We start from the raw sequence: 112,498 nt of genomic DNA, 5'->3' as shown, positions 1-112,498 counted from the left end.
TGCACCGGGCGCAGGCACACGTACAAATCGAGTTGCTGACGCAGCGCGACGTTCAGCGACCGGATGCCGCCGCCAACAGGCGTCGTGAGCGGCCCCTTGATCGACACCACGTAATCCTTCACCACTTCGAGCGTTTCTTCGGGCAGCCACACGTCGGGACCGTACACCCGCGTCGCTTTCTCGCCCGCGTAAATTTCCATCCAGTGAATCTTGCGCTTGCCGCCGTAGGCCTTTTCAACCGCTGCGTCGACCACCTTCAGCATGACCGGCGTGATGTCCACGCCCGTGCCATCGCCTTCGATGTACGGAATGATTGGCTGATCCGAGACGTTGAGCGAGAAGTCCGGATTGACGGTGATCTTTTCACCGCCGGTCGGAACCAGGATGTGCTGATACGGCATGATCGACTCCAGTAAGGGCAAGGCTGTTGTAGCGGGTTTGACGCGGCGCCCGGCGCCTCGCGGCGGCGGCGAAGCCGTTTCGCCCGGCAAGAGAGGTATCTCGCCGATGCGGCTTCTCGACGACCGGCGCGCTCGACACGCGGTCAATATTCGCAGCAAGACTGTCCAGGAACACGCGGCGCACTGCGCGCAACCGAGCGGAGCAAGCGGCTTCACGAGCGGCTTGCCACGCGGCGCGAGCGGCCCGTCGGCGTGAGGGTCTGGCGGCTATTCTAGCCCACGCCTCGCGCCAGCGTGCCGCACACTTCACACGGACGCCAGCGCGAGGCGCGCCCATGTCTTATGTCTTATATAAGATATAAAAATCGGCGATGCGCAATATGCATTAAGATCACGGCGCTAACCAGTCCTCCATCCGTACCCGTCGCCTCCGTCATGCGTTTGATCGCCCTCAATAAACCGTTCGGCACGATCTGTCAGTTTTCGCCGCACGAAACACGCCAGTCACTCGCGGACTGGGTGAAGGTGCCGGGCGTCTATCCGGCAGGCCGGCTTGACTCCGATAGCGAAGGTCTCCTGCTCCTCACCGACGACGGCGCATTGCAGGCGCGCATTGCCGAACCGAAACGCAAACTCGTGAAGCGCTATTGGGCGCAAGTGGAAGGCGAGCCCGACGCGGCTGCGCTTGCCGCGCTCGAGCGCGGCGTCGATCTCGGCGACTTCGTGACACAACCGTGTCGAACAAGAATCATTGCTACGCCAGAGCATTTGTGGCCGCGCAATCCGCCGATTCGTTATCGCGCGTCAATACCCACCACGTGGGTGGAGATTGCGATCAGCGAAGGCAAGAACAGGCAGGTGCGACGCATGACCGCGGCAGTCGGCTATCCAACGTTGCGGCTCGTACGCGTCGCGATTGGTGCTCTCGATATTTTTTCGCTTGGTCTCGCGCCCGGCGAAAGCATCGACGTGCCCACCAATGCGCCCTGGCAAAACGTGTCTCGTAAACACAAGTGATTGTTGCGCAAGCACTTTTCACTTTCTGACCGATTTTTTTCGAATCACGCGACACGTCCCCCACCTTTCTGTTGCGTCTCGTTACGAAGCAAATAACAAGTTTGCGTCAACCGTCTCGCGAGACCGTGCGTTATTCGACGCAGATGCCGCCAGAAGCTGTCCGGCATTCAGCCTTCCGGGTCCTCGCAGCAATGCACGGTCCTGACCGCTGGCAGAAGCAGAAATCAAATTCACGCGAATTTGTCGAAAGCGACTGTCAACCGAAAGGTGGATGGCACGTTTACCGACCTGACTCCAAAAACCGGGTCATTTGGTTAATTAACTCAAGCTTGAGGATTCACAACATGAACAAACTGATCGCTGCTCTGGTCGCTGGCCTCTTCGCATCGGCTGCATTCGCACAAGCTTCGGCTCCGGAAGCTGCTTCGGCTGCTCCGGCTGCTGCTGCTTCGGCTGCTCACAAGTCGGCACACAAGAAGTCGCACAAGAAGTCGTCGCACAAGAAGGCAGCGAAGGCTGAAGCCGCTTCGGCAGCTTCGGAGTAAGCTTGCTGTAAGACGCACCGAGGAACGGCATTCGCTGCCGCTCTTCAGCGCGACGAAAGGCAGAGCGCCGCAAGGCGTTCTGCCTTTTTGTTTGGCTGCATGATTTACAGGCTTTTTTGACATGCGCGCTCACCGCATCACGTCGATGACACGAAAGACGACGTGAACCGCGCCGCGCATTTTGACCCGTTCTGACCTGGTCGCGTAACATGCGCGGATTAACCTACAGCAAGGAGTCTCTCGTGCGATTTTCCCTGCGCTCGTTCTTCGTGCGCTGCGCGCTTGTCGTCGCATTGCCATTCGCCGCTTTCTCGGCGCTCACGCTCACCGCGGCGGCGACGTCGAATATCGCGCTGGCGCAGCAAATGCCGCCGGGGGCCAAGCAGCCCAGCGAATTTCCGCGCGTGAAGCTCACGGCAGGCATGTTCGTGATCGACGCCGCGGTCGCCGCCAACGACGCGGACCGCGAACAAGGCCTCATGTACCGCTCGCAGCTCGGGCCCAATGAAGGCATGCTGTTCGTGTTCGGCGAAAACGCCGTGCACTGCTTCTGGATGAAGAACACGCTGATCCCGTTGTCGATCGCCTTCATTCGCGCCGACGGCACGATCACCGACATCGACGAGATGCAGGCCGAAACGACCAACAACCACTGCCCGCGCAATAACGGCACCTTCGCGCTCGAAATGCCCAAGGGCTGGTTCACGGCCAAGGGCATCAAGCCCGGCATGGTGATTCAGGGACTGCCGCCGCTGCAGTAAGCGGTTGCCCAACGCGCGCAGCGCGAAAAGCACAAGCCGGCCCCGCACGCACGCGGCGCCGGTTTTTTTGCGCCCGCGTTGCGCTTCACGCATGGCACCCAGAAGCGCCACGCCGGCGCCCGCACGCGCGGCGCCCCGCCGGGCGCGGGAGCGCTCGGCGGCGCCTCGCTGCGCCCTCCTTCCCGCGCTGCGACATGCGCCCTGCAAAACCGGCGCGCAAGCGCTATCCTATTAATCCCCCCGCATCGCGCGTGCCAAGACCGCGCGCGCCGTGCGGCGCATCGGGCCGCGCGCTGGCCGCGCCGCGTGCCGCCCGGCAGCTTCCATGGCGCGTCATTCCAAGGAGATCACCGTGCCTCGCAAGACCCCCATCGAGCGCTATCGCAACATCGGGATCAGCGCTCACATCGACGCCGGCAAAACCACGACGACCGAGCGCATCCTTTTCTACACCGGCGTGAATCACAAGCTCGGCGAGGTTCACGACGGCGCGGCGACCATGGACTGGATGGAGCAGGAACAGGAGCGCGGCATCACGATCACCTCGGCCGCGACCACCGCGTTCTGGAAAGGCATGGCCGGCAACTACCCCGAACACCGCATCAACATCATCGACACGCCGGGGCACGTGGACTTCACGATCGAAGTGGAGCGCTCCATGCGCGTACTCGACGGCGCGTGCATGGTGTACGACTCCGTGGGCGGCGTGCAGCCGCAGTCGGAGACCGTGTGGCGCCAGGCGAACAAGTACAAGGTCCCGCGCATTGCGTTCGTCAACAAGATGGACCGCGTGGGCGCGGACTTTTTCCGCGTGCAGCGGCAAATCGGCGAGCGCCTCAAAGGCGTGGCCGTGCCTATCCAGATTCCGGTGGGCGCGGAAGATCACTTCCAGGGCGTGGTCGACCTCGTGAAGATGAAGGCGATCGTGTGGGACGACGAGAGCCAGGGCGTGAAGTTCGAGTATGAGGACATCCCCGCGAATCTCGTCGAGCTTGCGCATGAGTGGCGCGAGAAGATGGTCGAGGCCGCCGCCGAAGCCGACGAAACACTGCTCGAAAAGTATCTTCACGACCACGAGAGCCTGACCGAAGAGGAAATCAAGGGCGGCCTGCGCAAACGCACGATCGCCAATGAGATCGTGCCGATGCTTTGTGGCAGCGCGTTCAAGAACAAGGGCGTGCAGGCCATGCTCGACGCCGTGATCGACTATCTGCCCTCGCCGGTGGACGTGCCCGCGATTCTCGGCCACGACCTCCACGACAAGGAAATCGAGCGCCACCCGAGCGACGACGAGCCGTTCTCCGCGCTCGCCTTCAAGATCATGACCGACCCGTTCGTCGGGCAACTGATCTTCTTCCGCGTCTATTCGGGCGTGGTGAATTCGGGCGACACGGTGCTCAACGCGACCAAGGACAAGAAGGAGCGCCTCGGCCGCATCCTGCAGATGCACGCGAACGAGCGCAAGGAAATCAAGGAAGTGCGCGCGGGCGACATCGCGGCCGCAGTGGGCCTGAAAGAAGCGACGACGGGCGACACGCTCTGCGACCCGGCGCATGCCATCGTGCTCGAACGGATGATCTTCCCCGAGCCCGTGATCTCGCAGGCCGTCGAGCCGAAGACCAAGGCCGACCAGGAAAAGATGGGCATCGCGCTCAACCGTCTTGCGCAGGAAGACCCGTCGTTCCGCGTGCAAACCGACGAAGAGTCGGGCCAGACCATCATCTCGGGCATGGGCGAGCTGCACCTGGAAATTCTCGTCGACCGCATGAAGCGCGAGTTCGGCGTGGAGGCGACGGTCGGCAAACCGCAGGTCGCGTATCGCGAGACCGTGAAGAACAAGGTCGAAGATGTGGAAGGCAAGTTCGTGAAGCAGTCGGGCGGGCGTGGCCAGTATGGCCACGCCGTCATCACGCTCGAACCGCAGCCGCCGGGCAAGGGCTACGAGTTCGTCGACGCCATCAAGGGCGGCGTGATTCCGCGCGAGTTCATCCCGGCTGTCGACAAGGGCATTCAGGAGACGCTGAAGGCCGGCGTGCTCGCGGGCTACCCCGTGGTCGACACGAAGGTCACGCTCACGTTCGGCTCGTACCACGACGTGGACTCGAACGAAAACGCCTTCCGCATGGCCGGTTCGATGGCCTTCAAGGAAGCGATGCGCAAGGCCAAGCCCGTTCTGCTCGAACCGATGATGGCCGTGGAAGTGGAAACGCCCGAGGACTTCATGGGCAACGTGATGGGCGATCTCTCCAGCCGCCGCGGCATCGTGCAGGGCATGGAGGACATCGCGGGCGGCGGCGGCAAGATCGTGCGCGCCGAAGTGCCGCTCTCGGAGATGTTCGGCTACTCCACGTCGCTGCGCTCGCTCACACAAGGCCGCGCCACGTACACGATGGAGTTCAAGCACTACGCGGAAACACCGCAGAACGTGGCCGAAGCGGTCATCAACGCGAAGAAGGCGTAACGTAGGCAATGCGCCGGCAACGTGCAGGCGTTGCCGCGCACACGAAAGCCCGTCCCCTTGCGGACGGGCTTTTTTACATGCGCACGGCGCAATTTTGACCGTGCCACAATGCGGCGATAACGCTGCGACGCACACAGTCAAGGAGACACGACGATGAGTCACGACCACGACCATGAGCATCCTCATGACCACCCTCACGACAACGCACCGGTCGACTGGCGCGAAAACGGCGTCAAGGTGATACGCGGCGATCAGCTCGACACGAACACCGCACAAACGCCCGGCATGAACCGCGCGGCCGCGATCAACGCGGCGCGCGTGGGCGCGCAAAAGATCTGGGCAGGCACGGTCACGATCCATCCGAACGCGAAGACGGGCGCGCATCATCACGGCGCGCTGGAAAGCGTGATCTACGTCGTGCGCGGTCACGCGCGCATGCGCTGGGGCGAGCATCTGGAGTTCACGGCGGAGGCGGGCCCAGGCGACTTCATCTTCGTGCCGCCCTACGTGCCGCACCAGGAGATCAACGCGAGCACCGACGATCCGCTCGAATGCGTGCTCGTGCGCAGCGACAACGAGGCCGTGGTAGTGAACCTGAACATCGAAGCGGTCGAAGCGCCGGAAACCGTGTACTGGGTCGATCCGATCCACCGCCATCCGCACGACCATTGAACGCCCGGCCGCAAGCGCCCCTACTTACGCGATGACGACACCCACCGCCTCGCTACGCCCTCGCCTGATTGCGCTTTATGCCGCGCTCATCGCCGCCAATCTCGGCGCGTGGGCGTGGGCGCTGATCGCGTTTCGCCACTACCCGCTGCTGCTCGGCACGGCGTTGCTCGCCTACGGCTTCGGCCTGCGCCACGCGGTGGACGCCGACCATATCGCCGCCATCGACGCCGTCACGCGCAAGCTCATGCAGCGAGGCGAGCGCCCGCTCGGGGTGGGACTCGCGTTCTCGCTCGGCCACTCCACGGTCGTGATCGCCGCCACGCTCGGCATCGCGCTCACGGCGCTCTCGCTGCATGGCCGCTTCGAGCGGTTCCACGAGATCGGCTCGACGATCGGCACGCTCGTTTCGTCGACATTCCTGCTCGTGCTCGCGGGCGTGAACCTCGTGATCCTGCGCGACGTATGGATGCGCTACCGCCGCGCGCAACAGGGCGACGAGGCGACGCTCGCGGCCGCCGCCGCACCCGCTCCCGTCGGCCTCTTTTCGCGCGCACTGCGTCCGCTCTTCGCGCTCGTCACGAAGAGCTGGCACCTGTATCCCGTGGGTGTGCTGTTCGGCCTCGGCTTCGACACGGCCACCGAAATCGGCCTGCTCGCCATCGCCGCTGCCGAAGCGGGCAAGGGCTTGCCGATGTATTCGATTCTCGTGTTCCCCGCGCTTTTCACCGCGGGCATGACGCTCGTCGACTCCACCGACAACGTGCTGATGGTCCACGCCTACGGCTGGGCCATGGACGACCCGAGGCGCAAGCTCTACTACAACGCGAGCATCACATTCGTCTCCGCCCTCGTGGCGATCGTGATCGGCGGCGTGGAAGCGCTCGGACTCATCGCCGACAAGCTCGGCGCCAGCGGCGGCGCGTGGACGCTCATCGCCGGCCTGAACGCGCGCTTCGGCGAGCTGGGCTACGGCATCGTCGCGGCGTTCATCGCGTGCTGGATCGGCTCGGTGCTCTTCCATCGCTGGCGCCGTCCCGCTGCGGTCCGCTAAAACGCACGCGCTGTTTCTCGCTCGGCGCGCAACCCCGCGAAACCCCTACCCTTCGCCTCGATTGCCGAAAGCGCGTAAACTAGCCCCCAGCTATTGCGCGCAATAGACTCATCAATCGTTTCGCTCAGTTTCAATTCGCTGCCTTAGCTGCACCCCTTCGTCGTCTGCCGTACCGCATGCCGCCGTCGCGCACGCCCCCGGGCCTCGCGCGTCCCCTGAACGGAATCGCACGGAAACCCGCACCGATGAAACGACCGCAGTCCCGCCGTCCGCTCCTCTGCCGCCTCGAAGCGCTGCGCCCTCAGGCCGGCGACCATGGCAACCATGCTCTCGACGAATTCGTCGCCGGGCGCCTTACGCGCCGCGAGCTGCTGCGCTATGCGAGCGCGGTCGGCCTCACGGCGCTGCCCGCTTTTGCGGGGCTCGGCGTGCCACGCAGCGCGCACGCCCAAGGCGCGGGCAAGCCCGGCGAGCAAACGATCCGCGTGGCCCACCTCATGCCTGCGGGCGCTGTCGATCCGCTCACCGTGACCGATGCGGGCGCGCTGTGTCTCTTGAACCAGACCGGTGAATTCCTCGCCAACGACGACGCGCAAGGCCATCTGCAACCCGCCCTCGCGCTCTCGTGGCAAGCCAACGCGAAAGCAGACGTCTGGACGTTCAAGCTGCGCCCCAACGTGAAATTCCACGACGGCCAGCCGTTCGGCGCGAAAGACGTGGTGGCGACCTTCGATCGTCTCGCCGATCCGGCAACCGGCTCGGCGGCGCTCTCGGTGCTCAAGGGCGTGCTTTCAAAAGGCGGAACGAAGGCCATCGACGACCACACGGTCGAGTTCCATCTCGACGCGCCCAATGGCAACTTCGCCTACTACGTTTCTTCGGACAACTACAACGCCGTGATGCTACCCGCCAACTATGCGGGCAATTACGAAAAGAGCTTCATCGGCACGGGACCATTCAAGCTCGGCAAGTTCGAAGCGCGGCGCGGCGCGAGCTTCGTGCGCAATCCCGACTACTGGGGCGACAAGGCGCTGCCCGCGCGCCTGGAATTCGCGTTCTACGCCGACGAGCAGGCGCAACTGCTCGCGCTGCAAGGTCACCAGGCCGACGTGATGGGCACGTTCACCGTGCAGGGCGGCATCGGCATCCTGAACAATCCCGACTTCAAGGTGATCGGCGTGCGCTCGAGCGCGCATCGCCAGATCCACATGCGCAACGACTCGCCCACGTTCAAGGACAAGCGGGTGCGCCAGGCGCTTGCGCTGGCGCTCGATCGCGACGTGCTCGTGCGCGGACTCTTCAAGGGCCGCGCCGAGGTGGGCAACGACAGTCCGTTCGCGCCCATCTTTCCTTCTACGGCAACCGACGTGCCCCAGCGCAAGATCGATGTCGCGAAGGCCCGCCAGTTGCTCGCGCAGGCGGGCGTGGCCAACGGCTTCGACGTGACGCTCACCACCGAAAAGTACATGGAGATACCGGACCTCGCCGTGGTCGTGCAGAACGCGGCGAAGGCGGTCGGCATTCGTATCACGCTCAAGGTGGAGAGCCAGTCGCAGTACTACGGCGCGGGCACGTTCGGCAAATCGGACTGGCTCGACTCGCCGCTCGGTATAACCGACTACGGGCATCGGGGCGTGCCGAACGTGTTTCTCAACGCGCCGCTCACCTCGGGCGGCACGTGGAATGCTGCGCACTTTCGCAACGCCGAGTACGACAAGCTGGTCGCGCAGTTCGCAGCAACGCTCGACGTGGCGGCCCAGAAGCAGGTGGCGCGGCAGATCCAGACGCTGTTGCTCGACGAGACGCCCGTGATCATCCCGTACTTCTACGACCAGTTGATCGCGCAGCGCGCCGTGCTTTCCGGCGTGCGCTTCACGGCGCTCGCCCAGCTCTACTTCGACCGCGCGACGCTCGCCGCCTGAGCCGGCACGCGAGGCTGGCGCACCCGCAACGGAGGTCCGATGGCTACTCCGCTCCCGCCCATGTCGAAGCCGACCGGCGCCGCGCGCGCATTCGCCCCGCGTGCGGGCATCGCGCGCTTTCTTGGCAGGCGCGCTGCGTGGGCGATCTACACGCTCTGGCTGCTTTCGGTGCTCGTGTTCGCGGGCGGCCAGCTGCTGCCAGGCGACATCGGCCGCGCCGTGCTCGGCCCCCTCGCCGACGCGCGCGCCGTGGCCGCGCTCAATCACGAACTGGGCGCCGACCGGCCCGTGCTCGATCAGTACGCCTCGTGGATCACGCATGCGCTGCGCGGCGACTTCGGCATGTCGTGGAGCTACAAAGAACCCGTGGCGCCGTTCGTGGGCGACGCGCTCCTGCAGTCGGCGAAGCTCGGCCTGCTCGCGTTCGTGGTCGTGGTGCCGCTCGGCATTGCGGGCGGCGTGTGGGCGGCGCTCCACGAAGGCCGCCTGATCGACCGCGCGATCAGCACCGGCGGCCTATGCGCGAGCGCCGTGCCGGAGTTCGTCTCGTCGATCGTGCTGATCCTCATTTTCGGCGTGTGGCTGCGCTGGCTGCCTATCGAAGCCACCGCGCCCAGCGGCGCGGGCGCGCTCGAACAATTGCGTCACCTCGTGCTGCCCGTGCTGCCTCTCGTGCTGGTGTTCTTCGGCTATCTCGCGCGCATTGCGCGCGCAGGCACGATCACGGCGCTCGATGCCGACTACACGCGCACCGCGATTCTCAAAGGGCTGCCGAGCCACGTCGTGATCGTGCGGCACGTCCTGCGCAATGCGCTCTTGCCCAGCGTGACCGTGGCGGCCACGCAGCTCGGTTATTTGATTGGCGGGCTCGTCGTGGTCGAATCGCTGTTCCGCTATCCGGGTGTAGGTTCGCTCATCTTCAACGCTGCGAAAACCAAGGACTTCCCGTTGCTCGAAGCGGGCGTGCTCGCGGTGGGCGCGGTCTACACCCTCGCCAATCTCGCCGCCGATGCGCTGCACGCGCTCCTTGACCCGCGCCTGCGCACGCCGGGAGGCGCATAGACGATATGGCATCCGAATCAATTTCCTCAGGCGGCAAGCCGTCCGATGCGCAGCCGCCCGGCGAGCCCGGCGAAGAAGCGCTTGCCGACACGCGTTTGCGCGACACGCTGCATCTGCTGCTGCGCTCGCCCTCGTTCGTCGCGGGTGCGTTGATCCTCGTGTGGTGGATCGTCTGCGCACTCGCGGGCCCGTGGTTCGCGCCGCACGACGCCTACGCGTCCGACCCGCTCAGCTCGCTCCTGCCGCCCGACCACACGCACTGGTGCGGCACCGATCAGCTTGGCCGCGACATCTGCTCGCGCGTGATCGTGGGCGCGCGCGACATCCTCACGATCGCGCCGCTCGCCACGCTCGTCGGCACGCTCGCAGGCGCAGCGCTCGGCCTGGTGACGGGCTATTTCGAAGGCGCATTCGGCACCCTCGTCGCGCGCACGCTCGACGCGGTACTCGCGCTGCCGCTCGTGATCGTCGCGCTGCTCGTGCTCGCGGCCGTGGGTGCCTCGAATCTCGCCGTGGTGCTCGTGATCGGCATTACGTTTGCGCCGCTCATCGCACGCACAGTGCGCGCGGCCGTGCTCGCCGAGCGCCATCTCGACTACGTGGCGGCGGCGCGTTTGCGCGGCGCGAACGCGCTCGACGTGATGTTCAGCGAGATCCTGCCGAACGTCTGGCCGCCCATCGTCGTCGAAGCGACGGTGCGCCTCGGCTATGCGATCTTCGCGGTGGCGACGCTCTCGTTCCTCGGCTTCGGCATCCAGCCGCCTTCCGCCGACTGGGGGCTCGCGCTCGCCGAGTCGTACACGCTGCTCGCGGGCGGCGCCTGGTGGACCGTGGCATTCGACGCGCTCGCCATCGCCTCGCTCGTGGTGGCCGTGAACCTCATTGCCGACAGCGTGCGCGAGGTGCTTCAATCGTGAACCGCCCCGCCTCTTCACGCCCTGCTCTCGCCACCTTTGGCGCGCCACGCGACGACGACGCGCTTGCGCTCGTCGGCCTCACCGTCGCTTACCGCGTGCGCGGGCGCGAGCGCGACGTGCTCACCGACGTCTCGCTGTGCATCCGGCGCGGCGAAGCGTATGGGCTCGTGGGCGAATCGGGCTGCGGCAAGTCGACGGTTGCGCTCGCAGCACTGCGCTATCTCCCGCGCAACGGCCGCGTGAAAGCGGGGCGCATCGCGATTGCGGGCGACGACGTGCTCGCGCTCGACGCCGACGGCCTGCGCACGCTGCGCGCCAACGCCGTGTCGATGGTCTATCAGGACCCCGCCAGTGCGCTCAATCCCACGCTCACGATCGCCCGCCAGTTGAACGAAGCGTTCGAAGCCGCGGGCGCCGACGCGAGCGTGGCCCGTTCGCGCTCGCATGCGACGCTCGAACGCGTGCGCATCGCCGATCCGGGCCGCGTGCTGGCGAGCTATCCGCATCAGCTATCGGGCGGCATGCAGCAACGCGTGGTGATTGCGATGGCGCTCGCGTCGAACCCCGCGCTCCTGATCCTCGACGAACCGACCACGGGCCTCGACGCCACCGTCGAGGCCGAGGTGCTCGACCTCATCGCCAAGCTGCGCGCGGAGCTGGGGATGGCGGTGCTGCTCATCAGCCACGACCTCGCGGTGATCGGGCGCATGTGCGAACGCGTGGGCGTGCTCTACGCGGGGCGGCTGGTCGAGGAAGGCATCACGCGCGACGTGTTCGAGCGCGCGCGGCATCCGTACACGGTGGGCCTGCTGCGCTGCCTGCCGGCGCATGGGCGCAACAAGCACGCAGGCGCGCTCGACACGATACCGGGCGAGTTGCCGGCGCCCGGCGCGAGCGCGCCCGGCTGCATCTATGCCCCGCGCTGCCGCCTCGCCGACACGCGTTGCCACGTGGAAGCGCCGCCGCCGCATCGCATGACGTCGCCGCACGGTGAGCAGATGTCGCGCTGCCACTACCACGAGCGCGCGATCGAATTGCCGTTCGGCAATTTGATCGGCGGCGGCGAGGGCTCGCTGCCATCGAGCCATAGCCCAACGAACGCCGATACCGAACCGCGCGTCGTACTGCGGGCGCTCGACGTCTCGCGCACCTTCGGACACGGCGCGCAAGCCGTGCGTGCGCTCGACGGCGTGTCGATCGAGCTGCATGCGGGCGAGACGCTCGGCCTTGTAGGCGAATCGGGCAGCGGCAAGACGACACTCGCGCGCATGTTGCTCGGCCTGCACGCGCCCGACGCGGGCGGCGCCGTTGAACTCGACGGCAAACGCCTGCACGCTCACGTCGCGCGCCGTCGCGCCGACGAACGTGCGGCGCTGCGTGTCGTGTTCCAGCATCCGGACGCCTCGCTCAATCGTGCGCTGCCGGTGAAACGGCTGATCGAGCGTGCGCTTTCCCGGCCGCGTGAGGACACGGCGGCAGACCACCAAGCCTCAGACGAATCGCGCATCGCGGGGCTGCTCGAAGCCGTGCGCGTGCCGGCGCGCTATCTCGTGGCACGTGCACGGCAACTGTCGGGCGGCCTCAAGCAGCGCGTGGCGATTGCCCAGGCGTTTGCGGGCGAGCCGCGCATCGTGATCTGCGACGAGCCCACTTCGGCGCTCGACGTCTCCGTGCAGGCCGCGATTCTCAACCTGCTTGCACGCCTGCAGCGCGAACGCGGCGTGAGCTACCTGTTCATCTCGCACGACCTCGATGTCGTGCGCTATCTCGCCGATCGCATCGTCGTGCTCTACGCGGGCCGCATCGTCGAAAGCGGGCCCGCTGGCGCGGTGTTCGACGGCCCGTGGCATCCGTATACAGAAACGCTGCTGGCCGCGCGCGCGCTGGGCGTGGCTTCGGCAAACGGCACGCAGGCCACAGGGCGCGGCTGCATTTTCAGCGCGCACTGCCCGCGCAAAGTCGGCGCCATTTGCGATGAAGCGCCGCCGCCGCTCGCCGATGCAGGCAGCGGTCATCGCATTCTTTGCCACATTCCCGTAGACGAATTGCGTGCGCAACAGCGCGCCACCACGTCCACACAAGCGGCAACCTGAACGTGCGATAGCGCTCGTATCGCGCGCCCGGTTCGTTGCGCTGTCCGCTTTCGCAACGCAAATCGCGCCATTCGGCGCGCGCGTTTCATCGCCGTAACGTTTTCCGCGTTTTTTCTGCCACGCGGGTGACACATCAATTGTTAAGTCCACCCTGCACGCCCCTCCCCGGCCGATGGCACAAAACTGGCTACATCGGCACCAGGCATCCGGCCGCTGCAATCCAGTGCAATCCGCCCCGACACACGCGGGGTGTCGCACCGGGCGAACGGATGACCGGCCGCTCGACGCGCTTGTAATCTGCCGTCCCACACCATGGGCCCCGACAATCCACAAGTAGTCCTGCACAAACCGGTCGTCCTGCGCGCGGCCTGACCGGGTGCCTTTTGTTTGGCGAGTACCGCGCGAGCCGGATCGAAACACTATCCACGCCGGCGCAAAGCGGGTTGCGAGCCTGATGGAGTCGGCGCACGCGCACAAGGCGTGCAGCCTGCACGGGGGCATGAGGGAAGGCAGGGCATCACCACTGCCGCCTCGCGGGGAGAACAAGATGAACAAGACGAATAATCATCAGTACTACTACTGGATAAGTCGGGGAGCGGGAATGTGTGCGGTGGGCGCGGGTGTTCTGTTCACCGCGGTCACCGCCCGCGCCGCAGGCGACACCATCAATCCGGTGATCCTGCTCGCGGACGCACCCATGCCCGCGAGCGGGGCGGAAGGCTTCGGGGCCTTCAGCGCGCCGGTTGCTGAGGAGTCGCCTGCTGCAGGTTCGCCTGCTGCAGGCACCTTATCGAAAACTGATTCGGACTCCGATTCAACCATCCTGGCGAGCGACGTTTCTACCGTGTTCGCGCCGAACGATTGCATTAGCCGTACGACAGGCAGCGCGTGTTTTCGAGGCAACGGCGGCGGCCACGGCGGCTCGGGGTCGTCGAGCGGCAGCAACGGAAGCAGCGGCGGCGGCGCGGGCGCCGCTACGGCCAGCACGGGAGGGCTTGGCCGCAGCGGCAGTTCTGGCGTAGGAGGGACGGGACCGAGCGGTTCGGGAGGCGGTTCCAGCAACTCCGGCGGCGGGAAAGGCGGTGGTGGCAACAACGGCGGCGGCAACAACGGTGGTGGTAACAACGGCGGCGGCAACAGCGGTGGCGGCAACAACGGTGGCGGCAACAACGGCGGTGGCAACAACGGCGGCGGCAGTTCAGGCGGGTGTGGCTGTGGCAGCCACGGCGGATCGGCGAGCGGCCCATCGGGCGGATTCGGCGGCGGCTTTGGCGGGGGTTTCGGCGGCTTCGGCGGTGGTTTCGGAGGTGGATTCGGCAAGGGTGGACCGTCGGGCGGCCCGGGCGGCGGGTACGGCGGCGGACACGGTGGCGGCCATGGCAGCGGTCATTGAGCCTGTACGGCGGTGCAGGCAAACCGCTGCAGCCACCCCGATCTGGCGCGATGGCCAGGCGCGCCAGTCCTGGCGTCGGCGGCGGCGTCCCGGTCCCCCGGCCGGGCACCGCCGCCGTGGGCCGGTCGCCGGATGCGCGATACGCGTGGCGTTCCCACGCGGCCATGCGGGCTGTCTGCTCGCGATACGCAGGCGCCGGCGATGACCGCGCGCGAGAAGCGCGTACCTCAATCGCTCGTTACAACATCTCCAACGGACGCTTGCTGCGCGGCGGCTTGAAATAGGCGTCGAGCGCCGCGTGCTCTTCTGCGCCGAGCACGAGATCGAGCGCCGCGCGGTTGTCGCGCACGTGCTCCACGCGTCCTGCCTTCGGAATCGCACAGACCCCGCTTTGACCCAGGACCCACGCCATCGCCACGCGATACACCGAGACACCGTGCGCATGAGCGATGTCGTCGAGCGGCGAGCGCCTGGGCAGGCGCGCGTGATCGACGGGGCTATACGCCATCACCGGCATGCGATGCGCGGCGCTCCACGGCAGCAGGTCGAATTCGGCGCCGCGCCGCGCGATGTTGTAGAGGATCTGGTTGGTCGCGCACGCGTCGCCGCCGGGTGTGGCGAACAGTTCCTCCATGTCGTCGGTGTCGAAGTTGCTCACGCCCCAGTGGCGGATCTTGCCCGCGCGCACGAGCGCTTCGAACCCTTCGACCGTCTCTTCGAGCGGCACGCCGCCACGCCAGTGCAGCAAATAAAGATCGAGCCGGTCCGTGCCGAGGCGTTTCAGGCTCGACTCGCACGCGCGCACCACGCCGTTGCGGCTCGCGTTGTGCGGATACACCTTGCTCACGAGAAACACTTCGTCGCGCAAACCCTGCAAGGCCTCGCCGACGAGGCGCTCGGTCGCGCCGTCGCCGTACATCTCGGCGGTGTCGATGAGCGTCATGCCGAGCGCCACGCCCTCGCGCAACGCGGCGATTTCCGCCGCGCGATGCGCGCTGCGCTCGCCCATTTCCCACGTGCCCTGCCCGAGCTTCGGAATGCGTTCGCCGTCCCGCAATGCGACGCTAGCGATATCGGTCGTCATGATCTCCCTTTGCGCGCTGCAACGGCGCTGACTGGCAACGAACGGCCAGTGTATCGCCTCGCGCGCAATGCGGTCATACGCACTCTCGCAAGCCGTTCATTTCCGTGATCGCACGCCGATGACATAAAATTGCCGTTCGCCTTTCATGCACGCCTCCCATGAACGCACCCACGGAAGACCGCTGGCGCGACCTGCGCCCGGACCCGGACAACGACACGCCGCTCTATCTGCAGCTCGCACGCAAGCTGAGCGTCGCGATTCACGACAATCGCTGGAACGCGGGCGAAGCCCTGCCTTCGGAACGCGTACTCGCGGAGTCTCTCGGCGTTTCGCGCATCACGGCGCGCAAGGCGATCGCGCTGCTCGTCGAGCAGGGCCTGATTCGCCGCACACAAGGCGCGGGCAGCTTCATCACGCCGCGTATTGAAGACCCGCTCTCGCGCCTCACGAGCTTCAGCGAGATGCTGCGCCAACGCGGCTTCACGCCCAGCTCGCGCTGGCTCTCGCGTGAAATCCAGCCCGCGAGCCGCGACGAGGTGATCCAGCTCGGCCTTTCGCCGGCAGCCGCCGTCACGCGCCTGAAGCGCCTGCGTCTGGCCGACGGCATCGTCATGGCCGTCGAGAACTCCACCTTCCCCGCCGCGCTGATTCCCGACCCGAACGCGATCGGCGACTCGCTCTATAGCTTTCTCGAACAGCGCGGACTGTCGATCGTGCGCGCGCTGCAACACTTTCGCGCCGTGAATGCGAGCGAGGAAATCGCGCGGCAGATGAGTATCGCGCCCAACGAGGCGCTGCTGCTCATCACGCGCGTGGGCTACACCGCCGATCAGCGCGCCATCGAACTCACCGATACGTACTGCCGCAACGACTACTACGATTTCGTCGCGGAATTGCGCAAGTAGCTTGCTAAAACGCGCGCAGGCGCGTGATCGCGCCTGTTTGCGCCTGTTCGTTCTACCGCGCGCTCCACACCGGCGCATCGCTGCCGATCGGAACCGGTGGCCGCGCGTGAAACGCGGGTGTGAGTTCGAGCCGTTCGGCGGGCGCCACCGCGCGCACGCGTCCGAACGGCGACTCCATTTCCTCCAGACAATCGGCGAGATCGGCGACGCCCACGTCGGGCACGCGTTGGCCGTCTTCGAGCGTGCCCATCGTCTGCAGCCAGCGACCCGTTTGCGCGAGCGAAAGGCGCACGTGCCAGCTGCCGCCTTCACGTGCGCGCCGCGCGAGCGCGACCATCGCGCCGAATGCCGCGAGATACCCAGTGGCGTGATCGAGCGCCTGACACGGCAGCGGACGGGCCTTGGCGAATGGCTGCGCGGTTTCGCGGCCGCCGTTGTCCTGCTTTGCGGCGGCGGCGCTCTCGGCCCACACAATCCCGCTCGCCGACTGCACGAGGCTGTCGAAACCGCGCCGCTCGCGCCACGGTCCGCGATGCCCATACGCACTGATCGACACGCACACGATGCCGGGCCGCAACTGCGCGAGCGCTTCGGGTGCGAAGCCGCGCGCGGCGAGCGCGCCTGGCCGATAGCCTTGAACGAACACATCGGCGCCCTGCACGAGCGCGCGCAACTGCTCGCACGCGGCATCGTCGCGCAGGTCGAGCGTGGCCGAGCGCTTGCTGCGGCCGTTATCGATTACGAGCGGCGCGATGTTCGGCAGATGCGGACCGTTAATGAGCAGCACGTCCGCGCCGTGTTGACCGAGCGTGCGCCCCGCAACCGGCCCCGCGATGATGCGCGTGAAGTCGAGCACGCGCACGCCTTCCAGAGGACGCGCACCGGCGCCCGCTTGCGGCGACTCGGCGGGCGCGTCGCCAATACGTTCGATCTCGAAGAGCGGCAGGCTCGCCACCGCCTTCGCCTGCTCATGCGCGGCCCATTCGCGCGGCGCGCGCACGAGCGCGGCGCACAGGCCCGCTTGCGCGAGCGCGTCGTCAAGCGCCGCGCCTTCCCAGCCGAGGATCGCTCGCGCCACGGCGTCGCGGTCGTCCGCGCATTGGAGCACGCGCAGGATGCCCGCAAGGTGATGCGGAAAGTTCGCGTGCAACTGGATCCAGCGGCCGTCGCCGGTCGGGAAGTGGCCCGTTACGGGGTGACGGAGTTCCGTGGGCGGCTTGCCGTCCACGCTCAAATAACGTTCGCTGCGAAACGCGGCCAGTGCCCGGCGCACGTCGATCGCCACGCGCTGCTGCCGGCCCGAGCGCAATGCGTGCAGTTGCGCCGCCGCGAGCCCCGCCGCGCCAATGCTGGCCGCCGCGAGCGTGCCCACGCGAAAGATCGACGGCAGGCCCGGATCGCCGCCTTCCATATCGAGCCAGCCGAGCGCGGACGGGTCGCAGCCCGCCAGCATCCAGAGGTGTTCGAGCGCGTCGCGTGGCGTCATGGTGTGGAGTCCTTTTGCTAGGAGAGCGTGGAGAAAACGGGCTGAATTGATGTCACGAATCGTCGCGCCGCTCGAATCCTGGATCAATCTTGATTATCATGATCAACATAGATTGATTTCTCCGGTTCCAGGAGGTGAGCCACCATGTCGAGCTATATGACCGCGGAAGAAGCCGCCGCCGAACTCGGCATCAGCCGGGCCACGCTCTATGCGTATGTGAGCCGTGGACTCATCGCCTCGGCGCCCTCGCCCAATGGCCGCCACAACCGCTACGACGCCGCCGAGGTGCGGCGCCTCGCGCGCCGCAAGGCCGACGGCAAGCGCGCAGGCAAGGTCGCACAGAAAGTGCTCGACTGGGGCGTGCCCGTGCTCGAATCGTCGATCACGCTGATCGCCGACGGCAAGCTCTTTTATCGCGGGCAGGACGCCATCGCGCTCGCGCGCGAGGCTTCGCTCGAAGACGTCGCGGCGCTGCTCTGGCAATGCGCGCCGCGCCGCGTGCTGCAGGCGCCCGAGGCGCCCATCGCGGCCGCGCAATGGTCGGCATGGCTGAAGATCTGGAGTGGGCACACGCCGCTCGAACGTGCGCTCGTGCTGTTGCCGGCCGCCGCCGCGCAAATGCCGCGCATCTGGGCGCAGGGCCGCGACGCGCAAATCGACACCGGCGCGATGCTCATGCGTCTGCTCGCGGCGGCGCTCGTTTCCGCCGCGCCGTCGAACGAGCCACTGCACCGCCAGCTAGGCGAAGCGTGGGGCGTGCGTTCGCGCGCGCAATCCGACCTGCTGCGCGCGGCGCTCGTGCTGTGCGCGGACCACGAACTGAATGCCTCGACGTTCACGGTGCGCTGTATCACCTCGACCGGCACGCATCTGTTCGGCGCGGCAACGGGCGGCCTGGCCGCCCTGGCCGGGCCGCGCCACGGCGGCGAGACCACGCGCGTGGCCGCGCTCTTCGACGAAGCTGCACGCGCCGACGACCTGCATCGCTATCTGGCCGACCGCCTCGCGCCCGACGACCTCGGCGCGGCGGTGCCGCTGTCCGGCTTCGGCCACCCGCTCTATCCCGATGGCGACCCGCGCGCGCGCCTGTTGCTGGACCTGCTCGCACAGCGTGCGCCGGCGCGCTCGCCCATGGACGAAGTCGACGCGCTCGCCCAGGCCGTGGCCGAGACGAGCGGCGCGCGCCCGACGCTCGACTATGCGCTCGCGGCGATCGAACGCGTGCTGGGACTGCCGCGCGGCGCGGCGTTCACGCTGTTCGCCGCCGGCCGCGTGACGGGCTGGATTGCGCATGCGCTCGAACAGACCGCCGATGGCCGGTTGATCCGCCCGCGCGCACGCTATGTGGGGGAAATGGCCGGCGATGTGCGGCACGTTGGCAGGCACATCGCGTAACCGGAGCGAAAAGCAACGAGCAACACGCTCAACCCGCCGCGCGGACACCCCACTGCCCGCGCTGCGCCCAGTCGCGCAACGCCTCGCCGATGCGCGCCGCAACACTGCTCGCGCCCGCCGCGCGTACGCGCTCCATGTCGACGGGTGCGAAAGTCCGCGCCGGCGCTTCGGCGGTTGCGCCGCCCTGCGTCAGCACGAAGCGCGCGCCCTCGCGGCCCGCGCTCACGTGAACGCGCACGCCCGCCGCAAGCCCAATCGATTCGCCGGCGCGCAACCAGTAGTCGCCGGCGTCGCCCGCAATCGTGAGCCAGATTTCGCCTTCGCTCACATGCAATTGCATAGCCTCTGCGAGCCGCCAGGTTTCGACGGGCTCGCCGTGTTCCAGTTCGAAGATTCGGATTTCGCGCATTGCCGTGCTCCTTGCAGACTGGCCGCCGATCACCCTCGGGCGGCCTCCGGAAGGCTTGCTGATCAGGACTTGAAGCGCCTTCCCGGTAGGAGCATTATTGCGGTCAGTGACGCACGATCCCATGCACACTTCCGAACAGTTCATCTGGAACTGTGCAGTAAAAAAACCGAACAGTCACGTACCCTCCGAGACCCAGATGAAACTCGAACTCGACCGCGCGAGCGATGTGCCGCTCACCGAACAGATCGTCACCGGCGTACAGACGTGGATTCGCTCGCGCGCGGCGCACCCGGGCTCGCGCCTGCCGTCCATCCGCCAGTTCGCCGCCGACTACGCGATCAGCCGCTTTCCCGTGATCGAGGCCTATGACCGGCTGGTCTCGCTCGGCTATCTCGACTCGCGCCACGGCTCGGGCTTCTACGTGAGCGAGCACGCGCGCGCGGGACTCGCCGGCATGGGCACCTGCGACCTCACGAACGCCGCCGACGAGTCGGGCCATCTGCTCAGCCAGCTCGAACGCGCGGACGAATCGCTCCAGCTCGACAGCGGCTCGATCCCGCAGGCCTGGCGCGACATCGACGCGCTTGGCCAGGCGATCCGCCATGTGTCGCGCAGCGATCCCTCCAGCCTCGTCGACTACGGCACGCCAACCGGCGACGCCACGCTGCGCGAGCATCTGCGCAACCGGCTCGCGCCGCTCGGCATCGTGGCCGAGACGCAGCAGATCCTCGTCACCGAAGGCGCGAGCGAGGGCCTCGACCTGCTCATGCGCTACATGCTCAAGCCCGGCGACACGGTTTTCGTCGAAGACCCCGGCTACTACAACCTGTACGGTCTGCTGAAACTGCACGGCGTGCGCCTCGTGGGTATCCGCCGCACGGCGAGCGGGCCCGACATCGACCATTTGCACGCGATGCTCGCGGAGCACCGCCCGCGCGCTTTCTTCGTCAACACGGTCTTCCACAACCCGACCGGCTCGACGATCTCGCCGCCGGTGGCGTTCCGCTTGCTGCAGCTCGCGCGCGAGCACCGCTTCACGATCGTCGAGGACGACATCTACGCCGATTTCCAGGCCGATCCCACCGACCGCCTCGCCGCGCTCGACCAGTTCGAACACGTCGTGTACGTGGGCGGGCTCTCAAAAACGCTCTCCTCGGCGCTGCGCGTGGGCTACGTGGTGGCCAACGCAGCGATCGTGCGCGACCTCGCGGCCATCAAGGCGCTGACCACCATCAGCGGCTCGCGCTTCACGCAGGCCGTGGCCGCCACGCTGCTCGAGCGCGGTGCGTACCGCAAATACCTCGAACGGCTGCGCCGGCGCATCGCCGAGGCGCAGGGGTCGGCCACGCGCACGCTCGAAGCGCATGGGTGGGAGCTGTTCGGCGGCGCGGCAGCGTCGCCCGCGGCACGCGGCTACGCGCAAACGGGCGGCAAGTTCGTCTGGGCGCGCGTACCGCACGTGGAGGATTCGGCGCGGCTCGCGGCCTGCGGCGAGCCGCTCGGCGTTGCGGTCTCGCCGGGCAGCCACTTCCGCCCGCATGGCGAGGCGAGCCCGTGGATTCGCATCAACGTGGCGCTCACGCTCGACCCGCGCGCGCAGGCGTTCTTCGCGGCGGCGCCGCGTCTGCCCGGATAAGCGCGCAGGCTTGGCAAATGCGTGGCAGCGGGCCCTGCGGTCTGCGCGCGCACGCCGTTTTCCCTACAATGGCGCTTGCCTGCGCGCCCCACTCCTCGCCCATGTCCGAATCCACTGCTGCATCCAGCACCGCCCCGTCGCCCCGCTCGTTGTCCGTGATGCTGTGGCTCGTCGCCACCGGCTTCTTCATGCAGACCCTCGATTCGACCATCGTCAACACGGCCTTGCCGGCGATGGCGAAGAGTCTGGGCGAATTACCGTTGCGCATGCAATCAGTCGTGATCGCGTATTCGCTCACCATGGCGGTGATGATTCCCGTATCGGGCTGGCTCGCGGACAAACTCGGCACCCGGCGTGTGTTTCTCGGCGCGATTTTCGTATTCGCGGTCGGCTCGCTCCTGTGCGCGAGCGCGCATACGCTGAACCAGCTCGTGGTCTCGCGCGTTGCACAGGGCGTGGGCGGCGCGATGCTGCTGCCGGTCGGCCGGCTTGCCGTGCTGCGCACGTTTCCCGCCGAGCGCTATCTGCCTGCGCTCTCGTTCGTGGCGATTCCGGGGCTGATCGGCCCGCTCATCGGTCCGACGCTCGGCGGCTGGCTCGTGCAGATCGCCTCGTGGCACTGGATCTTTCTCATCAACGTGCCGGTGGGCGTGGTGGGGTGCGTGGCCACCTTCATCTTCATGCCCGACAGCCGCAACCCCGACACGCCGCGCTTCGACCTGCCGGGCTACCTGCTGCTCGTCATCGGCATGCTCGCGATTTCCTTCGCGCTCGACGGGCGCAGCGAGTTCGGCATCCAGCACGCCACCGTGCTCGTGCTGTTCATCCTCTCGCTCGCCGCGTTCGTGGCCTACGGTCTGCACGCGGTACGCACGCCGCAGCCGATCTTTTCGCTCGATCTCTTCAAGATCCACACCTTCAGCGTGGGCCTGCTCGGCAATCTGTTCGCGCGCATCGGCAGCGGCGCGATGCCGTATCTGATTCCGCTGCTCCTGCAGGTGGCGCTCGGCTACACGGCATTCGAGGCCGGCCTCATGATGCTGCCCACCGCCGCGGCGGGCATGTTCTCCAAGCGCCTCGTGACGTACCTCATCATGCGTTACGGCTACCGCAGCGTGCTGGTCTCGAACACCGTGCTCGTGGGCCTCATGATGGCGAGCTTCGCGCTTTCCACGCCTAACGAGCCGTTGTGGATGCGTATCGCACAACTGGCGATTTTCGGCGGCGTGAACTCGATGCAGTTCACGGCGATGAACACGCTCACGCTCAAAGACCTGGGCACCGGCGGCGCGAGCAGCGGCAACAGCCTCTTCTCGCTCGTGCAGATGCTCTCGATGAGCCTGGGCGTCACCGTCGCGGGCGCGTTGCTTACGACCTTCACGGGCATCATGGGCCACAAGACAGGCGAGAACGTAATTCCGGCCTTCCACGCGACGTTCATTTGCGTGGGCATCATCACGGCAGGGTCGTCGTGGATCTTCGCGCAGCTCTCGTCGGACCTGCGGCGCACTGCGAAAAAGACCGATCCGTCCGAGCGGGCCTGATACGCCGCGGCCGCTGCAGCGGTCGTTGCAGTTGGATCGCCGGGCGGCGGCGCGCGCACCGCAAAGGTGCGGCGCGCCTCGCGGCCGTGCGTCGCCGGCGTTCGCGCGGCGTTCAGGCACCAACACAGGAACATCGCGGGCACCGTCCCGAAATAGCGCGTGCGCCAACACACAGGCCAATGGCCGCGGGACTTGGGACTTGCATACTTTTTGCTGTCCTATCCTGTAAACTTGACGCTCACGCGTCCCGCCCGTCCGTCCCGCGTGCCATCGAAACGAAATGACCAGCATGATCGACATCGATCCCCCCGGCTTCCAGTCTCGCCCCATTGCCGGCGAAGAAGGCGCCCGCCGCACCGTGCTGTACGGCGGCTACACCGTCTTCAGCGTGTTCCAGCCCGTGTTTTCGGTCGCGCACCGGCGCGCGATCGGCTATCACGCGTCGCTGCGCGCGCATGACGAGCAGGGTCAGCAGGCGCCGTCGCAGGAAGTGTTCACGCAGGCGGCGCGCCGCGGCGACCTGCTCGAACTGGGGCGCCTCGCGGAATCGCTGCATCTGGGCAACTTCAATGCGTTCGATTCGCATGACGAATGGCTCTTTCTGAGCCTGCATCCGGCCGCGCTGATGGACACGAGCTACGGCGACGCCCTGCTCGCCGGCCTCAAGGCGCTCGGCCTGCAGCCGCAGCGCGTGGTGCTCGAAGTGTCGGAGCAGGCAGGCGGCGAGAATTCGCGCTTCGCGGAAATCATCGACGGATTGCGCAAGGCGGGCTTCGTGATCGCGCTGGACGGCTTTGGCGCGAAGCATTCGAACATCGACCGTGTGTGGCAGCTGCGGCCCGACATCGTCACGCTCGACCGCAGCCTGCTCGCCCAGGCGAGCCGCCATGCGCATATCGAGCGCGTGCTGCCGGGGCTTGTCTCGATGCTGCACGAGTCGGGTCAGCTCGTGCTCGTGGGCGGCCTTTCGACCGAGCGCGACGCGCTGATCGCGCTGGAGAGCAACGCCGACTTCGTGCAGGGCGCGTATTTCGCGCGGCCCGACGTCGAGCCGGTGCCGCCGGCCAAGGCCGCGCAGCTCATGGACGATCTATCGGCGCGCCTGCGCGAGCGCGTGGCCGCGCGCGAGCGTTCGCAGTCCGCGCGTCTCGCGCCGTATGTGAACGCCATCGAAGCGGCGGCGAAACAGCTTGCCGAGGGCGTGAACATGAGCGACGCGACGCTGCCGCTGCTCGGCCTCGACGACACGGCGCGCTGCTTCCTGCTCGACGCGTCGGGCCGCCAGATCGGCGACAACGTGCTGCCCGACGGCCGCACGTCGCAACGCGCCAAGCGCTTCCGGCCGCTGCTGCATTCGGAAGGCGCGAGCTGGGAGCGGCGGCCCTACTTCATCGGTGCGATGAAGGCGCCGGGCCGCGTGCAGTTCACGCCCCCCTATCTGTCGATCAACGAGGCGCACCTGTGCGTCACGGCGTCGGTCGCCGTGCAGACGGAACACGGCGTGCAGGTGCTGTGCGTCGACATCAACTGGGACGCCGCCTTGCGCGGCTAGCGCGGCTGACTAGCGTTCACGCCTGGGTTCAGGCCACGACGAGAGGCTGCGCGAGCAGCGTCGCGCAGTCGTGCGTGGTGAACGCTTGCGCGGTGACACGGAGCGTAGACACGCACGCCGCGCCGTCGCTCGAGGCGAGCCGGGCGAGCAGCTTGCGCACGGCATCGCCGCCGAAAGCCCGGTTGGCCGCCTGGAGCGCGCTCCCCTCTTCCATTGCCGCGACACAAACGACGGGCTCGGGCAACCCGTAGCGGTCGTCGCGCACATGCAGCCACGCCGCGAGCGCACCGTCCTGCGCGACGAGCGCCACGCCCGGCTCGCCGTCCAACGCGAGCGCCTCGGTGCGCAGGATGCGCGCGGGCGGCGCCACCTGCGTGCCGTGACGATGAGCGGCTCCGGCCACGCTCGACGCGACCAGCGCCGTTGCCGTCACGCCCAGCAAGTCCATCAATCCCACGCGATCCTGCGCATGCAGCACGTCGCGCAATCGCTCAGCCGTGCGCGCGTGCTGCACTTTGTCGGCAGGAGCCGCTTGCGGCGCGGCCTCGCGCGCGAGCCGCACACGGGCGCGCCGCACGATCTGCCGGCAATGTTCGTTCGTGCAGCCGGTGAGCGCGCCGATCTGCGCGTAGTCGCAGTCGAAGGCCTCGCGCAACACGAACACCGCCTGTTCGAGCGGTGCCAGCCTTTCGAGCAGGAGCAGCAGCGCGTCCGAAAACCGCCGCGCGCGCAATCCCGCCTCTTCCGCCGAGGGCGCCGCGTCGTCGAGCCATGCAGCTTCGTGTTCGCCCGCATTCTCCCGGCGCAAGCGCCGCAGCCGGTCGATCGCGAGGCGCACCGTCACCGTGGCGAGCCACGCCTGCGGCGCGCGCAACGCTTGCGCGTCGGCGTCGCGCCAGCGGAACCATGCGTCCTGCACGACATCCTCGGCCTCCGCGCGGCTGCCCAGCACGCGCGTTGCCAGCGCAAGGAGCCGCCCGCGCGCCTCGCCGAAGGCGGCGGCGCGGCGCGCGTCAGTCCATGCCTGTTCGCGAGGCCCGGCTGCCTCGCCCACTGGGGTCGCAGCCTCATTGCGCCCAGCGCCCTCCAGACTTGTTCCTTCGATAGTGTCGATCGCCTGCGTCATTCGCTTCGCTCCTTCGCCATGCGTGCCCGATCCCGCCCGTTTCCCTCATGACGTTCGGCGCAAGGCCGGCGTGACAGCCCCACGCAAAAATATTCTCGTCACGCGACGGCTTCGCCGGGCGTCATGGCAGCTGCGGCGCGATCGCGCCGCCAACGCCAACAGCCGTCAACGGAAAAACGCGAGGCCACTCATGCCATCCTTTGCACTGAATCATGCAGCAATGCCGCCAAGCGCGCTCAATCTCGTCCCGACCGTGATCGAAACGTCGGGGCGCGGCGAGCGTGCCTACGACATCTACTCTCGCCTCTTGCGCGAGCGCATCGTGTTCCTCGTTGGGCCGGTGACCGAGCAAAGCGCGAGCCTCGTGGTCGCGCAACTGCTCTTTCTCGAAGCGGAAAACGCGGACAAGGACATCAGCCTCTATATCAACTCGCCGGGCGGTTCGGTGTACGACGGACTCGCCATTTACGACACGATGCAGTTCATCAAGCCCGATGTCTCGACGCTGTGCACGGGTTTCGCGGCCAGCATGGGGTCGTTCCTGCTCGCAGCGGGCGCGCACGGAAAACGCTTCGCACTACCCAATGCGCGCATCATGATCCATCAGCCTTCGGGAGGCGGCCAGGGCACCGCTGCCGATGTCGAGTTGCAGGCACGCGAGATCCTTTACCTGCGCGAGCGCCTGAACGCGATGCTCGCCGAGCGCACCGGACGCGGTATCGAGCAGATCGCCCACGACAGCGATCGCGACAATTTCATGTCGGCGCAGGCGGCCGCGGACTATGGCCTGATCGACCGTGTGCTGACGTCGCGCGAAGAGCCGCTACTGCGCTAGGGAGCGGTGTGGGCGCAGGCGGCTCGCGCTCTCACGCGAGCCGCACGGCGAGCCACGCCGCCAGCACGCCCTTGTACTCGGCGACCAGCAGCTTGCGTTCTTTCGGTTTCGCCGCGGCGTAGAGCGGGTTGAGGCTCTTGATGACCTGCAGCATGACTTCGGCCACGCGATAGGCCTCGTCGGACGAAAGCGCCGGCTGATAACGCAGGAAGAGCGCCGTGAAACGCTGGCGCAGCAGATTGCGCACGGCCGCATCGCGCTTGAAGCCGAGCGGCACGGAAAGCAGGGGCAAATACGCGGGATAGTCGTGCATCAGATCGACCATCAGGTCGAACAGGCGCTCGACCAGTTGCGCCAGCGGCAGCTTGCCCGCATCGTCGTGCGCCGCGATGAGCGCACTCCAGCGCGCGTCCATTTCGTCGCCGTAGCGTTTGCGCAGCGCCAGCGCCAGCGCCTCCTTGTTCGGGAAGTACTGGTACGCCGCGCCCACCGAAACGCCCGCCTGCTGGGCGATCTGCGTCATCGTCGCCGCTTCGAAGCCGCGCTCGGCAAAGGCTTCGCCCGCGGCTTCGAGCAGCGTGTCTACGGTGCGCGCCGCGCGTTCCTGACGCGGCACGCGCCGTGCGTTTTCGCGTGCGTCTTCCTTTTGCGCCTCCTTGCGCGCGAGCGGGTCTGCCGCCATATCTGAAGCCTCCTTCACATTCGTGTATGATTATGTGAAGCCATCCTCACATATAGGTGAACCATGACGCAAGCACTTTCACTGAACGCGCGCACCACGGCGCTCGTGATGATCGACCTCCAGCACGGTATCGTCGGCCGCCAGGTCGCGCCCTATAGCGGCGCACAGGTCGTGGCCAAGGCCAAGCCGCTCGCCGACGCCCTGCGCGCCAAGGGCGGCACCGTCGTCTGGGTCCACGTGCTCCTGAACGAGCTGCTCGCGCTGCCCGCCGACGCGCCCGGGCGCACGCCCGACACGCCGCCCGCACCGGCCGAGGCCTCCGAACTCGTGCCCGAGATCGGCGCGCAAGCCGGCGACGTGATCGTCGCCAAGCGCCAATGGGGCGCGTTCTACGGCACCAATCTCGAGCAGCAGTTGCGCCGCCGCGGCATCGACACCATCGTCATCGGCGGGATCGCCACGAACTTCGGCGTCGAATCCACCGCGCGCGCGGCGTTCGATCTCGGCTTCAAGCTCGTGTTCGTCGAAGACGCCACTTCGGGCCTGAACGAAGAGATGCATCACTTCTCGTTCAACAAGCTGTTCCCGCACATTGGTCACGTGCGCTCGACGCAGGAAACCATCGCCGCTTTTGCGTAAATCACTTCGCGCAAAACAAAAAAGCCCTCGATTCGCATCGAGGGCTTTTTGCATGTGCCGCAGCCATTGCGGCACATCGAACAGGACTTCGTATTACGCGAAACTCACGCGAAGTTTTGCGCTGCGAAGTTCCAGTTCACGATGTTCCAGAACGCTTCGACGAACTTCGGACGTGCGTTGCGGTAATCGATGTAGTAAGCATGTTCCCACACGTCGATCGTGAGGAGCGCCTTGGCGTCGGTCGTGAGCGGCGTGGCGGCGTTGCTGGTCGACACGATGTCGAGCGAGCCGTCGGCCTTCTTCACGAGCCACGTCCAGCCCGAACCGAAGTTGCCCACTGCAGCCTTCGTGAAGGCTTCCTTGAACGCGTCGTAGGAGCCCCACTTCGCGTTGATCGCGTCGCCGAGCGCGCCCGACGGTGCGCCGCCGCCCTGCGGCGAGAGGCTGTTCCAGAAGAACGTGTGATTCCAGATCTGCGCCGAGTTGTTGAACACGCCACCCGACGACTTCTTGACGATCTCTTCGAGCGACAGGTTTTCGAACTCGGTGCCCGGGATCAGATTGTTCAGATTCGTGACGTAAGCCTGGTGGTGCTTGCCGTAGTGGAACTCGAGCGTCTCTTCCGACATGTGCGGAGCGAGGGCGTTCTTCGCGAACGGCAGCGGCGGGAGCGTAAATGACATGATGCGGTTCCTTCGTCGTGTTATGGGGAGTTCTGCGTGAAGTTCTGCAAATTCGCCGGCATGGAGCACTCGATTGTAGGCGAGTTGGAATAACCCCGCAAACGCGCGGCCTTTATGCCGGATATCGTTTGCGCGGGGCTTTCGCGCATGAACCGCTAAGCGGTTTTGTGCCGATTCCCCGCTTCATGGGTGCCGTGCTGCACCGATTGCACAGCACGTGATGCTCGACACAATGACGCTCGAACAGCACTTTGCGAAGCCATGCGATCCAAGCCGGTTTTGGGCGCAAACAAGACGGCTGCAATCGCGTTGCAATCTTCGCGCAATCGACATGCAAACTTCCTGCAACGAGACTGCCACAATCGCTCGCCGCCGCGATTTATCGTCGTGGAGCAGGCGATCGCGCCGGTTCTTCCTTGGGCAGCAAACAGCGAGCCTGCTTCAGAAACCGTCAGCGAGGCGCGGCTGGACATCGGCGAGCGCAACGTCGGCGCTGCCTTGCGCGAGGTGCACCGTAAGCCGCTTGCCAGGCTTTAGCGTGGCGGGCGAGCGCACGGCCGCGCCGCTTTGCGCGTCGAGCAGCGCTGCATAGCCGCGCTCGAACGTGCGCTGCGGACTCAGCACTTCGAGCCGCGCCGTGAGTTCCGATACGCGCGCCGCTTCGCGCTCGCGCGTGCGCGCGAACGCGCCGTCCAGACGCCGGCCAAGCGACTCCAGTTGAGCGCGCTGCGCGGCGGCGTCGGGCCGCGCGCGCTGCCAGCGCATCTGCATGACGTTCAGGCGCGCACGGGCCTCGGCGGTGGCGCGGGAGCCCGCCGAGGCGAGCCGTATCGTCAATTGGCGCAAATGCGTGCGCTGCTGCGCAAGGCGCTCGACGGGAGAAACGAGCCGGCGCGCCAGCCAGTCGAGCTGCTGCGAGCGCCGCTCGAGCAGGCGGCCGAAATCGCGCGCGAGCGCGGCATGGCGCTGGTCGAGGTCGCGCAGCAGCAGCGTGCGCTGCGGGCTGACGAGTTCAGCCGCGCCAGTGGGGGTCGGCGCGCGCATGTCGGCGGCAAAATCGGCAATCGTGAAATCGGTTTCGTGCCCTACGCCGCTCACCACGGGAATGGCGCTAGCCGCAATCGCGCGGGCCAGCGCTTCGTCGTTGAATGACCACAGGTCCTCGATCGAGCCGCCCCCGCGGCACAGCACGAGCACGTCCACTTCGTTGCGCGCGTTCGCGGTCTCCAGCATTGTCGTAAGCTTTTCGGCCGAGCCCGCGCCCTGCACCGGCGCGGGATAGACGATCACCGGCACGTGCGGCGCACGCCGGCACAGCGTGGTGAGCACGTCGCGCAACGCGGCGGCCTGCATCGACGTAATCACGCCGATGGCGCGCGGATGCGAGGGCAGCGCGCGTTTGCGCTCGGGGTCGAAGAGCCCTTCGGCCTCGAGTTGCGCCTTCAGTCGCAGGAAGGCTTCGTAGAGCCGGCCCTGACCGGTGCGCCGCACGGCCTCGACATTCAGCTGGAGTTCGCCGCGCGGCTCGTACATCGTGACGAGTGCGCGCACTTCGATGCGGTCGCCTTCGCGCGGCGTGAATTCCGCGTACTGCGCGCGGCCGCGGAACATCACGCAGCGAATCTGCGCCTGCGCGTCCTTGATCGAGAAGTACCAGTGGCCGCTCGCAGCGCGCGTAAAGTTCGACACTTCGCCGGAAATCCAGGCAAGCGGGAACGTGCGCTCGAGCATCGAGGCAATCGCCCGGTTGAGCGCCGAAACCGGCACGACGACGTCGCCCGAGGGCGCGGAAGAAGCGGAGAATCGGTCGGATAGCATGCGAAAGGATGTGGAGAAACGTCGGCCGGACAGACGATAGACCGTTCGGGGGGCGGCAGTCCAGCACGAATGAGAACCGGCTCGCAAGCCCCGTGAAGTGTCCACATCGACGCTGTCATGCGGCAAGATGACCGCGCCCGGCCCGCAAACGCCGCAAAAATATCCCATCCCATTGATTTCTATACGTTTTTTATCCCTATAACATCCTTACATGCCGATGGAGAGGCCGAAGAATGGGCCTTTCAGCCTTCCCGGGACCGACTTCTCCACAAAGTTATCCACAGGCGGCGATTTTTCGGGCGTTTCACACACCTTGCACGCAACCGACAATTGCGTGCGCCAGCCAACTTGCCGCGTGGCGCCTACCCGCGCTAGAGTGCCGGGTTCACGACCGCCTGCGCCGCGCCGCGCGAAGCGCCAGGCGCTCGCCTACGCAGGTCAATCGTCTGCCGTCTTGTTTGTCGCTCACCTCGAACCGGAGAACCGACCCGATGCCCGCCCTGCCTGACTGCTCCCCGCATGCCGCGTGCGGCGCTTCGCGCGCAAATTGCCGATGAGCGGCCCTGTCTCCCGTCTGAAGGCGCGCGCCGAAGCGCAGTTTGCGCACGCCTGGCAACGCCGCGGCGCGCTCGCCTGGGCGCTTACGCCGCTCGCCGCCGTGTTCGCCGCCGTGAGCGGCGCGCGCCGCGCCGCCTTCGCGGCGGGCTGGCTCAAGCGCGTGCGCGTGGGCGTGCCTGTGGTCGTGGTCGGTAACGTGACCGTAGGCGGCACGGGCAAGACGCCCACGGTGATCGCACTCGTCGAGGCGCTGCGCGCAGCGGGCTTCTCGCCCGGCGTGGTCTCGCGCGGATACGGCGCGAAAATCGCACGCCCGACACCCGTCACGGCGGACACGCCTGCGCGCCTTTGCGGCGACGAGCCCTTGCTGATCGCGCGCCGCACGGGTGTGCCCGTGTGGGTCTCGCCCGACCGCGTCGCGGCGGCCACGGCGCTGTGCGGCGCACACAGCGACGTCGACGTGATCGTGAGCGACGACGGCCTCCAGCACTACCGCCTCGTGCGCGACGTCGAGATCGTGGTGTTCGACCATCGCCTGGGCGGCAATGGCTTTCTGCTGCCCGCGGGCCCGCTGCGCGAGCCGCTTTCGCGCAGCCGCGACGCCACGCTGATCAACAATCCGTTCGAGCGCACGCTGCCGCCCTGGCCCAATACGTTCGCGCTCAAACTCGAACCCGGCGACGCCTGGCATCTCGCCAATCCGGCGCTGCGCCGCCCGCTCGCGCAATTTGCCGCTGGCGCGGACGCGCCGGGGCAAGGCGCCCGGCTGACGCCGGACGGGAAAGCGTCGCAGCCCGCGCTGCGCATCGTGGCGGCGGCAGGCATCGGTTCGCCGGAGCGCTTTTTTGCGACGCTGCGCGCGGCCGGCCTGGCGCCGCAAACCCTGCCGCTGCCCGACCACTACGCGTACGCAACCAACCCGTTCGCCGACGTCGCCGCCGACGCGATCCTGGTCACCGAAAAGGATGCAGTAAAATTGGGGGCCTGGAACGACGCGCGCATCTGGGTCGTCCCCGTCGAAGCCGCGCTCGATCATCGCCTCATTACCCTGGTTGTGGAGAAACTCCGTGGACGCTCGTCTGCTTGAAATCCTGGTCTGCCCGATCTGCAAGGGCCCGCTCAGCTATGACCGCGCCGCGCAGGAGCTGATCTGCAATGCCGACAAGCTCGCCTACCCGATCCGCGACGGCATCCCGGTCATGCTCGTCGACGAAGCACGTCAAACCGTGGAAGGCACGCCGGTCGACCCGCACGGGCCGGGCGCCGCGTAAGGCGCGCGGGCGGCGCGTCGCGCGCCGCCAGGCGGCCGTGCTCACTCACCCCGCTCATTTCGTTCATTTCGCATTCCCGGCTGGAAGCCAGGTCACGCGCGCCGCACCCGGCGCGCTGTCGTCTCCAGAGACGGTTTCCAGAACCGGTTATCCCAATCCCGTTTCCTGTCCTTGCCCCAACTGGCCATGACCGCTCCCGTGCAACCCTTCATCGCCGTCGTCCCGGCGCGCCTCGCGTCCACGCGGCTGCCCAACAAACCGCTCGCCGACATCGGCGGCAAGCCGATGGTGGTGCGTGTGGCCGAGCGCGCGCGCGACTCGGGCGCCCAGAAGGTGCTGATCGCCTCGGACGCCCAGAGCGTGCTCGACGCCGCACACGAGCACGGTTTCGAGGCTGTGCTCACGCGCGCCGACCACCCGTCGGGCACCGACCGCCTCGCCGAGGTCGCGGAACACTACGGCTGGAGCGACGACACGATCGTGGTCAACGTCCAGGGCGACGAGCCGCTGATCGACCCTGCGCTCGTGTGCGACGTTGCGTCGCACCTTGCTGCGCACCCCGAATGCGCCATCGCGACCGCAGCGCATCCGATCACGGCGCCCGAGGAGATCTTCAGCCCGAACGTCGTGAAGGTCGTACTGGACGCGCGCGGTGTGGCGCTCTACTTCTCGCGCGCGCCCATTCCCTGGGCCCGCGACGCCTGGCAGCCGCACTGGTCGCCGGCGCGCCTCGATCTCGGCGCAATGCCCGCCCCACCGGCTCCCGCGACCGTTTATCGGCACATCGGCCTGTACGCGTACCGCGCGAAATTCCTGCGCAGCTACCCCTCGCTCGCGCATTCGCCGATCGAGCAGGTCGAGGCGCTCGAGCAGCTGCGCGCGATGTGGCACGGCGAGCGCATCGCGGTGCTCGTGACGGCCGAAGCACCCGCGCCGGGCGTCGACACGCCCGCCGACCTCGCCCGTGTGCAGGCGTTATACCGGCCTTAATTCCGTCCGTGGGGTAAAAATCCCATGGCATAATCAATTGTTTGCGCGAGCCGTCTAAAGCCTTTGTGCGTCGGGGTTTCCCCGCTTTTCGGCACCGTCTTGCAGCGCCGCCCCGTGTCCAGAGCACGTCGTAGACACCGGGCGAAAGCCGCGCGGGACGGGCCGTCGCCCCCGCCAGCACTGCCTCGACGGCCGTGAGCGAACGGGCGAGGAGACGCACGACGCTAACGACGCTGTCCCACCCCACGTGGTGCAGCCGCCGCGCCGCAAGAATTCACACAGATCGGAGATTGTTCACATGCGTTTGATCCTGTTGGGCGCCCCGGGCGCGGGCAAGGGAACCCAGGCAAGCTTCATCAAGGAAAAGTTCGGCATTCCGCAAATCTCGACGGGCGACATGCTGCGCGCGGCCGTCAAGGCTGGCACGCCGCTTGGCCTCGAAGCGAAGCGATTCATGGACGCCGGCGAGCTCGTCACCGACGAACTCATCATCAATCTCGTGAAGGAACGCCTTCAGGAGCCCGACTGCAAGAACGGCTACCTGTTCGACGGCTTCCCGCGCACGCTGCCGCAAGCGGAAGCGATGAAGCAGGCAGGCGTCGCGATCGACTACGTGCTCGAGATCGACGTGCCGTTCGACGAGATCATCACGCGCATGAGCGGCCGCCGCATGCACCCGGGTTCGGGCCGCACGTATCACGTCAAGTTCAATCCGCCCAAGGTCGAGATGACGGACGACGTGACGGGCGAACCGCTCGTCCAGCGCGACGACGACAAGGAAGAAACGGTGCGCAAGCGCCTGGACGTGTACGTCGCCCAGACCAAGCCGCTCATCGCCTACTACAGCGACTGGGCCAAGCGCGGTGAGGAAAACGGCCTGAAGGCGCCGCAGTATCGCGCCATCTCGGGCCTCGGCAGCGTCGACGAGATTCGCGAACGCGCATTCGACGCGCTCAAGTAAGCGCTTCGCCGCCCCGTTAAAAGCACGATTCGAAGCCGGTTTTTTTCGGCTTTCATGCTGGTTTGCCTGCGGGCCGGCTGGCGCCGCACTCCTGAGATGACTCGGGACGCGACGCCAGCCGGCCCGCTTTGTTTTGCATAGCCTTGCGAGGGCTTCCGCTCTACGTGAGGCATAGCCCAATGACAGGAGACGAAACATGCAGATCCGCGGCAACGTATTTCTCATCACCGGCGGCGCATCGGGGCTCGGCGCGGCCAGCGCGCGTCTGATCGCGGCCGAAGGCGGCAAGGTCGTCATCGCCGACCTCAACGAGGACGCAGGCAACGCGCTCGCGAAGGAACTGGGCGGTGCTTTCGTGAAATGCAACGTCGCGAGCGAAGACGACGGCGCGCGCGCCGTGGCCGCGGCAACCGCGCTCGGCACGCTGCGCGGCCTCGTGAACTGCGCGGGCATCGCGCCCGCCGTCAAGACCGTGGGCAAGGACGGCCCGCATCCGCTCGACACGTTCTCAAAGACCATCTCGGTCAATCTGATCGGCACCTTCAACATGATCCGCCTCGCGGCCGCCGCGATCGCCCAGACGGCGGCGGGCGAAGGCGGCGAGCGCGGCGTGATCGTCAACACGGCTTCGGTGGCCGCGTATGACGGCCAGATCGGCCAGGCGGCCTACGCGGCATCGAAAGGCGGCGTCGTCGCCATGACGCTGCCGATCGCGCGCGACCTCTCGCGCAGCGGCATCCGCGTGATGACGATCGCGCCCGGCATCTTCGAAACGCCAATGCTGCTCGGCATGCCCAAGGAGGTACAGGATGCGCTCGGCGCGATGGTTCCGTTCCCCCCGCGCCTCGGCAAGCCGGATGAATACGCGATGCTCGTCAAGCAGATCGTCGAGAATCCGATGCTCAATGGCGAAGTGATCCGTCTGGACGGCGCGATCCGCATGCAGCCGAAGTAACGGCGCGCCCTCACCCGCGCGATAAAAAAAGCCCGCGAGATTCGTCGCGGGCTTTTTTGTCTGCGCTTTTCAACGAGGCGCTTCAGTCGTTGTCGAGCGTGCGTTGGCGCAGCTCATGCAACTGCGACTCGACCACGGTCGCGTCTTCCGCGTCGGGGCGCTCGTCAAGGTAGTGTTCGAGGTCTTCGAGCGCAGGCCGCAGATAGTCGAGCCGCGCATAAGCGAACCCGCGGTCGCGCACTTCCTCGATGTTGTCCGGCAGCAGAATCACGAGCCGCTGCTGGATGGCCAGCAGGCGCTGCCAGCGTTCGGTCTGCAGATACACAGACTTCAGGTTGCGCAGCATACGCGCGACGATCTCGCGGCGCGTGGCCGGTTCGAGCAACATGCGCAGCGCACGCGCCACGGAGTCGCCCGCGTTGGCCACGAACGGTTCGAGCATCTCCACCATGTCGGACTCGGTGAGCGTGCGGCCCGTGGTGGGATCGAGCATCTCGTCGCCTTCGGGCAGCGCGACGCGCAGCAGAAAATGCCCCGGAAACGACACGCCCTTCACCGGCAGTCCGAGCTGGGTCGCCATTTCCAGATACAGCACGGCCAGCGAAATGGGGATGCCGCGCCGGCGCTTGAGCACGACGTTCAGGTGGCTGTTTTCGGGGTCGAGAAAGTCGTTGAGGTTGGCCGCGAAGCCCAGCTCGCGGAAAAAGCAGCGGTTCAGCACGGCGACTCGCTGACGCACGTCCGCCCCTTCGGGCATGCGGCGTCGCACCCGCAACGCGAGTTCGTCGATCTCGGCGAGCGTGCCTTGCAGATCGAGATCGGGATACGCGTCCTGCGCGATTGCCAGCGCCGCCTCGGTGAGCGGCAGGCTCTCGTCGTCGGCAACGAGCGCGCTGAAATAATCCAGAACCCGCGTAGTCATCGTGGTCACTTCGCCCGCCTCTTGAAGTACGCGTATTTGAAGCCCATGAGCCAAAGCATACCGAAATATAGCGCCGCGAACAGGACGAGGCACGCACCGAGCAAGGCGATGCGCGCAAGCGGTTCATGCCGCAGCGCGATCCAGTCGTAGCTGATGGCGCACCAGTGCATCGCCCCTGCCAGCACGAGGCATGCCCCGAACAATTGCACGAAGAACGTCGTCCAGCCCGAGGACGGCATGTAGATGCCGCGGCGGCGCAGCCCGATGAAAAGCAGCAGCGCGTTCATGCAGGCGCCAAGGCCGACCGAGAGCGTCAGGCCCGCGTGCGAGAAGATCGGCACGAAGACGTAGTTGCTGATCTGCGTGGCGATGAGCACGCCCACACCGATCTTGACCGGCGTTTTGATGTCCTGGCGCGCGTAGAAGCCGGGCGCGAGGATCTTGATGAGAATGAGGCCGACCAGCCCCACCCCGTACGCCGCGAGCGCGCGGCCCGTCATGATGACGGACGTGGCGTCGAACTTGCCGTAGTGGAACAGCGTGGCCGTGAGCGGCTCGGCGAAGAAGAAAAGCGCGACGGCCGAAGGCGCGGCAAGCAGGAACGTGACGCGCAGGCCCCAGTCGAGCAGCGCCGAGTACTCGTGCGGATCGGCATCGACGTGCGCTTTCGAGAGGCTCGGCAGCAGGATCGTGCCGAGCGCCACGCCGAGCAGCGCCGTGGGGAACTCCATCAGACGGTCGGCGTAGTTGATCCACGACACCGCGCCGGGGCCGAGACGCGAGGCGATATTGGTGTTGATGATGAGGCTGATCTGCGCGACCGAGACGGCGAACATGGCGGGCACCATCTTCGCGAGCACGCGCTTCACGCCCCGGTGCGCGAGCGCCTTGAGCGGATTCAGGCCGATGCGCGGCATCATGTCGATGCGCTTCAAGCCCGGCAATTGCACGAGGAACTGCAGCACGCCGCCCACGATCACGGCCCACGCGAGCGCGTAGACGGGCTGCTTCATGTGCGGCGCGAACGCCACGGCCGCCGTGATGAACGAAACGTTGAGCAGCACCGGCGCGAACGCGGGCAGCGAGAATTGCTTATACGTGTTGAGCACGCCGGACGCGAGCGACGTCAGCGAGATGAACACGATATAGGGGAACATGATGCGCGTCATCGTGACGGCGAGCGGAAAAGCTTGCCCGTCGCTCTTCAAGCCCGATGCGACCACGATCACGACGAACGACGCGCCGAAAATGCCCAGCAGCGAGAGGATCGCGAGCGCCCAGGCGAGCACCGTCGACGTGGCGTCGACGAGTGCGCGCGTGGCGTCGTGGCCCTTCTGGTTCTTGAATTCCGCGAGAATCGGCACGAACGCCTGCGAAAAGGCGCCTTCCGCCGAGATGCGGCGCAGCAGGTTGGGAATGCGAAACGCGACGTAGAAGGCGTCGGTGTACTGGCTCGCGCCAAACGCGCGCGCAATCAGCGTTTCTCGGGCCAGACCGGTCACGCGCGACAGCAGCGTGAAGCCGCTGACTGTCAGCAGGGCTCGGAATAGATTCATGGGGCGGCTATTATACGGGCGCCTTCCGCTCAATCGCGGATGCGCGGCGCAACGGTCGACGCAAAAACCCACGCAATGGCGCAGGCAAACGCACCGATAAAAGGTAGGCAAAGACAAAGCGCGCTGATTGTGACCGCGTCGCGTTAAAGGCGTTCACCTCCTGTGGCGCTTGTCCTGGCTGAAAGGCGGCAATTGTCGTGGATTGCCACGCTTACGAGTCTGTTGCTATAATCGCAGATTCGAGTTCTCCCAGAGGACCCGAAGCGCGTCTTGGAAAGGGGGCACGAAGCTGCTCTGGCACAAAAGGCGCGGTCAGTTGAACAAACACTCAACTGGCAAATACCGTTTTGAACTCCCCGGCAGCGCTGCCGAAGGTTCAAATCCAGGCAAAGAGCGCTGGCCAAGCCCACGCTCCGCAATCACAAGGAATCGCAATGGCAAACTCCGCACAAGCACGCAAGCGCGCCCGTCAGGCCGCTAAGGCAAACTCGCACAACTCGGCACTGCGCTCGAAGTTCCGCACCGCCATCAAGGCTGTTCGCAAGGCAATCGACGCCGGCGACCAGGCAAAGGCTGCTGAAGTTCTGAAGGCATCGGGCAAGACGCTCGACATCATCGCCGACAAGAAGATCGTTCACAAGAACAAGGCCGCTCGCCATAAGAGCCGCCTGGCTGCTGCCGTCAAGGCCATGCAAGCCGCTCAGTAAGAGATTCGAACTGCCGGCCACGCTGGCAGCGCTCTCTTCGAGCTGCACGACAAAAAACCCGCTTCGGCGGGTTTTTTTGTTTCTGCCCGGCACACGACGGGCAACACCGCCGGCACAAAAAAACCCGCCGAAGCGGGTCCATTCATTGCCTCGGCTGCGCCGTTAGCGCACCGTGGCTTGCTGCGTGGCGTGATCGTGCGGCAGTTCGCACGCCTCGGTCACGACGAGGTCGTTGTCCTTCGCGAAGTTCATGACGAAATTGAAGGCCATCGGCTCGACGTCCTTCAAACGCGAGTCCAGCACGACGACTTTGAGGTCGCCGATCATTGTCGGGCGCACATAGAGCGAGTAGCGCAGATAGGCGTTCGGGCCGCGCGCATTGGCCGACGCTTTCGGACCGAAGCTCGACATGACCCCGGCGAGGCGCTCCGACCAGTCGCTCGGACGAAACTTCTTCCCCGCGCTGGTGATGCCTTGAATGAAGTATTCGGTTGGAGCTTCGTCGGCCATGCAGGAGTACCTGTGTGTGTAGCTGCTGGGTGCGTTTGCAGCATGTAACGGCGGCACGAGCGCTGCGCCCGCGCTGGTACCTCGCTGGTACCGCGCAACGCCGGCTGCGGGGATCGCCCGCCACCACGCGCATGGACAGTCCGATGGATAGGAAACGGCTGCCGCGCACCCCGCCTGGCGTTCAGTCTCGAAAATCGCCGCCGCCAAACGTCACAAGCAGGTCTCGCAACAGGATCGACGGGACGATTTCGCGGCGCACTGCCAGTCAGCGCACAGGCCGCTCCCGCGGGCTTGCCTGCCGTTGCCGCGAGGTGTCGCCACCTTGCCGCAGGTGTTGCCACCACACGTCCAGGGCCCGTTTGTCGTGCCTAAGAAATCTCTGGAATTATAGCGCACCGACCGTTTTGACGCAGTGCACACAAGGCACCTGAAAGGCTAAATCCGGGCCCTCTCGATGCTCGCGAAACCGCCGCGAAAGCTACCCCGAAAGCGCCACCCTCTCCACGTCAGGGCACCCTGCCTAATTTTTGGGCAACTCGTCAAAATGCGCAAAATCCTTTATGCTGCTTTGACTTACCACCAACCGCAGCGGCGTCGCCGGCCCAATCCTGCAGTTCGAGGCCGGATCGGGCGCCGTTTTTGTTTCATGACCTCCCGGACCATACGCCATTACCTGCAGTTCAAGGATTTCTCCCTTGACGAATATGAATATGTGCTGGAGCGCGCGCGCATCCTGAAGCGCAAGTTCAAGAACTACGAGACCTATCACCCGCTGCACGACCGCACGCTGGCGATGATCTTCGAGAAGAGCTCCACGCGCACGCGCCTCTCGTTCGAAGCGGGTATCTTCCAGCTGGGCGGCCACGCCGTGTTCATGAACACGCGCGACACGCAGCTCGGCCGCGGCGAGCCGATCGAAGATTCGGCGCAGGTCATCTCGCGCATGGTCGACATCATCATGATCCGCACGTTCGGCCAGGACATCCTCCAGCGCTTTGCCGAAAGCTCGCGCGTGCCGGTCATCAACGGTCTCACGAACGAGTACCACCCCTGCCAGGTGCTGGCCGACATCTTCACGTACTACGAGCATCGCGGCCCGATCCGTGGCAAGACCGTGGCGTGGGTCGGCGACGCCAACAACATGCTCTACACGTGGATCGAAGCCGCGCAGATCCTCGGCTTCAAGCTGCGGATTTCCACGCCGCCGGGCTATCCGCTCGATCCGGCGCTGGTCGCACCGGAAAGCAAGCCGTTCTACGAAGTGTTCGAGGACCCGCACGACGCCTGCGACGGCGCCGACCTCGTGACGACCGACGTCTGGACCAGCATGGGCTTCGAGGCCGAAAACGAAGCACGCAAGCAAGCGTTCGCCGACTGGTGCGTGGACGCGCCGATGATGGCTCGCGCCAACGCCGACGCGCTCTTCATGCACTGCTTGCCCGCGCACCGCGGCGAGGAAGTGAGCGCCGAGGTGATCGACGGCCCGCAGAGCGTGGTTTGGGACGAAGCGGAAAACCGCCTGCACGTGCAGAAGGCGCTGATGGAGTTCCTGCTGCTCGGCCGCTTGAACCACTGAATCTCGCCGCACGTCGCCATGAAAAAGCCGACCCGCAGGTCGGCTTTTTTGTGCCCGCTGCGCGCGGCTCGCGCGTCAGACCGTTTCGCCAAGCCGCCGCGCCAGCGACTTCAGGAGCGGTGCCACACGCTCGCGAAACACGTCGGGCCCCATCGACGAAGCCGGCCCGCTGCAGCTGAGCACGAGCCAGCGGCGCTCGCGCGGCTCGCGAAACGGCACCGCCACGGCGTTGACGTCTTCGTGCCAATCGCGAAACGAATAGCAGCACCCTTCCTTGCCAAACACTTCGATCTCGCGCTTTGCGGCCTCGACCAGCGCCGGTCCTTCGGCGCCCGCCGCCTTCTCCAGTTCCGCGAACAACGCCATGCGCACATCGATAGGCTGCACGGCCAGATACGCTCGGCCCATCGAACTCGTGAGCATCGACAGCCGCGAGCCTGAGGCGAGGCCCAGCGTGAGCGCCGTCTCGCTGCGGATGGTATCCAGATAGATCACGTCCAGACCGTCGCGACAACCGAGCGACACCGCGGCGCCCACCTCGCGCGCGAACGCGCGCATATGCGGGCGGGCGAGTTCGAGCGTGTCCGTGCCGGACAGCAGCGCAAAGCCGAGTGACAGCACCCCGGCGTCGAGCGCATATTTGCCGAGCGATTCGTCAAAACGCAGATAACCGAGCACGGTGAGCGTGTACGCGAGCCGGTTCACGGTTGCCTTCGGCAAACCCGTGCGCTCAACGAAGTCGCGATTGCCGAGCAGCGTCTCGCCTGGGCGGAACGCCCGCAGCAGGTCGAGCCCGCGGGCGAGCGCCACGACGAACTTGCGCTCGTCGATCGGACCCTCAGCCAGCGAAGAAGAAAAAGAGGAAGTCGTAGTCATTCCGGATGCAGACATGGGCGCCCTGGTGCTACACTAAAGTTAATTTGCAAAACATTGTTCCGCATAGTGGAACCAGAGTCAAGCGCAAATTCGCCCATCTAAAGGATTTGAGGAAAGGAGAGACACCATGGCCGCACACGCCCAGTTCCATTGGGAAGACCCGCTTCTGCTCGACCAGCAGCTCACCGAAGAGGAGCGCATGGTGCGCGACGCCGCCGCCGCGTACGCCCAGGACAAGCTTGCGCCGCGCGTGCTGGAAGCGTTCCGCCACGAGAAGACGGACGCCTCGATCTTCCGCGAGATGGGCGAAGTCGGCCTGCTCGGCCCGACGATTCCCGAGCAATACGGCGGCCCGGGCCTGAACTACGTGAGCTACGGCCTGATTGCGCGCGAAGTGGAGCGCGTCGACTCGGGCTATCGCTCGATGATGTCGGTGCAGTCGTCGCTCGTGATGGTGCCGATCTTCGAATTCGGCTCGGAAGCGCAAAAGCAGAAGTACCTGCCCAAGCTCGCCAGCGGCGAGTGGATCGGCTGCTTCGGTCTTACGGAGCCGAACCACGGCTCGGACCCGGGCAGCATGGTCACGCGCGCGAAGAAAGTGAACGGCGGCTACTCGCTCTCGGGCGCGAAGATGTGGATCACGAACTCGCCTATCGCCGACGTCTTCGTCGTCTGGGCGAAGCTCGAGGAAGACGGCAAGGACGACATTCGCGGCTTCATCCTCGAGAAAGGCTGGAAGGGTCTCTCGGCGCCCGCCATCCACGGCAAGGTCGGCCTGCGCGCCTCGATCACCGGCGAAATCGTGCTCGACGAAGTGTTCGTGCCGGAAGACAACATCATGCCGGGTGTGAAGGGCCTGCGCGGTCCGTTCACCTGCCTGAATTCGGCGCGCTATGGCATCGCCTGGGGCGCGCTCGGCGCAGCGGAGTCGTGCTGGCACACGGCGCGCCAATATGTGCTCGACCGCAAACAGTTCGGCCGCCCGCTCGCGGCAAACCAGCTGATCCAGAAGAAGCTCGCCGACATGCAAACGGAAATCACGCTCGGCCTGCAGGGCTGCCTGCGTCTCGGCCGCATGAAGGACGAAGGCACGGCCGCTGTCGAGATCACGTCGATCATGAAGCGCAATTCGTGCGGCAAGTCGCTCGATATCGCGCGTCTCGCCCGCGACATGCTCGGCGGCAACGGCATCTCCGACGAATTCGGCGTGGCGCGCCACCTCGTGAACCTCGAAGTGGTGAACACGTACGAAGGCACGCACGACATTCACGCGCTGATCCTCGGCCGCGCACAGACCGGTATCCAGGCGTTCTTCTGATCGCCGCCCCGCTTGGCATCATCTGCTCATAAAAAAGCGCCGCACGATGGGTTTCGTGCGGCGCTTTTGTTTTGGCGTTAGCCGAACGGCTTACTTGTTCGGCTGCGGCGTCAAGCGCAGATACGGACGCAGCGCCTTGTAGCCCTTCGGGAACTTCTGCTTGATGACCTCTTCGTCCTTCAGCGACGGGACGATCACGACGTCGTCACCCTGCTTCCAGTTGCCGGGCGTCGCGACCTGATAGTGGTCGGTGAGCTGCAGCGAGTCGATCACGCGCAGCACTTCGTCGAAGTTGCGACCCGTACTCGCCGGATAGGTGATGATGAGGCGCACCTTCTTGTTCGGGTCGATCACGAAGAGCGAGCGAACCGTGAACGTCTCGTTCGCGTTCGGATGGATCATGTCGTACAGCGTGGACACCTTGCGGTCGCCGTCCGCGAGAATCGGGAAACCGACACTCGCCGCCTGCGTCTCGTTGATGTCCTTGATCCATTCGTTGTGCGACTGGGCGCTATCGACCGAAAGTGCAATCGTCTTCACGTTGCGCTTCTCGAATTCGTCCTTGAGCTTCGCGGTCAGGCCAAGTTCGGTCGTGCAGACCGGCGTGAAGTCGGCCGGGTGCGAAAACAGCACGCCCCAGCTATTGCCGAGCCACTCGTGAAACTTGATGCGGCCAACGCTCGAATCCTGCTCGAAGTCGGGTGCGATATCGCCAAGACGTAGACTCATGGTGCGGTTCCTTTGAACGAGATGAACGGAGTTTGATCGACACGGCGCACGCGGCGCGTTGATCCGGTAGACGTTTACAACACCCAAGCATACAGGCCCTGATCGTGCCCCGCGAACGAACATCGGCTCACACCGGTATGAGTTTTTGTAATTTTGAGCGAGTTGAGGGAAACTTTAGGTGCCGGATCAGATCCATGACTCTCACCGCGCGCTGCTTTTGCGCGCGCCATCCACAACCCGTTCCACACGCGTTCGCGGGAACGGATCGTGCGAATTCAGGGTCGTGGCGGCGCGTCACGCTTGCCAGCGCCCGTATCTTTGTTACGATTCACGCGTGATGTGACACGATGGGAGCCAGTCAATGTCAGAAGTCAACAAGGAGAGGCTGATGTCCGATATCAAAACCGTCCTCGCGGATGCAGAGGACCTGCTCAAGCAGGCTGCGAGCGCTACGGGCGAGCGCGCTTCGGAATTGCGCGAAACGGCACTCTCGCGTCTGAAGCAGGCGAAGGAGAAGGCCGCCGACGTCCAGGTGGTCGTGGTCGAGAAAGGCAAGAAAGCGGCGCGCGCAACCGACGACTACGTCCACGAACATCCGTGGGCGTCGATCGGCATCGCCGCCGGCGTGGGCGTGCTGGTCGGTCTGCTGATCAACCGCAAGTAAAGCGGCGCATCCTTCGCCACGCGGGCGGTCTCAGGGCCGCTCGTTCGGCGCGGTCGTACAGCCCGCTGGCGGCGCTTGCCTGACGGCTTTTCTCGGGCGCGCCCCGCCGCGCCCATTGGTTTTGCCGAGCGATTCCGCCCGCTGTTTCTTTTTGCGCTTTTTCCTGCGCATTGCTCGGGCACACGCCTGCGCCACCTGCCATCGCCATGACGACAGACACCCACTCGCAGCGACACGAACACGGGCCGTTGCGCCGACTGCTCGGCTCCGCGTCCGCGATGCTACAGACGCGGCTAGAACTGATCGGCATCGAACTCGCCGAGGAGAAAGACCGCCTCATCGGCGTGCTCTTCCTCGGCCTCGCGGGAATGATGTTCGCGATGCTTGCGCTAATCGCGCTCACGGCGCTCGTTGCGATCGCCTTCTGGGACACGTACCGCTGGGAGGCGCTCGCCGGTCTCACGATCCTCTATGCGGTCGCGGCGATTTTCTGCGGCCTGAAGGCGCGACGCGGCCTGCACACCGCGCCACTCGTGTTCCAGGCGACGCTCGAAGAATTCGAGAAAGACCGAGATGCCCTGCGCAACCCCTAGCCGCGAGCCGACGCCATGAACCAACCCCGACCGGACACCGCTTTTCGCCCTCGCGGCGGTCGTGCACACGACCTCTCGACGCCACAACTGCGCGCGCTGCGCAAGGAACTGCTGCTCGTGCGAGCTAGCGTCGAGCGCGCCGAAATGGCTGAAGCGCTCGTCGACATCCGCGCGACAGTCACGAATTTCAGCTGGCTGCGCTTCGTGGTGCCCGGCTTCGGTCGCTCCGGCTCCGGCGGCGGCTCCGGCGGCGGCGTGGCTTCCGGCCTCGGCAGCCTGCTCAAGGAATATCCGCTGGTCAGCTCGCTCGTCTCGCTCATTGTGGCGAAACCGCTGCGCACAAGCATCGTTTCGGCGGCGCGCCCCGTCATCAAGTGGGGCGGCCTCGCCTTTACGGCCTGGGAGGCGTACCGCGTGTGGCAGCAGGTGCGGCGCCAGCGCGACACCTCTTCGAACCCGCCCGCCCGCTCCAGGTCCGACGAAGACGATCTCACCGGCTGACTGCCGGGCGTTGCGCAGTTCCCAGGCCTTCACCTGTCCCGCCAGCACGTTTGGATAGCCGCCGCGACAGCGCCGCCGCCTGCAGCGTGGTTGCTACGCGCGCCGGTTGCGTCGAGTACGAACGCGCCGCAAGCGTCGCCGCGCATCGGGCCGGTTTCCACAGGATCGGCCGCGATGGCGTAGCCGCCGTTGGACTCGTCTGCGGGCAACACGCGCAAGCGGTAGATGGGCGTACCCGTCGGCGGCGCCTGGTCGAATCCCGCGGGCAACGACGCCATCGACGCGCTCTGCGTATCGACGAACTGCGCCGCCCGATAGAGCGCGGCGACAGCGTCGATGCGATGTCCCCGCGCGATCTGCGCGCTCCATCCCGGCAGCGCGAAGGCCGCGACGATTGCGGCCACCGCCAGCGCGATGACCAGCTCCAGCAGTGTGAACGCGCTGTAGCGGTTGCTCTTCACCTTCCCTCCCGCTTGACTTGTCAAAACGGCCTCGCGACGACGTGACGCCAGTGATGCTCGACGCGCGTCTCATCGCCCTCGGCTTCGATGGTCAACTGGTTCTGCAGCCAGCTTTGTGTGTCTTCCGATACGCCAAACCCTCGCGCCGTGACGAGATACGCGCGCGCCAGCGGGCGGCTCTCGATGCGCCAGGCTTCGACGAAGCATTGCGGCGCGCGCCCGGACCCGGGCCAGGCGGCAACGGGCGCAATGGCCAGCCGCTCGAAGCTGTCCTGCTTTCGCCAGGCTTGCGGCTCGCCGGGCTGCGTGGCGGCCGCAGGCGCGGCGAGCGAGCCATTCGCCAGCGCACGCGAGCACAACACGAGCGCGGCGTCAGCGGCATGGAAGGACTGCAGATGATCGGCTACAGCATCTGCGTTGCGCCGCGCGAACAACGCTGCCTCGAACCATGCCGCCGAAGTCACGAGCATCATCGCGACAATGAGCAGCACGACCGGCAGCGCGACGCCGCGACGAGCGGCGCATGGGCGATGCGTCACACAAAGGCGCGTGCTCATGACGCCGCCGGCAGAACGTTGCGCAGCACGACGTGCCGCCAGAACGTTTGTCGCGCTCGCCCATCGGCGCCGACTGCCTGCACGCCATCGCAATCGACATAGCGCACGCGCCGGGAAAGGAGCGCCCCGCGCACCAGCACGCAGAGATCGACCGCGACGACCGCAGCCCATTGGTCGCGCGTGAGCGCCGAAGCTTCGACCGCCTGCGCCGCGCCCGCCGTCCAGTAGCGCAAGCGCAACCGCTCGACGCCCTCGACAAGCGGCTGCGCCGTGCCGACCTTGCCGGAGCCCTCGCAATAAAGCTCGGTCTCGCCGGTCGAGCCGCTCACCTTGGCGTGATAGCGGTTCACGATTTCGACGCCCGCTGCGCCCACCGCCTGCCCGAGGCAGTCGGTGACCTGGCCGTTCGCGGCGGGCCATGTCGAGACTCCGTCGCCTTGATAGCGCACCGCCAGCCCATCGGAGCGGCTCGACAGCGACTCGCAGGCAAGCGCGGCGTCGGCACCGCTCGGTCGCCCGGCAGCGCAGCCGAAAATTGCAGGACCGGCAAGCGGCGAGCGCGCATCGGCTGCGGTAAAGCCGGCCATCTGGATCTGCTCGCCGATCAACATCAATGCGTTCATGCCGGCCTCGTGGATACGCACGGCATCGCTCGCCAGCGCGTAGGCCTGGCGCTGCGTGCGGTAGGCCGAGAGCGCACCCAGCGTCACCACGAGACCAAGCGCCACGGCAATCGTCAGTTCGAGCAGTGTGTGGCCAGCATGCCGGCGTGCATACGCGAGACGCTTACTCATCGCAGAAATGCCAAGGCAACGCAGGCGCGCCCTGCGGGCGCCGTTGCATCGAGACATGGCGCGACCCGCGAGGCCGCAGCCGAACCTGACGCTGCGCCGAACGGTGTCGCCGCCCAACTCACAGACGCGATCGATGCGTCTCCGCCCGCACTCGACGTGGTCAGCTGCCCTTCCGGCACAACGCTCGCCGTCAGCGCCTTCCATCGATCGATCGGGGAGCCAGATGCGCCTGCCACGCGTGCGGCTTCGGCAATGGCGTCAGCGGCAAACACCGCGCGTTCGCGCGCCGCTGCCAGCTGCGCATGCCGGGCCACCCCGAGCTGCGTGCTCATCAGGCCGAGCCCGCACATCGCCATGACGCCGAGCGCAATGGCAACTTCGAGCAGCGTCGATCCGCGCACGCCACGCTCACTGGCCCGGCTCACGACGCACCCGTGCATGCGCCGTCGCTCACTCGTGCCCGGCCGCCCGCCGCGATGCGTATGCAGCGCCGCCAGCTCGCGCCGCGCTGCGCAGCCGACGTAGTCCGCGGGGCGAACTCGAAGTTGCGCAAGCTACCAATGGTTTGCCCCGCCGGCGGCGAAAACGTGATGGCGGTGAGCCCCGAAGCCACGGTGATCGAGTCGAGCGCCGGCTGGATGCGCAAAGGGATATACGCGCCCGCGCGCTCGATCATGACGGCCCAACCGCATGACCAGTCGGCGCTACCGGACGGACACGCCTTAGCCGCCGCCAGGCAATTGCGCGCAGTATCGACGCGGCAAACGGTAATGCGCGCCTTGCGCCGTATCGCCTCGTTGCGCGCGTAGGCAAGCGTGCCGAGCATGGCGTTGGCGCGTGCGTCGACCTGGTCGCGCACGCGCCACGCGGTGAAAACAGGCATGGAAAGCGTTGCGCAGATCGCCAGCAAGACGATGACGACCATCGTCTCGACGAGTGTGAATCCTCCGTGCTTCATCAGCAATCCTTAATTTGAGCGGATTGCCACCAATCTACGGACGAACGGGAAACGAAACAATTAGCCGAACGGCTAGCTGGTGCGCGCAGCGTCGGCTCGCGAGAATGCGAGCGTTACGACAGCGGCAAAGCGGGAGGGAAGAAAAATGCGAATGCGCTCAGCGCTTTTTCGTGGGGTTGTTGGCAGCACCCGCACGGCGGAATTCCTCGATCACGTCTTCGAATTCGGAGACGTCTTCGAAGCGTCGGTACACCGAAGCAAACCGGACAAACGCGACCTTGTCGAGCTCGCGCAATTCGCCCATCACGAGCTCGCCAAGGCGCTCGCTGCGCACTTCGCGCTCGCCGCTGCCGAGCAATTGATATTCGATACGGGCAACCGCCGCGTCGATCGCATCGGCCGCAACCGGGCGCTTGCGCAGCGCCAGTTGCATGCTCGCCATGATCTTGCGGCGGTCGAATTCCGTGCGGCTGCCATCCTTCTTGACGATAGACGGCATCGCCAGCTCGACCCGCTCGTACGTCGTGAAACGCTTGTCGCAGGCCGGGCAGCGGCGGCGGCGCCGGATCGCGGCGCCGTCTTCGGACACGCGCGAGTCGACGACCTGCGTGTCTTCGTGCCGGCAAAAGGGGCAGCGCATGGCCTATCGCGTGGCTTAGCGGTAGACCGGGAAGCGCTTCGTCAGCTCAGCGACCTGCGCCTTCACGCGCTCGATCGTGGCGGCGTCTTCCGGATTGTCGAGCACGTCGGCAATCAGGTTGCCCACCTGCTCGGCTTCCTTCACGCCGAAGCCGCGCGTTGTCATGGCCGGCGAACCGAGGCGGATGCCGCTCGTCACAAACGGCTTTTCCGGATCGTTCGGAATTGCGTTCTTGTTCACCGTGATGTGCGCGCTGCCAAGCACGGCTTCAGCTGCCTTGCCGGTAATGTTCTTCGCGCGCAGGTCCACCAGCATCACGTGGCTTTCCGTGCGGCCCGAAACGATGCGCAGACCGCGCTTGACCAGCGTTTCCGCCAGCACGCGAGCGTTCTCGACCACTTGCTGCTGGTAGGTCTTGAATTCCGGCGAGAGCGCTTCCTTGAACGCCACGGCCTTACCGGCGATGACGTGCATGAGCGGACCGCCCTGAATGCCCGGGAAGATGGCCGAGTTGATCTGCTTCTCGAACTCCGCCTTCATCAGGATCACGCCGCCGCGCGGGCCGCGCAGGCTCTTGTGCGTGGTCGTGGTGACGAAGTCGGCGTGCGGCACCGGGTTCGGGTAGACGCCCGCGGCGATCAGGCCCGCGTAGTGCGCCATGTCGACCATGAAGTACGCGCCAACCGCCTTGGCGACCTTGGCGATGCGCTCGAAGTCGATACGCAGCGCGAATGCCGAAGCGCCAGCGATGATCAGCTTCGGCTTCGTTTCGTGCGCGCGCTTTTCGAGCGCTTCGTAGTCGATGTCTTCCTTGGCGTCGAGGCCGTAGCTCACGACATTGAACCACTTGCCGCTCATGTTCAGCGCCATGCCGTGCGTGAGGTGGCCGCCTTCGGCGAGGCTCATGCCCATGATCGTGTCGCCCGGCTTGAGCACGGCGAAGAACACGCCCTGGTTGGCCTGCGAGCCCGAGTTCGGCTGAACGTTCGCGGCTTCGGCGCCGAACAGCTGCTTCACGCGGTCGATCGCGAGCTGCTCGACGATATCCACGTATTCGCAGCCGCCGTAATAGCGCTTACCGGGGTAGCCTTCGGCGTACTTGTTGGTGAGCTGCGAACCCTGCGCGGCCATGACTGCGGGCGAGGTGTAGTTTTCCGACGCGATGAGCTCGATGTGCTCTTCCTGGCGGCGGTTTTCGAGTTCGATCGCCTTGAAGAGTTCGGGATCGACGTTGGCGATGGTGCTTTCGGCTCTGTCAAACATACGGATTCCGTTAAGTGTGTTCAGGTTGACCGGGTCTCGCGCGGAACGCGTAGCGGGTACGCGGCGCTGCTGGCGAAGAGGCCAGCCTTGACGTGGCGGAAGGAGGTGCCGCACACGCGAGGCTGGACAGCCACGGCCGGTAAAGGCCCCGCAGCGCTAACGAAAGCGCGCGAAATCAGGCTGCCCAGGCGAACGGCAAAACGGCACCCTGCGCTTCACGGTGGGTCGTTCCACCTTGAGTCCCTCATTGCGGGCAGATTGCTACCGCCATCGCCGCTATTTTGGAACCCTATCGCCAGTCACGCAGGGATTGAGCGCGTTAGTGTATTGGAACGGCAGGGAATAGGCAACCGCCCGCGCCCCATGCGGCCGGGCGCCCCGCGCCTGCTGGCGCGACGGCCGGTGGTACCGGCGATGCGGCCCTCGCGCGTTCTGTCCCTTCCTTGCCGCAACGCGGCATTGGAAGTAGGCTTTCCGCTTTCCTCGCCTTCTACCGACCAGGGAGCCACCATGATCGTTTTCGTCACCGGCGCATCCGCAGGATTCGGCGCCGCCATTGCGCGGGCCTTTGTCACGGGCGGACATCGCGTCGTCGCCACGGCCCGCCGCAAGGACCGTCTCGACGCGCTCGCCGCCGAACTCGGCGACGCCCTTCTGCCCATCGAGCTCGACGTACGCGACCGCGCCGCGGTCGAAGCCGCGCCCGCCGCGCTGCCGCCCGAGTTCGCCGGCGTCGACGTGCTGGTCAACAACGCCGGCCTCGCGCTCGGCGTAGAACCGGCGCAGAAGGCCGACCTCGACGAGTGGGAAACCATGATCGACACCAACTGCACGGGCCTCGTGCAGGTCACCCACGCGTTTCTGCCCGGCATGATCGCGCGCAACCGCGGCCACATCTTCAACCTCGGTTCCGTGGCGGGCCGCTGGCCGTATGCGGGCGGCAACGTCTACGGCGCGACCAAGGCCTTCGTGCGCCAGTTCAGCCTGAACCTGCGCGCGGACCTCGCGGGCACCGCGCTGCGCGTGACCGACATCGAGCCGGGCCTGTGCGGCGGCACCGAGTTCTCGAACGTGCGCTTTCGCGGCGACGACACCAAGGCGGCCAACGTCTACAAGGACGTGCAACCGCTCACGGCCGAGGACATCGCCGACTCGATCTACTGGATCGCCACACGCCCAGCGCACGTGAACATCAACACGATCGAATTGATGCCCGTTGCCCAGACATTCGCCGGCCTCAGCATCCATCGCGGCTAAAATTACCTTACAAATTTTATACTTACGTCAGTCGTACGAAAGACGTTGGGGCCGCGCGTTCCGGTAGAATGCGCGGCATGGAAAATTCGACCAGCAAGCCGGACGCCGCATCGTCACCGGCCGGGCGCGGTTTTACGTGGCCGATACGCGTCTATTACGAGGACACCGACGCCGGTGGCATCGTGTTTTACGCGAATTATCTGAAGTTCTTCGAACGCGCGCGCACCGAATGGCTGCGCGCGTGCGGCGTCGATCAGCGTCGGCTCGCCGAGGAAACGGGCGTGCTCTTCGTCGTGCGCAGCACTGCGCTCGACTACCGTTCACCCGCGCGCCTCGACGACGTCGTGACCACCGTCAGCCGCGTCGAGAAGCTTGGCCGCGCCTCGGTCGACTTCATGCAGGAAGCGTGGCGCGAGAACACGCTGCTCGCCACGGGCACCATTCGTGTCGCCTGCGTCGACAGCACAGCCATGCGCCCCGCGCCCATTCCGGCCCCCGTTCATGAAGCCTTGCTACGTGGGCCACAGAAAGACCTGTACGCCGTGTCAACGGCAGTGCAGTAATTACCGTTGATACGACGCCAGTGAACTCGCGCCGGTCAATGCAGGACCAAGCAGGGTTCGGCCGCGACGGCGCGAGAGCTTCCCAACCGCCTACAGGAAGCCTTGCGTTGTCTTGCAGCCGCTCGCCCCTTTCGGGACGTCACAACGAACCTATATGAACACTACACAAGATCTGTCGATCATTTCTCTCGTTCTTAATGCGAGCATACTGGCACAGGCGGTGATGGGGCTTCTTCTGCTCATGTCGCTGATTTCCTGGACCTTCATCTTCCGCAAGTGGTTTGCGATCCGCCGGGCGCGCTCCCAGACAGAGCGCTTCGAGCGCGACTTCTGGTCAGGCGGCGACCTGCAGGCGCTCTATCAGAGCGCAGCCAACAACCGCCACACGATCGGCGCGCTCGAGCGTATCTTCGAGTCGGGCATGCGCGAATTTCTGAAGGCGAAAGAAAAGCGCCTGAATGATCCGAGCCTCGTGCTCGACGGCGCCCGCCGCGCGATGCGCGCCGCCTTCCAGCGCGAGATGGACGCGCTCGAGGCGAATCTCTCGTTCCTCGCCTCGGTCGGCTCGGTCAGTCCGTACATCGGTCTTTTCGGCACGGTCTGGGGGATCATGAACGCGTTCCGCGGCCTCGCCAACGTGCAGCAGGCCACGCTCGCGAACGTGGCGCCCGGCATTGCCGAAGCGCTGACGGCGACCGCGATCGGTCTGTTCGCCGCCATTCCGGCGGTGGTCGCGTACAACAGCTACGCACACGACATCGACCGTCTGGCGATCCGCTTCGAAACCTTCATCGAAGAGTTTTCGAACATCCTGCAGCGTCAGGCCCACTAATCGTCACGAAGCAAGGAGTCGAAGATGGGAGGCTCAGTCCGTTCGAGCATGCGAGGCAGCCGCTCGCGCCGTGCGATGGCCGACATCAACGTCGTGCCGTACATCGACGTGATGCTGGTGTTGCTCGTGATCTTCATGGTGACCGCGCCGCTCGTGGCGCCGTCCATCGTCAATCTGCCGACCGTCGGCGGCGCGTCGCAGCAGCAGCAGGTGCCGCCCGTCGTGGTCAACATTCGCCCCGACGGCAATCTGAGCGTACGCTACAAGGATGACTCCGGCGCCACGCAGCAGGAAACCATGACGCGCGCCGATCTCAACGGCTTCGTCGCCGATCGCGAGCAGAGCCATCCGGACCAGCCCGTCGTGATCGCCGCCGACAAGTCCGTCAAATACGAGACGGTGATGAACGTGATGTCCGACCTGAAGTCGCACGGCGTCAAACGTGTCGGACTGCTCGTCAAATCGCAATGACCCGGAAGAAAGATTCGTATCCGCTGCAGCCTCCGCGCGAGCGTGGCACGGGACGTGCTATCGCCCTCGCGGTGATCATGCACGCGCTGCTCGGTCTGTTCCTCTATCACGGCATCCACTGGCAGAACAGCACGCCGGCGGGTGAAGAGGCGGAACTGTGGACCGAAGTGCCGGACCTGTCGGCGCCGAAGCCGCTGCCGCCGCCCGCGCCGGTCGCCCCTGCCCCGCCGCCGCCGCAAACCGAGGACGCCGACATCGCGCTGCAACAGCAAAAGCGTAAGCAGCAGGAAGCGCAGCGCGAGGCGCAACTGGCCGAGCAGCAGCGTCTGAAAGCGCAGCAGGAAGCCGACGCGAAACGCCAGCAGCAGCTCGCGGCCCAGCAGGCTGCGCAGCTCGCCGCGCAGCAAAAGGCGCAGAAGCTCAAGCAGCAGCAGGAACAGCAACAAGCCGCGGCAGAGAAGCAAAAGCAGCAGCAACAGCAGCAGGACGCGCTGAAGAAGCAGCAGCAGGAAGAAGAGCAGCAGAAGCAGGCGAAGCTCGACGCACAGAAGAAGGCCGACGCCGAGAAGGCGGCCAAGGCGAAGGCTCAAGCCGATGCCAACGCGAAGAAGCTTGACGCGGACCGCCGCGCCCGCATCGCACAGATGCAAGGCTCGATGGGCGGCGGCGAAGGCACGAGCGGCAATGGTCTCGCGAAGAGCGGCACCGGCAGCGGTTCGGGCGGTAATGCGACGTCGCCAGGCTATGCAGACAAGGTGCGCCGCGCCGTTCGGCCGAACATCGTCTGGTCAGGCGAAACGTCAGGCCTCGAAACTGAGATCGCGGTGCGATGCGCGCCGAGCGGTACGCTGCTTGGCGCTACGATCACGCGCAGCAGCGGCAACCAGTCGTGGGATGCCGCCGCGTTGCGCGCGGTCCAGCGCTCGGATCCGATGCCTGTCGATACCGACGGCAAGGCGCCTTCGAGCTTCAAGATCACCTTGCGCCCGGCGGGCTAACAGCGAGCGCAAATCACAGAAAGGTTGAGGAAAGCCGGCGCGCAACAGCAGAACAAGCAGCGGAACAAGGAACGATTCGAACAATCTCGGGTCAGTCTGCTGTTGCGCGGTATGACAAAATTGCTTTTTTCAGGAAATATCACAGCATGACATTGATGACGAAGCTTGGCCTGCGGACCCTCGTCGCGTCCTGCCTGATCACGGCGGGCGGCGCGGCGAACGCACAACTCAACGTCCTCGTCACCGGCGTGGGCTCCACCCAGTTCCCGATCGCCACGGCTAATTTTGCCGGTGAAGCGAATTCGCCCGAACAGGTCGCGGCCATCGTGCGCGCCGACCTGCAACGCAGCGGGAAATTCACCAACATCGACGCCGGCAGCGCGCCGATTTCGGAAAACGACTCCGTCGACCTCGGCAGCTGGAAGGCCAAGGGCGCCAATGCGTTCGTGGCGGGCAGCGTGAACAAGCTCGCCAACGGCCAGTACGAAGTTCGCTTCAAGCTCTACGACACCGTGAAGGGCGAAAGCCTCGGCGGCCTCGTGCTCACGAGCCCCGCAAGCGGCCTGCGCATGAGCGCGCACAAGGTTTCGGACTACATCTATCAAAAGCTGCTCGGCGACCGCGGCGTGTTCGCCACGCGTCTTTCGTACGTCATCAAAACGGGCGGCCGCTTCCAGCTGCAGGTTTCGGACTCCGATGGACAAGACGCGCACATCGCGCTCTCGAGCCCCGAGCCGATCATCTCGCCGGCCTGGTCGCCCGACGGCACCAAGGTCGCTTACGTCTCTTTCGAAAAGAAGAAGCCGATCGTCTACGTGCATGACCTGCCTACAGGTCGCCGCGTAATCATTTCGGACCAGAAGGGCAACAATTCGGCGCCGGCATGGTCTCCCGATGGCCGCACGCTCGCGGTAGCACTGTCGCGCACGGGCAACACGCAGATCTTCGCCGTCAATGCCGACGGCTCCGGCCTGCACCGCCTCACGCAAGGCACGACGATCGACACCGAACCCAACTTCTCTCCTGACGGACGCTCGATTTATTTCACGAGCGACCGCGGCGGCCAGCCTCAGATTTACAGGATGCCGGCCCAGGGCGAAAGCACCGGAGCGGCACAGCGTGTGACGTTCACCGGCAACTACAATACGAGCCCGAAGGTCAGCCCGGACGGCAAGCAACTGGCGTACATCTCACGCACGGGTGGCGGATTTAAGCTGTACATTCAAGATCTGCAGTCCGGTGTCGCCACGGCGCTCACTGACACGACACATGACGAATCGCCCAGCTTCGCGGCGAACGGTCAGTACATTCTTTACGCCACACAGGTGAACGGCCGTGGCGTGCTGGCTGCTGTATCGACCGACGGTCGTACGCGGCAAATCCTGTCCGTTCAGGGCGGCAGCGTACGCGAGCCGTCCTGGGGTCCTTTTATGCAATAACACTTCAGGAGAGCAAAAATGATGTCGAAGAAAGTACGCCTGGCCTTGGCCGTTTTGATGATCGGTGCCCTGGCAGCGTGTAAGTCGGGTGTCAAGGAAACGAACCCGAACGCAGGCGCGATGAACACCCAGCCGAACCCGAACGCGGTCGCCCAGGTGAACGTCGATGAGCTGAACAACCCGAACAGCCCGCTCGCCAAGCGCAGCGTGTACTTCGATTTCGACAGCTACGCCGTCAAGGACGACTACCAGTCGCTGCTGCAAGCTCACGCACAGTACCTCAAGACGCACCCGGAACGTCACGTCCTGATCCAGGGCAACACCGACGAGCGCGGCACGAGCGAATACAACCTGGCGCTGGGTCAAAAGCGTGCTGAAGCAGTCCGTCGCGCCCTCTCGCTGATGGGCGTGCCCGACTCGCAAATGGAAGCTGTCAGCCTCGGTAAGGAAAAGCCGGTCGCAACGGGCCACGACGAAGCATCGTGGGCGCAAAACCGCCGTGCTGACCTCGTGTATCAACAGTAATTGAGCATTGGATGAAGGGGCGTATGTCGCACCGTTTCTCCCCGCTGCGCGTAGCCGCAGCCGCCTGCGTGGCTGGCGTCGCCTTTGCGGCGCTGCCGGCTCACGCGGGTATCTTCGATGACGATCAGGCGCGCCAGGCGATTCTCGACCTGCGCGCGAAAACGGACAGCCTGTCTAACCAGTTGTCCGCCGCTCAACGCACGATCCTCGACCAGTCCAACCGACTCGACCAGCTCAACCAGCAGGTCGCCACGTTGCGCGGACAGAACGAGGACATGGCGAACCAGTTGGCAACCCTGCAGAAGCAACAGAAGGACTACTACACGGATCTCGACACGCGACTCAAGAAGTTCGAGCCGCAGCAGGAGACCGTGGACGGCGTGCAAGGCACGGTTCAGCCGGGTGAAATGGAAGCGTTCAACGCCGCTTCGCAGCAGTTCCGCAACGGCGACTTCAAGAACGCGGCAGCATCGTTTCGCAGCTTCATCGCGAAGTTCCCGCAGAGTCCTTACCAGCCGACCGCGCAGTACTGGCTCGGCAACGCGCTCTATGCGCTGAGGGACTACAAGGGATCGACCGCGACGTGGCAGAACGTCGTCAGCAAGTACCCGCAGCATCCGCGCGCGCCGGAGGCGCTGCTGGCCATTGCGAACAATCAGATCGAGCAGGGGCAAAAGGCTGCAGCCAAGCGCACGCTCGAGCAGGTCGTTTCGCAATACGGCAACTCGGATGTCGCCCAGACGGCGCAGAGCAAGCTTTCACAGCTCAAATAAGCGCTGCTGGCTGGTTTTGGCGTGATGTGGCACTGGCGTATTGCCGATGCCGCGAAATGCGCCTCTCGCGTACAAGGAAGGCCCGGGGCACGGCGTGCTCCGGGCCTTTTCCTTTGCGCTTTCCGTTGGTTTCGTGGCGCAGGAGTTGACGCGCTGATCATACGCCGCTATAATCCCGCTTCTCTTTTGGGTCGTTAGCTCAGCTGGTAGAGCAGCGGACTTTTAATCCGTTGGTCACAGGTTCGAATCCCGTACGGCCTACCAAAGAATCAAACGAAAAGCCCAGTCTCCGGACTGGGCTTTTTGCTTTGCAGCGCATGGCAATTCGCAGGCAACTGGCCTTGAGAGCCTCAGCGCGCGGCCACCGGCCCAGCATGTATACTCCCCCCTCCCTCGCCGTCCCATCCCCTGCTGCACAGGCCACGTCCTCATGAAGTTCACGACCCTTGCCTGCGCCCTGCTCGCGCTTTTCTGGCTCAGTCTGCGCGTTCATGCGCAAGTCCAACCGCAACCCGAAGACTACGAATACCTGCGCCGCATTCGCGTGCCGGACGCCGTCGTCAATTGCGTCTCCGCGCTCGATCAGTGGGTGCGCAAGGCGCAGCGCTACGATTCGCTGCTCGTGCCCGACCGCCGCGCGCTCTCGGCGAAGATCGAGCAGCCCGCGCCCGGCAATGTCACGCCCGCACCCGCCGCAAGCGATGCGCTCACGCCTGTCACATCCGTCGACACGTTGATCCACCTGCACGCCTTCGCCAAGGTACGCGGCAAGTACGCCTGGGTCCCCGTGAAGGCCACCTGCGGTATCTGGCATTCGCACGTCGTCGATATCGCGCTGTCGCCGCGCAGCACGCACGCAACGTCGCCCATCCACTGACGATACTTCGTCATCCTTATCGCTGCATGCAACAAAAAAGCCCGTGCGCCAACAACGCACGGGCTTTTTCGCATCGAGCGAGGCGCGGCCCATGCCGCGCGCCAACTCAGTCTGCCTTGACGCCTTCCACCTGGATCTGCAGCGTCGTTGCCGTCTTGAAGCCATACGACTGGCCCCAGTTCACGCCGTAGTCCGCGCGGTCGAATTGCGCCGATGCGTCCGCGCCGCACACTTCACGCTTGAGCATCGGGTTCTGGAAGCACTTGAACGAGTCGATCTTCAGGTTCAGCGGCTTCGTCACGCCGTGCAGCGTGAACGTGCCGATCACTTCCACGGGCTTGTCGCCGTCGAAGCGGATCGACGTGCCCTTGTAGGTGGCCGTCGGGTACTTGGCGGTGTCGAGGAATTCGGCCGAGCTCACATGCTTGTCGAGCTGCGAGTTGCCCGTATCGATCGACGATGCGTCGATCGTCACGTCCACCGTGCCCGTCTTCGCCGCACGGTCGATCGTGACCGTGCCCGCGCTCTTCGTGAACTTGCCGCGCCACACCGAGACGCCGCCGAAGTGATCGGCTTCGAAGCTCGGATACGTGTGCATCGGGTCGATGTTGTAGGTCGTCGTGGCCGCGAGCGCGGGCGTGGCGACGAAAGCGGCGAGCGAGGCGGCAACGGCCGCGGCGAAAATCGTGGTCTTCATGAATCGATTCCTGGTGCGAGAGAAACTGGATGAAAAAATGATGCCGCTCGCGCGTCAGTGCGCGGCGGACACGATGTGAAACTTGATCTGCACGTCGTCGGCGACGATCGAGGTGTCCTTCCACTCGCCCGAGCCGATGCCGTACGCGAGGCGCTTGATGGGCAGCGCGCCGTCGAACACCTGGTTGGCGCCGTCCTTGCGGTATTGCACCGGCACGACGACGTCGGTCGTCTTGCCCTTGATGGTCAGCTTGCCGGCCACCGTGAACGCGCCGTTCGCGCCCGGCTTGATTTGCGTGGAGACGAAGGTCGCGTGCGGGAAGTGCGAGGCGTCGAACCACTCGTCGCCGGCGACTTCCTTGTTGTATTCCGGCGCGCCGATGTCGAAGCTCGACACTTCGACGTCGAGCTTCGCGCTCGATGCCGCGACGTTCGCCGGATCGAAGCGCACGTCGGCGGTGAAGTGATTGAAGCGACCTTCGACCGGCACGTTCATCTGCTTGAACACGGCGGTGACGGAGTTCTTGGCGGCTTCGGCCGCGGCGTTGGCGCTGGTGGCGAAAGTCGTGGCGAAAGTCGCGCCGGCGGCGAGCGCCGCGCCGAGCGCGACGACGGAAGCGGTATGGGCAAGACGTTGGATCATGGGCTGTCGGTCCAAGGTGGGAGGCATCGGAAAATGGATTCGGCGCGCACGCGCCGCAAGGTCAGTCGCGCGGCGTGCCGAACGGCAGCATGCGCGAGAGGATGTTCTGGCGGTCGATCAACTGGTGCTTGATCACGGCGAGCACATGCAGCACGACCACGGTGAGCAACGTGTAGTTCAGCGCGATATGCACGATGCGCAGCACACCCTTGAGCGCGGTGTCGGGGTCGATCAGCACGGGCAGCGGCCAGATGCCGAGGTACACGACCTGAATGCCGGCCGCCGAGCTATACAGGTACCCCGTCACCGGGATCGCGACCATCAGCACGTAGAGCGCGGTGTGGCCGAGATGCGCGGCGAGCCTTTCCCAGCCATGCATGGAGCCGGGCAGCGCGGGGGCGGCGTGCGTGACGCGCCAGAGAATGCGCACGAGCACGAGCGCGAGCACGGTCACGCCAATCCACTTGTGCCACGAGAAGTAGCGCAGCTTGGTGGGCGTGATGCCGGGAATGTCGGTCATGACCCAGCCGAGCGCAAAGCCCCAGACGATCAGCGCAGCGATCAGCCAGTGCAGCAGCATGGCAAAGCCGCTATAGCGGCCGGCGGGCTTGACGGAAGGGTTCATCGGCATACGACTCCAATATTCGAGGTGTGCACTTTACCCGGCCAAACCTATTCAAACAATCGTCTAAAATGGATGGTTATCATCCACTTTTTCGATAGATCGAAAAGGACCGTATCTCGTGGACCGCACCTCGGACCGCTCCCCTAGTCTCGAGCAGCTTCGCGCGCTGATCGCCGTGGCGGAAACCGGCAGCTTCTCGGCGGCGGCGCGCCAGCTCGACCGCGCCCAGTCGGTGGTCAGCTATACGATCGCCAATCTCGAGGCGCTGCTGGGCGTCGCACTGTTCGAGCGCGGCAAGCGCAAGCCGGAACTCACGGCCGCGGGCCGCGCGATCCTCGCCGACGCGCGCCGCCTCGATCTGCTCATGGGTCAGCTTAACGCCAAGGCGGCCGGCCTGCAGAGGGGACTGGAAGGCGAGGTTTCGCTGGCCGTCGACGTGATGTTTCCGTCGCAGCGGCTCGTCGAAGCGCTGCAGGCGTTCGCGTTCACGTTTCCCACCGTCGCACTGAATCTCACCATGGAGGCGCTTGGCGGCGTGCTCAAGCTCGTGCTCGACGGCGATTGCGCGGTCGGCATCAGCGGGCCGAACCACAACTGGCCGCATGTGATCGAGGCGCAGTCCATCGGCACCGTGGAACTCGTGCTCGTGGCCGCCCCCTGCCATCCGCTCGCCAAGGCGGAGCATCCCGTGCGTATTTCGGATGCGCGCGAGCACACGCAGCTGGTCCTCACCGACCGAAGCCGCCTCACCGAAGGCCAGAACTTTGGCGTGTACAGCAATCGCGCATGGAAGCTCGGCGACCTCGGCGCCAAGCACCGGCTGCTGCTCGCGGGCCTCGGCTGGGGGTCGATGCCGAAGCATTTGGTGGAAGCCGACCTCGAAGCCGGGCGGCTCGTGCGCGTCGCGCTCGCGGACCGGCGCTCGGTGAGCTACAACATCTCGCTGATCCATCGCACCGACGCCGCACGCGGCCCCGCCAGCGAATGGCTCTGCCACTACCTCACCCAAGGCACGCCGCCGCAAGCGGCACTTCCCGACGCGCGCTGAAAGCTCACTGCGGGCCAACCGCGGGCCAACTTCGGGCCAACTTCGGGCCATCGTCGGCCCAACGGCGCCTCAGCGATGCGCCTGCGAGTTGCAAGAACGCAACCCCGCGCACGCCTGACAATGCTTCACAAACCCTCGCGAGCCGCATCGCGCCGGGCTCGCGCGACGACGGGCGCTGACTTCGCGCCATCGACCTTCGTCTGCCCGCATTTATCGAGATGGACCTCCATGCCAGGATCGCGCCACCGCTCGCCGGGAGCGTGGGCATGCGCACCGCCGCACGCCCCGAACACCCAGCGCGAGCTTTGCGTCACGCGCCCGGTCACTTCGCATCATGGTCAACTTCATCTGCTTTCTGCTCTGGAATCTCGCCTTGCTCTTCGCCGTGCGCGTGGGTTGCAGGCTCGTTGTCTGCGCGCGGCCCGATCTCACGCTCAATGGCACGCGCATCTTCGTCGGCTTGATGGCGATTGCACTCGCGTTCGACACGGCGGTCACCTTCCTCGTGTTCGCCAGTGCCGGTGGGCCGTGGCAAGCGCACAACCCGAGCGAGACCTACCCCGAGCGCGCCTTCGCCTACGCGCTCGCCGCGTTGATGGCACTGCTGCTCGCGCGGCATGCGCGCCGGCAGGACGCACGCCAGGCGCACAGCGGACCAGCCGGCGCGCAGGCAATCGAAACGTCTCCCTACAGCAAATCGACGCTGCCGATGTAAGGCGCGCCGCCCGCTTCAGCTCTTCTTGACCTTTGCGGCCTTATCCGCCTTCGCCACCTTGGGCGCCTTCCCAGTCGCCCCCGCCGGCACGCCAGCCGCCGCGGCAGGCACCACCCCCGACCAGCCCGGCAAGTAACGCGCTTCGGGATCGTGCGCGTGCGAAAGCGCGTCGGCGAGCGCCGCGTCGAAGTCTTTGCGCAAGCGCGTTTCGGATACCTTACGGCGCAGATAGTCGGCCCACAGGAATTCGCTGAACGGTGTCGTGTCCTTCGCGTAGCCGCCCGACGTGCGCAACTCGCCCGCGAGGCTGCGATACGGATCGTCCGCGAGACCCAGGAGCTGCTTGGGCAACTGTTCGAATTCGCAGCGCTCGCCCGAGGCATTGAACGGATGCACCCATTGGTTGTGCTCCATCATGCGCCAGAAGATGGTGGGCTCGAGCCACGAGAGATCCTTGAGCACCGTCACCCGCACGCTCTCCACCGATTCTTCGAGCCACGCGCGGCCGAGGTGGTGGTGATCGACCACGTAGTAGCGCGACTTCGGCCCGAGCACGGCGGGAAACCAGTGCGAGTCGATGGCCGCCGCGCGGCCTTTCTTGTCGAGCGCCTGCCAGTGCGCGCGTTTGGCGTTCACCTCCCGAAAGCCCACCGTGATCTGCGTGGGGCGAAGCTCGTCGAGCTTTACGGTGATGAGATGGAGATCGGTGTTCTGAAGGTTCATGGCGGGCCTCCTTTTTGGTGCGGGTCAGTGTCGGTGTCGATCGCGCAACGATACAGCCGAACGGCCATGCACGCCGCATCGATTGAACGCGCGCTTCGCGCTTCGTGCGCGGGGTCAACCCTTCAAGCCGCTGGGCACGTTGGATGCGCGCTTTTTACAGTTCGCCTATAAATGCTCCGAGGGACAGACGGCGCCAGCCACGGCACGCGCCGCGCTCCCCGCCACTGTCGGTTGCACGTCTTTTCCGGCTCGATCAACGGCAATTCCACGGCACAAGCGAGGGCATTTTGGATCTCGAAACCATCCGCGTATTCATCATGACCCGGGGCATCGACTTCGGGACCAAGGTCGTCGCGGCGATCGCCCTGTGGATCATCGGGCGCTGGGCCATCAACCTCGTCGCCGGTTTGCTGCGCAAGGTGCTCGCGCGCAACGAGCGGGTCGATCCCACGCTCGCGCATTACCTCAGTTCAATCCTCGCCGCCGTCCTGAACCTGCTGCTGGTCCTCGCGATCCTCCAGGTGTTCGGCGTGCAGACCACCTCGTTCGCGGCGCTCCTCGCCGGTCTTGGCCTCGCCATCGGCACGGCGTGGGGCGGCCTGCTCGCGCATTTCGCGGCGGGCGTGTTCATGCAGGTGCTGCGGCCGTTCAAGGTGGGCGACTTCGTGACGGCCGGCGGCGTGACGGGCACCGTGAAGGAACTCGGCATTTTCGGCACGACCATCATCTCGCCGGACAACGTGGTCAACATCGTCGGCAACAACAAGATCTTCTCGGACACCATCTCGAACTACAGCGCGACGCCCTTGCGCCGCGTCGAGCTGACCGCGAAGATCGCCAACGGTGTCGATCCCGTCGACGCCGCCAACCGCCTGCGCGCCGCCATCGCGAAAATTCCGAACGTTGCGCAGGAACCGGCGCCCGATGTCGAGATTCTGTCGTTCACGCCCGAAGGGCCGCTGCTGGCCGTGCGGCCCTACACGAACAACGACACCTACTGGCAGGTCTACTTCGACACCAACCGCGCGATCGTCGAGACCTTCAAGGACGCGGGCTACCCCACCCCCGAAACGCCTTCGATCATTCGCCGCGTGGGCACCTAGCCCACCACATTCGACGCGCCCGCCAAAGCAAAACGGCATCGCCTTCGCAGGCGATGCCGTTTTTTATTGCGTTGCAGCCTGGTGGCGCCTGGCGCTCAACCGCCGTTGGGCTTGCGCACGGCACCGCCGCGCGAGTTCTTGCGCAGCATCTTCCACAGGCCGCCAAGCAGGATCGGCACGATCGCAGCGCCAATGCCGACGAGCACGATCACGTTCAGATACTGGCGAATGAACGGAATGTTGCCGAAGAAGTAGCCGAGCAGCACGAGCAGCAACACCCAGAACAGCGCACCCGTGATCGTGAAGAACTGAAACCGTCGCATGCTCATTTGCGACACGCCCGCCACGAACGGCGCGAAGGTACGCACGACAGGAATGAAACGCGCGAGCACGATCGTCTTGCCGCCGTGGCGCTCGTAGAATTCGTGCGTTTTCTGCAGTGCGGCGCGATCGAGGAAGCGTTCGAGCACGGGAATGTGCGTATTGAACACCTTCGGCCCGATGGCGCGCCCGATCAGATAGTTGACCGTATTGCCAAGGACCGCCGCCACGAGCAGCAGCACGATCAGCAGGCCGAGATTCATCTCGTGCGTAGCGGCAAACGCGCCGCCGATGAAGAGCAGCGAGTCGCCTGGCAGGAACGGCAGCACCACGAGCCCGGTTTCGCAGAACACGATCAGGAACAGCACCGCGTAGACCCAGCCGCCGTATTGCTGGATGAAGACACCGAGAAACTTGTCGATGTGCAAGACAAGATTGACGAACTGCAGAAGCGTATCCAAAAGTGTCCCTTATTGATCGTGGGCCGCGCGCCTGAAAAAGCGCGTTCGCCCTGTGTTGCGCGAGAAGCAAAATTGACCGCGCCATGATACCGAAAGTGCCTGGCCGTCACGAAAAATTCCCGCCAATTTCGGTGATTTCGCGCACAAAGCGCTGCTAGATGGCGGTTTTTAGGGGTGCAGATGCGCGCCAGGTGGCGCCGCGCCGACTCGCTATAATTGCGCGCATGTCTTCGAATTCCGAACCCACCGGCGCCGCGCCGGATTCCGCCAACGCCGCCCACGCTGCCAGCACGACCGACGCCGCCGTTGCGTCGCGCGCCGCGCAGCCCGCGCGCGCGATCCAGGCGCTGCCCGATCAGCTCATCAGCCAGATCGCCGCGGGCGAAGTGGTCGAGCGGCCCGCTTCCGTCGTCAAGGAACTGCTGGAAAACGCGCTCGACGCCGGGGCGAGCACCCTGCGCATCCTGCTCGACGAAGGCGGTGTGAAGCGCATTTCCATCGCCGACGACGGCTGCGGCATTCCCGAAGCCGAGTTGCCGCTCGCGCTCATGCGCCATGCCACGAGCAAGATCCGCTCGCTCGCCGAACTGGAAAGCGTCGCGACGCTCGGGTTTCGCGGCGAAGCGCTGGCGTCGATCGCCTCGGTGGCCGAAATGTCGATTACGAGCCGCAGCGCCGACGCGCCGCACGCCGTGAAGATCGAGGGCCACACGGGCGCGATCTCGCCGGCTGCGGGCGGTCAGGGCACGACCATCGAGGTGCGCGAGCTGTACTTCAATACGCCCGCGCGCCGCAAGTTCCTGAAGAGCGAGCAGACCGAACTGGGCCATTGCCTCGAGATGATTCGCCGCAGCGCGCTCGCGCGCCCGGACGTCGCGATCTCGGTGCTGCACAACGGCCGCGCGATCGAGCACTGGAACGCGAGCGATCCCGCCACGCGCGTTTCGAAGATTCTCGGCGAAGTCTTTGCCACGGCGCACCTGCCGCTCGACGAGCGCGCCGGGCCGCTCGCCGTGTACGGCTGCGCGGGCCTGCCCACGGCGAGCCGCAACCGCGCCGACCAGCAGTACTTCTTTGTGAACGGCCGCTTCGTGCGCGACAAGCTGCTCACGCACGCCGTGCGCGCGGCCTACGAGGACGTGCTGCACGGCGAGCGCTATCCGTCGTACGTGCTGTTCCTCGACCTGCCGCCCGAAGCCGTCGACGTGAACGTGCATCCCTCGAAGATCGAGGTGCGTTTTCGCGATTCGCGCTCGATTCACCAGTTCGTGTTCCACGCCGTGCAGCGCGCGCTTGCGCGCCACGCGGGCGCCTCGCCCGAAACGACCTCGGGCGGCCACGCGGCCGCGCTCATCGAGCCGCGCGCGTTGCCGGGCGCCGGGGTGCTGGGCGCCTCGGTCGGGCTGGCTTCGGGCGCGTCCGATTACCCGCGCGCAGGCGCAGCGCCAGGTGCTACGGGCGGCTTCGGCGCGGACGGCAAGTTCGGCACCGCAAGCGTGGCGAGCAGCTTCGGCGGCGGCGCGGGTAGCCCGCTCTCGCGCGCTTCCGGCTTTGGGGCTGCAAACGCAGGCGGCGCCAACGCGAGCAGCGGCAACACCTGGCTGCGCCAGTCGCGCATGACGCAGGGTAGCCTGCCGGTCGCGCAGCCACTCGCGCTGTATGACGCGTTGTTCGGCCGCAAGGACGTCGGCGCGGGCACGGCGCAGGGCTCGACCGTGCCGCAGGCGCAAGACGGCGCAGCCGACGCCTTCGCCGCCGGCGCACCGCACGCCGCGTTCGAAGCGGGCGAGGACCATCCGCTCGGCTTCGCGCTCGGCCAGGTGCACGGCATTTATGTGCTCGCGCAAAACGCGCGCGGCCTCGTGATCGTCGACATGCACGCCGCACACGAGCGCATTCTTTACGAGCAGTTCAAGCAGGCCCTTGCCGAGCGCTCGCTCGCCGTGCAGCCCTTGCTGATCCCGATCTCGATGACGGCCGATCCCGTCGAAACGGGCACTGTCGAGGAAGAAAAGGCGACGCTCGAGGCGCTGGGCTTCGACCTCGCCGTGCTTTCGCCCACGTCGATCGCGATCCGCGCGGTGCCCGCACTCCTCAAGGACGCCGATCTCCAGGCGCTCGCGCGCGCCGTGCTCGCCGATCTGCACGAATACGGCGGCTCGCGCGTGCTCACCGAGCGCCAGCACGAGATGCTCGGCACGCTCGCCTGCCATCACGCGGTGCGCGCGAACCGGCGGCTCACGCTCGACGAGATGAACGCGCTGCTGCGCCAGATGGAAACGACCGAGCGCGCCGACCAGTGCAACCACGGCCGGCCGACCTGGTACCAGCTCACGCTCGCCGATCTCGATCGGCTCTTCATGCGCGGTCAATGACGCAGTCCACGAAACCAGCCGCTGAAGCGTTGCCCGTCGCTTGCCTGCTCGGTCCCACGGCCTCGGGCAAGACGGCGGCCGCGCTTGCGTATGCCGCGCAGTCGGCGGCGCGCGGGCGCACAGTGGAGATCGTCAGCGTCGATTCCGCGCTCGTGTACCGCGAGATGGACATCGGCACCGCGAAGCCGACCGCCGAGGAGCGGGCGGCCGCCGTGCATCATCTGATCGATATCGTCGATCCGCTGGATGCGTATTCCGCCGCCGACTTTCGCGCCGACGCACTGCGCGTGACGGGCGAAATCGTTGCGCGCGGGAACGTGCCGCTGCTCGTGGGCGGCACGATGCTGTATTACAAGGCGCTCACGCAAGGCCTGAACGACCTGCCCTCGGCCGATCCCGCCGTGCGCGCGCAACTCGACGCCGAAGCCGCACGCGACGGCTGGCCCGCCATGCATGCCCGTCTCGCTCAGGTCGATCCGGCCACCGCGGCGCGCCTGGCCCCGAACGACTCGCAGCGCATTCAGCGCGCGCTCGAAATTTTCATGCTGAGCGGGCAGCCGATGTCGGTGCTGCTCGCCACGCCGTCCACGCGCGAGGATGAAGCCGCGCGCTATCGCTTCGTGCCGGTTGCGCTCGAACCGTCCGATCGCGGCGTGCTGCACGCGCGCATCGAAGCGCGGTTCAATGCGATGCTCGCGGGCGGCCTCATCGACGAGGTGAAGGCGCTGCGCGCGCGCGGCGACCTGAATCCCACCCTGCCGTCCATGCGCTGCGTGGGCTACCGCCAGGTGTGGGAATACCTCGACGGCGAGGTGGATTACGACACCATGCGCGACAAGGGCGTATTCGCCACGCGCCAGCTCTGCAAGCGCCAACTCACGTGGCTGCGCGCGATGCCGGAGCGCATCGTCGTGGATTGCTGCGCGCAAGACGCGACCGCACAGGCCGTTGCGGCGGTGGAGCGGATTGGCGGCTGAGACCGCCGGCCCATTTTCCCGCCATCGATTCCCGGGCGCCTTGTGCGCCACAACATCCCCACCCACGTTCACTCGACGCGCGTTCGACGACCGCGCGCGCGTCCTCCGCCGCCGCAGCGCGCCACCGAAAACCGCCCTCGCCCGCTTGACTTTCGATCGACCGGATACGATCATTCGTTCATCACTAGAGCAATTGCTCAGGCTCGAGCCGTCAGGCCGCTTTGAGTAAGGAGACACCGAATGAACACCGAACGCAGCAATGCGAACGTGATCCTGCACATCGGCGCCGGGTCGTTTCACCGGGCGCATCAGGCGTGGTACCTGCATCGCGTGAACCTCACGCGCAAGCCCGACGAGGCCGCCTGGTCGCTCACCGTCGGCAACATCCGCTCCGACATGAACGCCGTGATGGACGCGCTGGCCGCGCAGAACGGCGCCTACACGCTCGAAACGGTCACGCCGCAGGGCGAGCGCGCCTACGAAACGATCCGCTCGATCACGCGCGTGCTGCCATGGTTTGCCGATCTCGCGAGCCTGATCGACGCGGGCGCCGACCCGAACTGCAAGATCATCGCGTTCACGGTGACCGAAGGCGGCTATTACCTCGACGAACATGACCGGCTCGACACCGCGAACCCGGACCTCGCTGCCGACCTCAATGGCGGCCGCACGACCATTTACGGTGCCCTCGCCGCGATCCTCGAAGCGCGCATGGCACGCGAGGGCGGCCCCGTCACACTGCAGACCTGCGACAACCTGCGCAGCAACGGCAAGCGCTTTCACGCGGGCATGCGCGAGTTCCTCGCGCTGCGCGGCGCAACGGATCTGCGCGCCTGGTTCGACGCGAACACGGCCTGCCCCGACTCCATGGTCGACCGCATTACGCCGCGCCCCACGCCCGACGTGCGCGAGCGCGTGAAGGCGGCGACTGGCGTGGACGACGCCTGTCCCGTGATGGGCGAGGCGTTCATTCAATGGGTGATCGAGGATCACTTCTGCGCCGGGCGGCCCGCCTGGGAGCGCGCAGGCGCGGAGATGGTCGAATCGGTGATGCCCTATGAGGAAGCGAAGATCCGCATCCTCAACGCCACGCACAGCTGCATCGCGTGGGCGGGCACGCTCGTTGGGCTCGACTTCATCCACGAAGGCACCCACGACGCCGACATCCGCACCTTTGCGCGCGAGTATGTGAGCGAGGACGTGATTCCCTGCCTCACGCCCAGCCCGCTCGATCTCGCGAAGTATCGCGACGTCGTGCTCGAACGCTTCAGCAACCCGTATATCCAGGACACGAACCAGCGCGTGGCCGCCGACGGCTACTCGAAGATCCCCGGCTTCATCGCGCCCACGCTCGCGCAACGCATCGCCAGCGGCGCGACGCCTGCCGCCACGGCCATGCTGCCCGCGCTCTTCCTGCGATTTCTCGCGCGCTGGCACAAGGGCACGCTGCCCTACAGCTACCAGGACGGCGTGATGGATGCGGCGGCCGTGCACCGCATGTTCGACAGCGGCGAGCCTGTCTCGACGTTTCTCGGCGACAAGCTGCTCTGGGGCGGCCTCGCCGGCAACCCGACGCTGGGCGTCGCCGTGCGCGGCGCGCTCACGCGCGTCGACGCGTGGCTCGCCTCGCGCGGCTGCAGCGTGTGAAGCCACACCGCGGCTTGATCCGTCACACCCGCGCCGCGCGCGCCCTCCGGGTCGGCGCGCATGGCGTCGCGCACGGCGCGCGGCTAAAGTAGCGCAACTCTCATTACGACTTCCGCGCGCCTATGTATCTCGGCATCGACCTCGGCACCTCCGAAGTGAAAGTCCTGCTGCTCGCGCCCGACGGCCGCGTGATCGGCACTGCCGGCACGCCCTTCGTCGTCTCGCGCCCGCACCCGCGCTGGTCCGAGCAGAATCCCGCCGACTGGTGGGACGGCACGCGCCGCGCGCTCGCCGCGCTGCGCGAGGCGCATCCGCATGAATTCGCGCAGGTGCGCGGCATCGGCCTTTCCGGACAGATGCACGGCGCCGTGCTGCTCGACGCGCACGACAACGTCTTGCGCCCCGCGATCCTCTGGAACGACATGCGCGCGGTGGACGAATGCGCCGAGCTCACCGCCCGCGCGCCGCAACTGCATCGCATTGCGGGCAATCTCGCCATGCCGGGCTTCACGGCGCCCAAACTGCTGTGGGTCGCGCGCCATGAGCCGCAGATCTTTCGCGCAACGGCCTGCGTGCTGCTGCCAAAGGACTATCTGCGCCTGCAACTCACGGGTGGCAAGGTCTCCGATCCATCGGACGCCGCCGGCACGCTCTGGCTCGACGTGGCCAAACGCGACTGGTCCGACGCGCTGCTCGACGCCTGCAACATGACGCGCGCGCAAATGCCCGCGCTCGCCGAAGGCAGCGCGCCCTCCGGCACGCTGCTGCCCGCGCTCGCGCGCGAATTCGGCCTGCGCGAGGACGTGGTCGTCGCCGCGGGCGGCGGCGACAACGCGACGAGCGCCATCGGCATCGGCGCGACACAGCCCGGCGACGGCTTCGTCTCGCTCGGCACCTCGGGCGTGCTCTGCGTGGTGGGCGACCGCTTCCGGCCCAACCCCGCTTCCGCCGTGCATGCGTTCTGCCACGCGATTCCGGACCGCTGGCACCAGATGAGCGTCGTGCTTTCGGCGGCGAGCTGCCTGCGCTGGGTCTGCAAGCTCACCGGCACGAACGAGCCCACTCTGCTCGCCGAAGTCGAACAGCTGGGCGTGCAAACGCTCGCCGAAGCCCCACTTTTCCTGCCCTATCTCTCGGGCGAGCGCACGCCGCACAACGACCCGTACGCGCAGGGCGTGTTCTTCGGCATGACGCACGCGACCGACCGCGCGCTGCTCGGCTACGCCGTGCTCGAAGGCGTGACGCTCGCGCTCACCGACGGCCTCGACGCCCTCGCGGCCGCCGGCACCGAAGTGGGCGCGCTGTCGATGCTGGGCGGCGGCGCGCGCAGCGGCTACTGGGCGCAACTGGTTGCGGACGCATTCAACACCCCCACGCGCCAGCACGGCGGCGGCGAAACGGGCGCGGCGCTCGGCGCGGCGCGCCTTGGCTGGCTCGCGGCGGGCGGCGACACGCGCGAGGTGCTGACGAAGCCGCCCGTGGTGGCCGAGTACACGCCGAACGCCTCGCGCCACGCGGCGCTGCGCGAGCGGCTGACCGCCTACCGCGCGCTGTACCGCCACGTGCGCCCGCTTTTCGAGCCCTCGCGCGAACGCCTCGCGTAAGTTGCGCAAATTCGTGCAGTAAGCTTCGGCCCCCGATCCCGCTCCGACCACTACCGTGCCCAAGTCCACCGAAAAACTCGATCTCGCGACCCGCGCCGCCTGGCTCTACTACGTGGCCGGCAACACCCAGAACGAAATCGCCGAGAAGCTGCAGGTGTCGCGCCCCGTCGCGCAGCGCCTTGTCGCGTTCGCGGTCGAGAAGAACCTTATTCGCGTGCGCGTCGATCACCGTCTCGCCGATTGCCTCGCCCTCGCCGACGCGCTTTCGAAGCGCTACGGCCTTTCGGTCTGCGAAGTGGTGCCCGTGGACAACGACACACCCGAGGAAATCGACCGCAAGCTCGCGGTAGCGGGCGCGCAAGTGATGGAGCGCTACCTCACCGAAGAACGGCCGATGGTGGTGGCGGTGAGCAGCGGACGTACCCTCAAGGCGGCCGTCGATCAGATCGCGCAACTGGAGCGGCCGCAGCATCGGCTCGTTTCGATGGTGGGCGCGATCGCCCAGGACGGCTCGTCGAACCGCTACGACGTCGCGCTGCATATCTCCGAGAAAACGGGTGGCAAGCACTTTTTGCTGCCCGCACCGCTCATCGCCGATAACGAGGCCGAGCGCGCGCAGTGGTGCAATCACCGGCTCTATCGCATCGTCGAATCGCTTTCGGGCGAGGCCGATGTCGCATTCGTCGGCATTGGCAACATCGGCGAGCATTGCCCGCTGCATGAGGACGGCTTCATCACCTCTGACGAAGTGCGCGAATTGATGGGCCAGGGCGCTGTGGCCGAAATGCTCGGCCTGCCGATCGACGCAGCCGGCAAGCGTGTCGATTCCCCCACGGGCCGCCGCGTGACGAGCGTGTACCTCGATTCGCCGCCGCGCCGCCCGACCATCGGTTTTGCAGGCGGCGCGCGCAAGCGCGAAGCCGTGATCGCGGCGCTCAACGGCGGCTGGCTCTCCGGGCTCGTCACCGACGAGCTGTGCGCGCGCGCGGCGATCGAACGCTAAACCCTGCACCGAACAAAAAAAGAAGCCCGCGCGAAGCGGGCTAACAAAGGCAACCTCAGGTACCTCGCCACACAAACACCGCCTCACGCTTCGAGGCGGTGCGTCCAGCAAGCCAGTGAAATCACGCAGCCAGTTGCTGCGCGAAACGACGCTCGAACGCGAGACCGTCCGCATTGAAGAGATGGCAATGATCGGGCGTCGAGCCGACCTTGAATGCCTCGCCGCGCTCGTGCCGCTCCAGCGGCGGAATGCGCGCGATCAGGCCGTCGGGCGCAACCGGGCATTCGGCGTAGAGATAGGCCGCGTCGCCAAGCGATTCGACCGTCATCGCCTTCGCGCTCACGCCTTCTCCGCCCGTCATGATGTGCAGATGCTCGGGACGGATGCCCACCGTCACCTTGTCGCCTTCGCGCGCCGTGCCGGGCTCCACGGCCACCTTCTGCGTATCGCCCGTCTCGTAGCGCACGACAATGCCGTCGCTCTCGACTCTCTGCACCGTGCCGTCGAGGAAGTTCATCTTCGGCGAGCCGATGAAACCCGCCACGAAGCGGTTCGCCGGCGCGTGATACAGACGGTTCGGACTGCCGACCTGTTCGACGTTGCCCGCGGAGAGCACGACGATCTTGTCGGCGAGCGTCATCGCTTCGACCTGATCGTGCGTCACGTAGATCATCGTGGTCTTCAGTTCATCGTGCAGACGCGCGAATTCGAGGCGCATCTTCACGCGCAGCGCGGCATCGAGGTTCGAGAGCGGCTCGTCGAACAGGAACACCTTGGGCTTGCGCGTGATCGCGCGCCCGATCGCCACGCGCTGGCGCTGGCCGCCCGAAAGCTGCTTGGGCTTGCGGTCGAGCAGATGGTCGATGTGCAGGATCTTCGCGGCGTTCTTCACGGCCGCGTCGATCTCGGGCTTCTTCGCGCCCGCGAGCTTCAGGCCAAACGCCATGTTGTCGTAGAGCGTCATGTGCGGATAGAGCGCGTACGACTGGAACACCATTGCAATGCCGCGCTTGGCCGGAGGCACGTCGTTCATGCGCGTGCCGTCGATCATCAGGTCGCCGCCGCTGATGTCCTCAAGCCCCGCGATCATGCGCATGAGCGTGGTCTTGCCGCAGCCGCTCGGGCCAACGAACACGACGAACTCACCGTCGCCGATGTCGAGGTTCACGTCGCGCAGGACTTCGTTGTCGTCGTAGCGCTTCAGTACGTCTCTGAGGATCACGCTTGCCATGATATGTCTCCGTTTCTGCCTGATTCAGTTCGAACGCGTATGCGCCCTGTTCATCCATTGCGCCACCCGCGCAGGCAGCGTCGTCATGTCGTCGAAAATTTCGATTGCACCCGCTTCGCGCAACTCGTGCGCGTGCGCGTCGCCGCCCACGTGCGTGCCGCCCACGAAGCCGAGCACGGTCATGCCGGCCGCGCGCGCCGAGCTCACACCCGTCACGCTGTCCTCGACCACAAGGCACGCGGCGGGCGCGACGTCCATGCCCTGCGCCGCCGCGAGGTAGACATCGGGCGCGGGCTTCGGTTTGGCGACGATATCCGCGCAGTACACGCGCGCGCCAAAGAAGCGTTCGAGTCCGTTGCGCGCCAGCACTTCGCGCACCACCGCCGTGTAGCTGTTGCTCGCGCAGGCCTTGGTGAGCGTCACGGCTTCCAGCGCGGCGACGACGCCCGGGAAAAGCGGCGCCTCACGCGCTTGGGCTTCTGCGACCGCGCGGATCGCATCGACGTCCGCTGCGCTCAGGCTGCGCCCGAGTGCCTCGCCCGCGCCGCCCAGCACGCGCTCGATGCGCTGGCCAAGCAGCGGCATCAAGACCGGCGCCGCGTCCACACCGGGCCAGCGCGCTTCGAGTTCGCGCACCAGCACGCTGGCCGCCACGGCTTCGCTGTCGATCAGCACGCCGTCGCAGTCGCAGATGAGGGCTTGAATGGGCATCGCGTGGTCCATTTACTTGACTGCACCGAACGTAAGGCCGCGTACCAGCTGCTTCTGCGAAAGCCAGCCGACGATCAGCACCGGCGCGACCGCCAGCAGCGACGCCGCGGAAAGCTTCGCCCAGAAGAGCCCCTCAGGACTCGAATACGAAGCGATGAACACGGTAAGCGGCGCGGCGTTCGAGCTGGAGAGGTTGATGCTCCAGAATGCTTCGTTCCACGAAAGAATGATCAGCAGCAGTGCGGTGGAGGCGAGGCCCGGCACCGCCATCGGCATGAGCAGATAGACGATCTCCTGCCAGGTGGCCGCGCCGTCCATACGCCCCGCTTCGAGAATGTCGCGTGGAATCTCGTTGAAGTACGTGTACGCCATCCACACCGCGATAGGCAGGTTGATGAGCGTATAGACGATGATGAGCCCGCTCACCGTGTCGAGCAGCCCCGTGTTCTTCCACAGCAGATAGATCGGCACGAGCACGCCCACCGAAGGCATCATCTTCGTGGAGAGCATCCACAACAGGATCTTCTGCGTGCGCTGGTTCGGGAAGAACGCCATCGCGTAGGCCGCGGGCACGGCAAAGATCAGGCAGACGACCGTCACGCCCGCCGAGATCAGCACCGAATTCCAGGCGAACGCGAAGTAGTTGCTGCGCGCGAACACCTCGCGGAAGCTGTCGAGCGTCGGCAGGAAGAAGATCGTCGGAATATAGGCCTGCTGCTCGGTCTTGAATGCCGTGATCGTCATCCAGAAGATCGGGAAGAACAGCGCAATCGCGATCAGCCAGGCGAGCAGCCCCGGGACCACGCGACCAAGGAACTGCAGCGGCGACGAATGGTTGACCGCGTCGGGCGATCGAGCAGGCGTAGCAGTAATCTGGCTCATTTTTCGTACTCCCCTTTGAGGTTGCGCGCGAGCATGCGCACGAGGAAGAACGACACGATGTTCGCCAGCACGACAGCGAGAATGCCGCCAGCCGAAGCGATACCCACGTCGAACTGCTGCAGGCCCAACGAGTAGATCAGGTAGGTGAGGTTCGTGGTCGCGTTGCCGGGACCGCCGCCCGTGGTCGTGTAGATCTCGGCGAAGATCGAGAGCAGGAAGATGGATTCCATCATCACGACAACGGCAATCGCGCGCCGCAGGTGCGGCAGCGTGATGTAGAAGAACAAGGCGATGGGCCCCGCGCCGTCGATCTTCGCGGCTTCCTTCTGCTCCTGGTCGAGCGACTGGATCGCCGTGAAGAGAATGAGGAACGCGAACGGCAGCCATTGCCAGGCCACGATCATGATGACCGCGGTGAGCGGATACACGGCGAACCAGTCGATCGGCGTCATGCCCATCGAGCGCATCGCGATGGCCACGAGGCCATACACCGGATGCAGGATCATGTTCTTCCAGATCAGCGCGCTCACCGTGGGCATTACGAAGAACGGCGCGATGGCGAAGAGGCGCGCCACGCCCTGGCCCACGAACTTGCGGTCGAACAGCACTGCCATCAGCACGCCGCCGACCACGGTGATCACGAGCACCGCCACGATCAGCTCGATGGTGTGCACGATCGACGGCACGAACGAGGGGTCGGTAGCGAGGAACCGGTAGTTGTCAAAGCCCGCGAAACCCTTGAGGTCCGGATTCAGCAGGTTGTATCGCGTGAACGAATACCAGATCGTCATCGCGAGCGGGATCGTCATCCACAGCAGCAGCACCGCGACGGACGGCGACACGAGCCAGCGCGACGCCGTGCGGCGCGATTCGACCTGCTGCGGTTTCTGTGGCGTGCGCGCTCGATTGAATATAGGCATGGGGAGATGGAGATGACGCATGAGGACCACCCTTCTCGGTTGCGCGCCTGCTCAGGGTGCAGGCGCTGCATCGGCTTCGCGAGGGCGCGCGCCGCGCCGGGCGGCCCGGCGCGCGCTCGCGTGACTACGCTGGCTGCTCGAACATCGCAGCCTCATTTTTCGCCTTTACTTCTGATACCCGGCTTGCGCCACGGCGCGGTTGGCAGCGGCGTTACCCGCCGTGAGCGCCTGATCGACGCTCATCTGCCCTGCCACGGCGCCCGCAACGCTTTGGCCCACGACCGTACCGAACGACTGAAACTCAGGAATCCCAACGAACTGGATACCCGTGTACGGCACCGGCTTAGCGGTCGGATGGGTCGGATCGGCGGTCTGGATCGCCTTCAGCACGAAGTCGGAGAACGGCGCGGCCTTCTTGTACTCGGGATTCTGATACGTCGAAATCCGCGTACCCGACGGCACCGAAGCCCAGCCCTCGTCCTGCGCGACCATCTGGACATACTCTTTCGAGGTCGCCCATTCGATGAACTTCTTCGCGGCGTCCTGCGACTTCGACGACTTCGGCACGGCGAGCGCCCACGACCACAGCCAGTGCGCGCCATTGGGCGTGACTTCGGTCGGCGCGGCCGCGAAGCCGATCTTGTCGGCCACCTGCGACTGCTGCTTGTTGTAGAGAATGCCCGCGGCCACCGTGGCGTCGATCCACATCGCGCACTTGCCCGATGACATCAGCGTGAGGTTTTCGTTGAAGCCGTTCGAACTCGCTCCCGGAGGGCCATCCTTCTTCAGCATATCGACATAGAAGTTCACCGCTTTCTTCCACTCGGGCGACGTGAGCTGCGCTTGCCACTTCTCGTCGAACCAGCGGCCGCCGAAGGTGTTCGCGACCGTCGTCACGTACGCCATGTTCTCGCCCCAGCCGGCCTTGCCGCGCAGGCAGATGCCGTACTGGCCGGCCGATTTGTCGGTCAGCTTGTCGGCGAAGTCGCGGATCTGGTCATAGGTCGGCTGCTCGGGCATCTTGAGGCCCTTCTTGTCGAACAGGTCCTTGCGGTAATACGTCATCGAGCTTTCGACGTAAAACGGCAGCGCATAGAGCGTGCCGTTGTACGAGAGACCGTCGCGCGCGGTCTTCACCACGTCGTCGAGATCGTAGCTCGCGGGCAGGTTCGTCATCGGCACGATCCAGCCGCGCTTGCCCCATTGCGGCGCCTCGTACGTGCCGATCATCATCACGTCGAACTGGCCGCTGTTGGTCGTGATGTCGGTGGTCGCGCGCTGGCGCAGCACGTTTTCTTCGAGGATCACCCAGTTCAGCTTGATGCCCGGATTGGCCTTTTCGAAGGCCGGCGAGAGCTTCTTCAGCTCGATCATGTCCGGATTGTTCAACATGGCGATCGTAACGGTTTGCGCGTGGGCGGCGCTGGCTGCGGCGACGAGTGCACCCGCACTCACCGCGCGACTTATGCACTTCGCGGCGGTCTTCATTGCTGGCTTCATGACGTTGTCTCCTTGTTCGTTGCGTTATGTCTTGCTGCAGCCGTGCTGCTGTCGTGATGCGTTGTGCAAGGGTTGCGGGCGAGAGTTGCGGGAAATATCAGCTCATCCAGTTGCCGCCGTCGACGTTCAGGGTCTGCGCGGTGATGTAATCGGCGTCGGCGGAAGCGAGAAAGAGCGCGGCTCCTGTGAGATCCTCGGGCAGGCCCATGCGCCCGAGCGGCACGGCCTCACCCACCAGTCGCTTCTTCTCGCCGAGCGGGCGATGCTCGTAACGCGCAAAGAGCGCGTCGACCTGCTCCCACATCGGCGTGTCGACCACGCCCGGTGCGATGCCGTTCACGTTGATGCGATGCGGCGCCAGCGCGAGCGCCGCCGACTGCGTGTAGCTCAGCACGGCGGCCTTGGTTGCGCAGTAGTGCGAAACGAGTGCCTCGCCGCGGCGGCCCGCCTGCGAAGACATGTTGATGATCTTGCCGCCCTGCCCCTGCTCGACCATATGGCGCGCCACGGCCTGCATGAGGAAGAACATGCCCTTCACGTTCACCGCGAAGAGGCGGTCATACACGTCCCAGGATTCGTCGAGGAGCGGGCGCATGTCGAAGAGCGCCGCGTTATTGAAGAGCACGTCGATGCGGCCAAAGCGCTCGACCGCACTGAGCACGATGCGCTCGATGTCCTCGCGGTGGGTCACGTCTGCGGAGATCGCGAGCACACGTTCGGGGTACGCGGTGGCGAGCGTTGGCGCGACGGCATCGGCCGGCTTCACGTCGACGAGCACGCAGCGCGCGCCTTCGTCCAGATAGCGCTGCGCGACCGCCTCGCCAATACCGCTCGCCGCGCCGGTCAGCACGGCTACCTTGTCCTGCAAACGTCCTGCCGCTCGCGTCGCGGTGTGTGCCACAGGTTGTCTCCAATTTTCGTCCGTGTGGGGCGCGCCCGGCTGGTGCTCCGGGGAGCATCTGAGCGATCGCCCGACATGTGAGCATTTGCTCTGTCGTTGATCGAATGATCGGATACGAGTCGGAGACTGTCAAGGCGAACCAACGCGATTGGACGAGATTTCGATGGTGCGGCGCGCAAGCCTTGGCTGGCTGCGGCCCGCGGATCCGGCCCCCTGACCGGATGGCGAGCTGACTCGCCAATCGAAGTGATACGTTATATCATCTCGCCTTCGCGACACCGACGCGTCCGCTTTCAGGCTCCCTTATCAACAAGGATAGAACCATGATCACGTTCACCCACGCGAACTGCCCGCCCCGCGTGGCTACGGCCGGCGCGCGCCGGGGCTTCGCGCTCGCGCGTTTCGCGGCCAGGCTCGCTCTCGCGCTGGGGACGGCGTTCGGCGGCGCGACTGCAGCCATGGCGGCGCAGGCGGCCAGTGCCGCCCTTCCCGTCGTTGCAGCGGAAAACTTCTACGGCGACGTCGTCAAGCAGATCGGCGGCAATTACGTGGACGTGACGAGCATCCTGAGCAACCCCGACCAGGACCCGCATCTCTTCGAAGCGAGCCCGAAGACCGCCCGCGCGCTCCAGAACGCGCGCGTGGTCGTCTATAACGGCGCCGACTACGACCCGTGGATGACCAAGCTGCTCGGCGCCACGGGCGGCGGGAAAAGCACAAACAGCCGCACGACGATCATTGCGGCGGACCTCGTCGGCAAGAAAGCGGGCGACAATCCGCACCTCTGGTATGACCCGAAGACCATGCCTGCCGTGGCGCGCGCCGTGAGCGCCGCGCTCGGCGCCGCGGACCCCGCGCACAAGAGCGTGTACGATGCCAACCTGGCAACGTTCCTCGCCTCGCTGCAACCGGTCGACGCCAAGGTCGCGGCGCTGCGCGCGCGCTACCAGGGGCAGCCCGTCACGGCCACGGAGCCGGTGTTCGGCTATATGTCGGATGCGGTCGGCCTCGACATGCGCAACCTGCGCTTCCAGCTCGCGACGATGAACGACACCGAGGCAAGCGCGTCGGACATCGCGGCATTCGAGCGCGACCTGCGCGAGCGCCGCGTGCGTGTGCTGATCTACAACAGCCAGGCGACCGAGGCCCTCACGCGGCGCATGCTGGCGCTGGCGAAGCAGTCCAACGTGCCGTCCGTGAGCGTGACCGAGACACAGCCGGCCGGCGTGAGCTTCCAGCAATGGATGCTCGTGCAGCTCGACTCGCTCGACAAGGCGCTTGCAGCGGGAACAGCAGGGCAACACTAACCGTATTCAGCAAGGACAGATGTCATGACCGGGGCCGGCCCTTCGCCCACCGATATCGCTTCACAACACCATGCGCATCGCGCGCCCACGCCTGTGCTCACGCTCGCGGGCGTGACGCTCTCGCTCGGCGAGCGCACGATCCTGCGCGATGCGAACTTTGCAGTGAACCAGGGCGAATTCATCGGCGTGCTCGGGCCGAACGGCGCGGGCAAGACCACGCTCATGCGCGCCATCCTCGGCCTCGTGCCGGCCTCGCACGGCGCGATTCGCGTGCTGGGCGAGCCGGTCGCGCGCGGCAACGCGAAGATCGGCTACATGCCGCAAACGCGCACGGCGCTCGCAAGCCGCCGCGTGCGCGGCCGCGACTTCGTGGCGATGGCCGCCGACGGCCACCGCTGGGGCCTGCCGCGCGCCGACGCCGCCACGCGCGCCGACGTCGCGCGCGTGCTCGATCTCGTGGGTGCGAGTGCGCTTGCGGATCGCCCGCTTTCGGAGCTCTCGGGCGGCGAGCGCCAGCGCCTGCTGCTCGCGCAATGCCTGCTCGGCGACCCGAAGCTGCTGCTGCTCGACGAGCCGCTCATCAGCCTCGACCCGAATCATCAGCGCGGCGTGGTCGAACTCGTGCGCCGCGTGCAGCGCGAGCTTGGCATTGCGGTGCTGTTCTCCGCGCACGAACTCAATCCGCTGCTCAACGCGCTCGATCGCGTGCTCTATCTCGGCAACGGCGTGGCCGCGCTCGGCAGCGTGGACGAAGTCATCACCGCGCCCGTGCTCTCGCGCCTCTACGGCTCGCCTATCGAAGTGATGCGCATGAAGGGCCGCATCTTCGTGATGTCGGGCGACGTGGAAGTCGAAAAGCACGACCACGAACATGAGCACGACCATGGCCATGACCACGGCGGTCACGGCCACGCGCACGGCCATGGTCACGGCGACAACAACGACAACACACACGGCCACACGCACGATGCTTGAATACGATTTCATGGTGAACGCCTTCGCGGCGTCGGGCATCGTTGCGGTGCTCGCGGGCGTGGTGGGCTATTTCCTCGTGATGCGCGGCCAGACCTTCGCGGGCCACGCGCTTTCGCACGTGGGCTTCACGGGTGCCACGGGCGCCGTACTGCTGGGCGTTTCGCCGATGTGGGGCATGGTGGGCTTCACGCTCGCCGCGGGCGTTTCGATGGGGGCGCTCGGCGAAAAGCTCGCGGGCCGCGACGTGGCGATCGGCGTGATTCTTTCGCTCGCACTCGGTTTCGGCCTGCTGTTTCTGCACTTCTTCACGTCGTATGCCACGCAGGTCACGGCGCTCCTGTTCGGCAACGTGCTGGGCGTGAACCGCGAAACGCTCGGCGTGCTTGCCGCCCTCGCCGTGGCGAGCCTGGCGGCACTGGCCGCCATCATGCGGCCACTGCTGTTCGCCTCGCTGCAGCCCGAACTCGCCGAAGCAAAGGGCGTGTCGCTGCGCGCGGTTTCGATGCTGTTCCTCGCCATCGCCGCGCTCGCGGTGGCCGCGTGCACGCAGATCGTCGGCGTGCTGCTCGTCTTTACGCTGATGGTCGGTCCGGCCGCCGCCGCGCAGAATCTCACCACGCGCCTTTCCACCGGACTCGTTCTGGCCGCGCTGCTCGCGCTCGTGCAAGCGTGGCTCGGCGTCACGCTCGCGTTTTATACCGACTGGCCCACCAGCTTCTGGATCACCGCGCTCGCCGCGCTCGTCTACGGCGCGAGTCTGATCGGGCGTCGCTAGGACGTTACGCGCGTAATGAGAAAGGCGTTGCCCCTCGCGGGTGCAACGCCTTTTTTGCATTTACGCCTCATCACGATGCCGGTGGAAACCAGGTTCGCACGCGGCCATACAGATCGATGAAGCGCGCATAACGCTGCGCGAGCGCGGCGTCCTCGCGCGGCGACGCCACCTGCGTCGCGGCCGGGGCAAGCGCCGCGAGGTCGCTCATGCGCCAGTGCCCGCAGGCGAGCCCGCCCAGCATCGCCGCGCCGCGCGCCGCGGCGTTCGGGCAGTCGATCGCGTAGAGGTCCGCGTCGAGCGTGTCGGCGAGCAACTGCCGCCAGCGCGCGTCCACGGAGCCGCCGCCCGCGAGTTTGAGCGCCGGCACACTGCGCGAGTCTCGCGTGCCTTCGTTGGCAACCGGGCTCGCAACGTCGTGGGTGCTGCGCACGGCGTCTAGCCCCGCGCGCAATGCGAATGCCACACCCTCGAACGCCGCGCGCATGAGCGTGCCGCGCGAGTCGCCAAGGGCAGCGCCGAGCCAGCCGCCGCGCGCCGTGGGGTCGAGCCACGGTGAGCGCTCCCCGCTCAAATAAGGCAGGAATGCCAGCGTCTCCGAAGGCAGCACGGCGAACGCGTCCGCGTAGGCCGAAGCCCAGTCGTAGGCCAGCCAGCCGCGCGCCGCTTCGAGCGCCACGCCCACGTTCTGCATCGCGGCCATGGTGTACCAGCCGCCCGTGGCCGAGCGGTAGCGATGCAGCCCGCGCCGCGCGGGCGGCTCGCTGCGCGCGGTCACGACGATCTGGCCGCCGGTGCCCGTGGTGAGGAGCGCGTCGCCTTCGTCGGCCAGACCGCTGCCGAACGCGGCGCACGGCGTGTCGCCCGCGCCCGTCGCGAGCACGACGCCCGCGGGCAGTCCGAGCGCATGCGCGGCGGCCGCGCTCAGCGCGCCGCTCGCTTCATGCGATGCGGCCAACGGTGCGAACCACCGCGCCGGCAATCCCAGCCGCTCGATCAGCGCGAAATCCCACGCACCGTCGGGTGCGGCGAGCGCCGTCGCGCATGCGTCCGAGGGATCGGCGTTGAGCGCGCCACCGAGCGCCACGCGCAGCCAGTCTTTCGGCTGCAGCGCCCAGCGTGCGGCTTGTGCGACTTGCGGCTCGTGCTGCAGAACCCAGCGCAGCAGCGGCCCCGCCATGCCGGGCGCAACGGGGTTGGGCTGCGGATGCTCGGCTTCGTCAGGCCATGCATCGAGCAGCGCATGCGCGCGCGTGTCGGGCCAGAGCATTGCGGGGCGCAGCGCGCGGCCCGCTTCATCGGTGAGTACGACGCCGTGCATTTGCCCGGAAAACCCGATGGCTCGCACCACCGCGCGCTCGCTTTCGGGCAGGCGCGCGCAGGCTGTAACGAGCGCGTCCCACCAGCGATCCACGGCGATCTCGGCCCAGCCGGGCCGCGGCGTGTCGAGCGCGTAGGCCACGCTCGCGGCGGCGCGCTCGACGCCGTCGCCATCGATGATGCCTAGCTTGAGTGAACCGGTGCCGAGGTCGATGCCGAGAAAACGCGTTTGCGATGGGCTCATGGGAAACGGTGCGCGAGCTTGTGCGGGGAAGGAAAGGCCATCATACCGGCGCGATGCGCGGCGAGATGCACGGTGCGAAACGTGCGTTAAGGAGGGCTTTCAAACGCGCCTCGAACCCGCGCGCAACATCGCCGATTTTAAAGCGAAAAACGCCCATTCGCGGGTTAACCCGGTGGGTGCGCGCGCGATGCAAAATGGCTCACATCCGGCATTCGGAATAGAGATCATAACGGCGCGGCCATATGTGACATGACCCGCGCGGCATGGCCGGTCTGCGCTCGATGCCGCCGTACACGTTAGTTAGGTCCCCCGTGCCGCCACGCCCGCGCCGCGTCTCCCATCGTGCGAGAGCGCTCAACCGCCGCAAACAGGGGCGTTCCCGCCTTGCGCCGTCACGCGCGCGGTCCAAAACGTGGCCCGGTGAAGCCGTCACGAAACCGCCTCACACGCCCCGCGCACGCTGATCCCACCCTTATGTCGCCTGTCCATCTCGACGGGTGCATATCGTGCCCGGAAAGCACGGAATAGTCCCCAGCGGTCTTGTTGCATATTTTCTTACCGCATACCTTGGAGGCCATATCCCTAAACGAAGAGACGGAGACAGACGACATGCAAGCCAAGGGCATTGAGGACCAGGCCGCCAAGCGATCTGGCCAGAAGCAGGTGCACCCCTGCGACGAGCGCCTGCCGTTCAGCCAGTTGCTGACACTCGGCATCCAGCACGTGCTCGTGATGTACGCAGGCGCGGTCGCCGTGCCGCTCATCGTCGGCGGCGCGATCGGGTTGCCGAAGGATCAGGTCGCCTTCCTCATCAGCGCCGACCTGTTCGCCTGCGGTATCGCCACGCTGATCCAGACGCTCGGCCTGTGGATCTTCGGCATTCGCCTGCCCGTGATCATGGGCTGCACGTTCGCCTCGGTCGGCCCGATGATCGCCATCGGCACCAATCCGTCGCTCGGTCTGCTCGACATCTTCGGCTCGACCATCGCGGCGGGTGCGATCGGCATCGTGATCGCACCGATGATCGGCAAGCTGCTGCGCTTCTTCCCGCCCGTGGTGGTGGGCACCGTGATCGCGGTGATCGGCCTCTCGCTCATGGAAGTGGGCATCAACTGGGCCGCCGGCGGCGTGGGCAATCCCGATTACGGCAACCCCATCTACCTCGGCCTCTCGCTGCTCGTGCTGATGCTGATCCTGCTCATCAACAAGTTCGGGCGCGGCTTCGTCGCCAATATCTCGGTGCTGCTCGGCATTGTCGCGGGCTTTGCCATCGCGCTTGCGCTTGGCCGCGTGAATCTGGAAGGCATGGCGAGCGCGCCGTGGGTCGGCATCGTCATGCCGTTCCACTTCGGCATGCCGAAGTTCCACATCCTGCCGATCGCGACGATGGTGATCGTGATGTTCGTGACCTTCATCGAATCGACGGGCATGTTCCTCGCCGTGGGCGACATGGTCGAGCGCCCCGTCGATCAGGCCACGCTCGTGCGCGGTCTGCGCGTGGACGGCCTCGGCACGATGATCGGCGGCATTTTCAACTCGTTCCCGCACACGTCGTTCTCGCAGAACGTCGGCCTCATCGGCGTGACGGGCGTGAAGAGCCGCTATGTGTGCGCGATGGGCGGCGTGATTCTCGTGCTGCTCGGCCTCTTTCCGAAGATGGCGCAGATGGTCGCCTCGGTGCCCGCCTTCGTGCTGGGCGGCGCGGGCATCGTGATGTTCGGCATGGTGGCGGCGAACGGCATCAAGGTGCTCTCGCGGGTGGACTTCGTGAAGAACCAGCACAACCTCTTCATCGTCGCCGTGAGCGTGGGCTTCGGTCTCGTGCCGGTGGTGTCGCCGCACTTTTTCTCCAAGCTGCCGCCCGCGTTTTCGCCGCTGCTCCATAGCGGCATCCTGCTCGCCTCGGTTTCGGCGGTCGTGCTGAACCTGATCTTCAATGGCGCAAAGAGCGAGAAGGCCGCCGAGCGCGCCATCCGCCGCGCCGGCCACGATCTCGAACGCCATCCCGACGCTGAACAAGCTCCGGACGCGGGCCACGAAATGCCGCGCTCGGCCGCGCATTGAGCTGATCGAATCGAATTGAACGTATTGAGTTGACGCGAGAGGTACCCCGCTCGCAGGTGTTCACCTACACACACATGCGGGAGGGGTCTTTTGCTGGTTCGGCGCCATGGGAAACCGTGGCGCCTTTTTTTCTTTCTGAAGCGCAAAAAAAAAACGCCACGGTCTCCCGTGGCGTTCTTGCTTCCTGCTGCGTAAGCGGTGATGCCGCTTACCCCGCCGTCGCAGCCGAAGCCGCCACCGGCGCGCTGGCCGCGCCGTAGTCGACCGGCGCATCGGGCTCACGCGGCGTCTCGCCCGCGTGCTCGATCCAGCCGCCACCCAACGCGCGATACAGATCGACGAGGTTGGTCAGCCGCGCGAGGCGCGCCGTGACGAGCGACTGCTGCGCGGTGTAGAGGCTCGTCTGCGCGGCGAGCACCGGCAGATAGCTGTCCACGCCGTTCCTGTAGCGCAGTTCCGAAAGATCGAGCGAGCGCTGGTTCGCGAAGGTGCTGCGCTCGAGCGCCGCGATCTGCTCGTCGTACGTGCCGCGCGCAGCCAGACCGTCGGCCACTTCGCGGAACGCCGACTGGATCGACTTCTCGTAGCTGGCGATCTCGATGCGCTTCTCGACATTCGCGAGTTGCAGATTCGCGATGTTCGAGCCGCCTTCGAAGATCGGCAGCGTGACCTGCGGCACGAAACTCCACGCCGCCGTGCCCGCCTTGAAGAGCCCGCCGAGCGACAGGCTTTCGGTGCCGAATGCCGCCGTGAGCGAGATCTTCGGGAAGAACGCCGCACGCGCCGCGCCAATGTTGGCGTTTGCCGCGAGCAGCGTTTCCTCGGCCTGCATGATGTCCGGACGCCGCGTGAGCAGGTCCGACGGCAGTCCTGCCGGAATGTCGTTGAGCAGGGCCTGGCCGTCGAGCGGCAGGCCTTGCGGCAGATCCGCCGGCAGCGGCTCGCCAATCAGCAGCACGAGCGCGTTCTCGGCCTGGGCACGAGCCCGCAGTTGCGCCTGCATGTTGGCCTGCGCGTTCTCGACCACCGTTTGCGCCTGACGCAAATCCAGCTCGGTGCCCGTGCCCGTATCGAACTGCGCCTTCGCGATGTTGTACGAGTCCTGCGCCGTCTTGAGCGTTTCCTGCGTGACCTTCAGCAGGTCGTCGTCGGAGAGCATGGTCAGGTACTGGTCCGCGACTTCCGAAACCAGCGTGATCTCGGCTGCCTTGCGCGCATACGCCGTCGAGAGGTACTGCGCCAACGCCTGGTCCTTCAGGCTGCGGATGCGCCCCCAGAAGTCGATTTCCCACGACGCCTGCACACCCACGTTGTAGACGCTGTACGGGTTGTTCGCCGTGGTCTGCAGATCACGCGGCACACGCGTACGCGTGTCCGTCGCCGTACCGTTGATCGCGGGGAACAGTTCGGCGCGCGCGATCTGATACTGCGCGCGCGACGCCTCGACGTTGAGCACCGAGACGCGCAGGTCGCGGTTGTTCTTCAGCGCGATCGCGACGAGCTGCTGCAGTCGCGGATCGACGAAGAACTCGCGCCAGCCGATGTCGGTTGCCGCAGCGCCCTTCGCGCTCGGGGCGGCCTGACCGTTCGCGCCCGCGGCGACCGGCTGCGTCGCGTAGACGCCGCCCTGCGGGAAGCTTTGCGACACCGGCGCTTCGGGCCGGTTGTAGTGCGGCTCCATCGTGCAACCTGCCAGGAGCGCAGCGGCCAACGCTGCGGCGCCCGCTGCAATTACGGATAGTTTATGCATCTCAATGTCCTTCCTTGCCCGGGCCGTCACCGTTGCTGCCGCCAGTGCCACCTGCGCCACCTGCGCTGCCGCCCGTGCCGCCCTGACCGCCGGCGTTGCCGCCGTTGTCGTTGTCATGGTCGTGCGCGTGGTGCTCTTCGTAGTGCTGGAGCGCGACGTCCGCGTCTTCCTTCTCGCCCGCGAACTTCGCACGAATCACGACGAAGAACATCGGGATCATGAAGATCGCGAGGAACGTGGCCGTGAGCATGCCGCCGATCACGCCCGTGCCAATCGCGTGCTGCGAAGCCGAACCCGCGCCGTTACTGATCGCGAGCGGCAGCACGCCGAGAATGAACGCCAACGACGTCATCAGAATCGGCCGCAGACGCAGTCGCGAAGCTTCGAGCGCTGCCTCGACCGGTCCCATCTTCCCTTCGGCCTGCAGGTCTCGCGCGAACTCCACGATCAGAATCGCGTTCTTCGCCGAAAGACCCACAGTGGTCAACAGACCCACCTGGAAGAACACGTCGTTCTCGAGGCCGCGCAAGGTCACCGCCAGCAGCGCGCCGAGCACGCCGAGCGGCACCACCATGATGACCGCGAACGGAATCGACCAGCTTTCATACAGCGCCGCGAGACACAGGAACACGACGAGGATCGAGATGCCGTACAGAATCGGCGCCTGCGAACCCGACTGGCGTTCCTGATACGACAGACCCGTCCATTCGTAGCCGATACCCGCGGGCAGCTTCGCCGCGATCTGCTCCATGGCCGTCATGGCCTGGCCGGTCGACTTGCCCTGCCCCGCCTGACCCTGGATTTCCACGGCCGAGATACCGTTGTAGCGCTCGAGCTTCGGCGAACCGAAGGTCCAGCGGCCGCTCGCGACCGAGCCCAGCGGCGCCATCCCGCCCGCACTGTTGCGCACGTACCAGTTGTTCAAATCTTCCGGCGTCATGCGGAACGGTGCATCGGCCATCACGTACACCTTCTTGATACGGCCGTCCGTATCGAGGAAGTTGTTCACGTAGGACGACGCCCACGCGATCGAGAAGGTCTGGTCGACTGCAGCCGCCGTCACACCAAGCGCCTCGGCCTTTTCACGGTCGATGTCGATCGTGAACTGCGGTGTGTCGTTCAGGCCGTTCGGGCGCACGAGTGCGAGCGTCGGATCCTTCGCCGCCATGCCGAGCAGCATGTTGCGCGCTTCCATCAGCTTCTCGTGACCGAGACCCGCGCGATCCTGCAGTTCGAAGTCGAAGCCCGACGCGGTGCCGAGTTCAGGAATCGAAGGCGGATTCACCGGGAACACCGTCGCGTCCTTGTAGCCCGCGTAGTGCATGAACATGCGCCGCACCAGCGCCTGGACCTTCTGGTCCGCGTGCTGACGCTGCTTGTAGTCCTTCAAGCGCACGAACACGAGACCCGAGTTCTGGCCACGGCCCGCGAAGCTGAAGCCGTTCACCGTGAACACCGACTCGACGATGCTGCCTTCGTCCTTGAGCAGCCAGTTCTGGATGTTGGCGAGCGTGCGCGCCGTCGTTTCCTGGGTCGAGCCCACCGGCGTCTGCACGATCACGAACATCGTGCCCTGGTCTTCATCGGGCAGGAACGACTTCGGCAGGCGCACGAACAGCATGCCAACCGCGACGATCACCGCGAGATAGATGATGAGCCAGCGGCCCGAGCGCTTGATCACGTGGTGAACGCCCGAGTGATACTTGTCGCGGCTCGTCTCGAACGTGCGGTTGAACCAGCCGAAGAAGCCCTTCTTCTCTTCGTGATGGCCCTTCGGGATCGGCTTGAGGATGGTCGCGCACAGCGCCGGCGTCAGAATCAGCGCGACGAGCACGGACAGCACCATGGCCGCCACGATCGTGAGCGAGAACTGCCGGTAGATGGCGCCGACCGAGCCGCCCGAGAACGCCACCGGCACGAACACCGCGGAGAGCACGAGCGCCACGCCCACCAGTGCGCCGGTGATCTGGCCCATGGCCTTGCGGGTGGCTTCCTTCGGCCCCAGGCCCTCTTCCACCATCACCCGCTCGACGTTCTCCACGACCACGATCGCGTCGTCCACCAGCAGGCCGATGGCGAGCACGAGACCGAACATCGACAGCGTGTTGATGGAGAAGCCCACCGCCGCCATGATCGCGAACGTACCCAGCAGCACCACCGGCACCGCGATCGTCGGAATGAGCGTCGCGCGCAGGTTCTGCAGGAACAGGTACATCACGAGGAACACCAGCACGATGCCTTCCAGCAGCGTCTTGATCACTTCCTCGATCGACAGGCGCACGAACGGCGTCGTGTCGTACGGGTACTTCACGACGAGACCGTGCGGGAAGTACTTCGAGAGGTCGTCGATCTTCTGGCGCACGAGCTTCGCGGTCTGCAGCGCGTTGGCGCCCGTCGCGAGCTGAATACCCAGACCGGCCGTCGGCGAACCGTTGTACTTCGTGTCGAAGTTGTAGTTTTCGCCGCCGAGACCAATACGCGCCACGTCCTTCAGGCGCACCTGCGAACCATCCTGATTCACCTTCAGCAGGATGTTGCCGAACTGCTCAGGCGTTTGCAGCAGCGTCGATTCGGTGATGGTCGCCTGGAACGACTGCCCCGCCACCGCCGGCGTGCCGCCCAGCTGACCGCCCGCGATCTGCACGTTCTGCGCCGTAATCGCGGCTGTGACGTCGCTTGGCGTGAGCTGGAAGTTCGTTAGCTTGTGTGGATCGAGCCATACGCGCATCGCGTACTGCGAGCCGAACAGCGTGACCGTACCCACGCCGTCGATACGGCTGATCGGGTCCTTCACGTTCGACGCCACGTAGTTCGCGAGGTCGTACTTGGTCATGCTGCCGTCTTCGGACACGAACGCGAGCACGAGCAGGAAGCTGCTGCTCGACTTCGTCACGCTGATACCGAGCTGCTGCACCACCTGCGGCAGAATCGGCGTGGCGAGCTGCAGCTTGTTCTGCACCTGCACCTGCGCGATGTCCGGATTGGTGCCCGCGGCGAAGGTCAGCGTGATGGTGGCCGTGCCCGAGTCATCGGAAGTCGACGAGATGTACAGCAGGTGGTCGAGACCGCTCATCTGCTGCTCGATCACCTGCGTGACCGTGTTTTCCACCGTCTTGGCCGACGCACCCGGATAGTTCGCACTGATCTGGATGGAAGGCGGCGCGATGGTCGGATACTGCGCGACCGGCAGCGTGAACACCGAGGCCACGCCCGCCAGCATCAGGATGATGGCGATCACCCATGCAAAAATTGGGCGATCAATAAAGAACTTTGCCATGAAGCAGGCTCCCGGTTATTGCGCTGCGGAGGCGGCAGGCGCAGCCGAGGCACCGCTTGCACCCGCTGCGGGCCCGGACGCGGCGCTGGCAGCGTTCGCATTGCCCGAGGCAGTTGCCATGTCGGCCGAAGGCGCGCCCGGCGGCGGCGGCGGCGGCAGTTGCGCCGCGACCGGCTTGACCTGCGCACCCGGCTTGACCTTGTCGGTGCCTTGCACGATCACGCGGTCACCGGCCTGCAGGCCGCTCTCCACGACCCAGTCCTGACCCTGCGCGCCCGACGTAACGATCGGATGCGGCACGACCTTGTTGTCCTGATCGACGACGAGCACCGACGCCTGGCCCTTCTGGTCGTGCTGCACACCAACCTGCGGCACGAGGAACGCATTGTTGTTGATGCCTTCTTCGATGCGCGCCCGCACGAACATGCCCGGCAACAGCACGCGGTCGGCGTTCGGGAACAGCGCGCGAACCGTCACCGAGCCGGTGGTCTGGTCGACCGTGACGTCGCTGAACTGGAGCTTGCCCTTCTGTGCGTACACGCGGCCGTCTTCGAGCACGAGCGACACCTTCGCGGCGTTCGGGCCATTGGTCGCGAGGCGCCCTTCCTGAATCGCGCGGCGCAGCTTCAGGCCGTCGAGACTCGATTGCGTAACGTCGACGTACATCGGGTCGAGTTGCTGAACCGTCGACATGAGCGTCGCGGCGCTCGCCTGCACGTAGGCGCCCGGCGTGACCTGCGAGATGCCGACCTGGCCCGTGACCGGCGAAACGACGTCGGTATAGCCCAGGTTGATCTGCGCCGTATCGACGGCAGCCTTGCCGGAGGCGACGTCCGCTGCCGCCTGGCCCTGCGCGGAAACGGCGTTGTCGTAGTCCTGCTTGCTCACGGCGTTGGCCTGCACCAGCACCTTGTAGCGCGCAACCAGCGCGTTCTGCGTGACGAGGTTGGCCTGGGCCTTCGCGAGCGTGGCCTTGGCGGTGTTCAGCGCAGCGATATACGGCGCGGGGTCGATCTTGTAGAGCCGCTGGCCGGCCTTCACGATCGCGCCTTCGGTGAACTCGCGGCGCAGCACGATGCCGTCGACCCGTGCGCGCACTTGCGCGACGAGGAAGGCACTGGTGCGGCCGGGAAGCTCGGAGACGACCGGCACGGCGGTCGGCTGGACGGTAATGACACCCACTTCGGGGGTTTGCGGCGGCGGCGCCGACTGCTTTTGCCCGCAGGCTGCGAGCACGATGGCAGCCGTCGCGACACTGATTAGGCGGAATGGAACCCGTTCGACGCGCATGGAGCGACCTCTGTCTATAACTGACAATAAAAGCGTGCGGCGTCCTGCAACGAGGAGGACGACCACGCACGCCAGCATCTGGCAAATACCTGACGGATAAACCCGGTACTTCTTTTAGAAAGGCGCGTTCCGGTCTGCACATCCGTCCGGGCGATACTGCTGCGCGCCACCCACGGGGCGTCGCGCATTGGGGTTTCTACGACCACTTGGCCAGTGACGGATATTAACCGGACATCACCACTTGAGGCACCCAGGTGGTGGGGTGCTATTATAGATACATTCGCGAATGAATGTAAAAGGACGTTACATAACCGTTGGACGGCGCTGCAGGTGCGATCCGCGCATCAGATCCATATTACAAATCAATACATTACGGTTCGCACCCCAAATACATTTGTTCACCCGTAACCCTCAGCAACACACCGACTTCAAAACATGGTCCGCCGAACGAAAGAGGAAGCGCTGGAGACGCGCAACCGGATCCTCGACGCCGCCGAACACGTCTTTTACGAGAAGGGCGTGTCGCGCACATCGCTCGCCGACATCGCCCAGACCGCGGGCGTGACGCGCGGCGCGATCTACTGGCATTTCGAGAACAAGGGCGACCTGTTTACGGCCATGTTCGACCGCGTGGTCCTGCCGCTCGACGAACTGAAGGTGGCGTCGACGGACCCCGGCGAGCCCGACCCGCTCGGCCGCATGCGCGATCTTTGCATTTTGTGTCTGCGCAACACGGCAACCGACGTGCGCCGCCGCCGCGTGTTCGAGATCCTGTTCCTGAAGTGCGAGTTCGTCGAGGAGATGGGGCCGGTGATGGCGCGCCATCAGACCGACATGCGCGAGGGTCTCGCGAGCATCGAGCAAGGGTTGCGCAATGCAATATCGAAGGGCCAGTTGCCCGCCGACCTCGACCCCAAGCGCGCCTCGCGCGTGCTCCATTCGTTCATTGGCGGCGCGCTGCGCGACATGGCGATCCTGCCGGACGTGTTCGACGTGGCGAGCAACGCCGAACTGCACGTCGACGCGATGCTCGACGCGCTGCGCTACAGCCAGTCGCTGCGCACGGGCGCGAGCGAATCGAACACCTGAATCCCCCTGCGCGCGCAGCGCCCGGATCGATCAAGGCGGCGCGCTGACGAGGCCGCCTTTTTCTTGCCCGCTCAGGCCGGCACGCGATTCGCGCGGGCCCGCTGATTCGATGCGTAGATGTTGTCGCGCGCGAGCGGCACGCCTGCCTTGACGGCGGCAAGCCAGGCATCCGTGGTCACGACCGCCGCGAAGCGCGTGTGCATCACCACGCTGAACGCGCGGTGGATGTCCTCGGCGCTAACCGTTCCCGCCTCGTTCGCATACGGCACCGAACCCGTCGCATCGGCGAGAAATTCCACGGCGAGACCCGCGTGGGTCGCCTCGAACACCGTCGAGGCATCGCAGTTGTGCGTCATGTAGCCGGCCACCGTAAGCGTGTCGATGCCGCGTTCAGCGAGCCACACTTTCAGATCGGTGCCTGCGAAGGCGCTCGGCAGCGATTTTTCGACGTGGTGATCGTGCTCGCGCGAAGCCACGACCGGATGCAGCTCGGCGCCCACGCTGCCGCGCGCGAAGAGCGGCGAGTCTGCCGGAGCGAGATTCTGCACCACCACGATGGGCACGCCTGCCGCGCGCGCGGCGTCCATCGCGCGGCCGATATTGGCGAGCGACGTCTCGACGGGGGGAAATTCGATCGGCAGATCGCCGCTGACATATTCGTTCTGCACGTCGATGACGACGAGCGCCCGGCGCGGATTCGCGGACATGGCCATGCCTCCTGAGATTGAAAGGAACCGACCGGTCCGAAGACGCAAAGTCGATGGCGCGATTGTGGCGCTGAGCCCGCTCACGCGACAGTGGCCCGAATGACAACTTTCGCTAGAATCGGGCCATTCACCTTCGGGGCTCGCCATGGCCACTGCTGCTCGTCAGACTCCTTCGCCCGCCCCGCTGCGCGTCGCCGTGATCGCCTTCGACCGCATCAGCCCGTTTCATCTTTCCGTGCCTTGCGTCGTGTTCGGAGAGGACCGCAGCGAAGGCGGCGTGCCGCCGTTCGAACTTGCCGTTTGCGCGGCGGAGCCCGGCCCGCTCACGACCACGGCGGGCTTCACGATCGGCGCGCCGCAGGGGCTCGAGGGGCTGCGCGGCGCGGACGTGATCGTCGTGCCGAGCTGGCGCGACACCCACGAAGCGCCGAGCGCCGCGCTTTGCGAGGCGCTGCGCGAAGCGCACGCGAGCGGCGCGATCCTCGTCGGACTTTGCCTCGGCGCTTATGTGCTCGCGCATGCGGGCCTGCTGGACGACCGGCCAGGCACCACACACTGGGCCGCCGCCGACGATTTCGCGCAACGGTTTCCGGCCGTGCGCTTCGATCCCGGCGTGCTTTATATCGACGACGGCGACCTGCTCACCTCGGCGGGCACGGCGGCGGGACTCGACTGCTGCCTGCATCTCATGAGGCGCCTGTGCGGCTCGAACGCCGCGAACTATGTGGCCCGCCGGCTCGTCGTGCCGCCGCATCGCCAGGGCAACCAGGCGCAGTACGTGCAGCAGCCACTCGCGGCGGCCGGGCGCGGCGACCGTCTGCCGGGCCTGCTCGACTGGATTCGCGCCCACCTCGACGCGCCCCACACACTTGACTCGCTCGCGCAGCGCGCGCTGATGAGCCGGCGCACCTTCACGCGCCAGTTCCGCTTGACGACGGGGTCGACAGTGAGCGCCTGGCTGCTCGGCGAGCGCCTCGCACGCGCGCAGCAATTGCTCGAAAGCACCGATCATCCGATCGACGCGATCGCCCAGCGCGCGGGCTTCGGCTCGGCCGCGTCGCTGCGGCAGCATTTCGTGGAGGCGTTCAGGATTTCGCCGTCGGCGTGGCGGCGGGAGTTTCGGGGGGATTGAGCGATTCGACGGGCGGCGCAATGGGGGTGCCACTCGGGCGCGCCGCCCGCCGCCAGCTTCAGGTCGCGGTAAACCAGCGCGCTGCATAAAGCAGCAACGCGACGAAAAAGATCATCGCTGCCCACGCCCAGTACGGCATGGCATGCGGCGGCGGCTCATGATGCAGCGTGCTTGCCGCACGCCCCGAGAGCGTCCCGCCCGCATGGTGCTGAGGCAGGATATGCGCGCGCCTCGCGAGCCCCGCGAGGTTGATCGGCCGCAGGAACACGTGTTGCCGGCGCGGCTGCTCGCCCGCCACGCGGTTGGGCGCCCGGCCGTGCTTGGCCGCGACCACGGCGCAGAACTCCGTGAAGAAGTCGTCGGCGAGTTCGTGCAGGGCGTTTTCGATCTGCCGCGGCGGCAGCTCGGAAAGCGGCCCCGTGAGCGTGGCCCACACCGAATAGTCGATCCGTGTGCTCACGTCCTTGCCCGTACCCGGCTCCTTCGCCGTGGCGCGCTCTTCCGGGCGCAGTGCGACGTCGATCTGTCCGCGCAGCGAGCCGATCCCGTCCGCGCGGGCCCGAAAACTCAGCACGCGCCGAGGTGTGAGCGGCACTTGCGCCGTGTCATTGGCAATGTGAGCACGCACTTCGTAACGTGCGCGCAGCGGCCCGAGCGGCACCGTGAGCGTGATTGCATATTCGCCGGGGCCGAGCCGCCGGAAGGACTCGCAATGCTCCATGCTCGCGCGCACGAGCGCCACGTCCTGCAACGCCGCCCAGACGGCGTCGGGTTCGAGCGGAATTCTCAGCGCATCTTTCAGTTCCATGGCGGCTCCCCCTTTGCAAGCTACCGGGCCAGGTCAAGAGGTCTGGTCGATCCGGTCCACGCGAGTCGCGTAAAACGCCAGATAGCCCTTGATGCCGCGCGCGTCGTCCAGCGGCGCTTCGTAGCTCCAGGCCGCCTCTTCGACGCACCCGTCTTCGGTACGCAAATGGAAATACGTTGCCTCGCCCTTGAACGGGCAATGCGAGGTGTGTCCGGAGCGTTCGAGTCGCGCCATGTTCACATCGGCGCGCGGAAAGTAGTAGACGTCGGGGTAGCCGGTTTCGCAAAGGGTGATGGCGTGCAACGTGTCGGCAATGGTGATGCCGCCATGAATCACGCGCACGCGGTGACGGTTCGCGACTAGGTCGATGCGATGGGCCGCATCCGGTTCGACCGCCATGTTCGGCTCCCCTTTTGGTAGGCGGCGCCTGCGTGGCGCCCCGCCTCGGCTTCATTATCGGCCAAACTCGGCGAGGCTGCGTGAATCTTATGTGCGGCGCGCGTGCGGCAGCGCCCCAACGCGCGCCTGTACCCTGCCCGGCTTACCAGATGAAAGCCGCCCGCGCGCTGCCGTTCGAGCCCACCGTCACGGCGCTCGTCTTGTCGACGCCCGCATGGCTCACATGCACGCTGTAGCGCCCCGGACGCACCCTGACGAGCATATAAGGCCCGCGTGAAGTCGTATCGAGGACGCTCGCGCCATGCGAATCGGTGATCTGCACGCGCACGTCCGCGACATACTCGCCGCTGCGCTGGGTGAAACGCAACGCAAGCGGCCATTGGCGCTCGGCGCCAAGCAGCGCCTTCGATTCGTCGAGACCCACGCCGCCGGAGACGTACGATACGTCGCCCTGCTGCTGGACTTGCGGCATGCCGCCGCCGTTGGTGTTGCCGGCGCTCGTGTTGTCGGTGGTCGTGCCGCCGACCGTGCCCGACGCCTCGGCTTGCTGGGCCGCCGCGCCGCCCGCGTAGCCAAACGCCAGGGTGGCCGCGAGGATCGTCGCGTAAGCGGTGGCATGGACGGGGCGCGAGTTGTGGAAACGCTTCATCGATCGCTCCTTTCAGGTTGTCCGATGTAACGCTTGCGCAAGGCGCATGCCCGATGCATACCCGGCGGCAGGCGCAGGCGCTTTCTGGGCGCCCAAAAACGCCGCTGCCGCCGTGGCCAAAGGCCAACGGCGGCAGCGCGGGAACAACGTCATGAAACCTGCTCTCGCCGCGAATCCGGCGCACGGAGCCGGATTCGCGGCAGCAGGGATCAGCCGAGATCGACGGGCACGAAAATCTGTGCGTCGTCTCGCTGGATCAGGAGTGCAATGCTGTTGCCAGCTTTCGAAACCATTTGCTTGAGTTGATCGGCGCTCGTCACCGGGCGGCCATTCACGGCGAGAATCACGTCGCCGGGCTGCACGCCCGCGTTTTCGGCGGCGCCGCCCGACTGCTCGACGAGCAGGCCGTGATCGAGCGAGCCGTTGCTCTTCTCTTCCGGCGTGAGCGGGCGCACCGCGACGCCGAGGCGTCCCTGCATCTGCGCTTGCGGTGCGTCGTTCGACGCGACCTTCGCGTCGCCCAGCGCGCCGATGGTCGCCGTGAGGTCCTTCGTGCTCTTGTCGCGCCACACCTGCACATCGGCCTTCGTGCCCGGCTTCATGCCCGCGATGAGCGCCGGCAGATCCGACGAATCGTCCACCGACTGGCCGTTCACGGACAGGATCACGTCGCCGGGCTTCAGGCCCGCCTTCGCAGCCGGACCGCTCGCGTCGACCGAACTGACCAGCGCGCCGCGCGGCTTGTCCATGCCGAACGAGTTGGCAAGCGTCTGGTTCATCGACTGCACCGCTACACCGAGACGCCCACGGCTCACGTGGCCGGTCTTGACGAGTTCGTCCTTGACCTTGATCGCCTCATTGATTGGGATTGCGAACGAAAGGCCCTGGAAACCGCCCGTCTGCGAGTAGATCATCGAGTTGATGCCGATTACTTCGCCCTGCAGATTAAACAGCGGGCCACCCGAATTGCCGGGGTTGACCGGCACATCGGTCTGGATGAACGGCGTGTAGTTCTCGTCAGGCAGCGAGCGCGACTTCGCGCTGATGATGCCCGAGGTCACGGTGTTGTCGAAGCCATACGGCGAGCCGATCGCCACCACCCACTGGCCAACCTTGCTCTGGCGCGGGTCGCCGATCTTCACGGTCGGCAGATCCTTGGCGTCGATCTTGAGCACGGCGACGTCCGACTGCTTGTCCGCGCCCACGACCTTCGCCTTGTATTCGCGCTTGTCGGTGAGCTTCACGGTCACGACGTTGGCGCCGTCCACGACGTGCGCGTTCGTGAGAATGTAGCCGTCGGCGCTGACGATGAAGCCCGAGCCGAGGCTCGCACTCGGCTGGTCCGCCTGCGGGCCGTTGTCGCCGCCGCCCATGCCGGGCGCACCGCCGTAGAAGTGCTTGAAGAACTGGTAGAACGGATCGCTCGGATCGATCGGCAGTTGCTGCGGGCCGCTGCCGCCACTGCGCAGCGCCGTTTGCTTCACGACGTGCTTCGCGCTGATGTTGACCACTGCGGGCCCGTAGGTTTCCACGAGACCCGAGAAGTCGGGAACGCCGGTCTTGGCGGCCGCTTCGGCGGGCATCATCGCCGCGGCCTGCGCCTGCGAAATCACCTGCGGGGCAGGCAGATCACGGTGCCCTGCTACGTAGCCCGCCGACAACGCGACGACCACGGCGGCTGCCACGGCACTGCGGGAAAGAACTTTTGTATTCATTGCGGACTCCTTGCGCGGGGTACTCATCACGACGTACGAAGAGTAAGCCGTGTCTCTTAAAGGAGTCTTAAGTACGCAGAAATCGCAATAATCGCGCAAACGCCCGCGTGGCGGGCATTTGCGGGTAACGAAAGCTCAGAACCGCACGTCCACGAGCAGGCCGCCGGCGGGCGAATCGCCGAGCGTGATGGTCGCGTCGTGCTGATCCGCGATGCGCCGCACGATAGCGAGCCCGAGGCCCGTGCCGGCGATATCGGTGCGCGCGCGGTTCACGCCCGCGCCCACGCGATAAAAGCGATCGAACACGCGCGCGCGTTCGTCCTCGGGGATGCCCGGTCCGCTGTCCGCGATGCGCACGCGCGCATGACCGTCCACGACGGCGAGGCTCACGTCCACGCGGCCGCCAGCAGGCGTGTATTTGGTGGCGTTGTCGAGCAGGTTGTTGAGCATCACGCGCAGTGCATCGGCGTCGCCATGCACGCTCGCCGCCACACTTTCCTCGATGCCGAGATCGACGCCGCGCTGCTGCGCAAGCGGCGCATAGTTGAGCACGCAATCATCGAGCAGTGCATGCAGGTCGACGCTCCGTGCGCGCGCATGACCGTCGGGTTCGGAACGCGCAAGCGCGAGCAGTTGCTCGGCAAGACGCGTGGCGCGCGTCACACCCGCTTGCAGGTCGGAGAGCGCTTCGCGGCGCGTTTCATCGTCCTTTGCGCGCGCAACGAGTTGCGCCTGGATCTGCACGGCCGCGAGCGGCGTGCGCAATTCGTGCGCGGCATCGGCAACGAAGGCCTTTTGCGTGTCGATGGCCTGCGCGAGGCGCTCGAGCAGCGCGTTCAACGCATGCACGAGCGGCGTGACTTCGCGCGGCAAACGCTCTTCGGGCAGCGGGTCGAGCGCTTCGGGGTGGCGCGTGTCGAGCGCGAGCGCAACGCGCGAGAGCGGCCTGAGCCCGCGCCCCACCACGATCCAGACGGCGGCGCCGAGAAACGGCAGCACCACGATGAGCGGCCAGAGCGTGCGCAACGCGACGTTCGCGGCGAGCCGGTTGCGCACGGAAACGGGCTGCGCGAGCTGCACGACATTGTCGCCGACGATGGCGCCGTACACGCGCCAGTCGCCACGATCGGTGCGCTCCGTCGAAAAGCCGAGTTCCGCGCGCGGCGCGAGCGGCGCGCGCGGATGCGAGTAGTACATGAGCACGCCATTGCGATTCCAGATCTGCAGCACGATGCCTTCGTCGCCGGTATCGCGCGAACTGAGGATCTCGTTGAATGGCTCGGAGGGCAGCGCCTCGGCGATTTCCTGCAGCTGGTAGTCGAACAGCTCGTTGGCCTCGGCGAGCGCCTGGCGATAGATCAGCCAGCCCGCGAGCCCCACGCCCGCGACAACGATCGCGAGCAGCCAGAACAGCAGTTGTCGTCGGATGGAACTCATCGGCTAAGTGGGTCTCCTGCGCGCGTCATGCGTCTTTGGCGATCATGTAGCCGAGGCCGCGCACGTTGCGGATCAGATCGGCCCCGAGCTTCTTGCGCAGCGCGTGGATATAAACCTCGACGGTATTGCTGCCGATCTCCTCGCCCCAGCCGTACATCTTCTCCTCGAGCTGGGTTTTCGAGAGCACCGCGCCCGGGCGCGCGAGCAGCGCTTCGAGCAGCGCGAATTCGCGCGCCGAGAGCGCAACGGGCGAGCCGTCCTGCGTGACCTGGTGCGAGGCCGGATCGAGCGTGATCGAGCCGTGGCGGATGGTCGAGTCGCTGCGGCCCGACTGGCGGCGGATCAGCGCGCGCATGCGCGCGCCCAGTTCGTCGAGGTCGAACGGCTTGATGAGGTAGTCGTCCGCGCCGGCGTCGAGCCCCTTCACGCGATCGGCGACAGCGTCGCGCGCGGTGAGGATCAGCACGGGCAGCGCCGCGCCGCGCGCGCGCAGTGTGCGCAGCACGTCGAGGCCGTCACGGCGGGGCAATCCGAGATCGAGCAGCATGAGATCGTAGGAATCCGCGCTCGCGGCCGAGAGGGCGGCGTCGCCGTCCTCGACCCAGTCGACCGCAAAGCCTTCGCCGCGCAGCGCCTTGCGCACGCCTTCGGCGATCATGCGGTCATCTTCGACTAGCAGTATGCGCATCGTAATGTTGGCCGCACGGCGACGGCGCGTCGCGCAGCGTGAATGGATGACAGATGCGTGCATTCTAGCGCCTGAACAGGAGCGCGGCGCCGCTGCGGCGCGTAGCCGGTCGCGATGCATTGGCGCGCGTCGCGGGCGGTGTTTGAACCACGCCACGCAATGTGCGACGTTTTCTCGCCTGCAATGCGCGCACGCGGCGCGAGGTCTTTACAATGTGCGCTTTTGCGGCGCTTCACTCGTGATTCGGCCGCGATGCGCGCGAGCTGGCTTCGTGCAACGCTCACGCTAGCGCATCGCGCATGCACCACGAATCACACGCTGCCCTAATTTTCGCGCCCGCGCGCAGCACCGGCGAGTCCCCGCTTTCCGTGCGCCACGCCCGGCCCATGCACTGCCCCCGCACTCGCCCGAACGCTTTTCATGCTGCCCGCTTCGCTGTCCCGCCTACGCTCGTTGTTCCGACTGCCTGCCTCGCGCACCGACCGCACGCATTTCGCCGCCGCCACACCGCGCCAGCCTAAACCGCTCGCCCTCGCATTGGCCTGCGCCACGCTCGCCGCGAGCTTCGCCGCCGCGCCCGCCGCGTACGCGCAGCCCGAAGGCGCGCGCGTGCCCACGGTCAACGTGACCACCGTGCTGCCGCCCACCGTGATGGCGGGCCTCGAGCGCGCGCACGTGCCGCTCTCGTCGGTGAGCGTGGTGATCGAAAAGGTTGGCGACCGCCAGCCCAGCGTCGCCGTGAACGCCGGCCAGCCCATGATGCCCGCCTCGACGATGAAGCTCGTCACGACGTGGAGCGGCCTCGCGATGCTCGGTCCCGACTATCGCTGGAAAACGAGCGCCTACACCGACGGCGAAATCGATGCGGGCGGCACGCTGCACGGCAATCTCTATATCAAGGGCACCGGAGACCCGAAGCTCGTGCCCGAAGAGCTGATCGACCTCGTGCAGAAGATTCGCGCGGCGGGTGTCGCGCGCATCGACGGCGCGCTCGTGCTCGACAAGAGCGAATTCGATCCGTCCACGCGCGACCTGCCCTCGTTCGACGGCGACGATAGCGCGCCCTACAACGTCGGCCCCGATCCACTGATGTACGCATTCAAGGCGGTCTCGTTCACGTTCTCGCCCTCGCGCGAAGGCGTATCGATCGACGTGGTGCCGCCCGTTGCGCAGTGGCAGATCGACAACCAGATCCGCGGGCGCGCCGGCGCGTGCGGCGGCATGCTGCCGAGCCCGCAGGTTTCGCCCGGCGGCAATGGCGTCGTCACCGCGAGCTTCGCGGGCAGCTACGCCATGCGCTGCGGCGAACGCACGCTCAACATGGCCGCGCCCGTGGACCACAGCACGTTCTTCGCCGACGGGTTCCTCGCGCTCTGGCAACAAACCGCGCAACAATCCGCACAACAATCCGCACAACAAACCGGGCAGCAAATCGGACAGCAAGCGGGCGGCAGCCTGTTCGCCACGCCCGCCGGCACGGTGCGCGAAGGCGTCGTGCCGCCGCGCGCGCGTCTGCTCGCCGTGCACCAGAGCCCGCCGCTCGCGGACGTCGTGCACGACATCAACAAGTTCAGCAACAACGTGATGGCGCGCAATCTGTTCCTCACGCTCGGCGCGGTTGCTGCCAAACCGCCTTCAACCACGGCCAAGGCTGCCACGGCCGTCAACGCGTTCTTGCGGCGCAGCGGCCTGAACATGCCCGAACTCGTGCTCGACAATGGCTGCGGCCTCTCGCGCGAAGAGCACATCAGCGCGCTCTCGCTCGCGAATCTGCTGCAAAACGCCAACGCGAGCCCCGTTGCGCAGGTGTTCATCGACTCGCTGCCGATCGTCGGCGTGGACGGCACGATGCGCAACCGCCTCACCAACGCGGGCGTGGAAGGCAACGCGCATATCAAGACGGGCACCCTGCGCGACGTGCGCGCGATCGCCGGTTACGTGGCGGCCGAAAATGGCGAGAGCTGGATCGTGGTGAGCCTCATCAACGATCCGCGCGCCGAGGCCGCACGCGCCGCGCACGATGCGCTGCTCGAGTGGGTCTACAAGGGCATGCCCGAAGAGAAGCCCGTGTACGTCGAGCCGCATCCCAAGCGCGCGGCGAAGGCGTCGAAGGTCGCGAAAGCGTCGCACAAGGCTCCGGCCGGTCGGCGCGGCGCGCATTGATGCGGCGCTCAGCGCGGCAATTTGCGCACGGCGTGGCCACTGAGTGCACGCTGAGCGCACGCCGCGGACCTGTCCCCGCGTACCTTGTTCGAGCCCGACGCCCTGCGCCGGGCTCGAAGTTTTCCTCTAGCAAAGCGCCGCCCGTCCTGGGCGCGAGGCGTGTACCCTGACGGGCAAAGGCCGAAGGCGCGTCACAAAAATCTGTCAAACGCGTACGGCAATCGAGCCGCGCACGCACAAGAACGCGCATCAACGCGGCCGAAAAGACACGAGACTACAACCGCCGCGCTGCCAGCCAGCGCCGCCCACGGGACAAGGAGGACGACGTTCGTGCAGTTCGACGCGCAATGGCTGTTGCTCGCCCTCGCTCCCGTGTTTCTCGCCTGCATCGGCTGGGAAGCGTGGTACCTCTCCCGCACGCGGCCCCGTGCTGCATCGAACGACACCCCCGACAGCGCCCGCTACGCGTGGCCCGATACGCTGTGCAACGCCGCGCTCGCGCTCATGCATCAGGGCGCCGACAAACTGGCGTGGCTCGTTGCGATCCCCGTCTATGCCTATGTTTACCGGCACTTCCGGCTCGTTTCGTGGCAGCCCGGCCTCGTCGCGTGGTTCGCGCTCTTTGTCGCGCAGGACCTGCTCTACTACGTCTTTCACCGCGCGAGCCATCGCGTGCGCTGGCTCTGGGCCGCGCACGTCGTCCACCATTCGTCGGAACGCCTGAACCTGTCGACGGCGTTTCGCCAGAGCCTCATGTATCCCGTTGCGGGCATGTGGGTGTTCTGGATTCCGCTCGCCATGCTCGGCTTCACACCGGAGCAGATCGTCGCGATCGTGCTCGTCAATCTCGCGTTCCAGTTCTTCGTGCACACGCAAGCGATAGGTCAGCCCGGCAAGCTCGGCTGGCTCGAATACGTGTTCAACACGCCGTCGATGCATCGCGTTCACCACGCGCGCAACGCACGCTATATCGATCGCAATTACGCCGGCGTGCTCGCGATCTGGGACCGCATGTTCGGCAGCTATGTCGAGGAAGACGCCCACGACGCGCCCGACTACGGCATCGTCAAGCCGCTCGCGTCATGCAATCCGCTCAAGGCGACGTTTCACGAATGGCTCGCGATGGCGCGGGACTTCGCGCGCATGCCCGACTGGCGTTCGCGCGCAGCCGCCCTGTTCGCGCCGCCGGATTGGTGCGAGCGCCACGACGCGCTGCGTCTTGCAACCGTCATATCGGCAATATCGGCGACGGCGGGAACACCGCGCGGCGTGCCGGAAAACAACACCGAGGGTGAGTTCGGGTCGCGCAGTAGCTGAGAGATTGCGTAGTCTGTCGGCCTTGGCCCTCACCTGGAAGCAGCATGCAGGGGGTGCATGCAAGGCCGACTAACGAAAACAACATCGACAACGGGTGCACGTGCCGCGAGCCCCCGTTGCATGAGTAGGCAGGCATGGCATCAAAGGCCACACACAGAGGAGATGAAGTGAATATGAAGCATCAAGGACCGAGACACCGTACGCTGTTGCGCGCCACCCAGATCGCTGTTGCGAGCGCAGCCTTTGCGCTGCTCGCCGCCTGCGGTGGCAGCAGCGGAGGGGGCAACAACAACGCGAGCACGCCGCCGCCGTCGGGCGTCAACTTGCAGGTGGTGGCGTTCGGCACGAGCTTGACCGACGCAGGCACGTATTCGGAGCAGATTCTGCCGGGCTTCGGCGGCGGCCGCTTCACGACCAACCCGGGCGAAGTCTGGGCACAGCATGTGTCCGAGTACTTCGGCAACACGCTTTCGCCGGCCTTTGAAGGCGGCTTCGGTCTGCCGCTCACGGCAACGGGCGGGCTCGACTACGCGCAAGGCGGCGCGCTGGTGACGGGCGGCGGCGTGGCGAATACCAGCGCCGTGATCGCCGCTGCGAGCGAGCAACCGGTCGATTGGCAAGTTCAGCAGTATCTGGCGCAGCACGGCAGCTTCAACGCGGGTCAACTCGTGCTCGTGGAAGGCGGCGCGAATGAAATCCTGAACCTGCTGGACGTGCCGACTGGCGGCGGCCAGACGAACCTGGCCTTGTTCGGCGCCGCACTCGTTGCGAACAATTTCACGGCCACTGTCGCTGCGAACCAGACTGCCGCTGTCACGGCCCTGATGAGCGAAGGCTTCACGCAGGCTCAGGCTACGGCGCTCGTACCCGCGTACGTCGCGCTTGGGCTCGTGAAGGCAAATCAGTCCGCCTTCTCGTCCATCATCCCGGTCCTGACAGCAGCGGCCACATTGGGTGGCATCGTCCATGCGGAAATCGTTCCCGGCAATCCGAAGATCGCTGTCGCCCTGGTACCCGACATCGGCAAGACGCCTGCCGCGCTGAAGGCCGATGCGGCCATCGGCGCAACGCCCGGCTCCGCGAGCTCGGCTGACCAGGCGCTCTCGCTCATTTCGGCGATGTACAACCTGACGCTGATTCAGGCGACCGCGGCCGACGTGCAGGCGAAGAAGGTCGTGCTGGTCGATACGTTCTCGTGGCTCGACCAGTCGGTCCAGAACGCAGCAAGCCTCGGCTTCACCGTGACGAATACGGACACGGCCTGCAACCTTACGGCCATGGCGACCAGCGCGACCAACTATGCGCTCGCCAACCCGCAGGCAACGCTCGGTCTGAACCCGGCCACGACGCCGCAAGCCACCATCAACGCCTACGCGCAGGCATACGGTCAGAGCTTCGGCAGCTCGCTGTTCTGCTCGCCGCAAACGCTGACGACGGCCAACGCGCCTACGACCTACATGTTCGCGGATCTCGTGCACCCGACCACGGCACTGCACCAGCAATTCGCGACGTTCGCCGAAACGCAGCTGGCTGCTGCGGGCATCGGCAAGGCGCCGTGATCAACCTCGTTTAAGCCTCGCGCACTGGATCTTCCGGTGCCAGAAAAAACACCCCACGGACCGTCAGGTTCGTGGGGTGTTTCTCATTGAACGCGGGCAAACGTGCTGAGCCCTACTGCCGCGCCTCGAACGCCGCCGCCGCCCGCCCCAACCGGTCATTGACGGCGATCCACTCGATCGTCTCGGGCAGCTTTTCGATGAGAATGCGCGAGACATTCGCGCGATCGAGTGCACGCAGCAAGCCATACAGCTCGCGCGCATATTCCTGCGGCTCTTCCGGCGCGGCGACGAAGTGCACGCCTGGCGCTTGCGCCCATGCACCCGCGCGCGAAGCGCGCGCCACCAGCGCCACCGATTCGCCGGCATCGCGCGCGACTGCGAGCAACGGCTCCAGCGCCTCGAAAGGCAGCAGCGCGAGCGGCGTGCGCGGCGCGTAATGCGCCTTGAGCGTGCCCGAGGCGCGCGGCGCCGTGGCGTCTGAACCGTCGGGCAAGCGCGGCGCCTCGCCCAGCACGCGCGCGATATCGTGCGGCGTCACGTGGCCGGGCCGCAGCAACGCGGGAAAGCCGCGCGAGAGATCGAGAATCGTCGATTCGATTCCCACGTCGCATGCGCCGCCATCGAGCACATGCACGGCCGCGCCAAATTCGTCGCGCACGTGCTGCGCGGTGGTCGGACTCACGTGGCCGAAGCGGTTCGCCGAAGGCGCCGCCACGCCGCCATGCCCCCCGCGGCGCGCAGAAAACGCAGCCAACAGCTGCTGCGCAACCGGATGCGACGGGCAGCGCAGCCCCACCGAGTCCTGGCCGCCGCTCACGGCGTCGGGAATGCGCTCGTGGCGTTTGACGATCAGCGTAAGCGGGCCGGGCCAGAAGGCATCGACGAGCTTTTGCGCCGCCTCGGGCCACTGCGCCGCCCAGTACGTCGGATCGCCGCCGGGCGGCAGATGCACGATAACCGGATGGTTCGCCGGCCGGCCCTTGGCAGCGTAGATACGCGCGACGGCTTCAGGGTTCGACGCGTCGCCGCCCAGGCCGTAGACGGTCTCCGTCGGAAACGCGACCAGTTCGCCCGCGTCGAGCAGCGCGGCGGCCGCTTCGATATCGGCGTCGGTCAAATTCGGCGTGCCTTCGTGCGGCCCTTTCTGCTGGTCAGACATGGCATTTCTCAACTTCGGGCCCAACCTCAGCTCGTGGCGATGTGCAGCAGGCGCGCGCAGTCGCGTGCGGCCGCACGCGCTTCGTCGAGCGTCGGCGCGGTGAAGTTCACGTGGCCCATCTTGCGGCCCGCGCGCGCTTCTTCCTTACCGTACAGATGCAGGCGCGCGGCCGGCATCGCGGCCACCTGGTCCCACGGCGGCGTGACGGGCGCGGCGCCCTTCTGCGGCTTCGCCTCACCCACGGCGCAGGGGAACCACACGTCGCCGAGAATGTTGAGCATCACGGCCGGCGAGTGCTGGCGCGTGTCGCCGAGCGGCATGGCCGTCATGGCGCGCACCTGCTGCTCGAACTGGCTCGTGGCGCACGCATCGGTCGTGTAGTGGCCGGAGTTGTGCGGGCGCGGCGCCATTTCGTTGGCGACGAGCGAGCCGTCTTCGAGGATGAAGAACTCCACGCACAGCACCCCGACATAGCCGAGCTTCGCCGCGATCTGGATCGCGGCCTGCTGGGCCTGCTGCACGAGCGCCGGGCTCGCGTCCGGTGCGGGCACGATGGTGTGCGAGAGCACGCCGTTGCGGTGCGTGTTCTGCGCGAGCGGATACACCACGGCCGCGCCGTTCGTGCCGCGCGCAATCAGTGCGCTCACCTCGAACTTCAGCGGCAGGCGCTTTTCCAGCACGCACGGCACGCCGCCGAGCGACGCATGCGCCTCGCGCACTTCCTCGGCGTTGCCCACGCGAATCTGGCCTTTGCCGTCGTAGCCCATGCGCGCGGTCTTGAGAATGCCCGGCAGCACGGCGGCGAGCGCCGCATCGTCGATGCCGGCAAGCGCCTGCGACGACTCGATCACCACGTGCGGCGCGACCGGCACGCCGGCCGCCGCGATAAAGCGCTTCTCGGCGATGCGGTCCTGCGCCACGGCAACGCAGCGCCCAGCCGGGCTCACGAAGGTCGACTTCGCGAGCGCGTCGAGGCTCGCCGCGGGCACGTTCTCGAACTCGGTCGAGACGGCCGCGCACAGGCGCGCGAGTTCGGTGAGCGCGGCTTCGTCGTCGTAGGCGGCGCAGATGTGGCGGTCGGCCACGGTGCCCGCGGGGCTCGTCGCGTCGGGATCGAGCACGGCGACGCGGTAGCCCATCGCCTGTGCGGCAAAGCAGAACATGCGGCCGAGCTGGCCGCCACCCACCATGCCCAGCCAGGCGCCGGGCAGGATCGGTGAAACCGGAGAGTTGTCAGGAGTCATCTTCGTGGTCGGCCGCGGGGTGGCCGCGGCGCGTGGGGCGATCAAAGCGGAACGATCAAAGCGGGGGCAGCACCATGGCGTGCGCCGCTTCGTTCTGGCGCACGCGGAACGCCGCGAGCTTGTTCGCATATTCGGCGTTCGTGACGCTCAGGATCGAGACGGCAAAGAGCGCCGCATTGGCCGCGCCCGCCTCGCCGATGGCGAAGGTCGCAACCGGCACGCCCTTGGGCATCTGCACGATCGAATGGAGCGAATCCACGCCCTTCAGGTACTTGCTGACCGCCGGCACGCCGAGCACGGGCACCGTGGTCTTGGCCGCCAGCATGCCCGGCAGATGCGCCGCGCCGCCAGCGCCCGCGATAATCGCGCGCAGGCCGCGCTCGCGCGCTTTTTCCGCGTACTCGAACATCTCGTCGGGCATGCGGTGCGCCGAGACCACCTTGGCCTCGTACGCGACGCCGAACTCCTGCAGGATCGCGACCGCGTGCTTCATCGTGTCCCAGTCGGAGCTGGAGCCCATCAACACGCCGACGAGCGGCGCCGCGTGCTGGTGAGCCGTCTGAACTTCGCTCATTGTGCTTCCTTCTTCCCTCTATTTACTTTTCGCGCACTCGCTTAGGCGAGCTTTTGACCCGTAAGACGCTCGAGCGCCTCCTGATACTTCGCCGACGTTTTTTCAATCACTTCGTCGGGCAGCTTCGGCGCCGGCGGCTCCTTCTTCCAGTCCTGGGTTTCGAGCCAGTCGCGCACGAACTGCTTGTCGAACGACGGCGGGTTCGAGCCCACCTGGTATTGGTCGGCCGGCCAGAAACGCGACGAGTCGGCGGTGAGCGCCTCGTCCATCAGGTAAAGCTGGCCGTGGTTGTCCAGACCGAATTCGAACTTCGTGTCGGCGATGATGATGCCGCGCGTGGCCGCGTAGTCGGCGGCTTCCTTGTACAGCTTGATCGAAATTTCCTTGATGGTGCGCGACAGCTCGGTGCCGATGCGGCGCTCCATTTCTTCGTACGTGATGTTCTCGTCGTGGTGGCCCATTTCGGCCTTCGCCGCCGGCGTGAAGATCGGCTCGGGCAGCTTCTGCGCGTTCTGCAGGCCCGGCGGCAGTTCCACGCCGCACACGGCGCCGGTTGCCTGATAGTCCTTCCAGCCGCTGCCGGCCAGATAACCGCGCACCACGGCTTCGACGAGGATCGGCTCGAGGCGCTTCACCACGACGGCGCGGCCCTTGACCTGCTCGACTTCGTCGGTGGCCACGACGGTTTCAGGCGCGACGCCCGTGAGGTGGTTCGGCACGACGTGCTTGAGCTTCTCGAACCAGAAATCGGCCATCTGGTTGAGCACCTCGCCCTTGCGCGGAATCGGCTCGCCCATGATGACGTCGAACGCCGACAGACGGTCGGTGGTGACGATCAGCAGCTTGTCGTTGCCCACGGCATAGTTGTCGCGGACCTTGCCGCGGCCGAGAAGCGGCAGCGAGCGGAGCGTGGATTCGTAAAGGGTAGACATCGTCGTGATTCGCTAAAAGGACAATCGAAACGGAGGCGGGTTCGGTCCGGAATCGCGGTTGCAACCGCGCCAGGACAGCGTAAAACCGAAGGTATTGCGAGGGTAAACCAAAAACCGGCAAATTTCCCGGAAAAGCCCATCGCCGTTCCCCCAAAACAGGCGGAAACGGCGATGTTTTGTACAACTTCAGGCGGGGCCACCCAGGCGGGGCCGCCCAGGCGCCCCGCCGGACCCGGCCGGTGCGCCTGTCACAGAAGCTCGCTTAGCGAACGATCTGCGCGAGTTCGCCCGACTTGTACTTTTCGGCGATCTTGTCGAGCGAGACCGGCTTGATCTTGCCAGCCTGGCCTTCACAGCCGAACGCGAGGAAGCGGTCCACGCACACCTTCTTCGCGGCTTCGCGAGCCGGCTTCAGGTAGTCGCGCGGGTCGAACTTCGACGGATTTTGATACATATAGCGACGGATCGCGCCCGTGATCGCCAGACGCAGGTCGGTGTCGATGTTGATCTTGCGCACGCCGTGACGGATGCCTTCCTGGATCTCTTCCACCGGCACGCCGTACGTTTCCTTCATGTCGCCGCCGAACTCGCGGATCTCGGCCAGCAGTTCCTGCGGCACCGACGACGAACCGTGCATCACGAGGTGCGTGTTCGGAATGCGCGCGTGGATTTCCTTGATGCGCTGGATCGACAGAATGTCGCCCGTGGGCTTCTTGGAGAACTTGTACGCGCCGTGCGAGGTGCCGATCGCGATGGCCAGTGCATCGCACTGGGTCAGCTTCACGAAGTCGGCAGCCTGCTCCGGATCGGTCAGGAGCTGCTCGCGCGTCATGGTGCCTTCGGCGCCGTGACCGTCTTCCTTGTCGCCCTTCATCGTTTCCAGCGAACCGAGCACGCCCAGTTCGGCTTCGACCGTCACGCCGATCGAGTGCGCCATTTCCACGACCTTGCGCGAGACATCGACGTTGTACTCGTACGATGCGACCGTCTTGCCGTCGGCTTCGAGCGAGCCGTCCATCATCACGCTCGTGAAACCGCTGCGGATCGCGGCCATGCAAACCGCCGGCGACTGGCCGTGGTCCTGGTGCATCACGACCGGGATATGCGGATACGACTCGACTGCAGCTTCGATCAGGTGGCGCAGGAAGGGCTCACCCGCGTACTTACGCGCGCCGGCCGATGCCTGCATGATCACCGGCGAGCCCACCTGGTTCGCCGCTTCCATGATCGCCTGGACCTGTTCCAGGTTATTCACGTTGAACGCCGGCAGGCCATAACCGTGTTCAGCCGCGTGGTCGAGCAGTTGACGCATTGATACGAGAGGCATTGTTGCTACTCCTTTGATTTGAAACGAATCCTTCTGCCGCCGACTGTCTTGCGCAGCCGGTCGAGGGCGGCCTGGCAGCCGCCGCCCGCGTGACCTGCCGCGGGCTCGATGGCGTGATTTTATCGCGAAGCGGATGCGTTCCCGGCGCCAGGCACGTAACTGGCATGAAAATGGCGTATCGGAGCGTCAAAACCGCGAGAAGGTGCAAAAAGAGTTGACAGCCCGCGCGCCGTTTCTACGGCGTACAGGCTGCAATTGCGGGGAAAAGACGTCTAAATGGCACCGATCTAGCGCCGATCTGATACCAATGTGATACCAGTCGGCGCCAACGTGATTTATTTTCGGAAGTCTCGAAAATAAAGCGAAAAAAATCGCCGCGAGATTACAGCACCGCAGTTACAGCACCGCAGTTACAGCACATCTCCCACGCGCACGATCTTCAGCGTGTTCGTGCCGCCCGGCTGCCCCATCGGCTCGCCCACCGTCAGCACGACCATATCGCCGCGCGAGGCGTAGCCCTTGCTCACCACAACTTCGATGGCTTGCTGGAGCGCCGTGTCGCGGTCGCTGCTGGTATCCAGATGCAGCGGCGTGACATTGCGATAGAGCGACATGGCGCGCTCGCTGCCCGCACGCGGCGTGAGCGCGAAGATCGGCACATGGGTCCAGTGACGCGACATCCACAGCGCTGTCGAACCCGATTCCGTGAGCGCGACGATTGCCTTCGCGCCCAGGTGATAGGCCGTGAACAGCGCGCCCATGGCGATCGACTGGTCGATACGCGTGAAGGTGCGGTCGAGGAAGTCCTTGTCGAGCTCCGACTGCTCCGACTTTTCGGCTTCCAGACAGATCGCGGCCATGGCCTCGATGGTTTGCACCGGGTACTTGCCCGCCGCCGATTCGGCCGAGAGCATCACCGCGTCCGTGCCGTCGAGCACGGCGTTGGCGACGTCCGAGACTTCGGCGCGCGTGGGCACCGGCGCGTGGATCATCGACTCCATCATCTGCGTGGCCGTGATGACGAGCTTGTTCGAGTCGCGCGCCATGCGGATCATGCGTTTTTGCAGCGCCGGCACGGCGGCATTGCCCACCTCCACGGCCAGGTCGCCGCGGGCGACCATGATGCCGTCCGACGAATCGAGAATTTCCTGCAGCGCCGGAATGGCTTCGGCGCGCTCGATCTTCGCGATCATCTTCGGCTTGATGCCGTACGGCGCGCCCGCGATGTTCGCGAGCTGGCGCGCCATTTCCATGTCGGTGGCGTTCTTCGGGAACGACACGGCGACGAAGTCCGCGCCGAGCGACATGGCCGTACGGATGTCTTCCATGTCCTTCGCGGTGAGCGCGGGCGCCGTGAGGCCGCCACCCTGGCGGTTGATGCCCTTGTTGTTCGACAGGTCGCCGCCCACACGCACGATGGTGTGGATCTCGCTGCCGATCACGCGCGCAACGTCGAGCACGATGAGGCCGTCGTTGAGCAGCAGGATGTCGCCCGGCTTCAGGTCGCGCGGCAGGTCCTTGTAGTCGAGACCGACGCGCTCGTCGTTGCCGAGTTCGCATTCGGCGTCGAGGATGAACGGCTGGCCCGGCTCGAGCGTCGTCTTGCCGTTCTCGAATTTGCCGACGCGAATCTTCGGGCCTTGCAGGTCCGCCATGATCGCAACTTCGCGGCCAGCCTGGCGGGCGCAGTCCCGCACCATTTCAGCACGCTGACGATGGTCGTCGGCGGTGCCGTGCGAGAAGTTGAGGCGCACCACGTCCAGTCCCGCGCGGATCATTTTCAGCAGGATGTCCGGCGTGCTGGAAGCCGGACCGATGGTGGCGACAATCTTGGTGGCGCGATGCATGAGTCTCCTCGTCTGGATAGGATCGCTGGGAAAACCGTTGCTGCGAGAAGTGCTGGCCGGTTGCGCCGCGGGTGCGGACGCGCCGGAACGCGCACCGGGTGAGCCCGGCGTCGCTTTCTTGGAGGGCGCTGCGGGGCTCACACGAGCCCCTACGGCGCTTGCTACATGCGTAGTCGTATTCGGTTCGGGCGTGGCTGTGCGCCCGGTCGGATTCTGTGCGGCTGTCGATTCAGCGGTCGACTGCGTCGCCGCACAGTCCGTTTCAGCAGCGGCAGCGGCGGCGGGCGACGCGTGCGCCCGCGCCGTCTCTGTCTCTGCATGGGGCGCTGCGCGCCCCGTTTGTTTTGCTGCGGCCCCGGCTGCGCTGCGCGACTTCTGTGCGCCTGCACGAGGAAGTTTGCTCATGGCGGCGGCTTTCGCCGACTTCGCCGGGACTCGCGGCGCCACTTAACCAGCCGCCCGCGTTTCGAGCACTTCGACCGCCGGGAGCTTCTTGCCTTCGAGGAACTCGAGGAAGGCGCCGCCGCCGGTGGAGATATAGCTGACCTTGTCGGCAATGTTGTACTTCGCGATGGCCGCGAGCGTGTCGCCGCCGCCTGCGATCGAGAACGCGCCCGAGTTGGCGATGGCGTCCGCGAGCGTCTTCGTGCCGTTGCCGAACTGGTCGAACTCGAACACGCCGACCGGGCCGTTCCACACGATCGTGCCGGCCTGCGCGAGCTGCGCGGCGAGCGCGTTGGCGGTGACCGGGCCGATGTCGAGGATCATGTCGTCGTCGGCCACGTCAGCCACGTCCTTCGTCTCGGCCTTGGCCGTCGGCGAGAATTCCTTGGCGGTCACGACGTCAGTCGGGATCGGCACCGAGGCGCCGCGCGCACGCGCCGCTTCGATGATGGCCTTCGCGTCGTCGACGAGATCCACTTCGGCGAGCGACTTGCCGATCTTCAGGCCCGCCGCCAGCATGAACGTGTTGGCGATGCCGCCGCCCACGATCAGCTGGTCGACCTTCTCGGCGAGCGACTTGAGAATGGTGAGCTTGGTCGAGACCTTGGAGCCCGCCACGATCGCGACGAGCGGGCGCTTGGGCGCGCCAAGCGCCTTGCCGAGCGCGTCGAGTTCCGCTGCGAGCAGCGGGCCCGCGCAGGCCGTGGGCGCGTACTTCGCGATGCCGTAAGTCGTGGCTTCGGCGCGGTGTGCCGTGCCGAACGCGTCGTTCACGTAGATATCGCAGAGCTTCGCCATCTTTTGCGAAAGCTCGTCGGAGTTCTTCTTCTCGCCCTTGTTGACGCGGCAGTTTTCGAGCAGAACCACGTTGCCCGGCTCGACGTTCACGCCGTTTTCCACCCAGTTCGCAACCAGCGGCACGTCGCGGCCAAGCAGTTCTGCGAGGCGCTTCGCGACCGGTGCTAGGGAGTCTTCGGGCTTGAACTCGCCTTCGGTCGGGCGGCCCAGGTGCGAGGTGACCATGACGGCCGCGCCGGCG

General features: G+C 66.1%; 104 protein-coding genes, 1 tRNA gene, 1 pseudogene and 1 riboswitch (2 of these 107 only partly in view). Of the genes and pseudogenes, 57 read left to right on the top strand and 49 right to left on the bottom strand.

Annotated features, from left to right (window positions below):
- On the bottom strand, positions 1-401 hold the 5' end (the start) of the coding sequence (icd, locus tag U5A52_RS14380; RefSeq protein WP_321913974.1) for an NADP-dependent isocitrate dehydrogenase. It extends 856 nt beyond the left edge of the window; only the first 401 of its 1,257 coding nucleotides appear in the window; the start codon lies at positions 399-401; its stop codon lies off the left edge, out of view.
- Between icd and U5A52_RS14375 the strand changes: the two genes are divergently transcribed.
- From U5A52_RS14375 to U5A52_RS14320, 12 genes are all read left to right on the top strand, one after another.
- Positions 400-657, top strand: coding sequence for a hypothetical protein (locus U5A52_RS14375; protein WP_321935094.1), 258 nt, complete (start codon positions 400-402; stop codon positions 655-657). The two genes, icd and U5A52_RS14375, sit on opposite strands and share 2 nt — an antisense overlap.
- Positions 658-836: 179 nt before the next feature.
- Positions 837-1,418 (top strand): pseudouridine synthase, encoded by a 582-nt coding sequence (locus U5A52_RS14370; RefSeq protein ID WP_321913976.1) that lies wholly within the window; start codon positions 837-839, stop codon positions 1,416-1,418.
- A gap of 344 nt (positions 1,419-1,762) precedes the next feature.
- The gene (locus tag U5A52_RS14365) at positions 1,763-1,963 is read left to right on the top strand and encodes a hypothetical protein (protein WP_321913977.1); all 201 of its coding nucleotides are present in this window, start codon (positions 1,763-1,765) and stop codon (positions 1,961-1,963) included.
- A gap of 242 nt (positions 1,964-2,205) precedes the next feature.
- Positions 2,206-2,724, top strand: a complete 519-nt coding sequence (locus tag U5A52_RS14360; RefSeq protein WP_321913978.1) for a DUF192 domain-containing protein — start codon at positions 2,206-2,208, stop codon at positions 2,722-2,724.
- A gap of 352 nt (positions 2,725-3,076) precedes the next feature.
- On the top strand, positions 3,077-5,185 hold the full coding sequence (gene fusA / locus U5A52_RS14355) for an elongation factor G (RefSeq protein WP_321913979.1): 2,109 nt from the start codon (positions 3,077-3,079) through the stop codon (positions 5,183-5,185).
- A gap of 153 nt (positions 5,186-5,338) precedes the next feature.
- Positions 5,339-5,857, top strand: a complete 519-nt coding sequence (locus tag U5A52_RS14350) for a cupin domain-containing protein (RefSeq protein WP_321935093.1) — start codon at positions 5,339-5,341, stop codon at positions 5,855-5,857.
- A gap of 31 nt (positions 5,858-5,888) precedes the next feature.
- Positions 5,889-6,908, top strand: coding sequence for a HoxN/HupN/NixA family nickel/cobalt transporter (locus tag U5A52_RS14345; RefSeq protein ID WP_321935092.1), 1,020 nt, complete (start codon positions 5,889-5,891; stop codon positions 6,906-6,908).
- Between the two features lie 245 nt (positions 6,909-7,153).
- Entirely contained in the window at positions 7,154-8,830 is a 1,677-nt protein-coding gene (locus U5A52_RS14340; RefSeq protein WP_321935091.1) for an ABC transporter substrate-binding protein, read from the top strand.
- Between the two features lie 60 nt (positions 8,831-8,890).
- Positions 8,891-9,892: an ABC transporter permease gene (locus U5A52_RS14335; RefSeq protein WP_415773912.1), complete on the top strand. Its 1,002-nt coding sequence runs from the start codon at positions 8,891-8,893 to the stop codon at positions 9,890-9,892.
- 5 nt (positions 9,893-9,897) lie between these two features.
- The gene (locus U5A52_RS14330) at positions 9,898-10,809 is read left to right on the top strand and encodes an ABC transporter permease (RefSeq protein ID WP_415773882.1); all 912 of its coding nucleotides are present in this window, start codon (positions 9,898-9,900) and stop codon (positions 10,807-10,809) included.
- A complete protein-coding gene (locus tag U5A52_RS14325) occupies positions 10,806-12,902 on the top strand; it encodes an ABC transporter ATP-binding protein (protein ID WP_321935090.1) in 2,097 nt (698 codons plus the stop codon). Before U5A52_RS14330 ends, U5A52_RS14325 begins: the two co-directional genes overlap by 4 nt.
- Before the next feature lie 547 nt (positions 12,903-13,449).
- Positions 13,450-14,295, top strand: coding sequence for a hypothetical protein (locus tag U5A52_RS14320; protein WP_321935089.1), 846 nt, complete (start codon positions 13,450-13,452; stop codon positions 14,293-14,295).
- A gap of 238 nt (positions 14,296-14,533) precedes the next feature.
- Here U5A52_RS14320 and U5A52_RS14315 read toward each other — a convergent pair whose 3' ends face one another.
- Entirely contained in the window at positions 14,534-15,379 is an 846-nt protein-coding gene (locus U5A52_RS14315; RefSeq protein WP_321913821.1) for an aldo/keto reductase, read from the bottom strand.
- Positions 15,380-15,537: 158 nt separating this feature from the next.
- Between U5A52_RS14315 and U5A52_RS14310 the strand changes: the two genes are divergently transcribed.
- Complete coding sequence (locus tag U5A52_RS14310; protein WP_233882636.1) at positions 15,538-16,284, top strand: GntR family transcriptional regulator; 747 nt, start codon at positions 15,538-15,540, stop codon at positions 16,282-16,284.
- 52 nt (positions 16,285-16,336) lie between these two features.
- Here the strand turns inward: U5A52_RS14310 and U5A52_RS14305 are convergent, their stop codons facing one another.
- Positions 16,337-17,770, bottom strand: coding sequence for a CoA transferase (locus U5A52_RS14305; RefSeq protein ID WP_321935088.1), 1,434 nt, complete (start codon positions 17,768-17,770; stop codon positions 16,337-16,339).
- A 144-nt stretch (positions 17,771-17,914) separates the two neighbouring features.
- Between U5A52_RS14305 and U5A52_RS14300 the strand changes: the two genes are divergently transcribed.
- Positions 17,915-19,165 carry a citrate synthase family protein gene (locus tag U5A52_RS14300; RefSeq protein ID WP_321913819.1) on the top strand — a complete coding sequence of 417 codons (1,251 nt, stop codon included), beginning with the start codon at positions 17,915-17,917 and terminating at the stop codon, positions 19,163-19,165.
- 28 nt (positions 19,166-19,193) lie between these two features.
- Here U5A52_RS14300 and U5A52_RS14295 read toward each other — a convergent pair whose 3' ends face one another.
- Positions 19,194-19,574 carry a DUF2917 domain-containing protein gene (locus U5A52_RS14295; protein WP_321935087.1) on the bottom strand — a complete coding sequence of 127 codons (381 nt, stop codon included), beginning with the start codon at positions 19,572-19,574 and terminating at the stop codon, positions 19,194-19,196.
- A 196-nt stretch (positions 19,575-19,770) separates the two neighbouring features.
- Here U5A52_RS14295 and U5A52_RS14290 point away from each other — a divergent pair, with 196 nt between their 5' ends.
- The 3 genes from U5A52_RS14290 (at position 19,771) to U5A52_RS14280 (ending at position 24,306) form a co-directional block, all read left to right on the top strand.
- A complete protein-coding gene (locus tag U5A52_RS14290) occupies positions 19,771-21,210 on the top strand; it encodes a PLP-dependent aminotransferase family protein (protein WP_321935086.1) in 1,440 nt (479 codons plus the stop codon).
- Between the two features lie 101 nt (positions 21,211-21,311).
- Positions 21,312-22,754, top strand: a complete 1,443-nt coding sequence (gene mdtD, locus U5A52_RS14285; RefSeq protein ID WP_415765270.1) for a multidrug transporter subunit MdtD — start codon at positions 21,312-21,314, stop codon at positions 22,752-22,754.
- A 280-nt stretch (positions 22,755-23,034) separates the two neighbouring features.
- Positions 23,035-24,306: an EAL domain-containing protein gene (locus U5A52_RS14280; RefSeq protein ID WP_321935085.1), complete on the top strand. Its 1,272-nt coding sequence runs from the start codon at positions 23,035-23,037 to the stop codon at positions 24,304-24,306.
- A 28-nt stretch (positions 24,307-24,334) separates the two neighbouring features.
- On the opposite strand, the gene U5A52_RS14275 is transcribed toward U5A52_RS14280, so the two are convergent.
- Positions 24,335-25,432: a sigma-70 family RNA polymerase sigma factor gene (locus U5A52_RS14275; RefSeq protein WP_321935084.1), complete on the bottom strand. Its 1,098-nt coding sequence runs from the start codon at positions 25,430-25,432 to the stop codon at positions 24,335-24,337.
- Between the two features lie 190 nt (positions 25,433-25,622).
- On the opposite strand from U5A52_RS14275, the gene clpP reads away from it, so the two are divergent.
- On the top strand, positions 25,623-26,267 hold the full coding sequence (gene clpP / locus U5A52_RS14270) for an ATP-dependent Clp endopeptidase proteolytic subunit ClpP (protein WP_321913813.1): 645 nt from the start codon (positions 25,623-25,625) through the stop codon (positions 26,265-26,267).
- A gap of 31 nt (positions 26,268-26,298) precedes the next feature.
- Here clpP and U5A52_RS14265 read toward each other — a convergent pair whose 3' ends face one another.
- Positions 26,299-26,949, bottom strand: coding sequence for a TetR/AcrR family transcriptional regulator (locus U5A52_RS14265; protein WP_321913812.1), 651 nt, complete (start codon positions 26,947-26,949; stop codon positions 26,299-26,301).
- A 63-nt stretch (positions 26,950-27,012) separates the two neighbouring features.
- Here U5A52_RS14265 and U5A52_RS14260 point away from each other — a divergent pair, with 63 nt between their 5' ends.
- Positions 27,013-27,588 carry an isochorismatase family protein gene (locus U5A52_RS14260; RefSeq protein WP_321935082.1) on the top strand — a complete coding sequence of 192 codons (576 nt, stop codon included), beginning with the start codon at positions 27,013-27,015 and terminating at the stop codon, positions 27,586-27,588.
- A gap of 104 nt (positions 27,589-27,692) precedes the next feature.
- On the opposite strand, the gene sodB is transcribed toward U5A52_RS14260, so the two are convergent.
- Both sodB and xseA read right to left on the bottom strand, forming a co-directional pair.
- The gene (sodB, locus tag U5A52_RS14255) at positions 27,693-28,271 is read right to left on the bottom strand and encodes a superoxide dismutase [Fe] (protein ID WP_321913810.1); all 579 of its coding nucleotides are present in this window, start codon (positions 28,269-28,271) and stop codon (positions 27,693-27,695) included.
- A gap of 441 nt (positions 28,272-28,712) precedes the next feature.
- Positions 28,713-30,089 carry an exodeoxyribonuclease VII large subunit gene (xseA, locus tag U5A52_RS14250; protein ID WP_321935081.1) on the bottom strand — a complete coding sequence of 459 codons (1,377 nt, stop codon included), beginning with the start codon at positions 30,087-30,089 and terminating at the stop codon, positions 28,713-28,715.
- Positions 30,090-30,642: 553 nt separating this feature from the next.
- Here xseA and lpxK point away from each other — a divergent pair.
- The 5 genes from lpxK (at position 30,643) to U5A52_RS14225 (ending at position 34,824) form a co-directional block, all read left to right on the top strand.
- Positions 30,643-31,734, top strand: coding sequence for a tetraacyldisaccharide 4'-kinase (gene lpxK / locus U5A52_RS14245; protein WP_321935080.1), 1,092 nt, complete (start codon positions 30,643-30,645; stop codon positions 31,732-31,734).
- The gene (locus tag U5A52_RS14240) at positions 31,715-31,918 is read left to right on the top strand and encodes a Trm112 family protein (protein ID WP_028205303.1); all 204 of its coding nucleotides are present in this window, start codon (positions 31,715-31,717) and stop codon (positions 31,916-31,918) included. Before lpxK ends, U5A52_RS14240 begins: the two co-directional genes overlap by 20 nt.
- Before the next feature lie 186 nt (positions 31,919-32,104).
- Complete coding sequence (kdsB, locus tag U5A52_RS14235) at positions 32,105-32,908, top strand: 3-deoxy-manno-octulosonate cytidylyltransferase (protein WP_321935079.1); 804 nt, start codon at positions 32,105-32,107, stop codon at positions 32,906-32,908.
- Between the two features lie 298 nt (positions 32,909-33,206).
- Positions 33,207-33,869 (top strand): adenylate kinase, encoded by a 663-nt coding sequence (adk, locus tag U5A52_RS14230; protein ID WP_321935078.1) that lies wholly within the window; start codon positions 33,207-33,209, stop codon positions 33,867-33,869.
- A 196-nt stretch (positions 33,870-34,065) separates the two neighbouring features.
- Positions 34,066-34,824 (top strand): SDR family NAD(P)-dependent oxidoreductase, encoded by a 759-nt coding sequence (locus U5A52_RS14225; protein ID WP_321913805.1) that lies wholly within the window; start codon positions 34,066-34,068, stop codon positions 34,822-34,824.
- Between the two features lie 82 nt (positions 34,825-34,906).
- On the opposite strand, the gene U5A52_RS14220 is transcribed toward U5A52_RS14225, so the two are convergent.
- Together U5A52_RS14220 and murJ are read right to left on the bottom strand one after the other, a co-directional pair.
- Positions 34,907-35,746, bottom strand: coding sequence for a SirB1 family protein (locus U5A52_RS14220; protein WP_321913804.1), 840 nt, complete (start codon positions 35,744-35,746; stop codon positions 34,907-34,909).
- A 5-nt stretch (positions 35,747-35,751) separates the two neighbouring features.
- Positions 35,752-37,302 carry a murein biosynthesis integral membrane protein MurJ gene (gene murJ, locus U5A52_RS14215; RefSeq protein WP_321913803.1) on the bottom strand — a complete coding sequence of 517 codons (1,551 nt, stop codon included), beginning with the start codon at positions 37,300-37,302 and terminating at the stop codon, positions 35,752-35,754.
- Positions 37,303-37,736: 434 nt separating this feature from the next.
- Here murJ and rpsT point away from each other — a divergent pair, with 434 nt between their 5' ends.
- A complete protein-coding gene (gene rpsT, locus U5A52_RS14210; protein ID WP_069262794.1) occupies positions 37,737-38,009 on the top strand; it encodes a 30S ribosomal protein S20 in 273 nt (90 codons plus the stop codon).
- A 162-nt stretch (positions 38,010-38,171) separates the two neighbouring features.
- Here the strand turns inward: rpsT and U5A52_RS14205 are convergent, their stop codons facing one another.
- On the bottom strand, positions 38,172-38,519 hold the full coding sequence (locus U5A52_RS14205) for a DUF3579 domain-containing protein (protein ID WP_133182706.1): 348 nt from the start codon (positions 38,517-38,519) through the stop codon (positions 38,172-38,174).
- A 646-nt stretch (positions 38,520-39,165) separates the two neighbouring features.
- Between U5A52_RS14205 and argF the strand changes: the two genes are divergently transcribed.
- Complete coding sequence (gene argF / locus U5A52_RS14200; protein ID WP_042266191.1) at positions 39,166-40,095, top strand: ornithine carbamoyltransferase; 930 nt, start codon at positions 39,166-39,168, stop codon at positions 40,093-40,095.
- Between the two features lie 75 nt (positions 40,096-40,170).
- Here the strand turns inward: argF and U5A52_RS14195 are convergent, their stop codons facing one another.
- Complete coding sequence (locus U5A52_RS14195) at positions 40,171-40,971, bottom strand: IclR family transcriptional regulator (protein ID WP_321913801.1); 801 nt, start codon at positions 40,969-40,971, stop codon at positions 40,171-40,173.
- A 127-nt stretch (positions 40,972-41,098) separates the two neighbouring features.
- Here U5A52_RS14195 and U5A52_RS14190 point away from each other — a divergent pair, with 127 nt between their 5' ends.
- Complete coding sequence (locus tag U5A52_RS14190) at positions 41,099-42,289, top strand: acyl-CoA dehydrogenase (protein ID WP_321935077.1); 1,191 nt, start codon at positions 41,099-41,101, stop codon at positions 42,287-42,289.
- A gap of 90 nt (positions 42,290-42,379) precedes the next feature.
- Here the strand turns inward: U5A52_RS14190 and U5A52_RS14185 are convergent, their stop codons facing one another.
- Complete coding sequence (locus U5A52_RS14185; RefSeq protein ID WP_321935076.1) at positions 42,380-43,018, bottom strand: peroxiredoxin; 639 nt, start codon at positions 43,016-43,018, stop codon at positions 42,380-42,382.
- 361 nt (positions 43,019-43,379) lie between these two features.
- On the opposite strand from U5A52_RS14185, the gene U5A52_RS14180 reads away from it, so the two are divergent.
- The 3 genes from U5A52_RS14180 (at position 43,380) to U5A52_RS14170 (ending at position 44,776) form a co-directional block, all read left to right on the top strand.
- Positions 43,380-43,682, top strand: coding sequence for a DUF883 family protein (locus U5A52_RS14180; RefSeq protein WP_007584918.1), 303 nt, complete (start codon positions 43,380-43,382; stop codon positions 43,680-43,682).
- Between the two features lie 206 nt (positions 43,683-43,888).
- Positions 43,889-44,275, top strand: coding sequence for a phage holin family protein (locus U5A52_RS14175; protein ID WP_321913799.1), 387 nt, complete (start codon positions 43,889-43,891; stop codon positions 44,273-44,275).
- A gap of 15 nt (positions 44,276-44,290) precedes the next feature.
- Positions 44,291-44,776, top strand: coding sequence for a DUF3318 domain-containing protein (locus U5A52_RS14170; protein WP_321913798.1), 486 nt, complete (start codon positions 44,291-44,293; stop codon positions 44,774-44,776).
- Positions 44,777-44,805: 29 nt separating this feature from the next.
- Here U5A52_RS14170 and U5A52_RS14165 read toward each other — a convergent pair whose 3' ends face one another.
- The 7 genes from U5A52_RS14165 to glyA form a co-directional block, all read right to left on the bottom strand.
- A complete protein-coding gene (locus tag U5A52_RS14165; protein ID WP_321935075.1) occupies positions 44,806-45,237 on the bottom strand; it encodes a type IV pilin protein in 432 nt (143 codons plus the stop codon).
- A gap of 20 nt (positions 45,238-45,257) precedes the next feature.
- Complete coding sequence (locus tag U5A52_RS14160; RefSeq protein WP_321935074.1) at positions 45,258-45,794, bottom strand: hypothetical protein; 537 nt, start codon at positions 45,792-45,794, stop codon at positions 45,258-45,260.
- Entirely contained in the window at positions 45,791-46,588 is a 798-nt protein-coding gene (locus U5A52_RS14155) for a PilW family protein (RefSeq protein WP_321935073.1), read from the bottom strand. Before U5A52_RS14155 ends, U5A52_RS14160 begins: the two co-directional genes overlap by 4 nt.
- Positions 46,585-47,013, bottom strand: coding sequence for a hypothetical protein (locus U5A52_RS14150; protein WP_321935072.1), 429 nt, complete (start codon positions 47,011-47,013; stop codon positions 46,585-46,587). Before U5A52_RS14150 ends, U5A52_RS14155 begins: the two co-directional genes overlap by 4 nt.
- Complete coding sequence (locus U5A52_RS14145; RefSeq protein WP_321935071.1) at positions 47,010-47,546, bottom strand: GspH/FimT family pseudopilin; 537 nt, start codon at positions 47,544-47,546, stop codon at positions 47,010-47,012. The genes U5A52_RS14150 and U5A52_RS14145 overlap by 4 nt, the downstream gene beginning before the upstream one ends.
- Positions 47,547-47,703: 157 nt before the next feature.
- Entirely contained in the window at positions 47,704-48,186 is a 483-nt protein-coding gene (gene nrdR, locus U5A52_RS14140; RefSeq protein ID WP_321913792.1) for a transcriptional regulator NrdR, read from the bottom strand.
- A gap of 15 nt (positions 48,187-48,201) precedes the next feature.
- Positions 48,202-49,449: a serine hydroxymethyltransferase gene (gene glyA / locus U5A52_RS14135; protein WP_321913791.1), complete on the bottom strand. Its 1,248-nt coding sequence runs from the start codon at positions 49,447-49,449 to the stop codon at positions 48,202-48,204.
- Positions 49,450-49,624: 175 nt separating this feature from the next.
- Positions 49,625-49,762, bottom strand: a riboswitch (ZMP/ZTP riboswitch).
- Between the two features lie 197 nt (positions 49,763-49,959).
- Between glyA and ydfG the strand changes: the two genes are divergently transcribed.
- From ydfG to U5A52_RS14085, 10 genes are all read left to right on the top strand, one after another.
- The gene (gene ydfG, locus U5A52_RS14130; protein WP_321935070.1) at positions 49,960-50,706 is read left to right on the top strand and encodes a bifunctional NADP-dependent 3-hydroxy acid dehydrogenase/3-hydroxypropionate dehydrogenase YdfG; all 747 of its coding nucleotides are present in this window, start codon (positions 49,960-49,962) and stop codon (positions 50,704-50,706) included.
- Positions 50,707-50,774: 68 nt separating this feature from the next.
- Positions 50,775-51,269, top strand: coding sequence for a tol-pal system-associated acyl-CoA thioesterase (gene ybgC, locus U5A52_RS14125; RefSeq protein WP_321913789.1), 495 nt, complete (start codon positions 50,775-50,777; stop codon positions 51,267-51,269).
- Positions 51,270-51,423: 154 nt separating this feature from the next.
- Positions 51,424-52,101, top strand: coding sequence for a protein TolQ (gene tolQ / locus U5A52_RS14120; protein WP_028205324.1), 678 nt, complete (start codon positions 51,424-51,426; stop codon positions 52,099-52,101).
- A gap of 24 nt (positions 52,102-52,125) precedes the next feature.
- The gene (tolR, locus tag U5A52_RS14115; protein ID WP_158758513.1) at positions 52,126-52,572 is read left to right on the top strand and encodes a protein TolR; all 447 of its coding nucleotides are present in this window, start codon (positions 52,126-52,128) and stop codon (positions 52,570-52,572) included.
- Complete coding sequence (gene tolA, locus U5A52_RS14110; protein ID WP_321935069.1) at positions 52,569-53,570, top strand: cell envelope integrity protein TolA; 1,002 nt, start codon at positions 52,569-52,571, stop codon at positions 53,568-53,570. Before tolR ends, tolA begins: the two co-directional genes overlap by 4 nt.
- Positions 53,571-53,716: 146 nt before the next feature.
- A complete protein-coding gene (gene tolB / locus U5A52_RS14105) occupies positions 53,717-55,009 on the top strand; it encodes a Tol-Pal system beta propeller repeat protein TolB (RefSeq protein WP_321913787.1) in 1,293 nt (430 codons plus the stop codon).
- Between the two features lie 18 nt (positions 55,010-55,027).
- Positions 55,028-55,534 carry a peptidoglycan-associated lipoprotein Pal gene (gene pal / locus U5A52_RS14100; protein WP_042266217.1) on the top strand — a complete coding sequence of 169 codons (507 nt, stop codon included), beginning with the start codon at positions 55,028-55,030 and terminating at the stop codon, positions 55,532-55,534.
- 23 nt (positions 55,535-55,557) lie between these two features.
- Positions 55,558-56,307: a tol-pal system protein YbgF gene (gene ybgF / locus U5A52_RS14095; RefSeq protein WP_321913786.1), complete on the top strand. Its 750-nt coding sequence runs from the start codon at positions 55,558-55,560 to the stop codon at positions 56,305-56,307.
- Positions 56,308-56,495: 188 nt separating this feature from the next.
- A tRNA-Lys gene (locus U5A52_RS14090) sits at positions 56,496-56,571 on the top strand.
- 166 nt (positions 56,572-56,737) lie between these two features.
- Positions 56,738-57,184 (top strand): BspC domain-containing protein, encoded by a 447-nt coding sequence (locus U5A52_RS14085; RefSeq protein WP_321935068.1) that lies wholly within the window; start codon positions 56,738-56,740, stop codon positions 57,182-57,184.
- Positions 57,185-57,290: 106 nt separating this feature from the next.
- On the opposite strand, the gene U5A52_RS14080 is transcribed toward U5A52_RS14085, so the two are convergent.
- The 3 genes from U5A52_RS14080 to U5A52_RS14070 all read right to left on the bottom strand — a co-directional run bounded on the left by U5A52_RS14080 (position 57,291) and on the right by U5A52_RS14070 (position 59,154).
- Positions 57,291-57,881 (bottom strand): YceI family protein, encoded by a 591-nt coding sequence (locus U5A52_RS14080; RefSeq protein WP_321913781.1) that lies wholly within the window; start codon positions 57,879-57,881, stop codon positions 57,291-57,293.
- Between the two features lie 54 nt (positions 57,882-57,935).
- Complete coding sequence (locus U5A52_RS14075; RefSeq protein WP_321913780.1) at positions 57,936-58,523, bottom strand: YceI family protein; 588 nt, start codon at positions 58,521-58,523, stop codon at positions 57,936-57,938.
- Positions 58,524-58,584: 61 nt separating this feature from the next.
- Positions 58,585-59,154, bottom strand: coding sequence for a cytochrome b (locus tag U5A52_RS14070; RefSeq protein WP_321913779.1), 570 nt, complete (start codon positions 59,152-59,154; stop codon positions 58,585-58,587).
- A 112-nt stretch (positions 59,155-59,266) separates the two neighbouring features.
- Between U5A52_RS14070 and U5A52_RS14065 the strand changes: the two genes are divergently transcribed.
- Together U5A52_RS14065 and U5A52_RS14060 are read left to right on the top strand one after the other, a co-directional pair.
- Complete coding sequence (locus tag U5A52_RS14065; RefSeq protein ID WP_321913778.1) at positions 59,267-60,196, top strand: LysR family transcriptional regulator; 930 nt, start codon at positions 59,267-59,269, stop codon at positions 60,194-60,196.
- A 334-nt stretch (positions 60,197-60,530) separates the two neighbouring features.
- Complete coding sequence (locus U5A52_RS14060) at positions 60,531-60,911, top strand: hypothetical protein (protein ID WP_321935067.1); 381 nt, start codon at positions 60,531-60,533, stop codon at positions 60,909-60,911.
- Between the two features lie 102 nt (positions 60,912-61,013).
- Here U5A52_RS14060 and U5A52_RS14055 read toward each other — a convergent pair.
- Positions 61,014-61,634: pseudogene (locus U5A52_RS14055) on the bottom strand (ParB-like protein); the annotation flags it as partial.
- 287 nt (positions 61,635-61,921) lie between these two features.
- On the opposite strand from U5A52_RS14055, the gene U5A52_RS14050 reads away from it, so the two are divergent.
- Positions 61,922-62,737 carry a mechanosensitive ion channel family protein gene (locus U5A52_RS14050; RefSeq protein ID WP_321935066.1) on the top strand — a complete coding sequence of 272 codons (816 nt, stop codon included), beginning with the start codon at positions 61,922-61,924 and terminating at the stop codon, positions 62,735-62,737.
- A gap of 95 nt (positions 62,738-62,832) precedes the next feature.
- Here U5A52_RS14050 and U5A52_RS14045 read toward each other — a convergent pair whose 3' ends face one another.
- Complete coding sequence (locus U5A52_RS14045) at positions 62,833-63,519, bottom strand: DedA family protein (protein ID WP_321913775.1); 687 nt, start codon at positions 63,517-63,519, stop codon at positions 62,833-62,835.
- 224 nt (positions 63,520-63,743) lie between these two features.
- On the opposite strand from U5A52_RS14045, the gene mutL reads away from it, so the two are divergent.
- From mutL to U5A52_RS14020, 5 genes are all read left to right on the top strand, one after another.
- Positions 63,744-65,894 (top strand): DNA mismatch repair endonuclease MutL, encoded by a 2,151-nt coding sequence (gene mutL, locus U5A52_RS14040; RefSeq protein WP_321935065.1) that lies wholly within the window; start codon positions 63,744-63,746, stop codon positions 65,892-65,894.
- Positions 65,891-66,871 carry a tRNA (adenosine(37)-N6)-dimethylallyltransferase MiaA gene (gene miaA / locus U5A52_RS14035; RefSeq protein WP_321935064.1) on the top strand — a complete coding sequence of 327 codons (981 nt, stop codon included), beginning with the start codon at positions 65,891-65,893 and terminating at the stop codon, positions 66,869-66,871. Before mutL ends, miaA begins: the two co-directional genes overlap by 4 nt.
- Before the next feature lie 240 nt (positions 66,872-67,111).
- Positions 67,112-68,518, top strand: coding sequence for a D-arabinitol 4-dehydrogenase (dalD, locus tag U5A52_RS14030; protein WP_321935063.1), 1,407 nt, complete (start codon positions 67,112-67,114; stop codon positions 68,516-68,518).
- Positions 68,519-68,640: 122 nt separating this feature from the next.
- Positions 68,641-70,122, top strand: coding sequence for a xylulokinase (gene xylB, locus U5A52_RS14025; protein WP_321935062.1), 1,482 nt, complete (start codon positions 68,641-68,643; stop codon positions 70,120-70,122).
- A gap of 55 nt (positions 70,123-70,177) precedes the next feature.
- On the top strand, positions 70,178-71,125 hold the full coding sequence (locus U5A52_RS14020; RefSeq protein WP_158758530.1) for a sugar-binding transcriptional regulator: 948 nt from the start codon (positions 70,178-70,180) through the stop codon (positions 71,123-71,125).
- A gap of 121 nt (positions 71,126-71,246) precedes the next feature.
- On the opposite strand, the gene U5A52_RS14015 is transcribed toward U5A52_RS14020, so the two are convergent.
- The 6 genes from U5A52_RS14015 to U5A52_RS13990 all read right to left on the bottom strand — a co-directional run bounded on the left by U5A52_RS14015 (position 71,247) and on the right by U5A52_RS13990 (position 77,270).
- On the bottom strand, positions 71,247-72,356 hold the full coding sequence (locus tag U5A52_RS14015) for a sn-glycerol-3-phosphate ABC transporter ATP-binding protein UgpC (protein ID WP_321935061.1): 1,110 nt from the start codon (positions 72,354-72,356) through the stop codon (positions 71,247-71,249).
- 24 nt (positions 72,357-72,380) lie between these two features.
- Complete coding sequence (locus tag U5A52_RS14010) at positions 72,381-73,067, bottom strand: HAD family phosphatase (RefSeq protein WP_321935060.1); 687 nt, start codon at positions 73,065-73,067, stop codon at positions 72,381-72,383.
- A gap of 12 nt (positions 73,068-73,079) precedes the next feature.
- A complete protein-coding gene (locus tag U5A52_RS14005) occupies positions 73,080-73,949 on the bottom strand; it encodes a carbohydrate ABC transporter permease (RefSeq protein ID WP_415765294.1) in 870 nt (289 codons plus the stop codon).
- Positions 73,946-74,890, bottom strand: a complete 945-nt coding sequence (locus U5A52_RS14000) for a carbohydrate ABC transporter permease (RefSeq protein ID WP_415765296.1) — start codon at positions 74,888-74,890, stop codon at positions 73,946-73,948. The genes U5A52_RS14005 and U5A52_RS14000 overlap by 4 nt, the downstream gene beginning before the upstream one ends.
- Before the next feature lie 144 nt (positions 74,891-75,034).
- Positions 75,035-76,369 carry a sugar ABC transporter substrate-binding protein gene (locus U5A52_RS13995; protein WP_321913768.1) on the bottom strand — a complete coding sequence of 445 codons (1,335 nt, stop codon included), beginning with the start codon at positions 76,367-76,369 and terminating at the stop codon, positions 75,035-75,037.
- A gap of 97 nt (positions 76,370-76,466) precedes the next feature.
- On the bottom strand, positions 76,467-77,270 hold the full coding sequence (locus U5A52_RS13990; protein ID WP_321935059.1) for an L-iditol 2-dehydrogenase: 804 nt from the start codon (positions 77,268-77,270) through the stop codon (positions 76,467-76,469).
- Positions 77,271-77,593: 323 nt separating this feature from the next.
- Between U5A52_RS13990 and U5A52_RS13985 the strand changes: the two genes are divergently transcribed.
- From U5A52_RS13985 to U5A52_RS13975, 3 genes are read left to right on the top strand one after another with little or no spacing between them, the layout of a single operon-like run.
- Complete coding sequence (locus tag U5A52_RS13985) at positions 77,594-78,577, top strand: metal ABC transporter solute-binding protein (RefSeq protein WP_321935058.1); 984 nt, start codon at positions 77,594-77,596, stop codon at positions 78,575-78,577.
- Between the two features lie 24 nt (positions 78,578-78,601).
- On the top strand, positions 78,602-79,552 hold the full coding sequence (locus U5A52_RS13980) for an ABC transporter ATP-binding protein (protein ID WP_321935057.1): 951 nt from the start codon (positions 78,602-78,604) through the stop codon (positions 79,550-79,552).
- A complete protein-coding gene (locus tag U5A52_RS13975; RefSeq protein ID WP_028205927.1) occupies positions 79,545-80,327 on the top strand; it encodes a metal ABC transporter permease in 783 nt (260 codons plus the stop codon). Before U5A52_RS13980 ends, U5A52_RS13975 begins: the two co-directional genes overlap by 8 nt.
- A 70-nt stretch (positions 80,328-80,397) precedes the next feature.
- Here U5A52_RS13975 and U5A52_RS13970 read toward each other — a convergent pair whose 3' ends face one another.
- Positions 80,398-81,888 (bottom strand): xylulokinase, encoded by a 1,491-nt coding sequence (locus tag U5A52_RS13970; RefSeq protein ID WP_321935056.1) that lies wholly within the window; start codon positions 81,886-81,888, stop codon positions 80,398-80,400.
- Between the two features lie 609 nt (positions 81,889-82,497).
- Between U5A52_RS13970 and U5A52_RS13965 the strand changes: the two genes are divergently transcribed.
- Positions 82,498-83,952 (top strand): nucleobase:cation symporter-2 family protein, encoded by a 1,455-nt coding sequence (locus tag U5A52_RS13965; RefSeq protein ID WP_321913763.1) that lies wholly within the window; start codon positions 82,498-82,500, stop codon positions 83,950-83,952.
- Positions 83,953-84,160: 208 nt separating this feature from the next.
- On the opposite strand, the gene U5A52_RS13960 is transcribed toward U5A52_RS13965, so the two are convergent.
- Genes U5A52_RS13960 through U5A52_RS13950 form a run of 3 tightly spaced genes read right to left on the bottom strand, consistent with a single transcriptional unit; the run spans position 84,161 to position 90,269 of the window.
- Positions 84,161-85,702 (bottom strand): efflux transporter outer membrane subunit, encoded by a 1,542-nt coding sequence (locus tag U5A52_RS13960; RefSeq protein WP_321935055.1) that lies wholly within the window; start codon positions 85,700-85,702, stop codon positions 84,161-84,163.
- 1 nt (position 85,703) lies between these two features.
- Positions 85,704-88,979, bottom strand: a complete 3,276-nt coding sequence (locus U5A52_RS13955) for an efflux RND transporter permease subunit (RefSeq protein ID WP_321913761.1) — start codon at positions 88,977-88,979, stop codon at positions 85,704-85,706.
- A 15-nt stretch (positions 88,980-88,994) separates the two neighbouring features.
- Positions 88,995-90,269 (bottom strand): efflux RND transporter periplasmic adaptor subunit, encoded by a 1,275-nt coding sequence (locus U5A52_RS13950; RefSeq protein ID WP_321913760.1) that lies wholly within the window; start codon positions 90,267-90,269, stop codon positions 88,995-88,997.
- Between the two features lie 435 nt (positions 90,270-90,704).
- On the opposite strand from U5A52_RS13950, the gene U5A52_RS13945 reads away from it, so the two are divergent.
- Positions 90,705-91,358 (top strand): TetR family transcriptional regulator, encoded by a 654-nt coding sequence (locus tag U5A52_RS13945; RefSeq protein WP_321913759.1) that lies wholly within the window; start codon positions 90,705-90,707, stop codon positions 91,356-91,358.
- Between the two features lie 71 nt (positions 91,359-91,429).
- Here U5A52_RS13945 and U5A52_RS13940 read toward each other — a convergent pair whose 3' ends face one another.
- Positions 91,430-92,065 carry a cysteine hydrolase family protein gene (locus tag U5A52_RS13940; RefSeq protein ID WP_415773870.1) on the bottom strand — a complete coding sequence of 212 codons (636 nt, stop codon included), beginning with the start codon at positions 92,063-92,065 and terminating at the stop codon, positions 91,430-91,432.
- A gap of 145 nt (positions 92,066-92,210) precedes the next feature.
- Here U5A52_RS13940 and U5A52_RS13935 point away from each other — a divergent pair, with 145 nt between their 5' ends.
- Positions 92,211-93,197 (top strand): helix-turn-helix domain-containing protein, encoded by a 987-nt coding sequence (locus tag U5A52_RS13935; RefSeq protein WP_321935053.1) that lies wholly within the window; start codon positions 92,211-92,213, stop codon positions 93,195-93,197.
- A gap of 58 nt (positions 93,198-93,255) precedes the next feature.
- Here the strand turns inward: U5A52_RS13935 and U5A52_RS13930 are convergent, their stop codons facing one another.
- The 6 genes from U5A52_RS13930 to U5A52_RS13905 form a co-directional block, all read right to left on the bottom strand.
- A complete protein-coding gene (locus U5A52_RS13930; RefSeq protein ID WP_321913756.1) occupies positions 93,256-94,005 on the bottom strand; it encodes a CoxG family protein in 750 nt (249 codons plus the stop codon).
- Between the two features lie 33 nt (positions 94,006-94,038).
- On the bottom strand, positions 94,039-94,404 hold the full coding sequence (locus tag U5A52_RS13925; RefSeq protein WP_321913755.1) for a DUF427 domain-containing protein: 366 nt from the start codon (positions 94,402-94,404) through the stop codon (positions 94,039-94,041).
- A gap of 142 nt (positions 94,405-94,546) precedes the next feature.
- Positions 94,547-95,053: a carboxypeptidase regulatory-like domain-containing protein gene (locus tag U5A52_RS13920; RefSeq protein WP_321913754.1), complete on the bottom strand. Its 507-nt coding sequence runs from the start codon at positions 95,051-95,053 to the stop codon at positions 94,547-94,549.
- Between the two features lie 209 nt (positions 95,054-95,262).
- Positions 95,263-96,768 carry a DegQ family serine endoprotease gene (locus U5A52_RS13915; protein WP_321913753.1) on the bottom strand — a complete coding sequence of 502 codons (1,506 nt, stop codon included), beginning with the start codon at positions 96,766-96,768 and terminating at the stop codon, positions 95,263-95,265.
- A 135-nt stretch (positions 96,769-96,903) separates the two neighbouring features.
- A complete protein-coding gene (locus U5A52_RS13910) occupies positions 96,904-98,205 on the bottom strand; it encodes an ATP-binding protein (RefSeq protein ID WP_321913752.1) in 1,302 nt (433 codons plus the stop codon).
- Positions 98,206-98,230: 25 nt separating this feature from the next.
- Positions 98,231-98,893 (bottom strand): response regulator, encoded by a 663-nt coding sequence (locus tag U5A52_RS13905; protein ID WP_112173421.1) that lies wholly within the window; start codon positions 98,891-98,893, stop codon positions 98,231-98,233.
- 420 nt (positions 98,894-99,313) lie between these two features.
- On the opposite strand from U5A52_RS13905, the gene dacB reads away from it, so the two are divergent.
- The 3 genes from dacB to U5A52_RS13890 all read left to right on the top strand — a co-directional run bounded on the left by dacB (position 99,314) and on the right by U5A52_RS13890 (position 103,932).
- Entirely contained in the window at positions 99,314-101,056 is a 1,743-nt protein-coding gene (gene dacB, locus U5A52_RS13900) for a D-alanyl-D-alanine carboxypeptidase/D-alanyl-D-alanine-endopeptidase (protein WP_321935052.1), read from the top strand.
- Between the two features lie 330 nt (positions 101,057-101,386).
- Positions 101,387-102,373 carry a sterol desaturase family protein gene (locus U5A52_RS13895; RefSeq protein ID WP_321935051.1) on the top strand — a complete coding sequence of 329 codons (987 nt, stop codon included), beginning with the start codon at positions 101,387-101,389 and terminating at the stop codon, positions 102,371-102,373.
- Positions 102,374-102,546: 173 nt separating this feature from the next.
- Positions 102,547-103,932, top strand: a complete 1,386-nt coding sequence (locus tag U5A52_RS13890; protein WP_321913749.1) for an SGNH/GDSL hydrolase family protein — start codon at positions 102,547-102,549, stop codon at positions 103,930-103,932.
- A gap of 112 nt (positions 103,933-104,044) precedes the next feature.
- On the opposite strand, the gene U5A52_RS13885 is transcribed toward U5A52_RS13890, so the two are convergent.
- From U5A52_RS13885 to U5A52_RS13855, 7 genes are all read right to left on the bottom strand, one after another.
- Positions 104,045-105,091 (bottom strand): L-threonylcarbamoyladenylate synthase, encoded by a 1,047-nt coding sequence (locus U5A52_RS13885; protein WP_321935050.1) that lies wholly within the window; start codon positions 105,089-105,091, stop codon positions 104,045-104,047.
- A 26-nt stretch (positions 105,092-105,117) separates the two neighbouring features.
- On the bottom strand, positions 105,118-106,335 hold the full coding sequence (locus tag U5A52_RS13880; protein ID WP_321913747.1) for a 5-(carboxyamino)imidazole ribonucleotide synthase: 1,218 nt from the start codon (positions 106,333-106,335) through the stop codon (positions 105,118-105,120).
- Positions 106,336-106,390: 55 nt separating this feature from the next.
- Positions 106,391-106,909, bottom strand: a complete 519-nt coding sequence (gene purE / locus U5A52_RS13875) for a 5-(carboxyamino)imidazole ribonucleotide mutase (RefSeq protein WP_321913746.1) — start codon at positions 106,907-106,909, stop codon at positions 106,391-106,393.
- 41 nt (positions 106,910-106,950) lie between these two features.
- Positions 106,951-107,841 carry a phosphoribosylaminoimidazolesuccinocarboxamide synthase gene (locus U5A52_RS13870; RefSeq protein WP_321935049.1) on the bottom strand — a complete coding sequence of 297 codons (891 nt, stop codon included), beginning with the start codon at positions 107,839-107,841 and terminating at the stop codon, positions 106,951-106,953.
- 262 nt (positions 107,842-108,103) lie between these two features.
- Positions 108,104-109,168: a class II fructose-bisphosphate aldolase gene (fba, locus tag U5A52_RS13865; RefSeq protein ID WP_028211757.1), complete on the bottom strand. Its 1,065-nt coding sequence runs from the start codon at positions 109,166-109,168 to the stop codon at positions 108,104-108,106.
- A 410-nt stretch (positions 109,169-109,578) separates the two neighbouring features.
- Positions 109,579-111,015 carry a pyruvate kinase gene (pyk, locus tag U5A52_RS13860; RefSeq protein ID WP_321935048.1) on the bottom strand — a complete coding sequence of 479 codons (1,437 nt, stop codon included), beginning with the start codon at positions 111,013-111,015 and terminating at the stop codon, positions 109,579-109,581.
- A gap of 447 nt (positions 111,016-111,462) precedes the next feature.
- On the bottom strand, positions 111,463-112,498 hold the 3' portion of the coding sequence (locus U5A52_RS13855; protein ID WP_321935047.1) for a phosphoglycerate kinase. The gene runs 164 nt beyond the window's last position; the window shows 1,036 of its 1,200 coding nt (coding positions 165-1,200); its start codon lies beyond the right edge, outside the window; its stop codon occupies positions 111,463-111,465.

This window comes from Paraburkholderia sp. J8-2 (genome assembly GCF_905220195.1).
Taxonomy (GTDB): Bacteria; Pseudomonadota; Gammaproteobacteria; order Burkholderiales; family Burkholderiaceae; genus Paraburkholderia.
Note: the sequence above shows the minus strand (reverse complement) of the source record. Positions and strands in the feature narration are given on the sequence as shown.

What these genes read in the sequence shown, in the direction of transcription:
- U5A52_RS14375 (WP_321935094.1), top strand. Translation starts at nt 400, where the DNA reads ATGATCGACTCCAGTAAGGGCAAGGCTGTTGTAGCGGGTTTGACGCGG.
- U5A52_RS14370 (WP_321913976.1), top strand. Translation starts at nt 837, where the DNA reads ATGCGTTTGATCGCCCTCAATAAACCGTTCGGCACGATCTGTCAGTTT.
- U5A52_RS14365 (WP_321913977.1), top strand. Translation starts at nt 1,763, where the DNA reads ATGAACAAACTGATCGCTGCTCTGGTCGCTGGCCTCTTCGCATCGGCT.
- U5A52_RS14350 (WP_321935093.1), top strand. Translation starts at nt 5,339, where the DNA reads ATGAGTCACGACCACGACCATGAGCATCCTCATGACCACCCTCACGAC.
- U5A52_RS14345 (WP_321935092.1), top strand. Translation starts at nt 5,889, where the DNA reads ATGACGACACCCACCGCCTCGCTACGCCCTCGCCTGATTGCGCTTTAT.
- U5A52_RS14340 (WP_321935091.1), top strand. Translation starts at nt 7,154, where the DNA reads ATGAAACGACCGCAGTCCCGCCGTCCGCTCCTCTGCCGCCTCGAAGCG.
- U5A52_RS14335 (WP_415773912.1), top strand. Translation starts at nt 8,891, where the DNA reads ATGTCGAAGCCGACCGGCGCCGCGCGCGCATTCGCCCCGCGTGCGGGC.
- U5A52_RS14330 (WP_415773882.1), top strand. Translation starts at nt 9,898, where the DNA reads ATGGCATCCGAATCAATTTCCTCAGGCGGCAAGCCGTCCGATGCGCAG.
- U5A52_RS14320 (WP_321935089.1), top strand. Translation starts at nt 13,450, where the DNA reads ATGAACAAGACGAATAATCATCAGTACTACTACTGGATAAGTCGGGGA.
- U5A52_RS14315 (WP_321913821.1), bottom strand. Translation starts at nt 15,379, where the DNA reads ATGACGACCGATATCGCTAGCGTCGCATTGCGGGACGGCGAACGCATT.
- U5A52_RS14310 (WP_233882636.1), top strand. Translation starts at nt 15,538, where the DNA reads ATGAACGCACCCACGGAAGACCGCTGGCGCGACCTGCGCCCGGACCCG.
- U5A52_RS14305 (WP_321935088.1), bottom strand. Translation starts at nt 17,770, where the DNA reads ATGACGCCACGCGACGCGCTCGAACACCTCTGGATGCTGGCGGGCTGC.
- U5A52_RS14300 (WP_321913819.1), top strand. Translation starts at nt 17,915, where the DNA reads ATGTCGAGCTATATGACCGCGGAAGAAGCCGCCGCCGAACTCGGCATC.
- U5A52_RS14295 (WP_321935087.1), bottom strand. Translation starts at nt 19,574, where the DNA reads ATGCGCGAAATCCGAATCTTCGAACTGGAACACGGCGAGCCCGTCGAA.
- U5A52_RS14290 (WP_321935086.1), top strand. Translation starts at nt 19,771, where the DNA reads ATGAAACTCGAACTCGACCGCGCGAGCGATGTGCCGCTCACCGAACAG.
- mdtD (WP_415765270.1), top strand. Translation starts at nt 21,312, where the DNA reads ATGTCCGAATCCACTGCTGCATCCAGCACCGCCCCGTCGCCCCGCTCG.
- U5A52_RS14280 (WP_321935085.1), top strand. Translation starts at nt 23,035, where the DNA reads ATGACCAGCATGATCGACATCGATCCCCCCGGCTTCCAGTCTCGCCCC.
- U5A52_RS14275 (WP_321935084.1), bottom strand. Translation starts at nt 25,432, where the DNA reads ATGACGCAGGCGATCGACACTATCGAAGGAACAAGTCTGGAGGGCGCT.
- clpP (WP_321913813.1), top strand. Translation starts at nt 25,623, where the DNA reads ATGCCATCCTTTGCACTGAATCATGCAGCAATGCCGCCAAGCGCGCTC.
- U5A52_RS14265 (WP_321913812.1), bottom strand. Translation starts at nt 26,949, where the DNA reads ATGGCGGCAGACCCGCTCGCGCGCAAGGAGGCGCAAAAGGAAGACGCA.
- U5A52_RS14260 (WP_321935082.1), top strand. Translation starts at nt 27,013, where the DNA reads ATGACGCAAGCACTTTCACTGAACGCGCGCACCACGGCGCTCGTGATG.
- sodB (WP_321913810.1), bottom strand. Translation starts at nt 28,271, where the DNA reads ATGTCATTTACGCTCCCGCCGCTGCCGTTCGCGAAGAACGCCCTCGCT.
- xseA (WP_321935081.1), bottom strand. Translation starts at nt 30,089, where the DNA reads ATGCTATCCGACCGATTCTCCGCTTCTTCCGCGCCCTCGGGCGACGTC.
- lpxK (WP_321935080.1), top strand. Translation starts at nt 30,643, where the DNA reads ATGAGCGGCCCTGTCTCCCGTCTGAAGGCGCGCGCCGAAGCGCAGTTT.
- kdsB (WP_321935079.1), top strand. Translation starts at nt 32,105, where the DNA reads ATGACCGCTCCCGTGCAACCCTTCATCGCCGTCGTCCCGGCGCGCCTC.
- adk (WP_321935078.1), top strand. Translation starts at nt 33,207, where the DNA reads ATGCGTTTGATCCTGTTGGGCGCCCCGGGCGCGGGCAAGGGAACCCAG.
- U5A52_RS14225 (WP_321913805.1), top strand. Translation starts at nt 34,066, where the DNA reads ATGCAGATCCGCGGCAACGTATTTCTCATCACCGGCGGCGCATCGGGG.
- U5A52_RS14220 (WP_321913804.1), bottom strand. Translation starts at nt 35,746, where the DNA reads ATGACTACGCGGGTTCTGGATTATTTCAGCGCGCTCGTTGCCGACGAC.
- murJ (WP_321913803.1), bottom strand. Translation starts at nt 37,302, where the DNA reads ATGAATCTATTCCGAGCCCTGCTGACAGTCAGCGGCTTCACGCTGCTG.
- rpsT (WP_069262794.1), top strand. Translation starts at nt 37,737, where the DNA reads ATGGCAAACTCCGCACAAGCACGCAAGCGCGCCCGTCAGGCCGCTAAG.
- U5A52_RS14205 (WP_133182706.1), bottom strand. Translation starts at nt 38,519, where the DNA reads ATGGCCGACGAAGCTCCAACCGAATACTTCATTCAAGGCATCACCAGC.
- argF (WP_042266191.1), top strand. Translation starts at nt 39,166, where the DNA reads ATGACCTCCCGGACCATACGCCATTACCTGCAGTTCAAGGATTTCTCC.
- U5A52_RS14195 (WP_321913801.1), bottom strand. Translation starts at nt 40,971, where the DNA reads ATGACTACGACTTCCTCTTTTTCTTCTTCGCTGGCTGAGGGTCCGATC.
- U5A52_RS14190 (WP_321935077.1), top strand. Translation starts at nt 41,099, where the DNA reads ATGGCCGCACACGCCCAGTTCCATTGGGAAGACCCGCTTCTGCTCGAC.
- U5A52_RS14185 (WP_321935076.1), bottom strand. Translation starts at nt 43,018, where the DNA reads ATGAGTCTACGTCTTGGCGATATCGCACCCGACTTCGAGCAGGATTCG.
- U5A52_RS14180 (WP_007584918.1), top strand. Translation starts at nt 43,380, where the DNA reads ATGTCAGAAGTCAACAAGGAGAGGCTGATGTCCGATATCAAAACCGTC.
- U5A52_RS14175 (WP_321913799.1), top strand. Translation starts at nt 43,889, where the DNA reads ATGACGACAGACACCCACTCGCAGCGACACGAACACGGGCCGTTGCGC.
- U5A52_RS14170 (WP_321913798.1), top strand. Translation starts at nt 44,291, where the DNA reads ATGAACCAACCCCGACCGGACACCGCTTTTCGCCCTCGCGGCGGTCGT.
- U5A52_RS14160 (WP_321935074.1), bottom strand. Translation starts at nt 45,794, where the DNA reads ATGAGCACGCGCCTTTGTGTGACGCATCGCCCATGCGCCGCTCGTCGC.
- U5A52_RS14155 (WP_321935073.1), bottom strand. Translation starts at nt 46,588, where the DNA reads ATGAGTAAGCGTCTCGCGTATGCACGCCGGCATGCTGGCCACACACTG.
- U5A52_RS14145 (WP_321935071.1), bottom strand. Translation starts at nt 47,546, where the DNA reads ATGAAGCACGGAGGATTCACACTCGTCGAGACGATGGTCGTCATCGTC.
- nrdR (WP_321913792.1), bottom strand. Translation starts at nt 48,186, where the DNA reads ATGCGCTGCCCCTTTTGCCGGCACGAAGACACGCAGGTCGTCGACTCG.
- glyA (WP_321913791.1), bottom strand. Translation starts at nt 49,449, where the DNA reads ATGTTTGACAGAGCCGAAAGCACCATCGCCAACGTCGATCCCGAACTC.
- ydfG (WP_321935070.1), top strand. Translation starts at nt 49,960, where the DNA reads ATGATCGTTTTCGTCACCGGCGCATCCGCAGGATTCGGCGCCGCCATT.
- ybgC (WP_321913789.1), top strand. Translation starts at nt 50,775, where the DNA reads ATGCGCGGCATGGAAAATTCGACCAGCAAGCCGGACGCCGCATCGTCA.
- tolQ (WP_028205324.1), top strand. Translation starts at nt 51,424, where the DNA reads ATGAACACTACACAAGATCTGTCGATCATTTCTCTCGTTCTTAATGCG.
- tolR (WP_158758513.1), top strand. Translation starts at nt 52,126, where the DNA reads ATGGGAGGCTCAGTCCGTTCGAGCATGCGAGGCAGCCGCTCGCGCCGT.
- tolA (WP_321935069.1), top strand. Translation starts at nt 52,569, where the DNA reads ATGACCCGGAAGAAAGATTCGTATCCGCTGCAGCCTCCGCGCGAGCGT.
- tolB (WP_321913787.1), top strand. Translation starts at nt 53,717, where the DNA reads ATGACATTGATGACGAAGCTTGGCCTGCGGACCCTCGTCGCGTCCTGC.
- pal (WP_042266217.1), top strand. Translation starts at nt 55,028, where the DNA reads ATGATGTCGAAGAAAGTACGCCTGGCCTTGGCCGTTTTGATGATCGGT.
- ybgF (WP_321913786.1), top strand. Translation starts at nt 55,558, where the DNA reads ATGTCGCACCGTTTCTCCCCGCTGCGCGTAGCCGCAGCCGCCTGCGTG.
- U5A52_RS14085 (WP_321935068.1), top strand. Translation starts at nt 56,738, where the DNA reads ATGAAGTTCACGACCCTTGCCTGCGCCCTGCTCGCGCTTTTCTGGCTC.
- U5A52_RS14080 (WP_321913781.1), bottom strand. Translation starts at nt 57,881, where the DNA reads ATGAAGACCACGATTTTCGCCGCGGCCGTTGCCGCCTCGCTCGCCGCT.
- U5A52_RS14075 (WP_321913780.1), bottom strand. Translation starts at nt 58,523, where the DNA reads ATGATCCAACGTCTTGCCCATACCGCTTCCGTCGTCGCGCTCGGCGCG.
- U5A52_RS14070 (WP_321913779.1), bottom strand. Translation starts at nt 59,154, where the DNA reads ATGCCGATGAACCCTTCCGTCAAGCCCGCCGGCCGCTATAGCGGCTTT.
- U5A52_RS14060 (WP_321935067.1), top strand. Translation starts at nt 60,531, where the DNA reads ATGGTCAACTTCATCTGCTTTCTGCTCTGGAATCTCGCCTTGCTCTTC.
- mutL (WP_321935065.1), top strand. Translation starts at nt 63,744, where the DNA reads ATGTCTTCGAATTCCGAACCCACCGGCGCCGCGCCGGATTCCGCCAAC.
- miaA (WP_321935064.1), top strand. Translation starts at nt 65,891, where the DNA reads ATGACGCAGTCCACGAAACCAGCCGCTGAAGCGTTGCCCGTCGCTTGC.
- dalD (WP_321935063.1), top strand. Translation starts at nt 67,112, where the DNA reads ATGAACACCGAACGCAGCAATGCGAACGTGATCCTGCACATCGGCGCC.
- xylB (WP_321935062.1), top strand. Translation starts at nt 68,641, where the DNA reads ATGTATCTCGGCATCGACCTCGGCACCTCCGAAGTGAAAGTCCTGCTG.
- U5A52_RS14015 (WP_321935061.1), bottom strand. Translation starts at nt 72,356, where the DNA reads ATGGCAAGCGTGATCCTCAGAGACGTACTGAAGCGCTACGACGACAAC.
- U5A52_RS14010 (WP_321935060.1), bottom strand. Translation starts at nt 73,067, where the DNA reads ATGCCCATTCAAGCCCTCATCTGCGACTGCGACGGCGTGCTGATCGAC.
- U5A52_RS14005 (WP_415765294.1), bottom strand. Translation starts at nt 73,949, where the DNA reads ATGAGCCAGATTACTGCTACGCCTGCTCGATCGCCCGACGCGGTCAAC.
- U5A52_RS14000 (WP_415765296.1), bottom strand. Translation starts at nt 74,890, where the DNA reads ATGCGTCATCTCCATCTCCCCATGCCTATATTCAATCGAGCGCGCACG.
- U5A52_RS13995 (WP_321913768.1), bottom strand. Translation starts at nt 76,369, where the DNA reads ATGAAGCCAGCAATGAAGACCGCCGCGAAGTGCATAAGTCGCGCGGTG.
- U5A52_RS13985 (WP_321935058.1), top strand. Translation starts at nt 77,594, where the DNA reads ATGATCACGTTCACCCACGCGAACTGCCCGCCCCGCGTGGCTACGGCC.
- U5A52_RS13980 (WP_321935057.1), top strand. Translation starts at nt 78,602, where the DNA reads ATGACCGGGGCCGGCCCTTCGCCCACCGATATCGCTTCACAACACCAT.
- U5A52_RS13975 (WP_028205927.1), top strand. Translation starts at nt 79,545, where the DNA reads ATGCTTGAATACGATTTCATGGTGAACGCCTTCGCGGCGTCGGGCATC.
- U5A52_RS13970 (WP_321935056.1), bottom strand. Translation starts at nt 81,888, where the DNA reads ATGAGCCCATCGCAAACGCGTTTTCTCGGCATCGACCTCGGCACCGGT.
- U5A52_RS13965 (WP_321913763.1), top strand. Translation starts at nt 82,498, where the DNA reads ATGCAAGCCAAGGGCATTGAGGACCAGGCCGCCAAGCGATCTGGCCAG.
- U5A52_RS13960 (WP_321935055.1), bottom strand. Translation starts at nt 85,702, where the DNA reads ATGCATAAACTATCCGTAATTGCAGCGGGCGCCGCAGCGTTGGCCGCT.
- U5A52_RS13955 (WP_321913761.1), bottom strand. Translation starts at nt 88,979, where the DNA reads ATGGCAAAGTTCTTTATTGATCGCCCAATTTTTGCATGGGTGATCGCC.
- U5A52_RS13950 (WP_321913760.1), bottom strand. Translation starts at nt 90,269, where the DNA reads ATGCGCGTCGAACGGGTTCCATTCCGCCTAATCAGTGTCGCGACGGCT.
- U5A52_RS13945 (WP_321913759.1), top strand. Translation starts at nt 90,705, where the DNA reads ATGGTCCGCCGAACGAAAGAGGAAGCGCTGGAGACGCGCAACCGGATC.
- U5A52_RS13940 (WP_415773870.1), bottom strand. Translation starts at nt 92,065, where the DNA reads ATGTCCGCGAATCCGCGCCGGGCGCTCGTCGTCATCGACGTGCAGAAC.
- U5A52_RS13935 (WP_321935053.1), top strand. Translation starts at nt 92,211, where the DNA reads ATGGCCACTGCTGCTCGTCAGACTCCTTCGCCCGCCCCGCTGCGCGTC.
- U5A52_RS13930 (WP_321913756.1), bottom strand. Translation starts at nt 94,005, where the DNA reads ATGGAACTGAAAGATGCGCTGAGAATTCCGCTCGAACCCGACGCCGTC.
- U5A52_RS13925 (WP_321913755.1), bottom strand. Translation starts at nt 94,404, where the DNA reads ATGGCGGTCGAACCGGATGCGGCCCATCGCATCGACCTAGTCGCGAAC.
- U5A52_RS13920 (WP_321913754.1), bottom strand. Translation starts at nt 95,053, where the DNA reads ATGAAGCGTTTCCACAACTCGCGCCCCGTCCATGCCACCGCTTACGCG.
- U5A52_RS13915 (WP_321913753.1), bottom strand. Translation starts at nt 96,768, where the DNA reads ATGAATACAAAAGTTCTTTCCCGCAGTGCCGTGGCAGCCGCCGTGGTC.
- U5A52_RS13910 (WP_321913752.1), bottom strand. Translation starts at nt 98,205, where the DNA reads ATGAGTTCCATCCGACGACAACTGCTGTTCTGGCTGCTCGCGATCGTT.
- U5A52_RS13905 (WP_112173421.1), bottom strand. Translation starts at nt 98,893, where the DNA reads ATGCGCATACTGCTAGTCGAAGATGACCGCATGATCGCCGAAGGCGTG.
- dacB (WP_321935052.1), top strand. Translation starts at nt 99,314, where the DNA reads ATGCTGCCCGCTTCGCTGTCCCGCCTACGCTCGTTGTTCCGACTGCCT.
- U5A52_RS13890 (WP_321913749.1), top strand. Translation starts at nt 102,547, where the DNA reads ATGAAGCATCAAGGACCGAGACACCGTACGCTGTTGCGCGCCACCCAG.
- U5A52_RS13885 (WP_321935050.1), bottom strand. Translation starts at nt 105,091, where the DNA reads ATGTCTGACCAGCAGAAAGGGCCGCACGAAGGCACGCCGAATTTGACC.
- U5A52_RS13880 (WP_321913747.1), bottom strand. Translation starts at nt 106,335, where the DNA reads ATGACTCCTGACAACTCTCCGGTTTCACCGATCCTGCCCGGCGCCTGG.
- purE (WP_321913746.1), bottom strand. Translation starts at nt 106,909, where the DNA reads ATGAGCGAAGTTCAGACGGCTCACCAGCACGCGGCGCCGCTCGTCGGC.
- U5A52_RS13870 (WP_321935049.1), bottom strand. Translation starts at nt 107,841, where the DNA reads ATGTCTACCCTTTACGAATCCACGCTCCGCTCGCTGCCGCTTCTCGGC.
- fba (WP_028211757.1), bottom strand. Translation starts at nt 109,168, where the DNA reads ATGCCTCTCGTATCAATGCGTCAACTGCTCGACCACGCGGCTGAACAC.
- pyk (WP_321935048.1), bottom strand. Translation starts at nt 111,015, where the DNA reads ATGCATCGCGCCACCAAGATTGTCGCCACCATCGGTCCGGCTTCCAGC.